The organism is Flavobacterium pygoscelis (assembly GCF_023162025.1).
Lineage (GTDB): Bacteria > Bacteroidota > Bacteroidia > Flavobacteriales > Flavobacteriaceae > Flavobacterium > Flavobacterium pygoscelis.
This window is the reverse complement of record NZ_JALNUB010000001.1, coordinates 1-115343: the sequence shown is the minus strand read 5'-3', so window position 1 is coordinate 115343 and position 115343 is coordinate 1. Positions and strand designations below refer to the sequence as shown.

Below are 115343 nucleotides of genomic sequence, written 5' to 3'. Positions count from 1 at the left end.
GCCTGTTACTATCGAAAGAATGGGAATTGCAGATATAAAAAAATCAGCTTCTGCTACTTTTTATGAAGGACTGGAAAACTTGAAAGAAGTTCAAATGAATACGAGTAGTTTGACTTTTAAATCCATTAACACTAGAGGTTTTGCAACGGTAGCTAATACCCGTTTTATGCAATTAGTAGACGGAATGGATAACTCTTCTCCTTTATTAAATTTTGTTTTAGGTAATATGATAGGTGTTTCTGAAATTGATGTTCAGAGCGTTGAGTTGTTGCCTGGTGCTTCTTCTGCTTTGTATGGTGCAAATGCCTTTAATGGTATTTTGTTTATGAATAGTAAAAGTCCTTTTACAAGTCAAGGAATTACCGCTTATGCTAAATATGGACAGACTGTTCAAAATGCGGCAGGAAGTAATGACTATGTTGATTACGGAATTAGAATTGCACATGCTTTTAGTCCAAAATTCGCTGCTAAAGCGAACTTTACTTATATGAGAGGTACGGATTGGTATGCTACTAATTATAAAGATAAAACAGTTGTAGGAAGAGATAGGAGTAATCCTAATTATGACGGGATAAATGTGTATGGTGATGAAGTGAGTACCAATTTAAAAGGAGTTGGGCAATCATTGGCAGCGTTAGGTTTAATTCCCGTTGGAGCTATAAATCTTTTGCCAGATTATAACGTGAGCAGAACAGGATACGATGAAACCAGCTTGACAGATAATAAAGCGAGTAATACCAAAATTGACTTTTCTCTTCATTATAAACCTTTTGAAAATGATTTCGAAATTATTTGGCAAAGTAAATTTGGTTACGGTAACGCGGTTTATCAAGGGGCTAATAGATATTACCTAAATGATTTTTTTATGCAACAACATAAATTAGAATTAAAAGGGAAAAACTTTTTTGTAAGAGGGTATACTACCAATGAAGATGGAGGAAAATCATACGATATGCTTTTTACAGGTATTAATGTAAACAGAGTTTGGAAAGATGATAAGACATGGTTTGGTCAGTATGCGGGTCAGTATGTAACATCTACATTAGGGGGTGCAACTCCAGAACAAGCGCATATCGCAGCAAGAAGTGTAGCAGATACCGGAAGGTTGATTCCTGGAACAGCTGCATTTAAAAGTGCATTTAATAGTGTAATTAGTGAAGCGAGTGTGCTTTCAGGTTCTAAGTTGGTTGACAATTCTAAAATTTACCACACTGATGTAAATTATAATTTTAAAGATTTAATTGATTTTGCAGAAATTCAAGTTGGTGGTTCATACAGAGAGTATGAGTTGAACTCTCATGGAAGAATTTATACCGATGCTAATGGCCCGATACATTATAATGATTATGGTGCATACACACAATTGACAAAAAAGTTATTAGATGATAGATTGAAATTTACGGGTTCTGTGCGTTACGATAAATCTAAAAATTTCGATGGTAATATTTCGCCTAGATTATCACTGGTTTATTCGGGTGGTGAAAACAAGAAGCATAACTTTAGAGCCTCTTATCAAACAGGTTTTAGAAATCCATCAACTCAAGATCAGTACATTGGTTTTAATGTAGGAAATGCAGTTTTATTAGGATCTGCCCCTGATAACTTAACCAGGTACAGTGAAACATTACCCGTTTCAACAGCTGTAGGACAGGCGTTTGCTGGATCTGCTAATGTGATTGTTACTGGTCTAAATGCTTATAACAATTCGTATACTGCTTCTTCTGTTGCGGCTTTGAGCGCTTCTGGTAATCCTGCGGTATTGAAAAAAACAAACGTTAATTATGTGAAACCAGAACAAGTAAAGGCTTTTGAATTGGGTTATCGTTCTTTCTTGAATGGTGTTTCTGTTGATTTGAACGGATATTACAATATATACAATGATTTTATTGGTAATTTAAATGTAGTAGCGCCACTTTATGGAACAGCACAAGACGCTCCAAATCCTTTAGCAGGACCTACAAATGCCGGAACTCAATCTATACATGCGCTTCAAAATGGCAATTTCAGAGCTTATCAACTCTATACTAATACCGACGTTGAAATTAAATCAATGGGATTTGGTGTGGGTCTTTCTAAAAAAGTATATAAAGATTTTGAAGTAGGTGTGAACTATAATTATGCAGAATTCAAATTTGATCAAGCTAAAGATCCGAGTTTTGAAGCGGGTTTTAATACACCAAAACACAGAGTAAAAGCATCATTTGGAAACGAAAAATTATTCGATAATTTTGGTTTTAATGTAAGTGGAAGATGGAATAGTGAATATTTATGGCAATCTACGATGGTTGACGGCATGATCGATGCTGCTACTGTAATTGATGCTCAAATTAATTATAACATCCTCAAGTTAAAATCAACAATTAAGTTGGGTGCTTCGAATATTGGAGGTAAAGAATACACTCAGGTATTAGGAGCTGGATTAATAGGACAGCAATTTTTTGCGTCTTGGACAATCAATCCTTAAAAATCAGTCGTTAATAAAAAACACAGAAAAAATGATAAAAAATTTAAAATGGCTACTATTAGTTTCTTTAAGCTTAGTAGCATGTAATAATAATGATGATGATGTGGTTTCGGCTGAAGCAACTGTAGTTCCAGGGTCAGCTAATTTTGCAAAATACGTTGCCTTAGGAGATTCCTTTGCTGCAGGTTATAGTGATGGTGCCCTTTTCATTAAGGGACAGCAGGGTTCTTACGTAAACGTTTTAGCTCAACAGTTTAAATTAGCGGGTGGAGGAGATTTTAAGACACCGCTTACTTCAGACAATAAAGGAGGATTGCTTCTTGGTGGAAATATTATAGCAGGAACCCGTTTGTATTTTAATGGTGTAGGACCGGTTGCTGTAAGTGGTAATCCTACTACAGAAGTGTCAACTCGTATTGTTGGTCCGTTTAATAATTTAGGAGTTCCAGGAGCTAAAAGTTATCATTTAATTGCGCCAGGTTACGGTAATGTAGCTGGAGTAGCCTCTGGAGCTGCAAATCCTTATTTTGCAAGATTTGCAACTACTTCTGGTGCAACGGTAGTTGGTGATGCTATGGTGCAAGCTCCTACTTTCTTTTCTTTATGGATAGGAGGAAATGATGTTTTGGGGTATGCTACCTCTGGTGGTGTTGGTGTAAATCAAACAGGTAATTTAAATCCAGGGACTTATGGAGGGAATGACATTACAGATCCTTCTGTGTTTGCAAGTGTCTATTCGGGTATGGTTAATAGTTTGACAGCTAATGGCGCTAAAGGCGTAGTTGCTAATCTTCCTTATGTTAGTACGCTTCCTTATTTTACTACTGTTCCTTTTAATCCTTTAACTGCAAGTGTTTTAGGTGGAGGCAGTGTTCCGGTTGGTAACGCAACGATTGATGCGCTTAATGCACAACTATACGGCCCTTTGAAAAATGCATTGACATATTTGAATGCAGGTAGTAGGATTAATTTGCTTTCAAAAACAGTTTCTAATCCGTTATTAATTAAGGATGAGTCATTGCCTAATTTATCAGCTCAATTAACTGCTGTTTTAACTGGTGATCTAGGACCTCAAACAGCAGCATTTTACGGAGCTATTTTTGGTCAGGCAAGACAAGCTACAGCTGCAGACTTAGTAGTTTTGCCTGTACAATCTGTTATTGGAACTGCTCCAACAGCTTTAGATTCAGGATTAGGTATGGCTCCTCCGTCTCCATTGAATAAGTTTGGAATTACATTTCCTCTTCAAGACAAACATGTTTTAATACCAGCTGAAGTTGCTGAAATCGTAGTAGCGACAGATGCTTATAATGTAACGATAAAAACAATTGCCGATGCAAAAGGGTTGGCTTTTGTGGACACGAAGACAATTATGAATCAATTGTCATCTGTAGGAATAGTTGGTAATGGATTTACAATGACTTCAACCTACGTAACGGGAGGTTCATTTTCTCTTGATGGTGTTCATCCAAGTCCAAGAGGTTATGCTTTGATCGCAAATTATTTTAGCGCAGCAATCAACACCAAATACGGTTCGACATTGCCAAAGGTTAATTTAGGATTGTATCCAATTTTATATCCAGCTTCATTATAGTAGGTTATCTGTAGTATTTTTGCCTATACCACCCGTTTTTGTAACGTGGTGGTTTTTTTTATTTTACAAATAGAAATGAACGGTTTTGTTATTTAAAATCTGTTTTTATGAAATGATTTAAATTTTCTTTTTTTTATAACAAAAAGATGTTGATTTTTTATTTTAAAAAATTATCTTTGCAAACTGAAAAAAGCATGTAATCGATACGTTTCGGTTGATACTAATTCATAAACCTAAATAGCTATTTAATAAATACATAAGTAATGTCAAAAGTAATAGGAAAAGTTGCCCAAATCATTGGACCAGTAGTTGACGTAGTTTTCAACGGTAAGGATGTTGAACTTCCAAAAATTTATGATTCGTTAGAAATCACAAAAAAAGATGGTACTTTATTAGTACTTGAAGTACAATCTCACATCGGTGAAAATACCGTACGTACCATTTCGATGGACTCAACAGATGGTTTGAGTAGAGGTTATGAAGTAGTTGGAACAGGAAACCCTATCCAAATGCCAGTTGGTGCTGATGTTTACGGACGTCTATTCAATGTGATTGGTGATGCAATTGATGGTTTAGGAAACTTGCCAAAAACAGGTGAAAACGGAATGTCTATTCACCGTCAAGCGCCACGTTTCGAAGATTTATCAACTTCATCTGAAGTTTTATTCACAGGTATTAAAGTAATCGATTTAATTGAGCCTTACTCAAAAGGAGGGAAAATTGGATTGTTTGGTGGTGCAGGTGTTGGTAAAACAGTATTGATTCAGGAATTGATTAACAATATTGCAAAAGGTCACGGTGGACTTTCTGTATTCGCAGGAGTAGGAGAAAGAACACGTGAAGGAAATGACTTGCTTCGTGAGATGTTAGAGTCAGGAATTATAAAATACGGTGATGAATTCATGCACTCTATGGAAAATGGAGGATGGGATTTATCTAAAGTGGATATGCCAGGAATGAGAGAGTCAAAAGCTACTTTCGTTTTCGGTCAAATGAATGAGCCTCCTGGAGCTCGTGCTCGTGTAGCACTTTCTGGATTATCTATCGCTGAGTATTTCCGTGATGGAGCAGGAACTGATCAAGGAAAAGACGTTTTGTTCTTCGTTGATAATATCTTCCGTTTTACACAAGCAGGATCAGAGGTTTCGGCACTTTTAGGTCGTATGCCATCTGCAGTAGGATACCAACCAACATTAGCAACAGAAATGGGTGCGATGCAAGAGCGTATTACTTCTACAAACAAAGGATCTATTACATCAGTACAAGCGGTTTACGTTCCTGCGGATGATTTAACTGACCCGGCGCCAGCAACTACATTTGCTCACCTTGATGCTACAACTGTATTGTCTCGTAAAATTGCTGAATTAGGAATCTATCCTGCAGTTGATCCATTAGATTCAACTTCAAGAATTTTGACTCCACAAATTTTAGGTGATGAGCATTATGACTGTGCACAAAGAGTAAAAGAAATTCTTCAGAAATACAAACAATTGCAAGATATTATCGCAATTCTTGGTATGGAAGAATTATCTGAAGAAGATAAATTATCTGTTTCTAGAGCACGTCGTGTTCAACGTTTCTTATCTCAACCGTTCCACGTTGCTGAGCAATTTACAGGTTTAAAAGGTGTTTTAGTAGATATTAAAGATACTATCAAAGGATTTAACATGATCATTGATGGTGAATTAGATCACTTGCCAGAATCTGCTTTCAACCTTAAAGGAACTATTGAAGAAGCGATCGAAGCTGGAGAAAAAATGTTAGCAGAAGCATAATATTAAAAATGCTTAAAGCCTAAAGCTTAAAGCCTAAAGCAATAAAAATGATTTTAGAAATAGTATCACCAGAAGCAAAATTATTTTCAGCAGAAGTAACTTCGGTTACCTTACCTGGAATTGACGGAAGCTTTCAAATTTTGAATAATCACGCCCCTATAGTTTCAATTTTAGAACAAGGAGTGGTGAAAATTACAGCTTCTAATTTTACTTTTGCAAAAGAAGTAGCAAGTAAATTCACGAAGCTGGATGATCAAAACTATACATTAGCTATCAATTCAGGTACAATTGAAATGAAAGATAATAAAGTTATCGTTTTAGTTGACTAAGACGGTTTATAATTAGTATAAAAGCCAAACAGCAATGTTTGGCTTTTTTTTTTATATAATTTTTACATTTATAATTTATTAGTTTTAAGAAATGATAGCAGCTTAAAATTGGGTTTTTAAATAATTATAATTGAATATTTAGTTGACTTTGCATTCCATTTCAAACTGAAATTATTTATTTGAAAGTAACTTTAATAAATTAAAATGTGTTAAAACTACTTTGTGATAAATGCAATTCACTTGTTAGAAATTTATTATTTTTACAAACTATGAAAAGATTTCCAAAATCAATATCTGATCGATTAACGCAGCGAATTGAATCAAATTCTCTTCGTAAACTAGGTATTCCTAATAATCTAATCGATTTTTCATCCAATGATTACCTTGGTTTAGCAAATTCAGAAATTGTTTTTAATCAAACCCATGAGTATTTGATTCAAAGTAATCTTAAAAAAAATGGTGCTACTGGTTCTAGATTACTTTCTGGAAATCATAAATTATATCTAGAGACAGAGGATTTTATAGCTCAATTTAATCAGTCAGAAGCAGCGTTAATTTTTAATTCGGGTTACGATGCCAATGTTGGTTTTTTTAGCGCTGTGCCGCAACGCAACGATATTATTTTATATGATGAGCTTTGTCATGCTTCGATTCGGGATGGTATTTTAATGTCAAACGCAAAAGCCTATAAATTCAATCATAATGATTTTGAAGATTTGGAGAAAATCATAGTGCGAAATCCCAATGCTACTCTTTATATTGTTACTGAATCCGTATTCTCTATGGATGGCGATTGTCCTAACATGGAAGAATTAGTAGCGCTGTCGGATAAATACAATTGTTTTTTAGTAATTGATGAAGCGCATGCATTAGGAGTTTTTGGAGAAAATGGCGAAGGATTGGTTCAGATGCTTGGATTGGAAAACCACATTTTTGCCAGGATTATGACTTTTGGAAAAGGTTTGGGTTGTCATGGAGCAGCAATTTTAGCATCAGAAGAATTAAAAAGTTATCTCGTTAATTTTGCTCGAAGTTTCATCTACACGACCGGACTTTCTCCGCACGCTGTTGCTGGAATTTTAGTTGCATATAGGTCTTTAGAAAGCGATAAAAAAAGCATTCTAGATTTAAAGCAAAACATCATCTATTTTAATCAACAGCTAGTTTTGATGGGTTTAAAACAGCTCTTTGTTCGCAGTAAATCAGCGATTCAAAGTGCCATTATTCCCGGGAATGAAAACGTAAAAAGGATTGCTGGTGAATTGCAAAAAAATGGTTTTGATGTCAAAGCCATATTGTCACCAACTGTTCCTGCTGGACAAGAGCGTTTGCGTTTTTGTTTGCATAGTTTTAATTCTAAAGAAGAGATCAATCAACTTTTAGAATTACTAGCAAAGATTGTTTTTTAAAACGATTCTTAGCTATGTTGGAACTTATCTATTAGCGATTTTTTCTATAAAATATATTCGCTAAGACCTTTGTTTACGCCTTTATTAAAATAATTTATTCTTTTTTTGTAACGTTTCAATTGTTTGATTACTTACGAGTAGTAATCAAAAATAAATAGTTTTATGAAACCACAATCAATTACTTCAAAAGAAAATTTAGTTAGTTCCTTTTTTATTTTCTTAACCTCTATGGGACTTAGTTTTTCGTTAGTCAACCATTTTATATTACAAAAAGCGAACTTCTCGTTGCTCATTATAATGAGTTGTTTATTTGTAATTTCAGTTGCTTCTTGGCAACGTAAAAAATGGAGCAAATAATTTTTAGGAGTTTTAATCATCAAAAAAATCAATCAACAACTTAATCAATCACAATCATGAAAAATTTATTTAAAGCAACTATTGTAGTTCTTACAATTTTAATTAGTGCAATAAGTAATGCACAACAAACAACTTCTTCTTCTTCTTCTACTTCTGAAAATTCTTTACTTTGGGAAATTACTGGTAATGGCTTAACGAAACCTTCCTATCTCTATGGAACGATTCATATGATATGTGCAGAAGATTATTTTCTATCTGAAAAAGTAAAAAAAGCTTTTGCAAATTCAGAGGAATTAATTTTAGAAATTAACTTATCAGATGCTAAAGAGATTCAAGACATGCAAAAAATGGCAATGGGCAAAGAGTCGTTAAACAAAATATTAAATCCTAATCAATTATTTAAATTAGATCAAATACTGAAAAATACGGCAGGTATGAACATTGACCAAGTGAATGGTTTTAGTTTAACCGCAGTAATGAGTTTGGTTAGCATGAAAGCCTTTGGTTGTAGTGATTTCAAGTTGTATGAAATGGAATTTATGAAATTGGCTAAAAAGAATAATATAGAAATCAAAGGTTTTGAAACGGTAAAGTCTCAGTTAGCCATCATTGATGGTGCTTATACAAACGACGAGATGATTGCGATGCTTGGAGAAATAACACAAAATAACATGTCAAAACTAGTGGATGACTATAAAAACGAAAACATAAGTTTGATGTATGATAAAATGGTAGATAAACAACAAATGAATCAACATACCAAAGAACAAATGCTAGACATTAGAAATCAAAATTGGGTGAAGATTTTGCCTAAACTAATCGATAAAAAGGCAGTTTTTGTGGCGGTTGGTGCCGCGCATTTAGCAGGTGGTTTTGGTATAATTAATTTGCTTAGAAAAGCGGGATATGTTGTGAATCCAATAATGAAATAGTTTTGTTTTGAAAGAAAAAGAGAAGGAGTTTTTGACCCGCATTGAAAAGCATAAAGGAATTTTGTATAAAGTTTCTAAGATGTACATGGATAAACCTGATGATCAGCAAGATTTATTTCAGGAGATTGTTTGTCAGCTCTGGAAGTCATACGATTCGTTCCGTAATGAAAGCCAATTTTCAACATGGATGTATCGTGTGGCAATTAATACCGCTATTGTTTTTTTAAAGAAAGAAAAAAGAAAAGTAGATAAATATGAAATTCCATCTGATAATATAAAAGAGGAAGAGACAGATTCTGATATTAAGGAAAGTCAATTAGATCATTTTTATAAAGCAGTTCAAAAGTTAGAAAAAATTGATAAAGCTATTATTTTCTATCAGTTAGAAGGATTCTCACACAAAGAAATTGGTGAGAACTTGGGAATTTCAGAAGGGAATGCCAGAGTAAAATTAAACAGAGCAAAAGAAAAATTAAAAGAAATTATAAAAAATCAAGGATATGGATTTTAATGACATACAAAAACAATGGAATAACGAAAAGACAGATAATGTCGTTCTTCCAACTAATTTAAAAAAAATAGAAGCCGCTAATACCCCTTTGGATAAAATTAGAAAAAATTTAAAAAAGGAGTTTTTTTATCAAATACTATCAATTGTTTTTACAGGATTTGTGCCCCTAATATATGATTTTCCTAAAGAATTAATTCCTTTGTTTTATCTCTTTTTTAGTCTGTTTCTAGCAATATGCATTTATTATCTGGTAAAATTATACTTGTTTTATGTAAGAATTAGTGCTATTACAATGAAAACTAAAGATAATTTGTATGAAACGTATTTCGATATTAGGTTGAATATGGAATTGTATAAAACCTTTGGATTTGCTTTAATACCTTTTATAATTTTGTCGCTAATAGGTTTTTTATATTATAAGTTTTCAAAAGCGCCAGGCTTTTTAACTTCCGAAATCACTAATTTTCAGATGATAGGTGTTTTTTCGATTGTGGTTTTTAGTTTTCTTTCTATGGGTATTGCACTGGAGGTTTGGGTCAATAGATTTTATGGTAAATACGCCAAACAAATACGTCAAGTTTTAGACGAACTAAAAGAAGAATAATAAATCGCCCATCTTAACGATGGGTTTTTTATTTTTGTACTCAAATAAATAAAAAATGAAACTATTTATAACTGGAATAGGAACTGATGTAGGCAAAACGATTGCCTCGGCGATTATAACGGAAGCATTAGAAGCTGATTATTGGAAACCGATTCAAGCGGGAGATTTAGAAAACTCAGACACTCATAAAATAAAGCGCTATGTATCCAACAAAAAAACTCATTTTTTTGAAAATAGTTACGCTTTAAATACACCCGCAAGTCCTCATTTAGCCGCAGAATTAGATGGAATTACAATTGATTTAAATAACATAATTGTACCGGAGACTCAAAATCATTTAGTGATAGAAGGTGCAGGAGGAATTTTTGTTCCTATAAATAATCGTGATACTATAGTTGATTTAATTCAGCCAGATTATAAAGTCATAGTTGTTTCGCGTCATTATCTGGGAAGTATTAATCACACTTTACTAACTATTGAAGCTCTACAAAATAGAAATATTAAAGTAGCGGGTATTATTTTTAATGGTCAAGAAAATAAAGCATCAGAATCGGTTATTTTGTTTAAAACAGGGTTAACATTTATTGGTAGAATTGAAGAAGAGCCTTATTTTGATCAAAATGTAATTCAATATTATGCTGCTATTTTTAAAGAGAATTTACTAAGACTCGAATAGTAGTTATAGAATTCTCAACTAATTTTATTTGAACGCAAATGAAATTAAAAATCTTATAATTTTAATAGAATGAGTTTAATAGAAAGAGATAGTCAACATCTTTGGCATCCATATACCCAACACAAAACAGCTGCTTTACCAATCGCCATCAAAAAGGGAGAAGGAGCTTTGCTGTGGGATGAAAATGACAAAGAATATATAGATGCTATAGCATCTTGGTGGGTGAATCCCTTTGGGCACTCCAATAAGTTCATTGCTGATGCGATTTACAAACAACTTACAACTTTAGAACATGTTCTCTTTGGAGGATTTACGCATGAACCCGCTATAGTTTTGGCTGAAAAGCTTATTGAAATTTTACCTAAAAATCAACAGAAAATATTTTTTTCAGACAACGGTTCTACAGCAGTTGAAGTAGCGATAAAAGTTGCATTACAATATTTTTTTAATAAAGGAGAAAAGAAAACTACCATTATTGCTTTTGAAAATGCTTTTCATGGAGATACATTTGCAGCAATGGCTGCTAGTGGAATTTCATTTTACACGCAGGCTTTTCAAGGTATGTTTATAGATGTGATACGAATTCCAGTTCCTGTAAAAGGTCAAGAACAAGAAAGTTTTGAGACCTTGAAAAATGTGATTCAGAGCCATAATTGTGCTGGTTTTATCTTTGAACCGCTTGTGCAAGGAGCTGCTGGAATGGTTATGTATGAGCCAGAAGCTCTAGATGAGCTTATTCGAATATGTCGTGTCAACAATGTACTTACAATTGCTGATGAAGTAATGACTGGTTTTGGTAAAACAGGTAAAACATTTGCAATGGATTATCAAGTTGAAATGCCAGATATGATGTGCTTGTCTAAAGCGCTTACCGGAGGTACAATTCCTATGGCAATTACCACTTTTACTCAGGATATTTTTGATGCTTTTTATGATGAAGATATCAATAAAGCTTTGTTTCATGGCCATACTTTCACTGCAAATCCTACCGGCTGCGCTGCTGCTTTGGCTAGTTTGGAGCTGTTGCAAACTTCAGAAATGCAAGCTAATCTGCTGCGAGTAAACAAGAGTCATTTGGCATTTCAAAAAAAGATAGCAAATCATCCTAGAGTTTTGACAACAAGGGTTTTGGGAGTTATTTTTGCATTAGAAATAAAAACAGAGAGCAGCGAAAGTTATTACGGAACATTGCGTAATAAACTATATAATTTTTTTATCGAAAATGGCGTAATTCTAAGACCGGTTGGTAATATTGTTTACATTTTACCACCTTACATTATTTCTGAAAAACAATTGGATAGAATATATCAAGTAATTCAAAATGCTTTAGAATCCGTTTAATTCAATTTATTCCGTTTAAAATTTAGTGGAAACAACATTAGAAATTTGAACGAATTATTCTGTTTTATGATTAAGCTATTTTTAAAATAATATCGCAATTTCTGCAAATAAATTTAATATTTTGTTACAAACTATTTCTATAACTGCTATCAATTCTATTTCAGCATTAGGTACTGAACCTATAAAGATTTGGGAAAATTACCTTCGAGAACAGCATTTTTTTACGGCTCAGAATTTAGACCATAAAAAAACGGTAGTTGCCGGTTTAGATAATGATTCTAATTTGTTGATAGATTCATTAAGACAATCGGATAATAAATACAAATCTTTAGATAAATCTGTTTTGTATGCGATGTTAGTTTCTAGAAAAGCGATGGCTACTGCAGGTTGGGCGCAGGAAGATACTTTTGGTATTAATATAGGTTCTTCTCGTGGTGCCACTGACTTATTTGAAAAACATTATCGCGAATATGTAGCAACTGGAAAAGCTCAAACGCTAGCTTCTCCTACGACCACTTTGGGGAACATTTCTTCATGGGTAGCACACGACTTGCAAAGTGCAGGACCTGAAATATCTCATTCTATAACTTGTTCTACTGCTTTGCACTCCGTTCTAAATGGTGTAGCCTGGCTTCGAGCTGGTATGGCAGATAAGTTTATGGTAGGTGGAAGTGAAGCGCCATTAACTGATTTTACTATCGCTCAAATGCGCGCTTTGAAGATTTACTCAAATCACGAAAATGCAGCTAATGAAACTATTCAATGGCCAAATCGAGCCTTAGATTTAGAAAAGAAACAGAGTACTATGATTCTTGGTGAAGGTGCTGGAGTGTGTTGTATTGAATTTGGAAAAAAGGAAAATGCTTTGGCTTACATAGAAGGAATAGGGTATGCGACTGAAATCTTAGAGCATAACATTTCAATTTCTGCAGAGGCAACTTGTTTTCAGAAATCGATGAAAATGGCTTTGCAAAACACCTCTTTATCAGACGTAGATGTAATAGTGATGCATGCGCCAGGAACAGTAAAAGGCGATTTGACAGAATACCGAGCTATAGAAATAGTTTTTGGTGACCAATTGCCACTTTTAACCAGTAATAAATGGAAAATTGGTCACACTTTTGGGGCCTCTGGAATACTGAGCATGGAACTTGCTATCATGATGATGCAGAAGGACATTTTTATTGGAATTCCTTTCTTAAGCGAACAAATAAAAACTAAACCCATAAAAAAAGTATTAATCAATGCTGTAGGTTTTGGAGGAAATGCGGTGAGTATTTTGTTGTCCTTGTAGTATTTAGGATTTTATTGTTTTGAATCTGTTTCTAATTCTTTTACTTTATCGTAAATTAAATGGCTTTCAAAACCTTTTCTAAGTAAGTAGTCACAGAACTTTTTCTTCTTTTTAAGAGTGTTTGTTTCTCGAATAGATTGCCAATTTTTTTCGGCTAATGTGTGAAAAGTAACTAGGTATTCTTCTGCACTTATTTCTTTAAGTGCTGTGTTTATTAATGTTTGATTTATCTTTTTAAACTTTAATTCGTTTGTAATTCTAATTTTCCCCCATTGCTTGATGCGGTGTTTTCCTCTAGCAAAACTGCAAGCAAAGCGTTCTTCATTAAGGAAATTGTCTGATATAAGTTGAACTAAAATCGTGTCGATTTCCTTAGAATCCATTTTCATGCTGTAAAGTTTTTGAATCACTTCCTCATGACACCTTTCTTGATAGGCACAAAAATGTTCTATTTTGGATAAAGCTTCTTTTATGGTAAAAACATCTTTCATGTCTAAATTTTTATAGGTAGACCCCATTTTTTTAAATCTGTATTGAGAGCAAAAATACTATTTCAAAAATAAATCTATCGATGCACTATAGGGATTAATAAAATTATTTTTTAGTATAAAAAAGCTGGAAAAAGAATGTAATAATAAGAATTCTTTTCAATTCACTTCAATCCTTATCACTGCAAAGAGTAAACGGGTACTAATTTTTTTCTCAACACTTATTTTTACTGGAATAGTTTGGTGATTTTAACCAAAAGTAATAAATCCAAAAAATGTATTTCAACGGGTAAATCAGCTCTTAGTCGATTAGATTTCTTTTTATTTAAAACGGCAGACTATATTGCGTGATTGACCGTCTTTATAGTTTTTAAACAAAAAATACGGCTCAAATATTGATTATTTAGCCCAATATATAAAATTTTGCTCATGATTAAAAAATTACTTTTTTTAGTTTTATTTTTTTTAAATATTATTTCGATTCATTCTCAATGTTCTTATCCTTCAGTAGATAAATCAGTGGGTACTTATACTTTTTGTGTAGATAAAAATAATTCATACACAACTGGAAATGTTAAAGCTGGTGAGTATGCTTTAGTAGATGTAGTAAAAGGGTTCCGTTACACTTTTTCTGTAGGAGATATTTTTCCCGGAAACGAAAATTTAACATTATTTAATGCTTCTAATAATTCTAATTTAGGATTAAGTGGTTATGCAAGTAACGTTTCTGGTACAACAATTTCAAATTGGGTTTCCCCTTTTTCAGGTCAGATTAAAATATTACTTTCAAGAGGTGACTGCAATAATGATGCTAATACTGTAAGTGGCGCTTTAACACTTACTTTAAATAGTATAGGAAATACACAAGATGATCAAACTAAATCAGGAGTAGATAAATGGATTGGTCACGTTTATAATTGGACAGGAAGTGCACCTCCAGGAGGAGTTTCACCCACTACTCCTTCAGTTTCAGGTCCGTTTATAACTACTAATTATGTTGGTTATTACAATATTCCGACCGAGAGTATTAATGAAAATTTTGGCGGAGATAATAATTGTTTCAATGTGCTTTCTGATGAGGTATTAAGATCTAGTATTCAGACTGAGACTTTTGCAGTGCGTTATCGCATGAAATCTACAAAATCAGGATGCTATTTCTTAAATGTGAGTGGAGATGACGGAGTCAGAGTTTATATTGATAATGTTTTAGTTTTAGATAAATGGAAAGATCAACAGAGTACTTCTTTTTGTAATAATTTAATACGATTAAATGGAAACAGTACTATTGTTTTGGATTATTATGAAAATGGTGGTCAGAATACAGTATCGTTAAGTTTAACTGCTTTAGATGGTTCTTCGAATGTTATTACTAGTTCAAAGGATATAAAAATATGTAGCGAAATTTCACCTGGTAAAATTGATGGAACGGCACTTACTACATGTGGGGGAGGTTCTAACACCACATACCAGTGGCAAGTGTCTGATGACGATGTTAGTTTTAAGGATATTAATGGGGCTAATACGGAAGATTATACACCAAAACCAATTACAACAACCGGCACTGTAATAAAATATTATCGAAGATTTTTGAAAGCTTTTGCAAGTAATGCTGCATCTTGTGATTTTCCCACTGCTTCAGTCAAAATTACCACAAGTGGTGGCTCTAAATTGGTTACGCCTCTAATTAACGGCTCAAATACAGCAACTCAAAATACTTCAGGTTTGATTTATAGTGTTGCAATAATTCCTAATGCTATAACTTATAATTGGACAGTTCCTGCTGGTTGGATAATTACATCTGGAGCAAACACTAATAGCATAACTGTTACCTCAGGTTCTTTAGGCGAAAATGGTAATATCTCAGTATATGCTTCCAATGGTTGTGCTGCAAATAATAGTATTACTAAAAGTCTTGCAGTTACAGTTATATCACAAAATCCATTAATTAATTTAGTTAAAACTGATGAGAATTGTTCTATAGATAATGACGGTAAAATCAATGTTTCTCTTAGCGGTGGACTTACGAATGTACGTTATATCAAATTAACACAAAAATATGCAAGTTCTGATGCTTACCAACAAGTGGCAGAGATTCAGGCTTATGAGATATTCACAAATGTTAATGTTGCTTTAGCTTCAAATGGAGCTGATGCAACAGCAAGTAGTGTTTATCAAGATAACATTAGTGGTTTTGGTCCAATGAAAACTATTGATAATAATAATAGTTCAATTTGGCACAGTAAAACAGCAAGTATTGATGAATGGATAAAGGTAGATTTGAAAGCGGTAAAAAATCTAAATAGAATTAGGATTTATAATCGAGAAGATTGTTGTCAAGCAAGAGGTCAAAACATGTTATTAGAGCTATTCAACGGAAATAATAATTTAGTTTATTCTAAATACGTAGATCTTCGCGGAGTAAGTAATGCTAATTTTATAGATGTAGATATTTTGAATGTAACTTGGTCTGATGGAGCAACAACTATGAACAGGGCTGGTTTAGATTCAGATATTTATAAGTTGAATTACTCTGATGCTTTAGGCTTTTCTACTAGTAATTCAGTGGAAATTGTTGCTGCAAAACCAACTCCCAATGCACCAGTTATTAAATTAACCACTCATCCTGATTGTCTAATTAAAACAGGAAGTGTTGAGCTGACTGGTTTACCAACAGGTTCTTGGACCATAACTACAATTCCTGCCACAGCAAATTTACTAGGAACTTCGGGGTCTACTGCAACTACTACAGTAAGTGGTTTAAATCCTAATACAAATTACACTTTTACCGTTTCAAATGGAAGTTGTAGTTCATCACCATCAGTTAGTGTTTTCATAAAAGCATTGCCTCTAGTGGCAACATACAACAATGGATGGACTAATGGTCCGCCAACCATTGAGCAGAGTATTGTTTTTGCGTCCAATTATTCTTCTTCAGGAAATATAGTAGGGTGTGACTGTAAAGTTAATCCGGGAAAAAATGTCACCATCAATTCAGGTCATACCTTAACACTTACAAACGGTTTAAATACGGTAGGAGCTTTATTGACCATAGAAGATACAGGAAGTCTAGTACAGATTAACGATGCAGCCATCAATTATGGTAAAATAAAATATGTAAGAGTAACCAATACTGGGGTTAGAAATACTGATTTTACCTATTGGTCTTCGCCAGTAGCGCAATCAAAATTAGGAGGTACTGGAGGAATGGAATACCAACCAGCTAATCTTGAAGGAACTTATTTTGATTCATTTTATGTAGATGCTGTAAACCAATATTGGCAAAGTGAATCAATGTCTAATGAAATGATTCCTACACGTGGTTATAGCATTAGAGGTCCTGGACCAATCAATGCAAATCCTCTTAGTTTTTTACAAGTTACTTTTGAAGGTACTCCAAATAATGGTGCGTACTCTATTCCTAATGTTTTTGAAGGGAAGTCCTATCTTGTTGGAAATCCATATCCTTCGGCATTAGATGCAGATCAATTTTTAATTGATAATAGAGATGTGTTAGATGGAACTCTTTATTTCTGGACACACAAAACGCAAGTTGGTATAGGAGTTAGTAAGCCAGGTTCTGGTTTATATGCCTACTCTGGGGACGATTATGCTACATACAACTTAACTGGTGGTACAGCAACTGCGAAAGCTGCTCCTAGCGATCCAGATAAATCGCTTAATAATCCTTTTATACCTAACGGAAAAATTGCTGCAGGGCAAGGGTTTTTTGCGAATACTAAACTTTCGCCTGAGTCTAATATTATTAAATTTACCAATAGTATGCGAGTGGGAGTAAAAGGAAATACAGGTACTAATACTCAGTTTTTTAAGACAGCCACTACAAAATCAAAAAAAACTACTTCTATCGAAAAGAATCGACTTTGGTTGAATCTTTATAGTGATGAAGGTGCTTTTAAGCAGTTATTAGTGGGTTATATTACTGGAGCTACAAATGAATATGATAATGGTTATGATGGAGAGACTTTTGATGGAAATGAACTTGCAGACTTCTATAGTATAAACCAAGAAACAAACTTTGCAATTCAGGGTAGGGCTTTGCCATTTGAGGCAAGTGATGTTGTTCCTCTAGGATACAGAAGTAAAGAAAAAGTAACTATGAGTATTGATATCGATCAAGTTGATGGTGCTATCGAATCTCAAAATATCTTTATTGAAGATAAAATGTTAAACGTAGTTCATGATTTGAAAAAAGGTGCTTACACATTTACTTCAGAAGCTGGAGTTTTTAATGACCGGTTTGTGTTACGTTACACCAATAAAATTTTAGGAAATGTTGATTTTGATTTGTTGAATGATCAAGTGATTATTTCTAAAGATAAAAAGGAATTAAAAATAAAATCGGAAATCGAAACAATTAAAAGAGTAACTGTTTTTGATTTATTAGGTAAAAAAGTCTTGGATAAAGAACTGCTTAATGAGACTGAATTCCGTTCTTCAACTATTGGTTTAAGCAAACAAGTTGGAATTGTAAAAGTAACTTTAAGTAGTGATAAAGTAATCACTAAAAAAATAGCCTTTTAAAACTAATACAAGTCTTTAAATTATTAAATATATCCCATTCTGATCTAAACAGAATGGGATTTTTTTTTAACCTTTAATCAAATTTGGTTAATATTAAATGATTGACTTAATTCCTGATTTTTTTTTATAGGAATTGAGTTGCTATTTGTTTTTTTAATAGTCTAAGTAGTATTTAATTTTTTGTAAATATCACTAAATGTGGGTATTGTGTATTTTTTGTTTTCTTGTTATTTTTATTTAAAATAGGAAATATTTTCTGTTTGGCTATTTTTAATAGAAACCTTAAAATCATCTAGATTTGAAAACAAAACTACTTTTATTCGGCATTGCATTTGGTTTTTTGATGTCAACAGTTGGTTATTCGCAACAAGGAAAATCTGATGCAGCTTTTAATACTTATGATAGTGGCTTGTTAGGTGATGGATTTGATGGAGTGGTTCGAACGGTTTCGCTGCAATCGGATGGAAAACTAATTGTAGGAGGGGAATTTCTAAACTTTAATGGTGCTCCAACGCCTTATTTATGCCGCTTATTTCCGGACGGGAGTAAAGATACTTTGTTCTTATTAGGAAGTAGTTTTAATGCAAATGTATATTCTTCGTTGATACAGTCTGATGGGAAAATAATAATTGGAGGTTCTTTTACTTTGTATAATGGTTCGGTTATCGGAAAGTTAGTTCGGCTGAATTCTGATGGTTCTCAAGATCTTACTTTTGATACAGCAGTAGCAGCAAACTCTGGAATAATTCATGCTATTGCTATGCAAATCGATGGGAGTATAGTTGTTGTAGGTAGTTTTGCAAAATATAATGGTGTTGCTGTAAATAAAATTGCTAGGATTTTGCCAAATGGTACTCTTGACACTTCATTTGCAACGGGAACTGGCGCCAATGGTTTAGTGGATGCTATTCAAATTCAGTCCGATGGTAAAATACTAATTGCGGGTTCTTTTACTGTTTTTAATGGAACTGCTTGTGGCAGAATTATTAGATTAAATAGCAATGGTTCTTTTGATTCTAGTTTTAGTAATGGTTCGGGTTTTGATGATACTGTGAGAACTCTTGCCCTTCAAACAGATGGTAAAATTCTAGTTGGAGGTGATTTTCTAAACTATAATGCTGTTTCTGCCCATAAGATAATTCGATTAAATAATGATGGTAGTATAGATGCTTCTTTCAATATAGGAACAGGGTTTAGTGACGGAGGTGTTTACTTTATAAAATTAGGTAATAATGGCTCTATTATGGTTGGCGGTTCATTTCATTCTTTTTATAATGGAACTGATGTTAATAGGTTAGTGTACTTAGATTCTAATGGTAGCATTGTTCCAACATTTGATATTAGTACTGGTCCTGCTACGGCTACTATATTAACTTTAGCATCAGATGCAAGCGGTAATTGGTATATAGGTGGTTCTTTTTTAGTGTTTGATTCTCAAAATCAAGGAAGATTGGCTAAGATTGATAATAACGGCACATTAGATATTGGCTATTTAACAGCTGGAGTTGGTTTTGATAATTCTGTTTTAAAAATTATTTCGTTATCGGATAATAAAACCATGATTTTTGGAAATTTTACTAAGTTTAATGGCGCTGTCGCCAATAGAATTGCTCGATTATTAGAGGATGGCACAATAGATTTAACCTTTAATTCAAACGGCATTGGTGCTGGTAATAGTATTAGAGCTGCAGTAATACAACCTGATAATAAAATTCTTTTTGCAGGAAGCTTTCTTAGCTATAACGGTTTTTTAAATAATCGAATTGCTCGTGTTTTAGCTGATGGTTCTGCTGATCAGAGTTTTACAATTGGTACTGGATTTAATAATCAAGTGTATGCATTGGCCTTGCAAAGTGATGGAAAAATTATTGTTGGAGGTAATTTTACAAGTTATAACGGTAGTGTTGCCAACAGAATTGTTCGATTATTGGCTAATGGGGCTATTGATGCAACTTTTAATACTGGTTTAGGTGCTGATGCTATAGTAGAAACCGTTTTAATACAGCCTGATGGGAAAATACTTTTAGGAGGTCGATTCTCAAATTACAATGGGTTTTCTAAAAACAAGTTGGTTTGTTTAAATACTGATGGAAGTGTTGATTTGGGTTTTTCTGTTGGTTCAGGTTTTGACAAAAATGTTTACTCATTGGCGATGCTTCCTGATAATAAAATTATTATTGGAGGCTCTTTTTTAAATTATAATGGGAATGCAGTTAAAAGGATTGTAAGATTAAATAGCAATGGTGGGTTAGATAGTAGTTTTCAAATCGGTTCCGGTTTTAGTAACGGTGAAATTAGATCTATTTTAGTTCAGCCAGACAATCGCTTATTAATAGGTGGTACATTTTCCGGCACCTTCAATGGGAAACCAGTCAAACGCCTATTAAGATTACTATCAGACGGTGGTCATGATCCTAGTTTTATAGCGGACTTAAATAGTACATTATTCAGTATTTGTTTTACTCCTGATGCAAAAGTAATTATTGGAGGAAATTTTAATTCGGTTTCTGGATTAACCAAACATCGCATCGCTAGACTTAAATTGTGTAATAATAGTTCTATTTGGGATGGAGTTTCATGGAGTAACGGACCACCTTCGGTAGGAAAGGAATTGCATTTTAATTCTGATTACAACATTACAGCAACTGTTAATTCCTGTTTATGCGCAATAGCTTCAGGACATAAAGTTACCGTTAAAAAGGGTAATACTTTAGCTCTTACTTTTGATTTTTCGGGTCTTGGAATTTTGCATTTAGAAAATAATGCGTCCCTTTATCAATCGGATGATGAGATTGTAAATACGGGAGTTATGAATCTAGAAAGAGAAACTACTGCTGTTGTAAGTACGGATTATAGTTATTGGTCATCGCCCGTGTTTAGTCAAAAATTAATTGATCTATCTCCAAATACGCTTTCGGAAAAATTCTACTCTTTTGATGCTGCGACAAATGATTGGTTCACTGAGTTGCCATCTCAAGTAATGAAACAGGGTAAAGGATATATAATTCGAGGTCCTGAAGATTTTTCTACAATAGATCCGGCTATTTACAAGGCTCAGTTTTTAGGTATTCCAAATAATGGAGAATTTTTAATATCAGTTGGATCGAATAATACTTCAAATCTCTTGGGAAATCCTTACCCTTCTGCAATTGATGCAGATGTATTCCTAGCAGTCAACTCTGAAGTTCTGGATGGAACTATTTATTTATGGACTCATAACACACCAATTACTAATAATGAATATACTTCTAGTGATTATGCGGTTTATAATAGATTGGGTGGTGTAGCAACCAGAGCCGCTATCAATTTAGGATTAAACAACACTAAGCCTGACGGCAAAATTGCTTCTGGACAAGCGTTTTTTACAACAAGTATTAGTAGCGGTAAAAACGTCATTTTTAATAATAGTATGCGTGTGATTGATCAGAATGCCTCTTTTTTCAAATCCAAAGGGGATAAGAAATCTAAAATAAATCAACTTGAAAAACATCGTATTTGGTTGAATTTATCAAATAAAGAAGGCCTCTTTAAGCAAGCTTTAATAGGATATAGTTCTGGAGCTACAAATGAATATGACTCTTCCTTTGATGGAGAAAGTTTCAATGGGAATCAATATCTAGATTTTTATAGTATTAGTCAAGATAAGAATTTAGTAATTCAAGGAAGAGCTTTGCCCTTTGATGAAGATGATTTGGTTTTTATAGGATATCGAATTACTATTGCGGGTTTGTTTACAATTAGTATTGATCAGATAGATGGTATTTTGTTACACAAATCAGTCTTCTTAGAAGATAAGTTAACTAATGTTATTTTTGATTTAAAGAAAGCTAATTATAATTTCGAAACGGCAATAGGAACTTTTAATGATCGATTTATCCTTCGATATACAGATAAAACACTAGATCTTAATGAGGTTGTAAAACCTGATAACAGATTGATTATTAGTTTTCAAAATGATTTTTTGAAAATAAATTCTTTAGATAATTTAATCGATGAGATCACTATTTATGATATTTCAGGAAAAAGAATCTGGCATAAAGATTCTATAAATGATGCCTACTTTCAAATAACCAATTCTTTTATAAAACAACAGATTCTAATAGTTAAAGTTCTTTTAGACAATGGAACAAGTAGTACAAGGAAAGTTATCGTTCCTTAAAAATTAAAAAAAAATAGTTGTTTCTATAAATTGTGAATAGTTTTTGGTTCCTATTGCAAAAAAAATGCTCCTAGAAATACTAGGAGCATGATTTATAAAATATAGATTGATTTTAAAGCCGTTGTTAAACTGTTTTACCTTTTGCAGATGCTTCTAGGTTTCTTTCAATTTCATGTCCTGGTCTAGACCATTTAGGTTTTTCGCCTAACGGAGCAAATTGCGAGTCTAATGCTTCAACGGTTTGTGGCTGTGAAACTTTTGTAAAAGGTTTTTGTGGGTTCAAACCTAGCATTTCAAACATTTTCATGTCTTCGTTTACATCTGGATTAGGAGTCGTAAGCAATTTGTCTCCTGCAAATATAGAATTGGCTCCAGCAAAAAAGCACATCGCTTGACCTTCGCGACTCATGTTCATTCTTCCTGCTGATAATCTAACTTGTGTTTCTGGCATAATGATTCTAGTTGTAGCAACCATTCGTATCATTTCCCAAATTTCTACAGGTTTTTCTTCTTCCATAGGAGTTCCTTCAACGGCAACTAACGCATTAATTGGCACGGATTCCGGTTGAGGATTTAATGTAGAAAGCGCCACTAACATTCCTGCTCTATCTTCGATACTTTCTCCCATTCCAATAATTCCACCACTACATACGGTAACATTCGTTTTGCGTACGTTTTCGATAGTTTGCAAACGGTCTTCAAAACCACGAGTCGAAATAACTTCTTTATAATATTCCTCAGAAGTATCTAAATTGTGATTGTAAGCATATAATCCCGCTTCTGCTAAACGGTGTGCTTGATTTTCAGTAATCATACCCAAGGTACAACATACTTCCATGTCTAGCTTATTAATGGTACGAACCATTTCTAAAACTTGATCAAACTCTGGTCCATCTTTTACATTTCTCCAGGCTGCTCCCATGCATACACGAGAAGATCCTGTAGATTTTGCACGCAAAGCTTGTGCTTTTACTTGACTAACAGACATAAGATCGTTTCCTTCAATTTCAGTGTGGTAACGAGCTGCTTGTGGACAATATCCACAATCTTCCGGACATCCCCCAGTTTTTATAGATAGTAAAGTGGATACCTGAACCACATTAGGATCATGATGCTCTCTATGAATAGTAGCTGCTTCAAAAAGCAAATCCATCATAGGTTTATTATATATTGCGATTATCTCGTCTTTAGTCCAATTGTGTTTTGTAATACTCATCGATACGATTTTTTGATGTTCCAAAAGTAGTTAAATTGTTCTAAAGAATCAATGCATTCGTTTCTAAAATATTAGTCATGATCTTTTTTTAACAGTAGAAATAATCGCTACTAACAAAGCTTTATTTGCGTTTTTAAAATCTATTTTTTAAATAAAATACGCTTATAAATTAAATTTTATAAAACTTATAAAACCTTAATTACTATTTTAATTTCAGATAAAGAATAAATTACAACTACAATCCGTTTATACTTTAACACTATGTTTGTCAGATCTATAACGAGTGTCCCAAAGTAACATTAAAATAAAGGTGACAATTACTGCAGAACTAAATCCTTCAAATAAAAGTGAAATAGAATAGGTCATTATGGAAGGTTCTCCTCCAAAAAGAAAAGTTTTAGATAAAGTGGCGATATATTCGTCTCCACCTTTAAAATAACTGTAAGAAATAAGCGCAACTACACTAAGAAAAACTCCAATTATTGCTGTCAATAATGCAGACATTCCGTTGGAGCCTAATGATTTTTTTCCTTCAATAAAATTAGCTTTTAGTGTTCTATTCGTTCCGTAAAAAATGAACAAAACATTAAAAACGCGAAGAAGATAAATATCGGCTAAGCCCAAAAGTTCCATTACTAAGAAATAAAGTCCAATTCCCAGTACTATAATCCATCCATTTACTAATTCTTTAGGTATTTTCATGTTGCTGATTTAAGGTTATAATTACTTGATAAATAATGTTTTAAACTCAAATTTACAACAAAAAGAAAATTATTCTTAAAAAAATAAAGAATACATAGCTTATTTATAAATCATTCAAATAGCTGATTGCTATTTGTTTGTCTTTTTCTAGTTGCTCTTTTAACAAGGTAACAGAAGCGAATTTTTGTTCGGAGCGAATTCTTTGTAAGACAGAAACCTGGAGTTCCTTATCATATAAATTAGCATCGAAGTCAAAATAATGAATTTCTATAGAGTGATTTTGACCATCCACTGTTGGGTTAAAACCAATGTTCATCATTCCGTAAACTATTTTGTTTTCTATATAACTTTTTACAATATATACGCCATTCTGAGGAATCAGTTTATAGTTTTCTAGAATTTTTAAGTTCGCTGTTGGAAAATTTATGGTTCTTCCTAATTGTTTTCCTAAGATTACAGTGCCAGTTAAAAAATAATCATAACCTAAATAATCATTAGCTAAAGTCATGTTGCCGTCTAGAAGTGCCGTTCTAATTTTTGTAGAACTAACTGAAATTTCATTGATTTCTTGAACCGAAATTTGCTCTACTTCAAAACCATATTGTTCCCCAAATGAAATAAGGTCGTCAATATCGGCAGTACGATTTCTGCCAAAACGATGGTCGTAACCAATAATTATTTTGTGAATATGAAATCGATCTATTAAAATAGTTTTTACAAAATCTTCGGCTGTAAGTCTTGAAAAAGTTTCATCAAAAGGGTGAATGACTAAGTTTTCAAGTCCAATTTTTTCTAATAATTCTATTTTTTCATCAATGGTATTGAGCAACTTAATGTCACAGTCTTCTTGTAAAACCATTCTCGGATGTGGAAAAAAAGTAAGTACTAAACTTTCGTATTTTTCATTATCGGTGTTTTGTATAACTCTTTCAAGGATTTTTTTGTGACCAATATGAACGCCGTCAAAGGTGCCTAAAGTTATAACTGTTTTTTTTGTAGAACTGAAATCGTTTATAGAATGAAAAATCTTCAAAGCAAGTGTTTTATAATGGCAAATTTAAGACATACAATTGATAAATCTAAAAAAGGATTGAAAACTTCAATCCTTTTTTTAACTATTCTAATTTGTTTATTTCTTTATGAATCGAATGGTCTTTATTTCGGATTCATTTTTTGTTAATTTCAAAAAATAAATGCCTTGAGCAATATCAGATACATTTACTTGTAAATCTTGCTTTGTTACAATTTTTTTCGATTTTATAATTTGACCCAAACTATTTACAATGGTGTAATTATCTGGATTTATTGTGCTATTCTCAATGAATATATTTAATAAACTTGAGGCGGGATTTGGATATACAAAAACACTTTTTGATTCCTTCGTTTCCTCTGTTGGTATTGCGCCTATTATAAAGTGATTTGTTTTTTGATTTCTAAAGGCTGCGCCAGACCCAATAATTTCCCCTGTTGAGGTTGTTAATGTGTAAAAACCATTTCCGTATTTGCAACAAAAACCGTCTGACTCACTGTCGAATATTGTAAAAGTGTAGCAGCCGTTATTTGTTAAGTTAAAAGTAGTATTTATGACTGGCGGAATGTTTTCAGTGTCCACATAAGGTCCGCCTTGGTATACTGTTTTACCGTCACTGTTAGTTAGTTTCCAAGTTGTTTCTGAACCATATTCATCCAATTGAAGCGCTAATTTTACAGTTGTAGATGAATAGCTTTTGGTGCTTTCAAAATTTACAGCTGCACTATTATTATTGGTGTTTTGATCTACGGTTGTATTTGCTTTTGTGATCAAAACAGAAAAGATGTGATTGCCTCCAGTGGTCTTTAAACTGTTTAACGTAATTTCTTTTGCTTCGTCAGTTGATAAATTGCCAATCCAATCCAAGGTTTGTAAATTAGTATTGTCAATTCCGAAAGTAATAGATGCAGCGGTAAGTGGAGCGCTTCCTTTATTAACTATTTTGATTGTAGGTGTAAAGGAATTACCGCAAGGATCAAGGTTTAAATCTACAATAGTTACAGCAGCGTCATTAGTGAATATTGTTCCTGGTAAAAGCGCATCAGAATTTTTTAGCGAGGCTCTTCTGATCGAATTGTTCATAACAGTGGTTATTCTAGTCTTTTGATCATTGGTAAAAATATTCATGCAGGCATCATAAGTATAATCCATATAGTTTTCTACCATATCTAATCCCGGTGAATTAGGGCAGGAATCAATATTTGTTGGGCAACCTTCGTTAGATTGGCCCGAATTAGGAGTGTCTTCACAATAATCATCCACACTACAATCTCCGTCTCCCCAAATGTGTCTTAATCCTAGCCAATGTCCTATTTCGTGTGATGTTGTTCTTCCCTTGTCATAGTTAGCTGTGTAAGTTCCTCCAGGAAAGTAGGACGAAGATCCAAAGTAGGAGTAGCCAATAACGACACCATCGGTTACCGCGTCTCCAGCATCATTATCTAAACCCACAAGACCTGAAGTGCTTGGAAATTGTGCGTAACCCAAAACATCTGTGCTTTTGAGTTTAACGACCCAAATATTAAGATATTTTTCTGGATTCCATTGAGTCAGCGGTTTTACTACTTCATCAATATCTTCTAAAGACCAGCTTTCGCGTTCTAAATTAACGTGATTTATACCATTTGACAAGACTCCCGAAGGATCTCTTTTTGCAAGTACAAATTCAATTTCGACATCAGCTCCAGCGGGATGGGTATTGTAGCCTGGAGTATTGATTTTTTTTCGATAATCTTCGTTTAAGACCTTGATTTGAGAAATAACTTGCTCGTCATAAATATTTTCGTCTGCACCTAATAGGTCGCCATTGTGAATGACATGAACCACCACAGGAATTTGAATTGTTGCATTTAATTTAAGACCATTTGAAAAAGTTTGTTTTTTCTTTTTGTCTGATATTATTCTAGGTGCAATCCATTTTTCAAACTCATTTGTTGAAGGTCTCTTGTTATTTTTTGATTTTAAATATGCTTCGTATTCGGTACTCGCACATCGAATTACTGCACCTTCAGTAAGAAGTTGCTTTTTGCCAAAAAGCTCGATTTCGTGCTTCATGTTTCCTTGTGCTAAACCACAATGAATGGTAAAAAAAAGAGATAATAAAAAAATAAGAGTAATTTTTTTCATCGTTTTGATTTTCTAATGTATTCTGAAATCAGTTTTCTTATACTCTTTTTAATGAGTTTATTGTTTTATTATGCTTTAAAAAAAGAGTTTATTATTACAAAACACTTCTTTTTTTATTTTCCATTAAAGAAAGTCATAGTGTTTTCTAAACCAGCACTTCCAAAAGACTTTATGATTTCAGAAGCGATTTCTAAGCGTTCGGGTAAGGCTGTCTTTTCTGTATCATCCCAATCTCCAAGGACGTAATCGACTTGCTTTCCTTTTTTGAATTCGTCGCTTATGCCAAAACGGAATCGCGCATAATTTTGAGTGTTTAGAACTAGATTAATATTTTTTAATCCATTATGACCACCGTCACTTCCTTTTGGACGAATGCGGATGCTTCCGAAAGAAAGATTTAAATCATCGGTAATGACTAATATGTTTTCTATTGCAATCTTTTCTTTCTCCATCCAATACTGCACCGCTTTACCACTCAAGTTCATATACGTGTTTGGTTTAAGAAGAAAGAAGGTTCGTCCTTTGAACTTATATTCTGCTAAGCTTCCTAATTTTACGGTTTCAAAAGAAATACTCTCTTTTTTGGCTAAAAAGTCTAAAACTTTAAAACCGATATTGTGGCGGGTGTTTACATACTCAGCACCGATATTACCGAGTCCAACTATTAAATATTTCTTCATATCTGGGGTATTGTCTTCTGTTTTTTTTGATGAAAACAGTTCTTGTATCCATTTTATCATAGTGCAAAAGTAAACTTAATTACATAATTTATGGTAAACTGTGGGATTGTAATTTTGTGTTTGTTGTTCTTTTTGAAGGTTTTCAAATTTTATAAGTTTTTGGACTTATTTAGTAGGCGAGTAAAAAGTAGAAAATGTTCAATTATAGCCCCGATTGTAGAGGAAATCCTTTTTATGAGCTTTTTAGCGAACAAAAAGATTGTACTGAAAAGCGGGAAGGGTTTTGTAAAGTAACTAAGCGCGATTGCTCCTTGTTTTTAAAACAAAAAAAAAGCACCAGTTTTGCAACTGATGCTTTTAAATATGATTGAAAAAGTATTATTTTTTCTTTCCTTTTGCAGGAGCTTTTGCTGCTTTTGCTGCTTCTTGAGCCGCTTTCATAGCAGCACGAGAAATCTTCACTTGACAGATAACAGTGTTGTCTGGGTGCATGATTTTGTAGTCTGGAGAAGCTACTTTAGTAACATATAATTTGTTACCCATGTCTAATGGAGTAATATCAGCTTCGATAAAATCAGGAAGATTTTTCGGTAATGCTTTTACTTTAAGTTTACGTGTGTTTAAACGTAAATCTCCACCTGCCATAACTCCTTTTGATTTTCCAACAATTTTCACAGGAACTTCCATAGTGATTTCTTTGTCGTCAAATAATTGGAAAAAGTCAATGTGTAAAATTTTGTCAGATACTGGGTGAACCTGAATGTCTTGTAATACTGCATTGAATGATTTTCCGTTTCCAAGATCGATCTCAACTGTGTGAGCGTTTGGGGTGTAAACCAAGCTTCTGAAAGCCATAACTTCTGCTGAGAAGTGAACTGCCTGATTTCCTCCGTATAAAACGCAAGGAACCAATCCAGCATTACGTAAGGCTTTAGTTGCTACTTTACCTACGCTTTCTCTTTCTGATCCTTTAATTGTAATCGATTTCATTGTAAATTTATTATAGTTATTAATTAAACTCTTGATTAAATCCCTAGTAGGGATTAGGTAGCTTTACATTATAAACTTTCCGCTGATAGAGTTGTTATGGTGTACCATATGCATTACTTCAGCAAAAAGAGTTGCGCAGCTCAATACTCTTATTTTTTTTGATTCTTTCTTTAACGGGATAGAATCGGTAACAATTAATTCTAATAATTTAGAATTTTCTATTTTCTCGTAAGCATCTCCTGATAAAATTGCATGAGTACAAATTGCTCTTACGCTCAAGGCTCCTTTTTCGATCATTAAATCTGCGGCTTTTGCCAAAGTTCCTCCGGTATCAATCATGTCATCTACTAAAATCACATTTTTACCTTTTACTTCACCAATTAATTCCATGGTGTCGATGATGTTGGCTTCTTTTCTTTGTTTGTAACAAATAACTACGTCTGAATCTAAAAATTTAGAGTAGGCATAAGCTCTCTTAGAACCACCCATATCTGGAGAAGCAATCGTAAGATTGTCTAATCCTAAACTTTTTACATATGGTAAAAAGATAGTAGAGGCAAAAAGATGGTCAACTGGTTTTTCAAAGAAACCTTGAATTTGGTCTGCATGCAGATCCATAGTCATTACTCTTGTTGCGCCTGCAGCATCTAATAAATTAGCTACTAATTTTGCTCCTATCGGAACTCTAGGCTTGTCTTTTCTGTCTTGTCTAGCCCAACCAAAATAAGGGATAACGGCTGTTATATGTCTAGCTGATGCGCGTTTGGCAGCATCAATCATTAATAACAATTCCATTAAATTATCTGCAGATGGGAAGGTCGAACAAACGATAAAAACCCTTAATCCTCTGATAGATTCCTCATAAGAAGGTTGAAATTCACCGTCGCTGTATTTTGACATTGTGATTTTTCCTAAAGGAATTCCGTACTCTTTCGCTATTTTTTCAGCTAGATAAACACTTTGTGAACAAGCAAAAATTTTAGCTTCTGGTTCTAGGTGTGACATTTAATTTGTTGTTTTGTAGTTAGTTGTGAGTTGCGTTTTTAACGAGGTGCAAATTTAGAAAATTTATTTGACTGTGAAAGGAAAATTTTAAGTATTTTTAGTTGAAGATTTGATATTATTTTTTACATTTGCACCGTGTTAAAGGAATTATTGTTGATTTCGATCAGGATAATAATTTTATTGCGTTGAGATAACTGTTGTTATTTCATGTCTGCTAAGCCCGGATGGCGGAATTGGTAGACGCGCTGGTCTCAAACACCTGTGGGAAACCGTGCCGGTTCGACTCCGGCTCCGGGTACTTAAAAACCTCTTAATCGTATGATTAAGAGGTTTTTTGCTTTTTAGGGGTGGCCAAAAGGGTGGCCAAATTTTTAATTTAGTTGTTATGACTTAAATTTAAAAAGGATAAAAGATTTAGATTTTAATTTTTATGATTGATTTTTTTAATTGAAACTAAAATATTTTAGTAGCGTTTTAAAAAACGTCTTTTCCTTTCAATATCTCCTCTTTCTCGACAATAATCAATATTATCAGAAATAAATTTTTTAATTGGAATGAGTTTTATGCCAATATCGGATTTCTCTACAATTGAAAGGATGTTTTTCCATTCTGCCATTTCAATGTCATTAATTATGGCGTCCCCGGAATAGACACCTCCATTTCCTCTCCAATGTATTTGTGAAAAAACATTCTTATTTTGATTTAATGACAAAAAAAGTAATAAAATATCATCAAACAAATCTCTCATCGAATGTCTCGTTATGTCTACAATAGCATTCATTTTATGAGAATCCAAATAGTTTTCTTTGCAATAATTTAGAATAAAAATTTTTGCTCTTTTTCTACTTTCTTCTTTAATATTATTAAAAAACGAATTGCAAAAATGTTCTGAAATATCAATGTACAGTTCGTTTTCAATGACTAAATCGAAAACACTTTTTAGTACTGTTTCAATATTTTCTATTTGCCATATGATTTCTAATTCTTTATGTTTTTCCAAGGAATTATAATCGTCTTTTGTGGAATACAAATTGTTTACATATTCTAAAAGAAAGCTTGAATCTTGGCGCAAAATATTAAGAAATGCTTTTTTCCCAAAGTCAAAATAATTGTCAATTTTATCTTGTTGTAAATAGGCTTTTTTAATTAATTCGAAATCATTTCCTAATAATTCTAATGATGAACTAAAAACTTCACTCCAAATTTGTATACGTGTTTCTTCTTTCTCATTTTTAATTGTGATAATTTTTAATAGTATTTCAAATAAATTTGATTCTATCTTTAAAAACTTCTTCAAATCATCAAAGTAAATTGTTTGGGTATCTTTTAGATTACTTACAGTTTTTATTAATGCTTCAACATAGTTACTATCTATTAAAGAAACTTCTAAAAAATAATAGAATAGAAGTTCCCAATTCGCTTTTTGATTGAATTCGTGTTTTTGCAAAATCTGCCATAAACTTTCTACTTTTTCCGTTGTTTTTAAATTGTTTATGAAAACAAGTCTAGGTGAATAATTTATATTATTGTTGTTTTCGATTATGATATTTAAAAATTGGCAGCCTAAGTCAAAATCTTTAGTACAATTTTCATCAATTATATAATCTAAAGTTTCATTGTAATTATATTCGCGTATAGCAACTCTTTTTAGATATGTAAAAGTTTTATAAAATATATTTATCTCTGTTACGTTCTGAAATAGAAAGGAACTGCGTATTTGCGTCTCTCTTAATTTCTCCTGCTCTCTAAAGTTCAATTGCTTATTAATCGTTTTGTCTCTAAATATATTCATATCAAATTTTAGAAACGTTTCGTATGTTGGATTTGTAAACTTTGTAATTAATGAAGGAAATGAAGAATGAGAAATTGAATTACGTTTGTACTCTCTTATTTGGTCTTGAATATATTTACAATGTTCGAATGAAGTTGGACTTAGATGAATTTCTATGATATTAATTACATAATTAACATCAAATTCCATTAGCTCTTTTGAAGAATCTATGCGTACACCAGAATAATGTTGTAATACCTCTAATGATTTAAATGGGTATTTTTCGAAATTGTTTTTTAAAGCGTTCCAAACATCTTTTCTAAAATCTTGTATTACTTGAACATTTGGAATTGGATAATCATAAAATGAAATGGCATTTTTTCTTGCTCCTTTGGTATTCTGAAATTTATATCCCAAAAATGTTTTTGATAATTCATAAAAAGAGATAGAATAGATAGGGATGCCTTTATTTAATCCATGTATTAAAGTTCTAAACAAGATGTTTTGTCTGGTAAATCCGTGTCTTTCATCTTCAACATCAAAGACTAATCTTTCTTTCAATTTATGAATTAATTCTGGTAGATGTTCTGGTTTCTTCAATGTGTACTCAAAAGCTATTTCTAAAAAGTCTTTTAATTTATCTGAACTTCTAAAAAACTCACCGAGTAATTCGATAACTTCATTTTTATTATATGCAAACGCATTTTTTTTATATGTTACCTCATATTTTTTTACGATGCCAATATAAGGTAATGATTCAATAATCGTATAAATAAATTCCAAGCTTTCGTTTCGCAGGTAAAACCAAAACATTGATAAAAATTTAAACCCACAATTTTGATCAGACTTTATTAGTGCCCAATGATTTTTCAAATGAGGTTGTAATTTTTGCATAACGTTTTGATAGCCGTATGTATTATTGGCAGGAATTACGGAATCTTTGAAACAGTAAGTATTACTATCAAAATAGTATTTCAATAGTGTTTCAAAAGAAAGTAAATCTTGTTTTACAAATGTTTTATAGAAAAAATAAGTTGAAAGGTTTTGCTCTGGAATTTTAACGTGCTCAAATTGAATTTCTACTAATTCCAATTTGTCAAGTTTATCTATTACATCAATAAATATGGAGTAATCAATTCCGAAATTATTAAGGATAGAAGTTGTAATTTCTTTATTTTTATATGGGATAGTGTGAAAGAAGGCAATTAATCCAAGACATTTTATATTCAAGTCGTTTGTGAACTCTCCGTTATCTTTGACGAAAGTAGAAAAATAATTTTCAAACAAATCTGAAACGTCGTGCAAAGCATAAATGTCTTGTTTTTCTTTTGCTAGTAAAGAAGTCATAATAGCAATTCGAGGATTTCCATCTGCAATTCGAACAATTTCTTTGTGATAATTTGAATTAAGTATCTCAAATGGTTTTTCTTTTATGATATCGGTAATTTTTTCGTCCGAAAATTTTAATAAGTCTATATGTTTTGGTTGAAATTCTTGGCAAAGAATTCTTAGATTCTCGAAAGCGTAATCTCTAACTGTCATTATAATTTTAAGATTTCCTTTTCTTGATGATTTGTAAAATCCTATAATTTGATTAAAAGCATCTATTCTATTTGCATCATCAACAAAAAGTATATAATCCTTTTCTAGATTAAAATATTGGTATAAATCATCTAGTAATTCGTGATTTTTATAAGAAACACAATAGGCTTCAAATGATAAATTTATAGAAAGAAAATTTCTTATTCCTTCAAGTGCTAATTTGGTTTTTCCTACTCCTGGTGATCCAGTTAAAATAATTAAATCACTATAAAGAATTTCTTCAGTAAGTTGTTTTAATTCATTTTCTCTATGTAAAAATGTATTGTTTAAAGGTGTTGCAATTCCATTTGACGTTTTATTATATTCCTCAATAAACCTTCCGATAGAAACAATTTGGCCAGTGTCTAATGGAAGTCCTAAATATTGGGATGTTAAATTTCGATGATTTAGATGGAGTTCGAGAGCCAAAGAATCAAGGGTATAAATCGTAAGGCTTATTGTTGTATTGGAAAGAAGATTTTCTAATGCGTGAATTTTCTCTGTTGTTAGATTAAAATTGATGCATAGAATTATTTCATCTATTTGATTAATAGTAATTCCAGTTTTATTGGAATCAATACATTTATTTATATCGTCCTTTAATTTTGATAATCCTGCGGATATATTCGTAGAATATTCAACAAAAATATAATTTCCGTTTGGAAGAAGTAAAAACGTATCAGGAGTTCCTTTTGTTGTTTTTTGCTTTCCGCTTTGACTTCCTGTTCTAGAAAATGCTCTGTAATTATTAATTTTCAAAATAAGAAAACTATCACATAATTCTTGAAACACTGTTTCATTTATTGCTGCCAATCTATTTTCTATTGTTTGAAGTCTACTCATATTACCTAAATAACGGTTAATTCTTTTTATCCAAACCTTTGATTACTTTATCAAAATCGGAATTTATTTTTTGTGTCTTATTAAAACTATCGTATTCGTTAGATGCTTTAATAACGGCTTGTTGATGTGAAATTGTTCCTAAACCTTCTAGAACTTTATACTCATTAAAACTAAGAAATTTGTTTACGCTTTCTACCAAAGCTTCCATTGTAAAAGTGTTTCTGCGTTCAATAAGGTTTTCGATGTAATCAAAATAACCAGAAACGGTGCGTTCCAATTGTTTGATTTCTTTTTCTTCGAGATAGTTTTTGGCTATTCCTGTGTCTAATTTTAAAATTCTTCCGTCTGGTGCATTCTTGAAAGTTGTCAATCCCATTTGTGGTTTTGTTCTATCGGCTTTCAAATAAATAATTTCGGCCGCTGTTTTTCCTGTAATTGCAAAGTGAAATTTGTTTTGAACGGTAGCATAAAAGTTTTTGGTTACTTCAGCTTTTGGATTGTAATCAATACTGCATTCTGCAAAAATATCTGTGATTTGTTGGTATATTCTACGTTCGCTTGAACGGATGGAACGAATTCTATCTAATAACTCTCTGAAATAATCTTTACCAAATGTGGTTGTACCTTGTTTTAGGCGCTCATCATCCATAGCAAAACCTTTGATGATGTACTCTTTAAGGGTAGTGGTTGCCCAAATACGGAACTGGGTTGCTTTATTGGAATTTACACGGTAGCCAACAGAAATAATTACGTCTAAATTGTAGTATTCTAAATTTCGGGTTACTTCTCTTTCGCCTTCTTTTTGAACTGTTCGGAATTTCCGAACAGTTGCTTCTTTTTCCAATTCCCCACTTTCAAAAATATTGGTAAGATGTTCACTAATCGTGGATTTAGTTACTCCAAAAACATCTGCTATTTTTTGTTGAGTAAGCCAAATAGTTTCATCTTGAATGTAAGCTTCTACTTTAATAGAGCCGTTTGGAACAGTATATAAAATAAAATGATTGTTATTTGGTATTAATTCACTCACGTTAATATGTTTTAAATTTCCTTGCTTTGAGCTATTATTAAAGCTTCTAATTTTAGAAGCTTAATAAGATATGTAAAAATAAGGAATTATTGTTAAATTGGAGCTATAGTCAATAACTTATAAGTGGGATAAAATTGCTTTAAATCTTCGATAAAAAGATTCGACAACTCAATGGTAAAGGTCACTTAAAAACCTATTAATCGATTGATTAAGAGGTTTTTTAACTTTTAGTGATAATTAAAAGAGAGGGCGCGTTTTATAATTGTTTATCATGTTTTTTTAATCTATTTTACTGTTTTTCCTTGACCTTTTACTTTGTTCTAAGTGCTCCCCATTTGTGAGAACAAGGAAATTATTGACAAGTTTTTTTAATTAGAAACTCTATATAGCTGTTTTCAAATTTTGACTAACCATACGCTTGGAAAAAGCAATTTTTATTTTCAACTTTTTATAAAACATTTTTTATGTATTATAAAGGAGTTAGAATCCTTTGAGATGATTTAGTTTATACTAAATAGCTATAAAACGGGAAAAGCTCCTACTAGTATAAAACACTTTTTTCAATCATATTCCTATTGTAATTATTAGGTGTTTTCAGGGAATTTTGTTTCTATTTAACAACTTATAAGTAGGTGACGATTTCTTGAAATCTTCGTCGTAAAGTTTTGGATGCTAATTGTAAAGCATACAAAACGCCTTTAATTAAAAAATAAATTTTTGGTTTCTACTTTTGTAAATTATGATTAAAAGGTTTTTTAATTGTATTGTCTAGCTATATTATTTAATTAGTTTTACCAAAAAAAATCAGATGAAAGCCAAGTTTTTAATGTTGTTACTGTTGTGTTCTGCATTTATACAAGCTCAAAAAATAAGATGGGACAATGTAAACGTAAGAAGAGAAGTGGCTCCCTCTTTATTTCTAAAAGAAAGTCCTCTTAATGTGGCACTTATTTGCACTACTTTCGATTCGGGATTATCATCCGATCCTACGATGCGTTATCAGGTTTTTGAAAATGCAATATTATATAACGACTTTATTTATAATAATTTTGGCTTACCAGAGATAGTAGCTCTTCTAGAATATAAATTTGCACCTGCAACTGTGCACCTGGTAAAACAAGACTTAAAGTATAAGGTAGCAGTTGTCTCCCACTTGTATGCCAATTTAATATTGATTGACCGTTCAAAAGGTTTTTTTGATGAACAGGAAGTTCGTTTAGGAGAAATTGATCTTGTTCATCCAATAGCTAATATAAAAGGGTTTAATTCTAATTTAGGATTTTTAGACTATCCAAATAACTTGAATACCACTCTGGTAATTGATGATTTAACTGAATTTGAAGCGAATCAATATAAAAACAAGACCAATCCTTCGTTACCTAGAAGTGGAGAAGAAAAGAGTGTAAATGAAATTCAGTTATTGAAATTGAAAATGAAAGTTGGTAGTATTCTTAGAGGTAAATTTTTGCCTACTGCCAGGTATCAACAGCGATCTTTTAATTATTTAAAGGAAGATAAAGACTTTAAAAGTGACAATTTTGATAAAGCATTACAATTAGTTAAATCAGGGGTTGATCCCGTAAATGAATCTAAAGTTCGGGAAGCAATTAGCATTTGGCAAACTGAAGCGGATGCTATTACTAATCTTGACGATAAAAAAACTAAAAAGTATTACATCGCACTACAAGAAAATATTTTACAAGGTTATAATGTCATTAGAGATTTTCAAAATACAGATGAATTGGCAAGCAAACTCAAATCCATTGATTCTAATAATGAGATTGCCAATGCGTTGATTTCAAATAAAAAAAATGCCGCTTTACCGCAGCCGCCTCAAAAAGAAATTGTATTTGCTCCTGTTCCTGCGCGATTTGACAGGTCTGATGTAAAACGTTTTTTAGACAAAAAATCGGGGAAGATAAATGCAATTGTCAGATTACAGCCGGATAAGTATGAAGGAAAATTGGGAGATATGAATACATATAAAGCCGCTTCGGAAGTATTTAGAAAATCACAAGTTAATTCTACAAGTTTTAATGCAATTTTGTCTTTGTTCTTGCAAATAGCAGAATATGAGCGAACTGGTGTTAATTATGATCAGGTAAAAGAGGTAAAAGAAGTCTTAAAGAGTTATAATGCGTTTTGTTTGCAGCTAGCAAAAGAAAGAAAAGCATTTGATGCTACTTATGATTTTAAAAATCAGGCTGCTTCTTATATGGAGAAATTACGTTTGCACCTATTAAGTCTTCATAAAAAAGAAGAGTTTACGGTGTTTGATGATGCCTTATCTACTGCAATAACGGCTACTATTGCACATACAAAACCCGAAAACCAACAAATAGCAAGAGATATAATAGATCTAAACACGGCAGTAACGCTCAAAGCAAATGCAACTGCAGATCCAGTAAAGAACCAAGTCATTATCGATCGATTAATTGATAATGTGACAGCTTTTTTTGCTAAAAAAGTCCCTAATCAGCAATACGAAGTGTTTTTTGAGTTTGATAATTCAGCTAAATTACTGAAACAAAATAAGAGTATTAGCGCTGTAGAATTAGGCAATTTCTCCAGTATACTTTGTGTTTTATATTTCTATTTATAAGCGAGATTTCTAATTAGTAGTTGTGTCTTTTTTTGATATTTTGCTATCAATTAGTAACAGTCAAAAGGGATTTGTAAATAGTGTGCGTTTGATCAAAATAGGAACGAGTTTTTACTATCGATAGTTTATGTGTTGTGAGTGCATCTAGTAGTTAAATGGTTTTTTTTAAATAGATTTAGCAAAAAAAAAGTCTCCGAATTAACGAAGACTTTTGGTTGGTTTTATAAAATGGTGTTAGTTGTTTGCGAGTGCGTCTTTTTTCCACGTTTTTACAGCGGCAATTCTACTGTTTGAATAATCTACTTCGTGTAATATGTCATTATTCCAGAAAAACCATTTTCCTGTTTTCTCTCCGTTTTTGTATGTGGCAACAGCCGTTTTAGTGCCATTTTTAGAATAAGAAGTCCACGTTCCGTCTAATTTTCCATCCTTAAAAAAGCCTTCTTGTTTTACTTGGCCATTTTCAAAGTAATAAGTTGTTTTTACTAAATCACCTACTGCTTCTAATTTAGGATTGTTATCTTGAGCAAAAGAAATTCCTGAAATGAGTAATGCGGTCAATAATATATATTTTTTCATATTAAATAGTTTTTAAATTGATGATTGCTTAACAAATCTATAAAAGATTTTACAATAAAAAAACTTTAACTTAACAATTTGTTAACATTGAGTGAAAACTTAACATTGGAATTAATTTTAGCATGTGTGAGAATATTTTAAATCGCTTATTTTAAATTCATAATTGCAGGTCTAGCTGAGCTCTTTTTTACTTGTAAAAAGGATTTAATACTTACTAGAGTTTCACTATAAATTGATGTTGTAATACCTGTAATCACTGTAATGTAAAGCTATAAACTTAAATAATAGATTAATTTTTGAGTCTTATTATGGGATTTCTTTTAACAATAAATTCTGGCGTTTTATTATCGGAAATAGATGATAATATTAATTCTGGCAATAACTTTAACAAATTAATAATCTTATAATTTAAGCGTCAGATTTTTTTTATTTAGTTTTGAAACTCACTAATAATTAATGAATTATGAATATCAAATATATTTTTTTTGGAATTTTACTGTTTGCTGTACTTTCTTGTAAAAATCAGGATACTACTGAAAAGCAAATTAGTACTATGACCGAAATTGAGGAAGTGAGTGCAAAAGGAATTCGTAAAGGTGCTATTGAGGTTTTTGTGGAAAATGAAAAAATAGTTTGTAATAATGTGAATAGTGAAATGGGCGTGATTTATTACGATCATACTGCAGTACCGGATAATAATGGAGTTAATTATCAAATTGGAGGTTTTTCTGATGATGGTGCAGTTGTAGGTATGACATTAACCACTAATAAAGTTGGAGTTTACAAATTCTCTCGAATTGATGGTTACATGTATAGCGTCGATATAAATACAAGATCTTCAGAGGGGAATAAAAAAGCGATGGTAGTTTCGAGTGATGTGGGAACAATGACGATTACTAAAAGTGATAAAGATTTTATATCAGGTCATTTTTCTGGCAGAGGACTTAAAATGGATGATCCAGAAAGTTTGAAACTTGTTCCGGTAAATATTAAAGGAAAATTTACAGATATCCCTCTTTTTAAATTGGCTGAATAATCGTTCTGACTTAGACTATAAACCTTTAATTATTAAAATGATATTGCAATAAATAGTAAAGTATTTATAAGTAGTAATCTTAATTATATTTGTGATTATTCAGTGGTTTATCAAGAAGGTTTTAATTGATAGTTTAAAAGGCACTAATTTAAAAGAAAACACTATTTTTGCAAAAATTTTTAGCCATGTATAGAAGTCATTCCTGCGGAGAACTTACCGCCAAAAACATATCTCAAGAGGTTACACTTGCCGGTTGGGTTCAAAAATCGCGTGATAAAGGATTTATGAATTGGGTCGATTTGCGTGACCGTTATGGAATTACCCAATTAATTTTTGACGAAGGTCGTTCTAATAAAGAGGTTTTTGAATTGGCAAAAACATTGGGTCGTGAGTTCGTTATCCAAGTAAAAGGAACTGTTATTGAGCGGGAAGCCAAAAACAAAAATATGACTACGGGTGATATTGAAATTTTAGTAACTGAATTAAATATTCTTAATGCCTCTCTTACACCGCCTTTTACTATTGAAGATGAAACGGATGGCGGAGAAGACATCAGAATGAAATACCGTTACTTGGATATTAGAAGAAATCCTGTAAAAAATAGCCTTCTTTTTCGTCATAAAGTAGCAATGGAAGTGCGTAAGTATCTTTCAGATTTAGATTTTTGCGAAGTTGAAACTCCTTATTTAATCAAATCTACTCCAGAAGGAGCAAGGGATTTTGTGGTTCCATCAAGGATGAATGAAGGGCAATTTTACGCTTTACCACAATCACCACAAACCTTCAAGCAATTATTGATGGTAGGTGGAATGGATAAATATTTTCAAATCGTAAAGTGTTTTCGTGATGAAGATTTAAGAGCAGACAGACAGCCTGAGTTTACACAAATTGATTGTGAAATGGCATTCGTTGAGCAAGAAGATATTTTAAATATTTTTGAAGGCTTAACCCGTCATTTATTGAAAGAAATAAAAGGAATAGAAGTAGATAAGTTTCCTAGAATGACATACGATCATGCCATGAAAACCTATGGAAATGATAAGCCAGACATTCGTTTCGGAATGGAATTTGGTGAATTGAATGAATTTGCACAACACAAAGAATTTCCGGTATTCAACGCAGCAGAATTGGTTGTTGGTATAGCAGTTCCTGGAGCAGGAAGTTATACCCGTAAAGAAATTGACGCTTTAATCGACTGGGTAAAACGTCCGCAAGTTGGTGCATCGGGAATGGTTTATGTAAAATGTAATGAAGATGGAACGTATAAATCTTCTGTAGATAAATTTTACGATCAAAATGATTTAACAAATTGGGCAAAAACAACAGGAGCTAAACCTGGCGATATGATTATTGTGCTTTCTGGTCCAGCTGATAAAACAAGAACACAACTTAGTGCTTTGCGTATGGAAGTTGCCACTCGTTTGGGTTTAAGAAATCCAGCTGAATTTGCACCATTATGGGTTGTTGATTTCCCTTTATTAGAGTTTGATGAAGAAAGTGGTCGTTATCATGCCATGCATCATCCATTTACTTCTCCTAAACCAGAGGATATGCATTTATTAGAAACGGATCCAGGAAAAGTTCGTGCTAATGCCTATGATATGGTTTTAAATGGAAACGAAATTGGTGGAGGTTCTATTCGTATCCATGATAAAGCTACCCAACAATTAATGTTTAAATATTTAGGTTTTACCGAAGAGGAAGCCAAAGCACAATTCGGATTTTTAATGGATGCTTTTCAGTTTGGAGCACCGCCACACGGGGGATTAGCATTCGGATTGGATCGTTTGGTTGCTATTTTAGGTGGTCAAGAAACCATTCGTGATTTTATAGCTTTTCCAAAAAATAATTCAGGAAGAGATGTAATGATCGACGCTCCTTCAAAAATTGATGAGTCACAGTTAAAAGAATTGCATATCAAATTAGTTTAGTTGTTGTTTGTCGATAAAATTTGTTAGAATGCATTGAAAATCAATATTTTTACAAAATAAAAAGGCTATATGGTATTTCGTATTATATTAAATATTACATTTGCCTCATTATAAATTATTATTACAATTACAATGCGTACAGGTACAGTTAAATTTTTCAATGAATCTAAAGGTTACGGATTCATTACAGACGAAGAAACAGGAAAAGACATTTTTGTTCATGCATCAGGAATCAACGCGGAAGAATTGCGCGAAGGTGATAGAGTAAGCTACGAAGAAGAAGAAGGAAGAAAAGGGAAAGTTGCAGCGAAAGTTGCAGTTATCTAATCAAAAAATTTATTTTTTGATAAAACATAAAAACGTTTCGATTTATTTCGAAGCGTTTTTTTTTGCGTTTAATTTAAATTTTCATTTTTTTTAAATTAGAAAACATTGCCTCTTATTTATAATCAATAAAAATTAGTCGGTTATTGTATTTTGGCCTTAACTAATACTTGTTTTTGGCTTGTGTTTTAAATAGTTGAAACCTATCTTTGTTGCTTATTTTTATTCAAAAAAACATACAATATGCAATCGGATCAAATAAATTATATCCCAATTTTAATGCAGTTTATTTTGGCTGTAGGGTTTGTTGTTGGTACTATATTGGTTTCAGGGAAGTTAGGGCCTAAGCGCTCTTCTGAAATTAAAGACAAAAATTTCGAATGCGGTATTGAATCCGTTGGAAATGCTAGAATTCCATTCTCTGTAAAATATTTTCTTGTTGCTATTTTGTTCGTTTTGTTTGATATCGAAGTGATTTTTCTTTATCCTTGGGCAATCAACTTCAAGGAGTTAGGCATGGAAGGTATGGTAAAAATGATAATTTTTATGATGTTGCTTTTGGTTGGTTTTTTCTACATAATCAAAAAGAAAGCACTCGAGTGGGAATAATTTAGCACTTCTTGAGTAAGTGTTTAAAATGAGAAATATTTGATTATTAATTCCGAATATGAAATTCGGATGTCTAATATCTGAAATCCAATATATAATGAGCAATTCTAAAGTAAATATGGTTGAGCCACCAGAAGGTGTTGTTGGTGAAGGTTTCTTCGCTACAAAACTAAATGATGTGGTTGGTATGGCTCGCGCTAATTCATTATGGCCGTTGCCTTTTGCAACTTCATGTTGTGGAATCGAATTTATGGCAACTATGGCTTCGCATTACGATTTAGCACGTTTTGGTTCTGAGCGTGTGAGTTTTTCTCCACGTCAAGCCGATATGCTTATGGTAATGGGGACAATTTCAAAAAAAATGGCTCCAATTTTACGTCAAGTATATGAACAAATGGCAGAGCCAAGATGGGTTATTGCTGTGGGAGCTTGTGCTAGTTCAGGCGGAATCTTTGATACCTATTCTGTTTTGCAAGGAATCGACAAAGTAATTCCTGTAGATGTGTATGTTTCAGGATGTCCTCCAAGACCAGAACAAATTGTAGATGGTGTTATGAAATTACAAGAATTAGTAAAAAGCGAATCTGTAAGAAGAAGAAGCTCTCCTGAGTATCAACAATTGTTGGCTTCTTATAATATTAAATAAATAATGGCTTTAGAAACGATACAAATTCAAGAGAAACTAAACCAAATATTTGGAGGAAATGTTTCTAATTACAATCAAGAAAAAGATATTTTTTCATTTGAAGTAACAGCAGATACGATTACTTCCGTAATTCTTTTTTTGAAAAATGATCCAGAACTTCGTTTTCATTTCTTAACCGATTTGTGTGGTGTTCATTATCCAGATAACGAGGTAAACAGACAATTTGTTGTTGTATATCATTTGCACAACTGGTATGAAAACAAACGTATAAAAATCAAAGCTTTTATTAGTGGAGAAAATCCTCAAATTAACACGATATCAAATATTTTTTTAAGCTCCAATTGGATGGAAAGAGAAACATTTGATTTTTACGGTATTCATTTTATTGGACATCCACAATTGAAACGTATTTTGAATATGGATGAAATGATTTCTTTTCCGATGCGAAAAGAGTTTCCAATGGAAGATAGCGGAAGAACTGATAAAGATGACCGTTTCTTTGGAAGAACAACAGACAATTACTAAACAAACTATTATAATTTTTCACATTAAATAAATGTCAGAACTATTATTACCCCCAGAGCATCGTTATGCTAAAAGAATAAAAGAGCAACAAAATGAGGATGGAAGCGAGCTTTCGATTCTGAATTTGGGGCCAACTCACCCAGCAACACACGGAATTTTCCAAAATATTTTGTTGATGGATGGTGAGCGTATTCTTGAGGCTGAACCAACTATTGGTTACATTCACAGAGCGTTTGAGAAAATTGCTGAAAATCGTCCTTTTTATCAAGTAACACCTCTTACCGATAGGATGAACTATTGTTCTTCTCCTATTAATAATATGGGATGGTGGATGACATTAGAAAAATTATTAGATATTGAAGTTCCTAAAAGAGCACAATATTTAAGGGTAATTGTAATGGAATTAGCAAGAATTGCAGATCATATTATTTGTAATTCAATCCTGGGTGTCGATACTGGTGCGTACACTGGATTTTTATATGTTTTCCAATTTAGAGAAAAGATTTACGAAATCTACGAAGAAATTTGTGGAGCGCGTTTGACCACAAATATGGGAAGAATTGGTGGTTTCGAAAGAGATTGGTCGCCAGAAGCATTTAAGAAACTTGATATTTTTTTAGCAGAATTTCCTGCTGCTTGGCAAGAATTTGAAAACTTATTTGTTAGAAATAGAATTTTTATTGACAGAACTGTAAACGTGGGTGCCATTAGTGCTGAAAAAGCAATGGCTTATGGATTTACGGGTCCAAATTTACGTGGTTCTGGTGTTGATTATGATGTTCGTGTAGCTCAACCTTATTCTTCTTATGAAGATTTTGATTTCATAGTTCCTGTTGGGAAATCTGGTGATACTTATGACCGTTTTTGTGTTCGTAACGCAGAAGTTTGGGAGAGTTTAAGTATTATCCGTCAAGCATTAGATAAAATGCCAGAAGGAAATGATTTTCATGCTGACGTTCCAGATTATTATCTTCCTCCAAAAGAAGATGTGTACACAAGTATGGAATCTTTAATTTATCACTTCAAAATTGTAATGGGCGAAGTTCCTGTTCCAGTTGCTGAAATATACCATCCTGTTGAAGGGGGTAATGGTGAATTAGGTTTTTATTTAGTAACTGATGGAAGTCGTACCGCTTACAGGTTACATTTCCGTAGACCTTGCTTTATATACTATCAAGCTTATCCTGAAATGATCAAAGGTGCTTTGCTTTCTGATGCAATAGTTATTTTGTCAAGTTTGAATGTAATAGCAGGAGAATTAGACGCTTAAAAGATTTTTGATTGCTTCGCCAGTTCGCCTTTCAGGCTCGGGTGTTGAATAACGATTTTTGATTCAGATTTAAAAAGAAAATGGAAAGAACACATTACAAACAGGAAATAAATATGACCGAAACATTGATGAATCGAATCAATGAATTAATCAGTCATTATCCTGAAGATAAAAGAAAATCAGCTTTATTACCGGTTTTGCATGAAGTTCAAGATGCACACGATAATTGGTTGAGTATTGAATTAATGAACAAAGTAGCCGAAATTATTCAAATTAAACCAATTGAGGTTTATGAGGTAGTTTCGTTTTATACGATGTACAATCAAAAACCAGTTGGGAAATATATGTTCGAATTCTGTACAACATCACCTTGTTGTTTGAATGGAGTAGAGGATTTAATGGATTACACCTGTGAAAAACTAGGAGTAAATCCTGGTGAGACAACAGCTGATGGAAATTTTACAGTAGTAGGTGTTCAATGTTTAGGAGCATGTGGTTATGCTCCAATGATGCAGTTAGGCGATTTTTATAAAGAGAATTTGAACGAGGAAAAAATTGACCAATTAATTGCTGATTGCAAAAACGATAAAATAATAGTACACGATAAATAATATGTCACAAAAAATATTATTAGATAAAATAAACGTTCCGGGTATAAAAACCTATGATGTTTACCGTGCAAACGGAGGGTATGCTTCGGTAGAAAAGGCGTTAAAAACCTTAACACCTGACGAAGTGGTTGAAGAAGTGAAAACTTCTGGATTACGTGGTCGTGGTGGTGCTGGATTTCCTGCTGGAATGAAGTGGAGTTTTATTGATAAAAAATCAGGAAAACCAAGACATTTAGTTTGTAATGCTGATGAATCTGAGCCGGGAACTTTCAAGGATCGCTATTTGATGGAATTTATTCCTCATTTATTGATTGAAGGTATGATTACTTCGAGCTATGCATTAGGAGCAAACCTATCGTATATCTACATTCGTGGAGAGTACATGTGGGTTTATAAAATACTAGAAAAAGCCATTAACGAAGCTAAAGCTGCTGGATTCTTGGGTAAAAACATATTAGGCTCAGGATACGATTTAGAACTTTATGTTCATTGTGGAGCTGGAGCCTATATTTGTGGTGAAGAAACTGCCTTAATAGAATCATTAGAAGGAAAAAGAGGAAATCCTCGTATCAAGCCACCATTTCCTGCTATTTCGGGTCTTTGGGCTAATCCTACTGTTGTAAATAACGTAGAAACTATTGCTACGGTACCTTGGATTATCAATAATTCAGGTGCAGATTATGCAAAAATTGGTATTGGTCGTTCTACGGGAACCAAATTAATTTCAGCTTCAGGACATGTTAAAAATCCTGGCGTTTACGAAATTGAATTGGGTTTAAGTGTTTATGAGTTCATGAATTCTGATGAATATTTAGGCGGAATGAGTTCTGATAGACCTCTAAAAGCTTTCGTGCCAGGAGGAAGTTCTGTTCCTGTGTTACCTGCTAATTTAATTTATAAAACGGCAAACGGTGAAGATCGTTTGATGACTTATGAGTCGTTGAGTGACGGAGGTTTTGCGACAGGTTCTATGTTAGGTTCAGGAGGTTTTATCGTTTACAACGATACTGCTTGCATTGTGCGTAATACATGGAATTTTTCTCGTTTTTACCACCATGAAAGTTGTGGTCAATGTTCTCCTTGCCGTGAAGGTACAGGATGGATGGAAAAAGTATTGCATAGAATTGAGAACGGTCACGGACGTGAAGAAGATATCGAATTGCTTTTGAGTATTCAAAGTAAAATTGAAGGAAATACAATTTGTCCTTTAGGTGATGCAGCGGCTTGGCCAGTAGCGGCAGCGATTCGTCATTTTAGAGAGGAGTTCGAATATCACATTCGTTTCCCAGAAAAGATAAAAAATAGAGATCACTTTGTTGCGGAACCTTTTTCTACGGTTAAGCATTTAATGGGTATTCAAACAGTTTAAATTAGTTTCAAGTTTTAAGATTTTTGGTTTTATCCTAGAAGATAAATATTTAAATCTTAAACTAAAAAAACAAAAAGATAAATGAAAGTAACAATAGACGGACAGTCGATAGAAGTAGAACCAGGAACAACAATCCTGCAAGCGGCACGTATGATAGGTGGAGAAGTAGTTCCGCCCGCAATGTGCTATTATTCTAAACTAAAAGGGAGCGGTGGTAAATGCCGTTGTTGTTTGGTAGAAGTTGCTAAAGGAAGCGAAGCTGATCCAAGACCAATGCCAAAATTAATGGCCTCTTGTGTTACCGGTTGTATGGACGGTATGGAAGTAAATAGCAAATCTTCTGAAAGAGTTCAAGAAGCTAGAAAATCAGTAACAGAGTTTTTATTAATAAATCACCCATTAGATTGTCCTGTATGCGACCAAGCTGGTGAATGTGATTTGCAAAATTTAAGCTTCGAACACGGGAAATCAGAAAGCCGTTTCATAGAAGAAAAAAGAACATTTGAACCAGAAAATATTGGTGAAAATATTCAACTGCACATGAATCGTTGTATTCTTTGTTATCGTTGTGTAATGGTTGCAGATCAACTGACTGATGATCGTGTACACGGAGTTATGGATAGAGGAGATCATTCTAATATTTCAACTTGTATTTCAAAAGCAATTGACAATGAGTTTTCTGGAAACATGATTGATGTGTGTCCGGTAGGAGCGTTGACCGATAAAACCTTTAGATTCAAATCTAGAGTTTGGTTCAACAAACCTTATAACGCACACAGAGATTGTGATAAATGTTGTGGAAAAACTACTGTTTGGATGTTTGGTGACGAAATACAACGTGTAACGGGTAGAAAAGATGAGTTTCATGAAGTAGAAGAATTTATTTGTAACGGTTGCCGTTTTGATCATAAAGATGTTGCAGATTGGACTATAGAAGGACCAAGAGAATTTGAAAAAGATTCGGTTATCAATCAAAATAACTATACTAGAAAGTTAGAGAAAGTTGAGATTGCTACTGAAGAAAATATATTACTAGGTAGAGAAGAAGACCGTAAAAAAATAAGTATGGCCGAAATTCCATTGACTGAAGAGGATATTATTAATCAGAAAAGTTTAGGCAATAATGGATAGTACTATTATTATAGAAAAAAGTGTCATAATTGTTGCGGTTTTTGCTTTAACAATGTTAATGGCGATGTATTCTACATGGGCAGAACGTAAGGTTGCTGCTTGGCTTCAGGATCGTGTTGGTCCTAATAGAGCCGGCCCTTTTGGATTGTTTCAGCCACTTGCTGATGGTTTAAAATTATTCTCAAAAGAAGAATTTGAACCTAATACACCTAACAGATTTTTGTTTTTTGTAGGTCCAGCAATTGCTATGAGTACCGCTTTGATGACCAGTGCTGTTATTCCATGGGGAGATAAATTGCATTTGTTTGGAAGAGATATTTTATTACAAGCTACGGATTTGAATATTGGTTTGTTGTATTTTTTCGGAGTAGTATCTGTAGGAGTATATGGTATAATGATTGGAGGTTGGGCTTCTAATAATAAGTTCTCATTGATGGGTGCAGTTCGTGCTGCATCTCAAATGGTTTCTTATGAAGTTGCTATGGGACTTTCGATGATTGCTTTATTGATGATGACAGGAACCTTAAGTTTAAGAGAAATTTCGGCACAACAAGCTGGGATGAATTGGAATGTTTTTTATCAACCATTGTCTTTTGTGATCTTTTTAATATGTGCTTTTGCTGAGGCAAATAGAACTCCTTTTGACTTAGCGGAATGCGAAAGTGAATTAATTGGTGGGTATCATACAGAATATTCTTCTATGAAAATGGGATTTTATTTATTTGCTGAATATGCTAATATGTTTATCTCATCCACTATTTTAGCTGTTTTATTTTTTGGAGGATATAATTATCCCGGAATGAGTTGGGCAGTTGAAAATTGGGGTGTAAATATTGCCAATGTTTTAGGATTTGGTGCTTTGTTTATCAAATTATGCGGATTTATATTTTTCTTTATGTGGGTTCGTTGGACTATTCCAAGATTCAGATACGATCAGCTAATGCATTTGGGTTGGAGAATATTAATTCCGTTGTCTATCATTAATATTATGATAGTTGGAGTTGTAATTTTGAGAGCAGAAATTTTTGCATATTTAGGATTTTAAGTAGTACCGAAAAGCCCTAGCCCTGATAGTAGTGAAAATCCTTTTTTTTCGCGGAGCGAATAAAAAGATTGCAACGAATAGCAGGAATAAGCTTCAAATAAAAATAAAAAATGTCAATAGAAAGTATATCCTTATCGGGAAGAAAAAAACTAGTCTCTAACAAGGAGATGAATTTTTGGGAGAGAATGTATCTTATTGCAATTGTCAAAGGCTTGATAATTACAATTCAGCATTTATTCAGAAGAAAAGTAACGATTCAGTACCCAGAGCAAGTGCGAACTATGAGCCCTGTTTATCGCGGACAACATCAATTAAAGAGAGATGAGCAAGGTCGTGAGAATTGTACAGCTTGTGGATTATGTGCTTTATCATGTCCTGCAGAAGCGATCACCATGAAGGCAGCTGAACGTCGCGCTGATGAAAAACATTTGTACAGAGAAGAAAAATATGCAGAGATTTATGAAATAAACATGTTGCGTTGTATCTTTTGTGGTTTGTGTGAAGAAGCTTGTCCAAAAGATGCTATTTATTTGACTACTTCTAAAGTACTAGTTCCTTCTAGTTATGAAAGAGAAGATTTTATTTATGGAAAAGATAAATTGGTCATGCCATTAGATATTGCAATGAAAAATGCTCAATTAAAAAACGTTAAGTAATGATTCATATACCCGATTTTGCGAATGCAACTGCCGTTCAAATTATATTCTGCATTTTAGCATTTATAACATTATTAACAGCTTTCCTGACCATTTATAGTAGAAATCCAATACATAGTGCTATCTATTTAGTAATTTGTTTTTTCTCTATTGCAGGTCATTATTTATTGCTGAATGCTCAATTTTTAGCAATTGTTCACATTATTGTTTACTCCGGTGCGATAATGATTTTGTTTTTATTCACGATAATGTTAATGAATTTAAATGAGCAAAAAGAAGTGCACAAACCTAGAATTACAAGATTAGGTGCGATTGTTTCATTTTGTTTGATATGCTTGGTTTTGATAGCTATTTTTATTAATTCTAAACCTATTGTTGGTGAATATACTGCTACTGGTGAAGATTATCAATCTATTAAAGTATTAGGAAAAATACTGTTGAATGAATATATGGTTCCTTTTGAATTTGCTTCTATTTTACTTTTAGTTGCGATGATTGGTGCTGTGTTATTGTCTAAAAAAGAAAAAATAGAAAAGTAATATGAACAATATTTTAAATCAAATAGGTATTGAAAACTATATTTTCCTAAGTGTCATACTTTTTAGTATTGGTGTGTTTGGAGTTTTATATAGACGAAATGCCATTATCGTATTTATGTCAATTGAAATTATGTTGAACGCAGTGAATCTTTTGTTCGTCGCTTTTTCTACCTACCATCAAGATGCTGAGGGACAAGTTTTTGTTTTCTTCTCTATGGCGGTTGCAGCAGCAGAAGTTGCGGTGGGATTGGCTATTCTAGTTTCTATTTTTAGAAACTTAGGTTCTATTACAATTGATAATTTAAAAAACTTAAAAGGATAAACTATAATGAATACGAATTTAGCTTTACTCTTATTATTAGCTCCTTTTTTAGGGTTTTTAATTAATGTTTTCTTCGGTAAAAGTTTAGGAAAAACGGTATCTGGAATAATTGGTACACTTGCTGTTTCGGTTTCTTTTGCGGTAACACTTTATTTTTTCAGTCAAATATCAGCTTCTAAGCAAGCGATCCAAATTCAATTATTTGATTGGATTCAAATCAGTAATTTTAAAGTTGATTTTGGTTTTTTATTAGACCAGTTATCTGTTTTATGGTTGCTATTTGTTACAGGAATAGGATCTTTGATACATTTATATTCGATCAGTTACATGCACGATGATGAAAAGGTGCATAGTTTTTTTGCCTATTTAAATCTGTTTGTTTTCTTCATGATTACCCTTGTAATTGGAAGCAACTTATTAGTAATGTTCATTGGTTGGGAAGGTGTAGGTCTTTGTTCTTACTTATTGATTGGGTTTTGGTATAAAAACCAAGACTTTAATGATGCGGCTAAGAAAGCTTTTATCATGAACAGAATTGGAGATTTAGGATTGTTGGTTGGTATTTTTATTGTGGGTATGTTGTTTAATACGTTAGATTTTACCGCATTAAAAACAATCTTTCTTACGGGAGGTTTAGAAGATAAAGTGACCATGATTTCTGTTGCGGCTTTTGCTTTATTTATTGGAGCTTGTGGTAAATCAGCTCAAATACCATTGTACACTTGGTTGCCTGATGCAATGGCTGGTCCAACACCAGTTTCAGCATTAATACATGCTGCGACAATGGTAACCGCTGGTATCTTTATGATTACTAGAATGAATTTCTTATTTGATATTACTCCAGATGTTCAAGCCATAATTGCTGTAGTTGGTGCAGTTACTGCATTATTTGCTGCAACTATAGGACTTGTTCAAAATGATATCAAAAAAGTTTTAGCTTATTCTACGGTTTCTCAATTAGGATTGATGTTCTTGGCTTTAGGTTTAGGTGCTTATGAAGTGGCTGTTTTTCACGTAATCACACACGCTTTCTTTAAAGCTTGTTTGTTCTTGGGTTCTGGTTCTGTAATTCACGCTTTAGGAGGAGAACAAGATATGCGTAATATGGGTGGTTTGAAAAAAGCGATGCCTATTACTTTCGTGACGATGTTAATTGCTTCTTTAGCTATTTCTGGAGTTCCATTATTTTCAGGTTTTTTCTCTAAAGATGAAATTTTATTAGTGGCTTTCCATCATAATATTCCTCTTTGGGTTATTGGTTCGGTAGCCTCTATCATGACTGCTTTCTATATGTTCAGATTAATGTTTTTAACTTTCTTCAAAGAATTTAGAGGTACAGTAGAGCAAAAACATCATTTGCATGAAAGTCCGTCTTTAATCACTATTCCTTTAATTGTTTTAGCAATTTTTGCAACTGTAGGTGGTTTGATTAGTTTACCTGGAAATAGTTGGTTGAATGAATATTTAATTCCTATTTTGCCAAAATTAGCTAATGCTGAACACCATTTAGGAAATACGGAATATATGTTAATGGCTATCGCAGTTATTGGTGGTATAGTAGGTATAGGTTTAGCTTATGCAAAATATATTAAACAAAATAGTGTGCCATCAACTGATGCTGCAATAACTGGTTTTTCTAAAGTGCTTTACAATAAGTATTATATTGACGAAATTTACGATGCCATTATTGTTAAGCCAATAAATGTTTTATCGGTTTTCTTTAGAGACACGGTAGAAACAAGTTTATCTGCTTTAGTTTTTGGATTTGGAAAAGTTACTAACGAAATAAGTTATCAAGGGAAGAAACTACAAACCGGAAGTATTGGTCTGTATCTTTTTGCCTTTGTAATTGGGCTTTGTGCCATTGTTTCCTATTTATTTTTAGCTCAATAATATATACTATGAATGTATCTCTAATATTAATTATACTTTTTGTCGGTGCCTTAGTGACATTTCTCTCAGGCGATAAACTAGCTTCTAAAGTAGCGTTGTTCTTTGGATTGGCTGCTGCAGGTTGCTCAATTGTATTATTAAACCATTTTAATTTAGGTGAAAATATTAGTTTCATCTCTCAATGGATCTCTAAACCGAATGTTTCTTTTGCTTTAAAAGCTGATGGACTTTCCTTAGCAATGGTTTTGTTAACCACTATTTTAACCGCAATTATTACTTTTTCTTCTTTTGGTAATGAATATAAAAATGCAAAATCATTTTATGCGTTAATCCTATTCATGTCTTTTGCCATGGTGGGAACTTTTTTAGCAAGTGATGGTTTGTTGTATTATATATTCTGGGAGTTATCTCTTATTCCTATTTATTTCATTGCTTTAGTTTGGGGTAATGGAGATGTAGAAGAACGTAGGAAAGCAGTTGTAAAATTCTTTATTTACACTCTTGCAGGTTCTTTATTTATGTTGGTTGCTTTTGTTTATTTATATCAAAAAGCAGGAAGCTTCTTAATTGAAGATTTATATAAAGTAAACTTATCTGCTACTGAACAATTATGGATCTTTTTAGCTTTCTTTTTAGCGTATGCAATTAAAATTCCTTTGATTCCCTTTCATACTTGGCAAGCTAATGTGTATCAAAAAGCACCAACAGTTGGAACTATGCTTTTGTCTGGGATTATGCTTAAAATGGGATTGTACAGTATCATTCGTTGGCAATTGCCTTTAGCTCCAGTAGCAGCGCATGAATACAAGTATATTTTTATTGCCATCGGATTAGCAGGAGTTATTTACGGTTCTATAGTAGCATTAAGACAAAGAGATTTAAAAAAATTACTAGCCTATTCCTCTCTAGCTCACGTTGGGTTGATTGCTGCCGGGACTTATACACTTACTCTTGATGGATTGCGTGGGGCTGTTCTGCAAATGATTGCGCACGGTTTTGTAGTTGTTGGTTTGTTTTATGTTGCTGAAATTATTTTCCGTAGATATGAAACTAGAGTAATTGCTGAAATGGGTGGTATTCGTTCACAGACACCAAGATTTACCTCAATGTTTTTAATTTTAGTAATGGCCTCTATTTCATTGCCAGCTACTTTTAACTTTGTTGGTGAGTTCACTGTTTTATATAGTTTATCTCAAATCAATATTTGGTATGCTGTTTTAGGAGGAACTACCATTATTTTGGGAGCTTATTATATGCTGCGAATGTTTCAACATGCTATGTTGGGGGAAACGAATTCCAAAGTTTTTGCAGATGTAACGATTAATGAAGGGATAACATTGGTAGTAATAATTGCCGTTTTGTTGTTTTTCGGTATGTTTCCAAAACCAATATTAGATTTGATCACACCAAGTCTTGAAGAAATTTTAAATCAAATTAATAGAATCAACTAGTCAGATAAAAAATGAATACATTAATAGCTATAATAGGATTAGGTGTTTTATGCCTTTTATTTGAAATTTTTAATTTTACAAAAGCCATAGTGCCCATAACAATCGTTGGATTGTTAGCCGTTCTAGGCTTAACAATTTCCGAATATAATTCAACAGAAAGTTATTATAACAATATGATTGTTGTAAGTAAGTTTTCTACAACATTTTCGTCTTTGTTTATCGTACTTACTATTTTCTTAGTGGGTTTAAGTCATAACTTTTATGAAAAACACCAATCAAAGATTTCGGATTATATTGCAATAAAAATATTTTTACTTGCTGGTTCAGTAGCTATGGTTTCATTTGGAAACTTAGCAATGTTCTTTTTAGGAATAGAAGTTTTATCAATTGCACTTTATGTTCTTGCAGCAAGTGACCGTTTAAATTTAAAAAGTAACGAAGCTGGAATGAAATATTTCTTAATGGGATCTTTTGCCTCTGGTATTATTCTTTTTGGGATCTGTATGATTTATGGTGCTATGGGAAGTTTTGACGTAAGTGATATCAGTGCGATGTCGCAATCTGCAGAATTACCAATTTGGTTTCCTATCGGAATTGTTTTAGTTACAATTGGAATGCTATTTAAGATTGCAGCTGTACCTTTTCATTTCTGGGCTCCGGATGTTTATGAAGGTTCTCCAACGATGACTACTGCTTTAATGAGTACTTTGGCAAAAGTAGTCGCTATGGCAACATTGTACAAATTGCTTTCTGTTATGAATGCTGATATTTCTGAGTCTTTCAAAATTGTTGTAGTTGTTATTTCTATGGCTTCGATGACAATAGGAAATATTATGGCATTGCGTCAAAATAATGTAAAAAGAATGCTTGCCTTTTCTGGTATTTCGCATGCTGGTTTTATGTTGATGACCTTACTAAGTTTGTCTACTTCTGCGGGAAGTTTATTATACTATGCTTCGGCTTATGCACTTGCTGGTATAGCTGCTTTTAGTGTGATTATATATGTTTGTAAAAACAGAGACAATGAAGACATTGTTAATTTTCATGGATTAGGAAAAAACAATCCTTTGTTAGCAGCTGTTTTAACGGCATCTTTACTTTCTATGGCTGGTATTCCAATATTCGCAGGATTCTTTGCTAAACTGGTGTTATTTAGTCAAACAATCGAGTCTGGGTATTTAGTTTTAGTTATCGTTGCCGTTGTTAATTCAATTATAAGTGTGGGGTATTATTTCAAACTAATTTTAGCGATGTACACTAAAGAACCAAACGAAGAAAAGAAAGCAACACCATTCGTTATTTATGCAGTTGCAGTTGTTGCCATTGTTTTAAATATAGCTTTAGGATTGTTTCCTTCTTTGGTATTGGATTTATTGCCTTAAATTTATTTTCTTCCTAATATTAAAAACCATCAAGTATATTCTTGATGGTTTTTTTATTTACACTTTTCAGTAAATTGAACGGCACTTTTCTTTTTGCAATCCAGATAAATATGATATTGGTTATTGTAATAGCTACTATACTCTAAATGAAAATTGTGGTTTATTAAATAAGATGCTACGTTTGTTAATCATAAGTTAATTTTTTATGGATTTGTAAATGTTCTAACGCTAAAATTTATTTTTGGAAAACTATAACCATTAAAAAATAATAAATGAAAAAGTTTTTTATTTTGACCGCTGTTACTTCAGTTTTGTTAATACCCACTACTCAATTTGCTCAATCAAGAAAGGAAAAGGAGAAGTTAGCACAAACTAATGTACCAGTACCTGAAAAAAAACCAGAAACAACCATTAAGGAATATGGAAAAGTGATCACTAAAGACGCAAAGTCAGATGATGGGCTTTTCACTGTCCACAAAGTAGATAAGAAATATTATTTTGAAATTCCCAATAAACTCCTAGAAAAAGACATGCTTTTAGTAAGTCGTATTTCAAAACTGCCTTCTGATTTGGGCGGCGGTTATGTTAATGCTGGTTCTGAAACGAATGAGCAATTAGTGGTTTGGCAACGTTTTCAAGATAAGGTTATCTTAAAAGTTAAATCGTACACCGCCGTGGCTGATCCTAGTTTGCCAATCAGTCTCTCGGTTAAGAATAACAATTATGAAACTGTTTTATTTGCCTTTGATATTGTAGCTTTTAGTACCGATACTGAAAATACGGTTATTGATGTTACTAAGTTTTATAGCACAGATGTAAAAGCAATAAGCGGTTTGTCTGCTGCAATGAGAGAAACTTATAAAGTGAAAGGATTGGATGATTCCCGAAGTTTTATTACGGCAATGAAAAGTTTTCCCATGAATATTGAAGTGGTTCAAGATTTTACTTATAATGCTTCAAATCCGCCAGTAATGAAGGATGCCGAAACGATTAGTATACAAATGAACCAATCGATGATTTTGTTGCCTGAAGTTCCTATGACTCCTAGATTAGCAGATCCTAGAGTAGGTTGGTTTACAATGGATCAAATAGACTACGGAAGTAATGAGTTAAAATCGGATAGTAAAACCTTTATTCGTCGTTGGCGATTAGAACCCAAAGATCCAGAAGCGTATGCTAGAGGAGAATTGGTAGAGCCCATAAAACCAATCGTTTATTATTTAGATCCAGCAACACCAGAAAAGCTTCGCAAATACATTAAGCAAGGAATTGAAGAATGGCAAAAACCATTTGAAACGGCAGGTTTTAAAAACGCAATCATTGCCAAAGATCCGCCAACTAAAGAAGAAGATCCTGATTTTAGTCCAGAAGATATTCGTTATTCTGTAATTCGTTATGTAGCTAGTACTACTCGAAACGCCGTTGGACCAAGTGTTTCTGATCCTAGAACAGGTGAAATTATTGAGAGCGACGTTATTTGGTATCACAATCATTTGCGTTCGTACAGGAACAGGTATTTGTTAGAGACTGGAGCGGCGAATCCTTCTGCCAGAACTTTAAATACTTCTGATGAAGAAATGGGCGAAATGATGCGTTTTGTCATTGCGCACGAAGTAGGTCATGCTCTCGGTTTTCCGCATAATATGGGAGCGAGTAGCGCTTATGATGTAGAAAGTTATAGAAATGCCGATTTCACACAGAAATACGGAATTGCAGCAAGTTTAATGGATTATGCTCGTTTTAATTATATTGCTCAGCCTGGCGATAAAGGAGTTCGTTTCATTCGCCAAATGGGGCCTTATGATCACTATGCTTTAAATTGGGGATATCGAGTGATTCCAAATGCGACTAGTCCAGAATCAGAAGTACCTACATTAGACAAATGGATTTTAGAAAAAGCGGGAGATTTAAACTATAAGTTTGGTAAACAAAGTAGTTCTTTTGACCCAACCTCACAAACGGAAGATATTGGGAATAATTCGATGAAAGCGAGTACTTATGGACTCAAAAATTTGGAATATGTGGCTTCGAATTTGTCAAAATGGACAAGTGATGTTACCAATAATTATGAGGATTTAGAAGAACTTTACAAAGAAATGCTGGATGTTTGGGGTAGATATGTAGGTCATGTTGTGACGAATGTGGGTGGTGTGTATGAAAACACTAAAAAACCCAACCAACAAGGAAGTATTTATGATGTTGTACCAAAAGTAAAACAGCAAGAAGCCATGCAATGGTTGCAAACGAATGCTTTTGCTTCTCCAACTTGGTTAGTGAATATTTCAACATTAAAAAACATTAATTATTCGGGATATACAGAACGTTTCAGAAGTTTACAAGTAAGACATTTGAATACTATTTTGAGTTTTGATCGCATAGGAAGACTTATGGATGCTGAAATATTAGGAGCTAATAATTATACAGCTTCTGATATGCTTCAGGATATGCGAAAAGGAATCTGGAAAGAAGCTACTGCTGCCTCCAATGTTACTATCTATCGTAGAAACTTGCAACGTGCTTACATTGAAAGAATGGCTTTTTTAATGAATGAGGAAATAAAAGTAGGAACATCAAGAGAATACTACAATGTTTCTCAATCGGATATAAGAGGTTTAGTGAGAGGGCAATTAAATGCTTTGAAAGCAACATTAGTAGTGGCGAAAAGTGGAGCTGCTAATGCAGAAACAAAACTCCATTACCTAGACTGTATCAAGAGAATTGAGAAGATATTAGATCCTAAATAACATTAATTTAATCTAAAATAAAAGGAGCTCGATGTTACATCGGGCTCCTTTTTTATTTAATTTTTTTCCGTATTCAAATTGCTGAAAAATTTATTAAAACTCATAAATCTTATCTGGCGTCACACAATAATCCAAAGGTACATCATCCTCAAAAACATCTTTAATTAAATCTTCAGCCTCAAAGTAGGATAGTCCAATTTTAATTGTTTCGGGTTTACATTCTGATAGAAATTTGTCATAAAATCCTTTTCCGTAGCCTACTCGATGTCCTTTCTTGTCAAAGGCTAAAAGTGGTACAAAAACCACTTCTATTTTATGTGATGGAACTTCAATACCGTCAACAGGTTCTGGAATGTTGTATTCATTTTTTTTAATTTTTGTATTATCAGTCAACAGAAAGTGGGACATATTTCTAGTCTCAAAATTACTTTTAGATATTATAATTTCCTTGTCTTTTCCAGAAAGTAAATGCAGAATAAATTCGGTATTCAGTTCATGATGTTCTGTTATTGGTAAAAAAATATGAAAATAGGTTTTCTCCCAAATGGGAAGTGTCAGTAATTTATTGGCAACAGCCAAACTCATTTCCTCTGTTTCATTTTCGGAAAGCTGTTTTCGTAAGGCTTTGTATTTTATTCTTAATTCTGTTTTTTTCATTTTAATAATTTTTATTCTCCTTCTTCAGCATCAAAAACATTCGATAAATGATAAATCGCATCTCCTTCATAAACAATTGGCGAATGATTAGCATTGATAACATATCCGTCGTTGGGTGCTTTTACTTTTCGTTCAAATTTACCATAAGGATCAGTTATAATAGCGAGAATAGTTCCTTTTTTCACAAATGATCCTACCGTATTATTATCGTGTAATAAACCAGAACATTTGGCTCGTAACCAACCCGACTTTTCGATGTAAATAGTATCGGATAATTGTTTTGGAACAGTATGTTTAGGATCTAACATGTCTAAATGTGATAATAATCTTTTGGCTCCATTTACACCTTCCTCTGCAATAGAGGTATTAATATCTAGAGATTTCCCACCTTCAAACAGTAGCATTTTTACATCCATTCTTTCGCTTGCGTTTCTAAAAGAACCAATAATGTTTCTAGAATATAAGGTAAAAGGAGCATTAAAAACGTCAGCTAGAATTTTTAAATCTTCATTATTATGAGCGATTCTAATTTGTGGTGCATTAAATCGGCTGGCTCCTCCGGCATGAAAATCGACGGCGTAGTTTACCAATGGCATGATTTGAGCCAGAATATGAAAGGCAAATCGACTCGCTAATGATCCCGCTTTGCTTCCAGGGAACACTCGGTTTAAATCTCGCCCATCAGGAAATTCTCTTGATTTATTAATAAAACCATAAACATTAATTATAGGGATGCAAATGACGGTTCCTCTTTTAGGTTTGTTAATTTTTTTGCTAATGAGTTGTCTTACAATCTCAACACCGTTTATTTCATCGCCATGAATGCCCGCCGAGAAAAGGACAATAGGTCCGTCAAACTTGGAGCGACGAACAATAATAGGCATGTTCAGTTTGGTAGTATTGTGCAAACGGGCAATTTCTACATTGATCGTCTTGCTTTCTCCGGGATTAATCGTTTCACCAAAAAGAGTGATAGGAGTCGTGTTAATTTTCATCATAAGTTCTTGAAAAGCTAAAAATAACTATAATAACCAATTAGGAACTAAAATTCGTGTAAAATTTTTGTCCTCATTATTTATCAAGATTTTAGTTTGTATTTTGTAATTTTAGAGATTAACTTTGTTAGATGAATCCAGCAAATTTAGCCCTTCAAATCCAGACTTTGCCAGACAATCCCGGCGTATATCAATATTATGATAAGGATGGTAAAATTTTGTATGTTGGCAAAGCCAAAAATTTAAAAAAAAGAGTTTCTTCCTATTTCAATAAAATTCATGATACGGCCAAAACGAATGTACTGGTAAAGAAAATTGTTACCATAAAACACATTGTCGTTCCTACAGAAACCGATGCGCTTTTATTAGAAAATAATTTAATTAAAACCTTACAACCGCGTTATAATGTTTTGTTGCGCGATGACAAAAGTTATCCTTGGTTGTGTATCAAAAAAGAACCTTTCTCCCGTATTTTTGCTACAAGAAGAATGGTCAAAGACGGCTCTGAATATTTTGGACCTTATACGAGTTTCAAAACCGTAAGCACTATTTTAGAATTGATTAAAGAGTTGTATCCGTTGCGAACTTGCAATTATGATTTAAGTAAAAGCAATATCGAAAGCGGCAAATTTAAAGTTTGTCTCGAATATCATATTGGTAATTGCATGGGACCATGTGAAGGCCACGAGACCTTAGAAAATTACCAAAAACAAGTAGATGCTATTCGGGAGATTTTGAAAGGGAATTTCAAGGAAAGCATGAAAGATTTTAAGCGCGTTATGACAAATCTTGCCGCTGATATGCACTTTGAGGAAGCGCAGAAAATCAAAGAGAAAATCGAAATTCTCGAAAATTACCAATCCAGATCAACTATTGTAAATCCAAAAATCACCAATATCGATGTTTTTTCAATTGTTTCTGATGAAAGTGCCGCATATGTTAACTTCCTTCAAATCTCTCATGGTTCAATTATTCGTTCGCACACCATGGAAATCAAAAAGAAATTGGATGAAACCGATGAAGAACTATTAGAACTTGCCATTATAGAACTGCGCGAGCGTTTTCATTTATTGTCTCGCGAAATTGTAGTTCCCTTTGCAGTTGAAGTAGGCGAAAATGTAAAAGTTACCGTTCCGCAATTAGGAGATAAAAAGCAAGTGCTCGATTTATCCATTCGGAATGCTAAATTCTATCGAATCGAACAACTCAAACAATTGCAAATTGTAGATCCAGATCGTCATACCAAACGCATTATGGCGCAAATGCAAAAAGACTTGCGTTTGCCTGTAGAACCACGTCATATAGAATGTTTTGACAACTCCAATATTCAAGGAACAAATCCTGTAGCCGCTTGTGTCGTTTTCAAAGATGGAAAACCAAGCAAGAAAGATTACCGTCATTTTAATATAAAAACAGTCGAAGGTCCAGATGATTTTGCCTCCATGACCGAGGTAGTCTACAGACGTTACAAAAGATTGCTCGACGAAAACGAACCTCTACCTAATTTAATCATTATTGATGGAGGAAAAGGCCAATTGTCATCGGCGCTCAAGAGTATTGATGAATTGGGTTTGCGAGGAAAAATAACCGTAATTGGTATTGCAAAACGTCTCGAAGAGCTATTTTATCCAGGGGATTCTATTCCGTTATATCTAGACAAAAGATCTGAAACCTTAAAGATTATTCAACAATTGCGAAACGAAGCGCACCGTTTTGGAATCACACATCATCGAGATAAAAGAAGTAAAGCGGCCCTGAACTCTTCTATAGAGAGCATTCCCGGAATTGGTGAGAAAACAATGTTGACTTTGATCCAGCACTTTAAAAGTGTTAAAAGATTGAAATTAGCCACTGAAAAAGAAATTTCTGACGTTATAGGTGTGTCAAAAGCCAAAAAAATTGTCGAATTTTACCAGAATAATTAATTCTTTTCTTTATGAGCCTTTTCCAGCTATTCGTTTCAAGCTCTCTGCAAAAAATCTTTTTTTCTAATACAAAAAAAGGAGCTTCTAGGGGCGCTCTTTTTTTTCAAGAAAAAATAGATTTTTCAGCATCAAGGCTTTTTACTTCTATCTGGGGCTTAAATAGAATTTCTAAACAACTCGTATATTCTCTAATTACTATTTTTATTTTCTCCCAAATTACATTCGCACAAGAACAAAAAAAACCTAAAATAGGTTTGGTTTTGAGCGGAGGAGGGGCAAAAGGATTTGCACACATTGGAGTGCTTAAAGTACTAGAAGAGGCCGGAGTAAAAGTAGATTATATTGGAGGAACTAGCATGGGTGCGGTTATTGGCGGACTTTATGCCACCGGATACAATGCAGCTCAAATCGATTCGATATTTCAAGAAACCGATTTCAATAAGTTGATCAATGATTTTATTCCAAGATCTTCAAAAAATTTCTATGAAAGAAGAAATGAGGAGTTGTATGCGCTCGTTTTGCCTTTTAACAAATTTAAGATAGGAATTCCCGAAGCTTTGTCAAAAGGGATGTACAATTATAATTTATTGAGTAGGATTACCAGAAATGTTAGAGACATTAAGGATTTCAATCAGCTTCCCACACCCTTTTTATGTATTGGTACCAACATAGAAACGGGTAAAGAAGTGCTTTTGAATAAAGGAAACTTGGCGCAAGCAATGATTGCAAGTTCTGCATTTCCTTCGTTATTTTCTCCCGTAGAAATTGATGGGCAAATTTTAGTAGATGGTGGAGTTGTTAACAATTATCCTATTGAGGAGATTCGTAAATTGGGCGCAGATATTATCATAGGTGTAGATGTGCAAAACGATTTATTAGACAGACATCAGCTAAAAGATGCTACCAAAATTTTGGTTCAGATTACTAATCTTCAATCCATAGAACGAATGAAGAAAAATGTAGCAGATACAGATGTTTATATAAAACCAGACATTACACAATATGGCGTTATTTCTTTTGATAAAGGAAAAGAAATTATTACCAAAGGAGAAGAGGCTGCTTTTGGAGTTTTTGAACAGTTGAGGCAATTGACAGATGAATCCAATCCGTACAAAAAACCAAGATTAATTCTCCGTTCGGATAGTTTGCAAATTAGAGCGATTAACACCAATCGTTTAGAAGATTATACAAAAGAGTACATCAGCGGAAAATTGCGTTTTAAGCCCAGAACAAATATCAGTTATAATGATTTGCTAAAAGGAATCAATAACATCAATGCAACACAAAACTTTAGTTCGATCTCGTATTCATTTGAACCGAATAAGGAAGGAGTTGATTTAAACCTTAGTTTGAAAGAAAACCCCACAAAAACGTATCTGAAATTTGGACTTCATTATGATAATTTATTCAAAAGTGGTGTTTTAGTAAATTTGACTCGTAAAAAAGCACTTCTAAAAAATGATATAGCGTCATTAGATATTATTCTGGGAGATAATTTTCGCTATAATCTAGATTATTATATCGAAAATGGTTTTAATTTAAGCATTGGTTTTAAGTCTCATTACAATCAATTTAATAGAAACATAGGCAAAGAAATTAGTACTATTGCAGCAGCATCTCCTCTTTTAAATTCTATTAACGTTGATTTTTCAGATTTAACCAATCAATTGTATTTTCAATCTTTGTTTGTGCAAAAGTTTTTAGTGGGAGGTGGAGCAGAACTTAAGTTTTTAAAAATAAAATCAGAAACCTTAGCCGATGTAAATCCTACAATTGATAAAAGTAGTTATCTAAGTCTTTTTGCTTACATGAAGTTTGATTCATTTGACAATAAATATTTTCCAAAAAAAGGATGGTATTTTTCGGGAGACCTACAATCGTATTTAATTTCGTCCGATTATGCGGGTAACTTTCAACCTTTTTCAATAGCCAAAGGTGATTTTGGTGTGGTTGCAACGGTATTTGATCATGCAACTGTAAAATTTCAAACTGATGCAGGTTTTTCCTTTGGACAAGAAAGTGTTCCTTACTTTAATTTTATATTAGGAGGCTATGGTTACAATCCTCTAAATGGGTTTAAATACCTTTATGGTTATGATTATTTAAGTATAGTGGCTAATAGTTATATCAAATCTACGGTTACATTAGATTATGAATTTTATAAAAAAAATCATGTCAATTTTTCTGCCAATTATGCAAACGCTGGAAATCGAATTTTTGAATCGGTAGAATGGGTTTCTTTTCCTAAATATTCAGGATATGCTGTGGGTTATGGTTTAGAAACCGTAATTGGTCCTATAGAGATCAAGTACTCTTGGTCTCCTGAACTTCCCAAAGGTTTTACGTGGTTTAGTATTGGGTTTATATTTTAAATTTAATTTATAATAAAAAAAATTCCGATATTTGTTATTATGAAAACAACTTGGAACGGTTTATTGGGATATCTGCAATTTCTTATCAAAAGAAATCCTGAATAATATTTTATTTAAATAAGAAGGCACATTAGAGAATTCTAAAATTTTGTACGTACACTATTCTTGCTCATGTCTCCTTATTAATTGATCGAATTTAAGAATTGATAAATTTTCTAATCTCAAATAATCATGCCTATATACCACAAATTGGGGAGCTTTCCCCAAAAAAGACACACGCAATTTGAAAAACCAAATGGTGGTCTATATTACGAGCAGCTTTTTGGAACAGAGGGTTTTAACGGACATGCTTCTTTGTTGTATCATGTGCACAGACCCACTCAAATTAAAGAGATTGTAAAATCGTATTCTGTAGAACCCAAAATTGCTATCGGAAAAAACATAAAATCTTTATTATTAAAAGGTTTTGAACTAAAACCTGAAGACGATTTTTTAGACAGTCGAAAGGCTATGTTGCTTAATAAAGATTGTACCATAGGATTAGCAGCTCCAAGAAAATCATTGCGTGATTATTTCTATAAAAATGCCGATGCTGATGAAATGATTTTCATTCATAAGGGAAAAGGAAAATTACGTACCATGATGGGAAATATTCCTTTTGAATATGGTGATTATCTAATTATTCCTCGAGGTATGATTTATCAAATTGATTTTGAAACCGAAGAAAATCGACTTTTTTATGTCGAATCTTTCGCTCCTTTTTATACACCAAAACGCTATAAAAATGAATCAGGTCAGCATTTAGAACATTCCCCTTTTTGTGAACGTGATTTTATTTTGCCAACAGAACTAGAAACACATGATGAAAAAGGAGATTTTCTGATCAAAATAAAGAAAGAGGGCATGATGCATGAGGTGGTTTATGCAACACACCCTTTTGACGTGATAGGATGGGATGGTTATAATTTTCCTTACGGTTTTAGTATTCATAATTTTGAACCTATAACAGGAAGAGTTCACCAACCACCACCAGTTCATCAAACTTTCGAAACTTCGACTTTCGTCGTTTGTTCCTTCGTGCCAAGGTTGTACGATTATCATCCTAAATCAATTCCGGCACCTTACAATCATAGTAATATTGATAGTGACGAGGTTCTTTATTATGTAGATGGCGATTTTATGTCTCGTAATAATATCGAACAAGGTCATATAACATTGCATCCAAAAGGAATACCTCACGGACCAGCGCCTGGAGCAATGGAACGTAGTATTGGGCATAAAGAAACACAAGAATTAGCGGTAATGGTAGATACTTTTAGACCCTTGATGGTTACTGAAGAAGCCATGGGAATAGATGATGGACAGTATTACAAATCTTGGGTAGAATAAGAAAAATTAGATAATTAGGTAACGTGAAAATTAGATAATTAATAATCGAGTGTACTAAATATTCTGTTTATAATAATTGACTAACTATCGGTATTGACTAATTATCTATCTTAAAAACATGACTTTCAACGAAAAATATAAAGGTAATGCCCTTCTGGTTAAAACATTTGATTTCGCTTTGAGAATAATTGATTACACAGAAGCATTACAAGAAACAAAGAAGTTTGTAATTGCTAATCAATTACTTAAAAGTGGAACTTCAATAGGGGCGAATTCAAAAGAATCGCAAAATGCCGAAAGCAAAGCTGATTTTATACATAAGTTAAAAATAGCGATTAAAGAGGCGGACGAAACAGAATATTGGTTGTTTTTATGCCATGCTCATAAAGCTTATCCTGATTGTGAAATGCTTTTGAAGGATTTATCAGAAATTATACGAATATTAAATAAAATAATAGCAACAACAAAATTGAATAATTAGAAAATTGGTATATGTGAGTATCATCTAATTTTCTAATTGACCAATTATCTAATTAAAAGAAAATATGTCAAAAGAATTAAAATCAGTAGAATACGGACTAGAGAAAATATTTGAAGGAGCTCAAGATTTTCTTCCACTATTAGGAACAGATTACGTAGAGTTTTATGTAGGAAATGCGAAACAATCAGTACATTATTACAAAACTGCTTTTGGTTACCAATCATTAGCTTATGCTGGATTAGAAACAGGAGTAAAAGACAGAACTTCTTATGTGTTAAAACAAGATAAAATTCGTATCGTTTTGACAACGCCTTTAAATGAAAACTCTCCAATAAATGACCATTTAAGAAAACATGGTGACGGAGTAAAAGTTGCTGCTTTGTGGGTTGAAGATGCTACAAGTGCTTATGAAGAGACAATGAAGCGTGGAGCTCGTTCTTTTATGGAGCCAACTGTAGAGAAAGATGAATTTGGAGAAGTTGTTCGTTCAGGGATTTATACTTACGGAGAAACGGTTCATATTTTCGTAGAACGTAAGAATTATAAAGGTATCTTCTTGCCTGGTTACAAAGAATGGAAGTCAGATTACAACCCAGAGCCAACAGGATTAAAATATATTGACCACATGGTGGGTAATGTTGGGTGGAATGAAATGAATACTTGGGTAAAGTTTTATGAAGATGTCATGGGATTTGTTAATTTCCTTTCTTTTGATGACAAACAAATTAATACGGAATATTCTGCGTTGATGAGTAAAGTAATGTCTAATGGTAACGGAAGAATAAAGTTTCCAATTAACGAACCTGCAGAAGGAAAGAAGAAATCACAAATCGAAGAATATCTTGATTTTTACGGTGGACCTGGAATTCAGCACATCGCCATAGCAACAGATGATATTATTAAAACGGTGTCTCAACTAAAAGCTAGAGGTATAGAATTCCTATCTGCTCCTCCTCATACTTATTATCAAGCTATTCCAGAGCGCTTGGGGGATCACATGAAAATGATGAAAGAGGATTTAAATGAAATCGAAAAATTAGCGATCATGGTTGATGCTGATGAAGAAGGCTATTTATTACAAATTTTCACCAAACCAGTCCAAGATCGACCAACTTTGTTTTTTGAGATCATTCAAAGAATGGGAGCTAAAGGTTTTGGTGCGGGTAACTTTAAAGCACTTTTTGAGTCAATTGAGAGAGAACAGGAATTGCGTGGAACGCTATAGAAACACGTTATTTTTATATTATGTGAAATTTTAATCGATGAACGGTATGTTTTTTTGCATATATAGTGTTAAAGTATATTTTTAACTGATAATATTTAGGTTTGTTAACTACCTTTGCACTCGCAAAACTGGAAGGGGTGGTTTCCTTCCTAATTTGATATAAATTTCATAATTTATAGTTTTTTGGTTAGTTAATAGCATAAAAACTCAGTCATTATTTGACTGAGTTTTTTTGTTTTGATATATTTGGAACAAAATTTGCAGTTATAGGGTTATTAATCCGACATACAAAAAAAATGAAAAAATTAATTTTACTCTTAATTCTTATAACTACAGTAAGTTTTGATTCTCCTCAAGAGGATGCTTACGGCGTAGGTGAATATTTTAAATTTAGAATCCATTACGGTATAGTAAATGCTGGTTATGCAACTTTAGAGGTTAAAGATGCTACAGTAAATAACAAAAAATCGTTTCATGTTGTAGGGAAAGGCTACACAACTGGAATGTCTCGTTTTTTCTTTAAAGTAGATGATGTTTACGAAAGTTACATTGATAAAGAAACAGGGAATCCATATCAATATGTAAGGAATATTAATGAAGGTGGATATACCAAAAATCAAGAAGGCTTTTTTAATCAATCAACGAATAAAATTCTTGTAAAGGATTACAAGCACAAGTCTGAAAAAACCTTAATGATTCCAAAAAACACTCAAGATATCTTATCTACTTTTTATTATTTAAGGAATCATCCTAATATTGATAAGTTAAAAATAAACGAAGCAATTGCCATTGATATGTTTTTCGATGATGAAACTACAAAATTTAAGCTAAAATTTATTGGACGAGAAAATATAACCACTAAATTTGGCGTTATGTCATGCATGGTTTTTAGACCTTTAGTGCAATCGGGACGAGTTTTTAAGGAACAAGAGAGTCTTACGGTTTGGATTTCAGATGATAACAATAAAATTCCACTTAGGATAAAAGCTAGTTTAGCAGTAGGATCAATCAAGGCAGATATTGAAGAGTATAAAGGTTTGAAGTATCCTTTTAAAACAAAATAAGAATGAGCGTTAACGAGAATTCACAAGATTTATTAAAACAAATAGACCTAAAGTACCAAGCTATAAATCAAAAAACAGAGACCCAACTTGAGGGACTGCTTTGGTCTAAACCTATTACTTATTGGGATTACATACAAACGGATGCTTTATTAAATCTTCAAACTCAAAGAACAACGCTTCCTGATGAGATGGTTTTTATTATGTACCATCAGGTTAATGAATTGATTTTTAAAATGATACTTTGGGAGATGCAACAAATCTCTTATTGTGAAAATATTAAAACGGACTTCTTTACAGAGCGGTTGTTGCGTATCACACGTTATTTTGATATGCTAACAACCTCTTTTAGTATAATGGCTGACGGTATGGAAGTAGAGCAATACATGAAGTTTAGAAATACCTTGACGCCTGCAAGTGGTTTTCAAAGTGCACAATATAGATTGATCGAATTTTCTTCTACGGATCTTATAAATCTTATTGATCATCGCTTTAGGGATTCTATTGATAGAACTACTAGTTATGAATTTGCTTTCGAACATTTGTATTGGCAAGCAGCAGGAAAAGATTATCACACTGGTAAAAAGTCATACTTGTTAGATGAGTTTGAAAAAAAATATAAAAAAAGCTTCCTAAATCATATGGAAGAATACAATACCATTAATATTTGGCAAAAGTTTAAACAATTGCCAGAAGTAGATCAAAATGATCCGGCTCTAATTGCAGCAATGCGTCATTATGATCATACTGTAAATATTACTTGGGTGATGCAACATTTGAATACGGCAAAAAAATATATTGATAATAGCGGAAAAGGTGATGGTGAGGCAACAGGAGGAAGTGATTGGAAAAAATACATGCATCCAAAGTATCAGAGAAGAATTTTTTTTCCTGAATTATGGAGTAGTCATGAATTAGAAAATTGGGGAGTGGAAATGTAGACTGAAAAAAAAACAGGTTTGAAAAAAATATTGATAATTATAATAGTGTTGTTTTCTTTGGTTTCATGTGATAAAACAAAGGAATTGGCAAAAGAAAAAATAGTGAGACCAGTTCCTAAAAAAGTGGATTTTGGTTTTGTTTATGCCGATTTTAATGTTGTTCATGACACAATAAAAAAAGGAGATACTTTTGGAAATATTATTGAAAATCAAAATATCGGAGATCGAAGAGTTTATGATATTATTGCTGCAATAAAAGATACTCTTAATGTACAGTCAATTCGGTTTAATAAGCCTTATACTTTGCTTCGTTCTAAAAATAAAAAACACAATCTTCAGGTTTTTATTTACCAACCTGATGCATTGACTTATTATGTAATCGATTTTCGCGATACTGCTGTAGTTGCTTACAAGAAAATAAAACCAGTTACAATTAAGAGAAGAACAATTGGTGGTGTTTTAAAGGAATCTTTATCTGAAACTCTTGGGAATGCTAAAATTGAGGGTGCTTTAGCAGGGAAAATTGCTAAAATATATGCCTATTCTATCGATTTTATGAAGCTGAAAAAAGGAGATCGTTTTGCAATCACGTTTACAGAACGATTTATAAATGACACCATTTATGATGGAGTAGAAGAAATGGAAGCTTCCTTTTTTGAATATAGAGGAAAAATAATTTATGCATTTCCTTTTGCTCAAAATCCTAATTCTGATAAGATTGATTATTATGATGAACAAGGTAAAACACTCAAGAATTTTTTCCTTAAATCACCTATAAAATTTAGTAGAATATCTTCTAGATTTTCATCAAATCGTTTTCATCCCGTTCAACATACATGGAAAGCGCATAAAGGAACGGATTACGCTGCTCCAAGAGGTACACCTATAACTACCACTGCAGCTGGAGTTGTGGAGCAAAGTGGTTTTACTGCTGGGAATGGTAACTTTGTAAAAGTGAAACACAATGGTACTTATTCTACACAATACCTACACATGTCAAAAATTTTAGTAAAACGCGGACAGCGTGTTTCTCAAGGACAAGTTATCGGTTTAGTGGGTAGTACAGGTCTTGCCACAGGACCACATGTATGCTATCGTTTTTGGAAAAATGGGGTTCAAGTTGATGCATTACGGTTAAAACTTCCTACCGGTGAACCGATGACCGGTAATAATAAAGCACGTTTTCTCGAAAAAATAAAACCTCTTAAATTTGAATTAGATAGTATAGCTAATTTATAATGCTATACAGAATGCTTTTTTAAATTAATTTTCAGAGTCTTTTTGATTAGCTTTCGTTCAAATAATTTTTATTCTACCTTGATATAACTCTATTGGTGTTTGTCATCAAATATAATTTCTGTATTTATTTTTTTTCAAAATAACACTGAAATGTATTTAGAGATGAAAAGCTCGTTAATCGAATTACTTCTATTAAAGTGAAAGCTCTTTTTTTTATTATTGAACAATCTTCATAATAACAATAATTTCGTTTGACTGCAAGTAGAGAGTGTAAATTCCATTTAAATTGGAATAACATTTTATTTAATTTTCAATAAAAAGAATCCATAACTATACTATTCAATTATTAGCTGTGTTAGTAAATGAGGCTGAATTTAAAGAAGTAGTAATTTTTTTTAAAGTTGGGTATATAATTCAGCTATCAAAGAATAATGCTTTCATTTCGATTTCTCTTTTTTTTATGACTTTTACACTTAAATTAGTATAATAAGTTCTTTAAATTCCTTTTTTTCAAAAACTAATTGGTTTGTAACGTTTTTTGATTAATTTTTTTTAAAAAATAAATTATTTTTTTCTCTCGTTATTTCACAGATGATTAACTAAAAAACAATGACTAATTTAAAATTGTAATCTTTTTAATATATAATTAATATTAAATGATTTTTTTTGAGTTTTCACCCATAAAAAAAACCTGATTCTTAACCTTATGTTAACTTTTTAAACAAAAAATGTTATATTTTTGCCAAATATTATTAAACTAAAAAAAATGAAGACAATTAAAAATTGGTTAATGTCAGGATTGTTACTTTTAGTAGTTACTACAGCCTTTTCTCAGGGGAAAGTTACAGGAGTAATTACTGATGGTGAAGGTACTTTGCCTGGGGCTAATGTTGCTGTAAAAGGTTTGGCAACAGGAACTTCAACAGGTTTTGACGGGAAATTTTCTATTAATACTACAGCAAGTTCTGGAGAATTAGTAATTTCCTTTTTAGGTTTTGAAACTAAAACAGTGCGATTTTCAGTAGGATCTGGAGCTACTGTTAATTTAGGGACAATAGTTTTAAAATCTAATTCTAATGAATTAAGTGAAATAGTAGTAAAAAGCGGTGTAATTGATGTTGCTAAGGCAAGAAAAACGCCAGTTGCTGTTTCAACAATTAAAGCTGCTGAAATACAAGAAAAATTAGGAACACAAGAATTTCCTGAAATATTAAAAAATACTCCTTCAGTATATGTAACTAAATCTGGTGGTGGTTTTGGAGATTCTAGAATCAACATTCGTGGTTTTGATCAAAAAAACATTGCTGTAATGGTTAACGGTATGCCTGTTAATGATATGGAGGGTGGAACTGTATATTGGAGTAACTGGGCAGGTTTGTCTGATGTTACTTCTGCTATGCAAGTTCAAAGAGGTTTAGGATCTTCTAAATTAGCTATTGCTTCTGTAGGAGGTACTATAAATGTAGTTACTAAAACATCTGATTTAAAAGAAGGTGGTTCTTTTGCTTCTTCATTTGGTAATGCTAATTATTTAAAAATACAAGGTTCTTATAATACTGGGATCATGAAAAATGGTTTATCAGCTTCTGTTTTATTGAGTGCAACTCAAGGAGATGGATATGTTGATGGAACTCAATTTGAAGGACAAAATTATTTTATAGCTTTTGGTTATAAGCCAAATGATAAACACGATATTCAATTTACTTTTACAGGTGCTCCACAATGGCATAACCAAAGAAGTACTTTTGTTTCTCTTGCAAATTACTTGAAATATGGAACTAATGGGGAACCTAATACAAGATACAACTCGGATTGGGGTAATTTAGGTGGTGAAGAGTATAATATTAGAAGAAATTACTACCATAAACCTGTGGGTTCTATCAATTGGGATTGGAAAATTAATGAAACTACTAAATTATCTACGGTAGTTTATGGATCATGGGGTCGTGGTGCAGGAGCAAATGGTGTTGGTGGAATTAGAGGGTTGAATTATGTAAATGATGCTTTTAGAACTGCTAATGGTATAATTGATTATGATAAGATTCAAGCTTGGAATGCTGGTCAAACTATAATGATTAATGGTGTTCCACAAACAAGAGGTAAAGTTGGAACTGAATATCAAAATAGTTCAGATACAGGAAGTAAAAAAGTGGGTTCTGCTACTGTACTTAATAATACCTCTGGTATTTCGCAAGTTTCTTCTTTTAATTCACATGACTGGTATGGTGGTATTGTGAGTTTGAATAAAAAATTAACTGATGCTTTAACCTTAGATTTTGGTATTGATGCTAGAACTTACAAAGGAATTCATTATCAAACTTTAAATAATGCTTTAGGTGCTGATGTTTTTGTTGATAATACTGATTTCAACATAGCAAGTCCAGGTAGAAAAATAACAGAAACTTATTCATTAAGTCCTTCTTTAAACCCATTTGCAAGTTCAAATGTTAGTCAAAAAGTAGGTTATGATTATGATGGAAAAGTAAATTGGTTGGGAGCTTTTACTCAATTAGAATATTCATCAGATAAATTAACAGCTTTTGTTCAAGCTGCAGTTTCTCAGCAAGGTTTTAAGAGAATTGATCGTTATAATTATCCTCAATTCAAACAAAATACAACTACTCCAAATCCTGAATATGACTTAAGAGAAACGGATTTTGAGAATATCCTAGGAGGTAACGTAAAAGGGGGTGCAAACTATAACATCAACGAAAGTCATAATGTTTTTGTTAACGCTGGATATTATTCTAAGCAACCATTCTTTACAACAGTTTATCCTAACTTTAGATCAAAACTAAATGGAAATTTAGTGAACGAAAAAATTACTGGATTTGAAGCTGGTTATGGTTTCCGTTCTAGTATTGTAAATATTAATGTAAACGTGTACAATACGAAGTGGGCTGATAGATATCAAAGAAGTACTGATGGTTCACCGGATAATACTGGTGGATATTTTGATTTCTCTGGTATTACTGAAATTCACTCTGGTATTGAATTTGAAGCTAATTCAAAAGTGACTGATAAATTCAAAGTTAACGGGATGTTTTCTATTGGTGACTGGAGATACAAAGGGAATAGTGTAAGTAATAGATATGACGCTTTAAACAATCCATTTGCTGGAGGAACACCAAAAACTTTATATTTAGACAAAGTAAAAGTGGGTGATGCAGCACAATTAACAGCTTCAGTTGGTGCTTCATACGAAGTGGTTACTAGAGTTACTGTTGATGCTAATTACAACTTCAATGAGAATGTTTATGCTTCAATTTCTCCTAAGGATTTTGAATCTGCTACGAATAAAGGAGCATTAAAAATACCTGCTTATGGTTTAATGGATGCTGGTTTTTCATACAAAATGTTAGTAGGTAAAGATAAAGATGATTCAGTAAGCTTTAGATTGAACGTGAATAACGTTTTAGATAAAGTTTATATTGCTGAATCAAAAACTAACATATTTGCTGATGACTTTATTTCTGGTTCTTCTGGACCAACTTATGCGTCTTCAGGAAGAACTTATAATGGTGTAGCTACTGGTAATAATGTTTACTTCGGTTTCGGAAGAACATGGAACTTTAGTTTGCGTTATAATTTTTAATTAAAAGTTAATTATTTAAAAAACGGCATTCACTTTATCAGTGAAATGCCGTTTTTTTTATGTCTTTTTTTCCTATATTTGTTTTAAACAAAAACTTAATTTATGTACAATTTTATTCAAAAATTTCATTCCGGTTGGGCTTATTTAGCGCTCTTATTATTAGTAATTGCAGTGGCAAATTCCTTAATTGGTTTATTTTCAAAAAAAGAATTTACTGCCAAAGATAGAAAGATTGCTATTTTTGCATTGATAGGAACGCATACACAATTATTAGTGGGTTTAATCTTGTATTTTGTATCTCAAAGAGGATTTAAACTTTTTGAAATGGGCGTTGGTGAAGTAATGAAAAACGCAGATTATAGATTGACCGCAGTAGAACATCCGTTAATTAATATAATTGCGATTACTCTAATTACAATAGGTTGGTCTAAACATAAAAAACTGGCAACTTCTGAATCAAAATTTAAAACTTTTTCTATTTTTTATACTTTAGGTTTGTTGCTTATTTTAAGTAGAATTCCTTGGTCTATGTGGTTCTAATAAAACTATTAAAAAAGCTCTAGAAATAGAGCTTTTTTATCTAGGTATAGTTTTTGTTTGATAGGTTTAACTAATAAAATATACATGAAAAAATCAATTACTTTATTTTTTTTGTTGGCAACAATTACCTTAGTTAGCGGGCAAAGCTCTGTTATTAATAAACAAAAAGTACCAGTTACAAAAGATTCTATTAAGAAGGCTAAAGTTGTTATAGAAATTCAAGAAAAAAAAATTGATTCTTTAGTTGCTGTTTTAGAAGTTTTTAAACCTTACAAGAAGCAAGCTCACGCTTCTTATTATGCGGATAAGTTTACTGGAAAAAAAACATCTAGCGGGAGTAGATTTGATAACAATAAATACACCGCAGCACATAAAAAACTTCCTTTTGGTACAAAAGTAAGAGTAACCAACGAAGTTAATGGTAAATCAGTTGTTGTAGAAGTTACCGATAGAGGTCCGTTTGTAAAATCAAGAGAGATCGATTTGTCAAAACGCGCTTTTATGGAAATTGCTTCTAATAAAGGCAGCGGAGGAATGCTTGTTACGATTGAAGTGATGGTAGACTAATGATTCCATTCTGAAAAGGGATTTTTACTTAGATAAGCATTATAATACTTAATATCACCCGTAACTTCAGCGCCAAGCCAATTTGGTTTTTCAAAAACATCATTCTCTGATTGAAGTTCAATTTCAGCTATAATTAAGCCTTCATTGTTCCCGTGAAATACATCAATTTCATATAGATGTTCTCCCATTTTTACTTCATAACGAGTTTTGTCAATTACACCTTTCTCGCATAGATCTAAAAGTTTTGTGGCTTCCTGAACTGGTATTTCTTTCTCCCATTCAAATCGTGACAGCCCAGATTCATTAGAAGCACCTTTAATTGTTAAGAAACCTTTGTTGCCTTTTATTCTAACTCGAACTGTACGATCAGGAACTGAACTTAGATAGCCTTGGGCAATATGATTTTGTTTAAAAGAAACCTCTTTAAAAGAATTATTTTTGACTAAAAATTTTCTTTCTATTTCAATCATTTTTATCGGTGTTATTTCTTCTCCTATGTTTTAATTTTTTGCAAAACTGTTTAAAGAAGAGGGATTTTTTGTTATTTATTTTAATCAAATATTCTTCTCAATTTATTAGAATATTTGTTTTTTGGTATTTATAATCACTTAGCAAAGGTATTAAATATTTTAAAGTTTCATTATGGTAGGTTTTAATTGAAATTATTTGAAAATAGAATTTATAAAAACTTTTAGGTATAGTTTTTTTTTAATCTGTTTAGAAGTTGAAGTAAAAAGTGCTTTATTACATTAATATTCTTGATTCCAGAATTATTTCACCTTTACTTATCAATTTTTTATGAATAACTTATCGTAAATTCTTTCGCTGATTTGTATTTTTACAAAAATTGAATTCCAATAATGAAGTTATTTTTCAAAGAAAAACCAAAATCAACTGCCGCAGGTCTCCTAACTGAATTTTTCGGTGAAGCACAATCTTGGCGCGATACAAATGATGTATTAGAGCCATTAGTCGAACTTATTCGATTAATTAGACCATTGAAAATAAAAAAAGTACAGTCGGTCGATTTGCAAGAGATAATTTCTTTTTTAAAACAAAATTATTCTTGTCGAAAACAACTTTCTATATATTTAAAGGAAATTTTAAAAGACAGAAAATTTAATAAAATCCTTTCAGATGCAGCTATACTGCAAGATGTAGATTTTATTTTTGAAGTAAAGAAAAGAATTTTTGCTAAGTTTTTGCCCTATCAACCTCAAAAAGATACGTTAGAATATGTTCTAAATCAGGTTTTTTATTTAGCTAATGATGGTATCTGGATCAATAGAATTCCGCTAAACCAATTGGCAGAACTTTATGACCTTTTAAAGTTCAATTCTATCTATGATAGTATGGAATCTAACTCTGCGTTGTCAGAACTATTAATTGCGGAACACTTACTCATACAACGAATAAGTGGTCGTGCCATGGAGACTGATGTTATTAAGATGGTTCCTGAATTTGATGATTTAGAAAGTCCTTTTTCTGCATTTGAAAAGGAGTTGTATTTAATTGAGGAACGAATTAGAACTTCGGATAAACATTATATAACCTCAGATGACTTGTCTTTTTCTCAATTATTAGTGCTTCAAAAACAGTGTGAAGGCTTTGTTGAAAAAGCTTTTCATAACAGTTCTAAGTACGGAATTTCCCTTCGAGTAAATCAAAATTTATTAAAAATTAGACAGCAATTGGTTCGTCTTAATTTTTTAATTTCTTTATTGACAGTCGATACTGAGAAGGATAAAAAGAATAATGGTATAGCATTAGCCTTACAGTTAGTCAAATACAATTGTTACAAAAATAATGTCCGTAAGTTTATAGCAGAAAGTACTCAATTGATTTCTTACGAGATTACGCAACATACCGCAAAAACAGGTGAACATTACATAACAGAAAACCGCGCTGAATATTTCAAGATGTTCAAAACGGCTTTAGGAGGTGGTTTTATAGTAGGTATTTTATGTGTGATAAAAGTACTTCTATCTAAGGTAGATACTAGTTTTTTTGGTCATGCCTTTTTATATAGCATGAACTACGCGTTTGGTTTTATTACCATCTATTTATTAGGTTATACACTGGCTACAAAACAGCCCGCTATGACTGCTTCTGCTTTGATTAGAGCGTTAGAAGAAGGTGTTGGTCAAGAAGGGAAAGGAGCACAGAAACACAAAGCGTTTGCTGTTCTTTTTGCTCGAGTGTTTCGATCACAATTCATTGCTTTTGTTGGGAATGTTATTATGGCTTTTCCAGTTTCGCTATTGGGAATTTGGTTGATCGATTATTTTTTGCACTATAATATAGCGGCAACAAAATGGGAATCCTTACTTATTGATTTGAGCCCAATTCATTCTTTGGCAATTTTTCATGCTGCAATAGCAGGTATGTTTTTATTTTTATCGGGTATTATATCCGGAAGTGTTGCTAATAGAGACAAACACAATCAAGTGTATTTTAGGATTACAGAACATCCTTTTTTGAAAAGAAATTTTGGAAAAATAAGAACCGTTAAACTTGCTAAACTCTATGAAAAAAGATGGGCTGGTATAATCTCTAATTTTTGGTTTGGCGTATTCATGGGAAGTACAGCATCTATTGGTTTATTTTTAGGATTGAATTTAGATGTTCGCCACATTACTTTTGGTAGTGGTAATTTGGCGTTGGCCTTGTATGGTGCTAATTATAAAGTAAGCACTTCGATGTTGTTTTGGGGTATTTTTGGAATAGGAATTATTGGTTTAGTCAATTTTATAGTAAGCTTTAGTCTTTCTTTAGGACTAGCTTTTCGTTCTCGAGCTATATCCTTGTTTGAACTTCGATTTGTAACGATTTCTATTTGGAATCATTTCAAATCAAAACCATTAAGTTTCTTTTTTCCAACAGAAAAGAAAGCTCATAAATTAAAAGTGGATAAGCACATAAATTTATAATTTATTGAGAGACTTCTAATAAATAAATGATGATTACTGAATTGGTTTATAATGCAGGATTTAATCCCAAATAGAAAAATTATACATGTTGATATGGATGCGTTTTATGCTTCGGTAGAGCAAATGGACAATCCTTTATTACGTGGTAAACCCATTGCTGTAGGTGGATCAGAAAATCGAGGTGTTGTTGCTGCGGCAAGTTATGAAGCAAGGAAGTTTGGCGTACGTAGTGCTATAAGCGGTGCGTTGGCAAAGAAGAATTGTCCCGATCTAATTTTTGTTACTCCACGTTTTGAACGTTATAAAGAGATTTCAAGTCAGATTCAAAAAATTTTTCATGAATTTACAGATTTAGTAGAGCCTTTGTCACTAGATGAAGCGTATCTTGATGTAACTGTAAATAAAAAAGGAAATCCTAGCGCAACTTTATTAGCTCAAGAAATTAGAAAACGCATTTTTGATACCGTTGGCTTAACAGCATCTGCGGGAGTTTCTGTTAATAAGTTTGTTGCTAAAATTGCTAGTGATTACAATAAACCGAATGGTCAAAAAACGGTAAATCCTGACGAAGTAGTTTCGTTTTTAGAAGTACTTCCTATTCGAAAATTTCATGGTGTTGGTAAAGTTACTACTGAGAAAATGTATCAACTTGGAATTTTTACTGGTTTAGATTTAAAGGATAAGTCTTTGGAATTTCTTGAAAAAAACTTTGGTAAATCTGGAAGTTTCTACTACAATGTGGTACGAGGTATTCATAACAGTGAAGTAAAATCTAATCGGATTACTAAATCAGTTGCTGCCGAAAATACTTTTGATATCAATCTTTCTTCCGAAATTTTTATGATAGAGAAGCTGGAAAGTATTGCACAGACATTAGAAAAAAGATTAAAAAAACACCAGGTTGCAGGCAAAACAATTACCCTTAAAATAAAATATAGTGATTTTACACAACAAACCAGAAGTAAAACTTTGCCCTATTTTGTTTCAGATAAAGCTTTAATTCTTGAAATTGTGAGTGAACTTTTATATCAAGAACGAATGAAAAATTCTGTTCGTTTATTAGGTATATCTATAAGTAATTTGAATACAGAGCAAAAACAGTTTGTCGTTGTTCAGTTGAAATTTGATTTTTAGATCCTTCAACAAGGGTTAAAATTATTAAATTACTATTTTATGTTTATAAATAAAATTACATTTGATTTATAAATACACATATTATGAATGATTTTAGACATTATGAAGAGGCAGTTGCATTGTATCACGGTACTTTAAAAAACAAATCCACTCCAATTTATTGTTGGGATTTTCATAATAATTTTTTGGATGAAGTTAAAAATTTCTTTGTAGATTTTAATAAATTGACTTTGATGGCTTCTCAAAATAAATGGGCTGAAAATAAATGGGATTTAAAAAATAGTCTTAAAGAAGAAGTCGTTATTGTTACGGATGCTACATTAAAAATTGTTTTTGCATCTCATGGAATTAAGGCCATGAATGGATACAATCCAGAAGAAGTTATTGGTAATAGCCCTAGAATGTTTCAAGGTGAGGCCACTAATGCAATTACCTCAAATGAAATTAGAAAGGCAGTATTGCAATTGGAGCCTTTTGAGAAAACATTAATTAACTATAAGAAAAATGGTGAAACTTATGTTTGTTTGATAAAAGGTTTTCCAGTGTTTAATACTAAGGGAGAACTTAGTCATTATATTGCTTTTGAGAAAGCAGCTTAAAAAAGAAAACCTTTCCGATTTGGAAAGGTTTTCTTTTTTAAGGCGTACTGATGTAATTAGTTTCTGCTATTAAGTTTAGATAACAATCTTAAAAATTCTATATATAACCAAACTAAAGTTATCATTAGTCCCATTGCACCATACCACTCCATGTACTTAGGCATTTTTTGTTCGGCTCCTTTTTCTATTCTATCAAAATCTAAAAACAGATTTAAAGCAGCAATTATGATTACAAAAACGCTAATTCCAATGCTCATCATTGAACTTCCATAATGTGCCGGTACAAAACTAGTAAACATAGAAAATAGCCATGATATTAAGTAATAGGTTGCTATTGCCAAAGTAGCTGCAATAACAACAGATTTAAATTGCTCTGTAACTTTTACAATTTTGTATTTGTATAATACCAAGCAAACCATAAAAGTTACAAATGTTGCTCCAACTGCTTGCGCTACAATTCCTGAATATTTTGCTTCAAATATTGCAGAAATCCCACCTATAAATAATCCTTCAAATACGGCATAACCCGGTGCTAGGTAAGCAGAGTATTGTGGTTTAAAGGCAGCAATTACCACTAAGATTAATCCAATTATTGCTCCTCCTATTGTTGGCGCCATAGGATTCATTCCGTTAAAAGCCATCCACCAAGTAATCATGGCAGTTGCTGTGAGTAGTAAAAATAAAATTATACTTTTATTAATTGTACCCGAGAGAGTCATCTCTTGATTGTAATCAATAATTGTTGCTTGATGCACTTCCTCTTTTCTTGAAACGGCAGTTGAAAAAGTTTTGTTATTTAAAAATGGATTTTTAGAATTGAAACTCATAATTGCTTTTATTTATTGTTGGTCAAATATAAATTTTATTTTGTTTAAGACTCTATAATTATTCTTAATATTTTTAGAAAGAAATACCATTTTGTATAAAATAAAAAGCCGTTTTGTAATTGCTACAAAACGGTCTTAATATTCTTTTACAGGAAAGCGTATTATTCTATTTCAGAAACTCTTAAGGTATTAACCATTCCTTTATCTTTAATAGGCATCGCTGCTAGATTAATAAGAAAATCTCCTTTTTCTACAAATCCTTTTGCTTTTACGATTTCATTAATGTCAGTTACGGTATCATCAGTACTTACTGTTTTTTCATATAAGAACGAACGTACTCCCCACAATAAATTAAGTTGAGTTAGAATGCGTTTATTAGAGGTAAAAACTAAGATGTGAGCATTAGGTCGCCAAGCCGAAATTTGAAATGCAGTGTAGCCGCTATTAGTAAGCGTACAAATTGCTTTTGCCTGAATTGCATTAGCCATAGTTGCAGCGTGATGACAAATTGTTTTTGTAATGAAACGTTTTGTTTTAATTTGTGGTGTGTTTTGCGGTACGTGAATTAAGGGAGAATCTTCTACTGCTTGAATGATTTGTGTCATTTTTTGAATTACCTGAACGGGATAGTTTCCTGTTGCAGTTTCTCCTGATAACATTACAGCATCAGCACCATCCATAACCGAGTTGGCTACGTCATTTACCTCAGCACGTGTAGGTGTTAGGCTTGTAATCATTGTTTCCATCATCTGAGTTGCAACAATTACAGGTATTCTAGCGGTTTTTGCTCTGCGTATTAATTCTTTTTGTACCAAAGGAACTTCGTGTGCTGGTAGTTCAACACCTAGATCACCACGTGCTACCATTAAACCATCACAGTAGGCAACAATTTTATCAATGTTTTCTAATGCTTCTGGCATTTCAATTTTTGCAATAATTGGAATTTTGTAATCTGAATGTTTAGCGATTAATTCCTGCAAATCTTGTAAATCTTCCGGAGTTTTTACGAATGATAATGCAATCCAGTCTACGTGTTGTTCAATTGCAAAAATAGCATCAGCAATATCTTTTTCGGTCATTGCCGGAAGTGATATTTTTGTATTTGGTAAGTTTACTCCTTTTTTGGATTTTAACTCTCCGCCTTGAATTACTCGGGCTACGACTTCGGATATTTTATCTGTTTCTACAATTTCAAAGATAAGTTTACCATCGTCAAGTAATATTCTTTCGCCAGGATTTACATCGTTTGGAAAGTTTTTATATTTCATGAAAACTTTTTTGGCAGTTCCAAGTATGTCTTCAGCAGTTGTAAATGTAATTAAATCGCCATCATGCACTACAACACCTTCTTCCATAACTCCAACGCGAAGTTTAGGGCCTTGCAAGTCACCAAGGATAGCTGTTGTGTATCCAAACTCTTCATTTAGACCTCGTATAAGGCTTATTTTTTCCTTTACATCATTGTAGTCAGCATGCGAAAAATTCACTCGGAATACATTTACACCAGAGTCGATCATATCTTTTATGATTTCTCTTGTGCTACATGCAGGTCCTAATGTGGCTACAATCTTAGTTTTTTTGTTTGTGAGCATTTTATTAAAAAATTAAATTGTTTTTAGATTTTATTTGTTTCTTGTCGACAATGAAAATAGTAGATACATTGTCTATGGTATTTAACAAAAGTTGTATGTTAGAGAGGTCAAGAGGTCCTTCATTATTTTCTATTTTTAAAAAATAATCTACCTTTTTTAATTCCGGAAGTAAATAGGCTTTTGTAGCCACTTCCATGGTTACATTTGAAAATAAATTTTGAGTATTTTCTTCTTTATGTTGGATAACCTGATTTTTATTTTGAATTAAATTCCAAGTAAAGTTACTGTCATCATCATTATAATAAAATCTAGAAAAATTTATTTCTCCTTCCTTTATATTAATTTGAATGTCTTCTTCACTTTTACTTAAATTGATAGGTAGTTTTTGATTAATAAAATATGCTAAACGATAGTCTTCTAATAAAGTGTGTATAGCAATTAAATAATAATCAATTTCATCAAATTCTCCAAGATCTAGTTTTTGAATCCCCATTGCATTAAAATATAATGATGTAAATATACCATTTCTAATGATGAGTTTAGGTCTTGCAATAAGATGTTTTCGTTAATTTATGAACGATAACGTTGTAGTTTTAGTAATTTTAAGATTATTTTCGATCCATTTTTTCTTGAAATGCAAAATAGGCGCGTTGCGATGCTTTCTCTTCTGCTTTCTTTTTAGAAGTTGCTCTTGCTTTTGCAATTACTTTATCGTCAATGCTAAGTTTTACTCCAAATAGTCGTTGTCCGTCAATGCCATTATCTTCAAAAATATCATAATGAAATATTTTTTTTTCTTTTTGACACCATTCTATAACTAAGCTTTTGTAGCTAATCACTTTTCCTTCTAATCGAGTGATGTCTACATAAGGTGCAACCACTCTTTTTTGTATAAATTTTTCACAGTATTCATATCCTCTATCTAAATAAATTGCACCTACGAGAGATTCAAAAATATTTCCATGCACGTTTTCTCCAAAATGCTGTATAGGAACTTTGCTCTCTATATAATGTACTAAATTTAAATCCTTACCTAGTTCATTGAGGTGTTCTCTACTTACAATTTTTGAACGCATTTTGGTGAGATATCCTTCATCGCCCAAAGGTGATTTATCGAATAAATAGGCAGCAATAACAGAACTAAGCATTGCGTCTCCTAGAAATTCTAATCTTTCATAATTTATAGGATTTCCTGCGCTGTCAAGTCTATTAGCTGAACGATGTGTAAATGCTTTTTTGTAATTGTCAAGATTTAATGGTGCAAAACCGAGAATTTTCTGAATAGAATCAAAAAAAATCCCGTCTTCAAGAGAACGGGATTTTGAAAATATTTTTCTGATTATACGCATATGTAATTAGATTTCTAATTTTTTTACTAATACACAAGCATTATGACCTCCAAAACCAAAAGTATTACTCATTACAACCTTCATGTCTCTTTTTTGAGCTTTGTTGAATGTAAAGTTAAGTTTAGAATCTATGTTTTCATCATCAGTGAAATGATTGATAGTAGGAGGGACAATTCCGTGCTTTAATGATAGAATTGATGATATAGTTTCGACAGCTCCTGCTGCTCCAAGTAAATGGCCAGTCATAGATTTTGTCGAATTCAAGTTCATTGTATAGGCGTGTTCTCCAAAAACGTGTAATATCGCTTTTGATTCGGCTAAATCACCAAGTGGAGTTGATGTTCCGTGCATATTTACACCATCAACATCGCTTGCTTGTAATCCAGCATCTCTCAAACAGTTTAGCATTACATTTTTAGCGCCAAGTCCTTCTGGATGTGGTGCAGTAATGTGATAGGCATCTGCAGACATTCCGCCACCACCTATTTCGCAATAAATTTTTGCGCCACGAGCGATAGCATGTTCGTATTCTTCTAGTACTAATGCTCCAGCACCTTCTCCTAAAATAAAGCCGTCACGGTCTTTATCCATTGGTCTTGAAGCTGTTTTTGGATCATCATTTCGTGTTGATAAGGCATGCATGGCATTAAAACCACCCATTCCTGCAATGGTAACTGCAGCTTCAGATCCACCCGTAACCATAACGTCAGCGTGTCCTAATCTAATATAATTAAAAGCATCAATAATGGCATTAGTTGAAGAAGCACAAGCTGAAACAGTTGTGAAGTTTGGACCTCTAAACCCGTATTTTATAGAAATGTGACCACCTGCAATATCCGAAATCATTTTTGGTATAAAGAAAGGATTAAATTTTGGTGTTCCATCGCCAGCAGCATAGTTAAGCATTTCGATTTGAAAGGTCTCTAATCCGCCAATTCCTGAACCCCAAATAACTCCAACTCTGTCTTTGTCTAGTTTTTCAAAATTGAAATTAGCATCAGCTACAGCTTCTTCGGATGTTACCATTGCATATTGTGCATATCGGTCCATCTTCCTTGCTTCTTTTCTATCTAAAAAATCTTCAGCATTGAAATTTTTCAATTCACAAGCAAACTGAGTTTTAAACTTTGAAGCGTCAAAATAAGTTATAGGTGCAGCTCCGCTTACGCCTGTAATAAGCCCATTCCAATATTCTTCAATGTTATTTCCTATAGGTGTAAGAGCGCCTAAACCTGTTACTACAACTCGTCTTAATACCATAAATTCTTTATTTTTGTTATCTTTAAAAAAATAAAACCCATGCATTCTTTACTGTACTAAATTACAAAAGAGCCATGGGTATTACAATAAATATATTTTTGATTGAACTTCAATCTCCAATTTAATTTTTTAAAAAAAATAATAACACCCGGATTTAGAAACAGAATTTCTAAGGACCGGGTGTGAACTTATTATTTTTTAGCTTCCTCGATGTAAGAGATTGCTTGACCTACAGTAGCAATGTTTTCTGCTTGATCGTCTGGAATTTGAATATCAAATTCTTTTTCGAATTCCATAATAAGCTCTACAGTGTCTAATGAGTCAGCTCCTAAATCATTAGTGAAGCTTGCTTCTGTTACAACTTCGTTTTCGTCAACACCTAATTTGTCTACGATAATCGCTTTTACTCTTGATGCAATGTCTGACATAATCTTTAATTTTAGAATTTAATTTGTTGGCAAAAATAAAAAACTTTATTTGAAAACAACCATTAAGTTAATAAATGTGACTACTAATGTATAAAATTTATTTTAACAAAGCAGAGGCATTGCTATTTTTTTTGAAATTTTATGCGTTTTTTTGTGCTTTTAAAAGAGACTATTTATATGAAAAAAATTGTTGTTTTTGCCTCTGGATCGGGGACTAATGCTGAGAATATCATTCAATATTTTGCAAAAAAAGAAATTGCAAATGTTGTTGCTGTTTTTACAAATAATCCAAATGCGGGTGTAATTCAAAGAGCAAAAAACTACGAAGTGGCTATTCAGATTTTCTCAAAAGAAGACCTAAATGACGGTGAAGTACTACAAAAAATAAATATAATTAAACCGGATTGGATCGTTTTGGCTGGTTTTTTATTGAAATTCCCTGAAAATATAATTAAAGCCTATCCTAATAAGGTTGTAAATATTCATCCAGCTTTATTACCTAAGTATGGTGGGAAAGGAATGTATGGAATGCACATACATAAAGCAATAGTAGAAAATAAGGAAAAAGAAACGGGTATCACGATTCATTACGTCAATGAAAATTATGATGAAGGTGCTATTGTTTTTCAACAAAAAGTGCTTGTAACAGAAGAAGATACAGCTGAGGACGTGGCTTCTAAAATTCATGTACTGGAGCAAAAATATTTTCCTGAGGTTATTTTGGGTTTGTTAAATGAATAATTTAAAGAATTTTGATTGAATTTTAAAGTATATTAATTTTAATAGATCGTCAAAAAAAGCAATAGTAACTCAAAGGCTTTAAAGTCTAATAAACGATATGGAATACGACGTACATATATATACTGATGGCGCTGCAAAAGGCAATCCTGGCAATGGCGGTTACGGTGTGGTAATGGAATGGGTTGGTAAGCCTTATAAAAAAGAATTCTATGAAGGATTCCGTTTGACTACTAATAATAGAATGGAATTGTTGGCCGTTATTGTAGGTCTTGAAAAACTTAAAAATCCTAATACAAGAGTATTGGTGATTTCAGATTCTAAATATGTGGTAGATTCTGTAGTTAAAAAATGGGTTTTAGGTTGGGAGAAAAAAAAGTTTGCAGATCGGAAAAATTCAGATTTATGGAAACGTTTTCTAATAATTTACCGAAAGCATATAGTTGATTTTAAATGGATAAAAGGTCATAACAACCATCCGCAAAATGAAAGATGTGATGAGTTGGCGGTAATGGCTTCTATGCAGGCGAAACTTTCTGTTGATTCTTTTTATGAAAACACCGCTTCTAAGGAATAAAAAAACGTATCAAAAAGGTGTTTTGATACGTTTTTTTTGTCAATTCTTGCTAAATTTATTCTTTGTCTAAATTTTTGGCGTTATGAAATCCTGCAAGTAAACCCGCTCCAGCCATTATAAAAATAATTGAAGGATAAACTGCATTGTCATTTAACGAGGTATAAGTTGTAATTAGTAAAGCAATAAAAATTCCGATGCCACTTCCTATTAATAAGAAGGCTAGGTTTATTGTAAAAATCTTCCAAGTCGAGAGGCTATTTTGTTGTCCTTTAAAAAAAATACTGGCGTCTATTCCTTTTTCTATAAGAGCTAAACGTTCTCTGTTTCTAGTAGAATATAAGAGATATATAATCCCGAATATCATTAGAAAAAAACTTATGGGTACTAAAATTTCTGCTATCATAATAATATGTTTTAAATGATTGATATTCCATATGACGACACTATCTTAACTTGGGTTACAACTTTTAAAAAAAAATGTAATTTTGAAATTCAAGTTACTACAATTATAAAAAAAACAACACATAAATCACACAAGCAATATTTTGCATTATTGTTGAATTGCAATCTTCCTTAATAATAGGATTTTTATTCTTTATATAAATAAAAGTTTAGTTTAATGTTTTACTAGAAAAATACAAGGATTTTACTTTTTGGGTTGAAATTTTGAATTAATTGTAACCTTGATGATCTAATTGTCGTCTTATTGGTATATGGGTACTTTTAATGATCAGCATTATATCGATTTAATTCTAAAAGGGCAAGCAAATGAATTTGCTGTTTTGGTCGATCGTTATAAAGACATGGTTTTTTCATTGGCATTAAAAATGGTTAAAAACAACGAAGAAGCTGAAGAAGTAGCTCAAGATACCTTTATCAAAATTTATACTTCTTTGAAAAAGTTTAAGGGAGATTCTAAGTTTTCTACATGGATTTATAAAATTGCATACAATACTTGTTTAGACCGTTTGAAGAAAAGTAAAAAAGAGGAAAATAATATTTCAATAGATGAATTTTCGATAGATTTAATTAAAACAATGAGTAATGCTTTGAGTGTTTTAGAGGATAAAGAGCGAAAACAAACCATTCAAGATTGTTTGAATTTATTGCCAAAAGAAGATAACTTTCTGTTAACTCTCTTTTATTTTGATGATCAAAATTTAGAAGAAATAGCGAAAATAATGAATATTACGGCTAATAATGCTAAAGTAAAATTATTTAGAAGTCGGCAAAAGTTAACAATTATTCTTAAAGATAAATTGCAATTAGAAAGATTAGAATACTATGAAAGAGATTGATAAATATACAGAAGATCTTGTTGATAAAATGATGAGCGAAAGTTTTTTAGTTTCCCCATCTGTTGACTTTACTTCACGAATAATGAATCAGGTTTTAGTAGCTGAAAAAAGTAAAATTAAAGTTTATAAACCTTTAATTTCCAAATCTACTTGGGTTTTCATAGGTTCAGGTTTGATAGCTTTATCGATTTATTCTATTTTTGATTCAAGCGATATTGTTTCTTTAGGAACACCTAAAATCTATTCGGATAAGTGTTCTGCTCTATTTTCTGGATTACATTTCTCTAAGAATATTTTATATGCGCTTTTAATAGTTCCTTTTATGGTTTTAATTCAAATCGGAATATTAAAAAATTATTTTGATAAGAAGTACGATTTGTAGTGTGTTTTCATGAATATTTTTATAAAATTTTTTAAGTGTAATTTTATAAAAAAAACTTGTTTTTTAAATCAATTAAATATATTTTGAGCATATGAATTAAATCATATCAATATGTTCATTTTCAGTAGTGTTGATTCTTATATTAGGTTTATTTTTTTATGATAATTTTGAGAATATAAACCTTTGCAATTTTATTACTTATAAACTATCTTTGCACCTTAATTCGAAACGTATATAATGAATAAATTATTGATTGTTGGAACTGTAGCTTTCGACGCAATTGAAACTCCTTTTGGAAAAACGGATAAAATTTTAGGTGGTGCAGCAACTTATATAGGACTATCTGCCTCTTTTTTTAATTTACAATCAGCTATAGTTTCTGTAGTTGGAGACGATTTTCCACAAGAATATCTAGATTTATTAACATCAAAAAATATTGATATTTCTGGTCTTGAAGTAGTAAAAGGAGGAAAAACTTTCTTCTGGAGTGGTCGTTATCATAACGATTTAAACTCAAGAGATACATTAGATACACAATTAAACGTTTTAGCAGATTTTCAGCCAAAAGTACCTCAGGATTATAAAAATTCAGATATTGTGATGTTAGGAAACTTACATCCGTTAGTTCAAAGCAGTGTTCTAGATCAGATGGAAACTCAGCCAAAACTAGTAGTATTAGACACTATGAATTTCTGGATGGATTGTGCTTTGCCAGAATTATTAGAGGTAATAAAACGTGTTGATGTAATTACAATCAATGATGAAGAGGCGCGTCAGCTTTCTGGAGAATATTCTTTAGTTAAGGCTGCGGCTAAAATACACACTATGGGACCTAAGTACGTGGTGATCAAAAAAGGAGAACACGGAGCATTATTGTTTCACAATAAAGAAGTTTTCTTCGCGCCTGCTTTACCATTAGAAGAGGTCTTTGATCCAACTGGAGCAGGAGATACTTTTGCAGGAGGATTTGCGGGTTATATTACACAGAGTGAAAATATTTCATTCGACAATATGAAAAATGCAATTATTCAAGGTTCTAATTTGGCTTCCTTTTGCGTAGAGAAATTTGGAACTGAAAAAATGGTTACTCTTCAAAAGAGTGATGTTTTGTCAAGATTGCAACAGTTCAAATCATTGACACAATTTGATATAGAATTATAATATAGAAAAGCCTCGGAAACGAGGTTTTTTCGTTTAATAAAAAAGCAACTAACTGCGCCCTTTTTAGCAAGAGTGATCAATGCTAATTATTACAAATTTATTTTTAGAATAACACAACAATTACAAAACACAAACAATGAGCGACGCTTTAAAACACGAATGTGGTATAGCCCTAGTAAGACTACTCAAACCGCTTGAATTTTACAAAGAGAAATACGGAACTGCATTTTACGGAATCCAAAAAATGTATCTTCTTATGGAAAAGCAACACAATCGAGGACAAGATGGTGCTGGTTTTGCAAGTATAAAATTAGACGTAGAACCTGGGGAACGTTATATTAGTCGTGTTAGATCTAATGATTCGCAACCTATTCAAGATGTATTTACGCAAATTAATGATAGAATAAACGAAGAATTAACCGCTCATCCAGAATATGCTGACGATGTAGCGCTTCAAAAACAAAAGATCCCGTATTTAGGAGAATTGTTTTTAGGACATGTTCGTTACGGAACTTTTGGTAAAAACAGTATCGAAAGTGTTCATCCCTTTTTACGTCAGAATAACTGGATGCATCGCAATCTTATTTTGGCAGGAAATTTTAATATGACCAATGTCCAAGAACTTTTTCAAAGTTTAATCGAATTGGGTCAGCATCCAAAAGAAATGGCAGATACCGTAACGGTAATGGAAAAAATTGGTCATTTTCTAGACGATGAAGTTACAGATTTATACCAAGAATGTAAAAATGAAGGGTTAAATAAAAGAGAAGCTTCGCCTGTTATTGCGGAACGATTGGATGTAGGTAAAATTTTAAGACGTGCTTCTAAAAATTTAGACGGTGGTTATGCTATGGCTGGACTTTTAGGACATGGTGATGCTTTTGTTTTTAGAGATCCTGCTGGGATTCGTCCTGCTTATTTTTATCAAGATGATGAAATCGTAGTTGTTGCTTCAGAAAGGCCTGTAATCCAGACCGCATTTAATGTTCCTTTTGACAAAGTGCAAGAAATTGAGCCGGGAAGTGCATTGATAATTAAGAAGAACGGAACCATTACTATGGAAGAAATTCTAACACCAACCGTTAGAAAATCGTGTTCTTTTGAGCGTATTTATTTCTCTAGAGGAAGTGATGCAGAAATTTATCAAGAAAGAAAGACATTAGGAAGGCTTATTCTTCCAGCAGTTTTAAAAGCAATAGATCAAGATACTGACAATACGGTTTTCTCTTATATTCCCAATACTGCCGAAACTTCATTTTACGGATTAGTAGAGGCAGCGCAGGATTTTTTAAATCAAAGAAAGAACAATTATATTCTTAAAAATAGAAATACATTAACTAAAGAATCTTTGCAGGAATTATTAGCGGTAAAAATTCGTACTGAAAAAGTCGCTATTAAAGATGCTAAATTAAGAACTTTTATTACTGAAGATAGCAGTCGCGATGACTTAGTAGCTCACGTATATGATGTTACTTATGGTGTGATAAAACCGACTGATAATTTAGTGATCATCGATGATAGTATTGTTCGTGGAACTACGTTAAAAATGAGTATCATTAAGATGATGGATCGTCTCAATCCAAAGCGTATAATAGTTGTTTCATCGGCTCCACAAATTCGTTATCCAGACTGTTACGGAATTGATATGGCAAAGATGGAAGGATTGGTCGCTTTTAGAGCTGCATTAGCGCTTTTAAAAGAGAGAAACTTATACCATATAGTTGATGAGGTTTATGCTAAATGTAAAGCGCAAGAGAATTTTGCAGATACTGAAGTCATCAATTATGTTACAGCTATATATGCTCCATTTGAGCCGCAAGAAGTATCAGATAAAATTGCTGAAATGCTTAGTTCTCCTGAGATTAAAGCGGAGGTTAAAATTATTTTTCAAACAGTTGAAGATTTACACATAGCATGTCCTAAGAATTTAGGAGACTGGTATTTTACAGGCGATTATCCAACTCCTGGAGGAAACAGAGTTGTAAACCGAGCTTTTATGAATTTTTATGAAGGAAAAGACTCACGAGCTTACTAAAAATTAGCGCTAATTGTTTTTAATCGGATATACAAGTTGTTTGTCTGATATATTTGGTAACAAACAAGAACTGCTATAAATTTAGGTCACCATAATATTAGTAGGTTAAGTTTATGGTAGATTTGGGGCAAAAAAGGTGGAAGTAATTCCACCTTTTTTATGCAATAAACTCAAGTAAAATTTAAGGTATAAAAAAAGTCGAATGAACTAATCTGTTCATTCGACTTTTTTATGTTAAAGTAGCTATAGTTTTATATCTAAAACGAAGCTTTTGTCTTAATTATTTTTCTAAAGCAAATCTTTTTGCTACTTCAGTCCAGTTAATTACATTGAAAAATGCTTCGATATAATCGGGTCTTCTGTTTTGATAATTCAAGTAGTAAGCATGTTCCCAAACATCCATTGCTAAAATTGGAGTTCCGCCACAACCAATTCCAGGCATTAATGGATTGTCTTGATTTGGAGTTCCGCAAACTTCAACTTTTCCACCTTTGTGAACACAAAGCCAAGCCCATCCAGAACCAAATTGAGTAGCTCCAGCTTTACTAAAACTAGCTTTGAATTCTTCGAAAGTTCCAAAAGCAGCTTCGATTGCAGCTAATAAATCACCAGTTGGTAATCCGCCACCGTTTGGAGCCATAACTGTCCAGAATAAATTATGATTATAAAAACCACCACCGTTGTTACGAACAGCCATGTTTTTCATGTCAAGATTAATCAAGATGTTTTCTATAGTTTTGCCTTCCATATCTGTTCCTGCAATAGCAGCATTCAAATTAGTGGTATAAGCATTATGATGTTTCGTATGGTGGATTTCCATTGTGCGAGCATCAATATTTGGTTCTAATGCATCGTAAGCATAAGGTAATTGTGGTAATTCAAAAGCCATAATATGATTGTTTAAATTAATGTAAAGTATTATTTTATTCAAATTTAGACATTTAAGTTTGGAATCGGAAATTCTATTTTGTTATAATTTCATTAAATTAATTGATAGTTGCTTCGTTTTATTAGGATAATAATTGATAATCAGTCCGTTTTTAATTTTTAACAGCATTTTTATTCGTTTATATTTAGGATAAAAATCATTGTATTTCTGGATTCATTAAAGCAATTTAAATCACTATTTTTGTAGCTAAAATAACCCTATAATTTTTTTGAAGAAATATTTAATCATATTAACTTTTTTGTCTTTATTCATTTCTTGTACCATAAGAGAGGTGCCATCGGCTGCTTTTTATTATTGGAAAACGATTTTCAAATTGTCTAAAATAGAAAAGCAATGCTTAAGGGATAATCATGTAAAAAAAATATATGTTCGTTTTTTTGACATCGATTTAGATGATAAACGACAGCCTTTTCCTGTTACGGCTATTCGCTTTGAAACAGTAACAAATGGTTTTGAGATCGTTCCAGTTGTTTACATTAAAAATAAAGTGATGCTTAATGATAAACTTGACATTAAAGTTTTAGCTCAAAAAACATATGACTTTGTTAATCAGATAAATATTAAAAATAAAATTAAGATTCAAGAAATTCAAATTGATTGTGATTGGACGTTGAAAAGCCGAGATACTTATTTAAGTTTTATAGAGCATTTTAAAGCTATTTCTGGTAAAACGCTTTCAGCAACAATACGTTTGCATCAAATAAAATATTTTGCAAAAACTAAAATTCCTAATGTAGATAAAGGAGTTTTAATGTACTATAACATGGGAGTGATAGCACCAGATTCTTTAAATTCTATTTATGATAGAAGTATCGCGAATAAGTATCTTGAAAGTTTAAAAAAGTATCCTTTAGAAATAGATGTTGCTCTACCAATTTATTCTTGGGCAGTGCACATTCGCGATCATCGTGTCATTGGATTGCGAAATAAAATTGATGTTTCGAACTTTAAAAAGGATCCAAATTTTGATTTTAAAAATAAAAACTATTTTACTGTAAAACAGTCTAATTATAAAAAAGGTACATTTTACAAAGAGAATGATGTGCTAAAATTAGAGTCAATTTCTCAGGAAAATTTGTTAGAAATGGCAAAGGATTTAAATTCTAATTTAAAACAAATACCTAAAGAAATTATATTTTACGATTTAGATGAAATTAATATAAAAAATTATGAAAAAGATATCTTCCAGCAAGTTATTACTCGTTTTTAGTGCGATTGGCTTATTTGTATATTCTATTATTTATGCCTGCAGTGATAATGGAGATTGGGGCTGGGCTTTTGATTCTAATTTTACTCCAGAGACATTTGTAGATAAATCCTATTCACCACTTTTTTTATCCTCTGATGTGTTTTACGGTATTGGTTTCGATCAAGAACACAACACCAGATTTAACGATGATATCGTTAGTGATTGGAGCGCTTATCTAAAAGGAAGTCTATCCGAAAAAGTAGTTAAATTCTTTTTGGTAGATTCGAGCGCAACAACTGTAGCCAATATTTATTCGTTTTTAAGCACAAAAAAATCGAATGCAAGCGTCACAAAATGGTCTAAAATGATCAATTTAAAAGATAAAAAGATTTATAATTTTATGGAGTTTCTCTACAATGCTCAAGCTATAGAAACCGTATCTATAAATAAGGATTATTGGAGTTATGAATCTCAAAAAGTAGTGTTTTATAATGACGCAAGACGTGTTAAGAATATTGAGCGTTTGTACAATGAAACTAAAGATCCCTTTTTAAAAAATAGGTATTGGTTGCTAACAATTAAAGCAAATTTTTATAGTAACAATAAGAAAATTACAGATTCTTTTTTTCAGAAAACAGAAAGCACCGTTCCTAAAAACACGCTGTATTATAGAGCACTTTCTTATTTGGCAGGATTAGAATATAGAAATCATAATTACGCGAAATCGAATTATCAATATGCGCAAGTTTTTGATAAATGTCCACGATTACGAGTAGTTGCTGCGTATAGTTTTCATCCTTATGATCAAAAGGATTGGAATCAATCTTTAGCAATGGCTAAGAATAATGACGAAAAAGTGGCGCTATGGGCGGTACAAGGATATTATGGAGATGAAATAAAAGCCATTCAAAATATAGTTGATTTAAATCCCAAAAGTGAACATCTTGAGTATTTATTGACACGATTGATAAACAATCAAGAAAACAAAATTGACAAGTCATTCAAAGACAGAACAGTTTCTCAAAACAAGCAAATTGTTAAAGACAGCATTAATAAAACAGCACTGAATTTAGTGACAACTATTGCTGCTACCGATGCAACTTTAAAACCTTATTTATGGAATATTGCTGCAGGATATTTAGAAACTTTGAATGGCAATTTTGCTCAAGCAGATAAAAAATTTAGTGCTGCAGAAGCCAAAATGCCTAAAACTCCTTTGGCTGTGAGCCAATTGAGATTGCTTCGATTCGTGAATAATTTGAGTAAAATGGATAAGATTAATGCAGCCTCAGAAAAAATAATTATTTCCGATTTGAATTGGTTGTATTTTGAATTGCCTAAACTGAATTTAGAGAATTTTCGTTACGAAAATGCAACTGCTTGGAGTAAGAGTTATATTGCTGCTTTGTATAAAGCGCAGAAAAACAAAGTTATGTCAGAGTTATTTTCTAAAGAAGCCGATTTTTATGATAATGAAAAAAATATTGAGGAAATGAAGTCCTTTTTGTCTAAAGGAAATAAGATTGCCATTGAAACTATAGCAGAGAAAATTTACGATTTAAATTTATCTAAAATTAATAAATACCAGGCAGTTACGGCCACTTTTAAAAATAAAATTCCCGAAGCAATTGGTTTTATGAAGGAAGCGGGAGACTTGCAATATTTAGTTTTTTATGGCAATCCTTTCAACGGAAAAATTAAGGATTGTCACGATTGTGAACATGTAGAGCGTCAAAAAAAGAAATACAATCAAATAGAGTTTCTTACCGCAATGCAACTTATGCAGGACAAAATAGAGAAGAAAGAAGAGGTGTATGAAAACGCCTTATTGTTAGGAAACGCCTTTTATAATATTACTCATTTTGGTAACGCTAGAATATTTTACGAAGGTAGTATCCTTGGTTACGGTTCGAGTCCTTATGAATTTAAAGATAAAATAAAACAAATAATTACAGATTGCTCGCTGGCAAAAATGTATTATCAAAAAGCATTACAAGCTGCTAAAAATGACGAGCAAAAAGCTAAATGTTTTTACTTATTAGCCAAATGTGAGCGCAACGAATTTTATAATAAAAAATATTACACAGCCAATAATTGGTGGGATATCAAAGACGATGGAATTAATTTTTTAGCATGGAATGGATTTCAAAATTTAAAAAACAACTATTCTAACACCAAATATTATCAAGATGTCATAGCCGAATGTGGCTATTTTAACACTTATATAAATCAGTAAATAATTAAAACTAGGAATGAGCCATTGCCATACAAACAATACTAATTTTAGCACCCGGAATTTTTAGTAAGGCTCGCGAGCACACTTCGAGAGTAGAGCCTGTGGTTAATACGTCATCAATCAATAGGAAGTGTTTATTGTGATCTTTTTCTGAAAATGAGACATCAAAAACAGTTTCTATTCCCTCTGTTCTGCCTAAAAGTGTTTTCTTAGATTGTGTTTTAGAATACGTATTTCTAAATAATAGATGCTCTTCGTAATCTCGGTTTAAACTAAAAGAAAGTGCTTTTCCAAAAGTAGTTACTTGATTGTAACCTCTTTCTTTTAGTTTTTTTCGATGCAAAGGAACCGGAATAATAACATCTACTGTTGCTAAGGATTTTATGTCTTTTAAGTCCTCAGCGTACCATTCGCCAAGGATAGTTCCTATTTCCTCATGTCCTTTGTATTTTAAATTATGAATGAGTTGTTGTACTATCCCTTTTTTATGAAAATAAAACAGTGTAGAAGTATAAATAACTGGAATCCTGCCATAAAACTTCTTGAAAGCATCGTTTTCGGGATTCAAATGGTGGTTTGTCAAAGGAAGATTGTGTCTGCAACTAGTGCAAATTACAATTTCATTGCTGATCAAAATAGCGTTACAACCCGAACACACTTTTGGAAAAAAGAGATTAATGATGCTTTTAAACATATAATCAGAGATTTAATTGTAAAAATAAACAAATCAGTGGTTCAAACTTCAACTAATTCCTTTTTTTAGTAGTGTACTTTTTATATTTTTGCAGTACTATGGCAAAACAAGAAGATTTATTTAAGAATGTAGTTTCGCACGCAAAAGAGTACGGATTTATTTTTCCGTCAAGCGAAATCTACGATGGTTTAAGTGCAGTCTATGATTATGCACAAAACGGAGTGGAGTTAAAAAAGAACATACGCGAATACTGGTGGAAAGCGATGGTTCAAATGAACGACAACATTGTGGGGCTTGACTCTTCAATTTTGATGCATCCTACAACTTGGAAAGCTTCTGGTCACGTAGATGCGTTCAACGATCCATTAATAGATAACAAAGATTCAAAAAGACGTTATAGAGCGGATGTTTTGATTGAAGATTATGCCGAAAAGCTAAATCAAAAAGCAATCAAAGAAATCGAAAAAGCGCGTACACGTTTTGGAGAAGCTTTTAATGAAGCTGAATTTATTTCTACCAATGCAAGAGTAATCGAATATAAATCGAGAGAAAGAGAAATTCTGGAAAGAATGGGACGTTCGCTTGGTAATGAAGATCTAGAAGATGTAAAAGCATTAATAGAAGAACTTGAAATAGCTTGCCCAGAGTCAGGATCAAGAAACTGGACTGAGGTAAGACAATTTAATTTGATGTTCGGTACAAAACTTGGTGCATCATCTGATACTGCAATGGATTTATACTTGCGTCCAGAAACGGCACAAGGTATTTTTGTAAATTTCTTAAATGTACAAAAATCAGGACGAATGAAAGTTCCTTTTGGTATTGCACAAACCGGAAAAGCCTTTAGAAATGAAATTGTTGCAAGGCAGTTTATTTTCCGTATGCGGGAGTTTGAACAAATGGAAATGCAATTTTTTGTACGTCCAGGTGAAGAAATGAAGCATTACGAATTCTGGAAAGAAGCCCGTTTAAAATGGCATTTGTCTCTTGGTTTAGGAAGAGAGAATTACCGTTTTCACGATCATGAAAAATTAGCGCATTATGCAAATGCAGCAGCAGATATCGAATTTAATTTCCCATTTGGATTTAAAGAATTAGAAGGTATTCACTCTCGTACTGATTTTGATTTAAAAGCACATGAGCAATTTTCAGGCAGAAAATTACAGTATTTTGATGCTGAATTGAACCAGAATTATGTTCCTTATGTAGTAGAAACCTCAGTAGGATTAGATAGAATGTTCTTGGCTGTTTTTGCGACTTCTTTAAAAGAAGAAACATTAGATGACGGTTCAACTCGTACAGTATTGAAATTACCATCAGTTTTGGCTCCTACAAAAGCAGCCGTTTTACCTTTAGTAAAAAAAGACGGTTTACCAGAAATCGCTCATAAAATTATTGAAGATTTAAAATGGGATTTCAATGTGGCTTATGATGAAAAAGATGCTGTAGGAAGACGTTATAGAAGACAAGATGCTTTAGGAACACCTTTTTGTATTACTGTAGACCATCAAACGATTGAGGATCAAACGGTAACGATTCGTCATAGAGATACGATGAAACAAGATCGCGTTAGTATTTCTGACTTGAAATCAATCATTGAAGACGAAGTTGCAATGAAAAATTGGTTGATGAAAATGTAATTAAACCTTATTTTATAATAGAAAGGCTTTCCGTAAAGGGAAGCCTTTCTTGTTTATAAGACAATATAAGTGCTTCGAAATTCAGCTTAAATCATTGTCTTAATTGGCATGCATTTTAGGTGTTCTTATCAAAACAAATATTCTAAAGTTGATTTAGGTTTTAAAAAAAATGTTTCTGCTTAATAATTAATACTTTTACGTATACTATTTCTAGAAAAGTAGTGTGTTTCAACTGTCTGAATTGTATTGATGATCGTAAATTCAACCCAAAAGAAGTGATGAATTACTCCTATATTATTATTGATGACGATAACGCTGTCAGCGCTTTAATAACAAAAGAAATTGCTGATGGCTTCTCAGAGCTTATATTTCTTGCTGCTGCCAATAATTATTCTGAGGGTCTTAATCTCATTTTAGAACACACGCCAGAATTGGTTTTCTTAGAAATTGACCCAACTAATACAACTAGCAATCTGTCTTTATTAATGATTAATGAAGTAAATAGATATTTGAAAACTCCTCCTAGATTTATCATTACTACTAGAAAAAAAAGATTGGCTTTTGAAGCAATACAATATGGTGTTTTTGATTATTTTTTAAAACCAGTTCAACAAATTGATTTTGTAAAATTAATTTTAAAACTAAATAAGAGTGCTATTGCTGAGGAGATTAATCTTAATTTAGCAGTATCACGCAGTGAAAAATCAATGTTTATGACACCAGACCAAGGTTTTTCTTCTATGAAATCTCTGACTTTATGTATTAAATCCTATGGTGATTATCGTTATATCGAAGCAGATGATATTTGCTATCTAAGAGCAGATAATAATTCTACAGATATTTATTTATACAATGGTGAAATGATTACCGCCTTTAAAACATTAAAGCATTTTGAAGGAGTTTTATCGCACCCATTTATTAGAATTCATAATAGTTACATTGTAAATCGCAATTATATTTCCAGAATACACAGCGGGAATTCATTGTGTTACATAAAAAATAGTGCTGTAAAACTTCCATTTTCTAAAACTTATAAGTCTAATATTGATCTCATTATTTCCGATTTTTCTACCGGAAATTACTTAAAAGTTTAAAAAGCAGTCAATTGTCATAATTTGAAGGTCGTTCACTATCAGATGGACGTGTTTTACCATATCCGCTTTTGTAGCAAGCAAATCTAGGAATATCCTATGTAGTTTTACAAAAGAAATCAACGATAACGTGATTTTATACGGTACGATAAATAACAAATTCAAACTCTCAAATTATGAAAAAATCAATCTTAACAATCGGATTATTCTCTTTAGTAATGGTATTAACTTCTTTTACTTCAACTCAAGCCAATACAATATCACTTACAGATAATAACGGAAATGTAGAAATTGTGGGAGCTGGTTCAGCAGGAGGGAATAAAAAAGTGGATATTGTAGGAGCTGGTTCAGCAGGAGGGAATAAAAAACTTGATATTGTAGGTGCTGGTTCAGCAGGAGGAAACAAAAAGGTAGATTAATTACTATTTATCTTCAATATAGTTAAGGCTGTCAATTATTTGACAGCCTTTTTTTATAGCAATTGTTTTGCTATTTTTGGAGAAATATAAAAATTCTATTGAAAAGTATTTATCCATTATTGCTTCTTGTTTTATTTATTTTTCTAAGTTGTAATCAAAAAAATAAATTTAGCGCAACCATAGATTCTTCTGAAGATAGTCTTTCCTCTTATCTTTCATTGGCAAATGATTTTAATTTACCGCCAGAAAAAAGAAAGCAGTTCAATCAAAAAGCTTTTTCTATTATTATTGATCAGCCTAGTGATTCGTTAAATACGGTTAACCTATTTAAAGTAGCAAACCGCTATTATAATATGGACAGATTGCGGGATTTTAAAGCAACAGTAGACATCATTTTAGAAAAGACTATTTCCAATCAAGATACTATAAGTAGAATAAAAGCATATACTTATTTAGGAGATTTCTATCTAGAGAAATCAGTCTCTGATAGTGCTTTTATGTATTATTCAAAAGCAGAGAAGATGTACTTGCATCGAAATAACATGCTTGATTTAGCCAAAACAAGGTTGAATAAGGCGCTGTTGCAGTTTAATGTTGGTGATTTTTTGGGGAGTGAGATAACTGTTTTTAATGCCTTACGTGCTGTGAAAGATGAAAAAAACAGTGTAATTACATATGATTCATATAATTTATTAGGATTAATTCATAATGAATTAGGAAACTATGAAAGAGCTATCGAATATAATTTGAAAGCTTTGAATGCTATTGATGATACTACGCCTTCAATTTTTCAATCCAAAGCTACTTCCTTAAACAATATCGGGTATATTTATCAACATACGAATAAACATAGAAAGGCTATTGGATTTTTTATTGAAGGGCTTGAACAAAAAAACTTAAAAACAGATAAGGCCTCCCTGTATGCTATGCTTATAGATAATTTAGCTTATTCGAAATTTAAAACAGGTGATTTTACAGGTTTGCCAGAAGAGTTTTATCAGTCTTTGCAACTTCGTGATAGTTTAAAATTGACTTCTGGAATTCTTGTAAGCAAAATGAGATTATCAGAGTATTTTGCTTTCAAAAATGATTCTATCAAAGCTTTAAAATATGCCGAGGAATCACTTATTTTAGCAAAAGAAGTCAAAAATTATAAAAGTGTTTTATTAGCCCTTAAGCGACTTTCAACATTGCAACCGAAAAAAGCGGCTTTCTATGCTAAACAATACATTCGTATTAATGATAGCTTGCAGAGTTCAGAGAGAAAAATAGGAGAGAAATTTACTCGTATCGAATATGAAACAGATCAGATAAAAAGTGAGAACTCTGATTTGATGATTAGGAATAGAAATATGGTTTATTTTTTTAGTGCTTTTGCCGTTTTGGGAATTCTTATTTTAATCATTAAAACGCAGAAGACTAAAAACAGAGAATTGTTGTTCAAACAAGAGCAACAAAAAGCCAATGCAGAAATTTATAATTTAATGTTATCACAGCAAAGTACAATTGAGGAGAATAGGATCAAAGAGAAGAATAGAGTTGCTCGCGAATTACATGATGGTGTGTTAGGGCGAATGTTTGGTGTTCGAATGAATTTAGACAGTTTAAATGGCTTTCAGGATCAAATAGCAATAAAACAACGAACAGCCTATTTGTCAGAATTAAAAAATATCGAACAAGATATTCGTGAAATTTCTCATGATTTAAGTAAAGAAAAATCAGAATTAATCAATAATTTCGTTGTTATACTAGATAGGTTATTTGAAGAACAGCGTAAGACCTATAAGTCAAAATTTATTTCAGTTATAGATGCTACTATTAGATGGGAATCTATTGATAATGCTGTTAAAATCAGTTTGTATAGAATTATTCAAGAGTCACTTCAAAACAGTAATAAATACGCAGATTCTAATACCATAAAAGTATCATTTTCTCAAGCAGAAAATAATCTTAAACTTGAAATTAGCGATGATGGAATAGGTTTTAATCTTAAAACAGCTAAAAAAGGAATTGGTATTCAAAACATCCTTTTTAGAGTTCAGGAATGTAATGGTCAAGTAGAAATAAAATCGAATAAAGGACAGGGAACAACTATAATTATTACGATTCCTATTGAATAAAAAATAATTAACTAAGAACATTTGATAATGGATTCAACAATAAAAAAGAAACAAAGTAATATATTGATTGTTGATGATCATCCTTTTATTATACAAGGGTATAAAAATGCAATTACTCGATACAAGCCTGAAGAATTTGAATTTGTAATCACTCAAGCCAATGATTGTGAGAAAGCATACAATATAATCACCGATGGGAGTATTGATCACTTTGACATTGCTTTTTTGGATATTAGTATGCCTTCTTATGAAGAAAAAAATATTTTTTCTGGAGAAGATTTAGCTAAATTGCTTTTAGAATACATGCCAAATTGCAAAATCATATTATTAACCATGTTTAGTGAATTGCTAAAAATAAAGACAATTATAAAGACAATTAATCCTGATGGTTTGGTTATAAAAAATGACTTAACTTTTGATGAATTACTTTTTGCTTTTGATACAGTTATAAAAAATAAAAAATATTACAGTGAATCGGTTCTTAAAATGATAAGTCAAGCTGAAGCAGATACAATTGAAATTGATCCATTAGACAAGCAAATTTTATTTCATTTGTCCAAAGGAACTAAACTGAATGATATGAATCAGTACATACCGCTAACTTTAGCCGCAATAAAGCAACGAAAAATAAACTTAAAGGAATTACTATCAGTAGAGCAAGGTAGTGATGGTGATTTAGTACGTGAAGCTAAAAATAAAGGACTTTTATTTTAGATTCTTAAAGCAAAAACGACACTTGAAAAAGTGTCGTTTTTTTTAGGGTAGTTGTCATGAATTATTCTGCTAAAGCGTTCCAACCTCTCGCTTTTAAAGCAATTTTAGTATTGGCTCTCGTTACTAAATGAATTCCTTCACTTTCTTGGGTCATGTGTCCTATAATTGTAAAGTTTGGATTCCCTTTTATTTTTTCAAAATCCTCCATCGCAATTGTGAAAAGTAATTCATAGTCTTCTCCGCCATTTATGGCTACAGTTGTGCTATCAATATTAAATTCCTCACAAACGTTTATAAGCTGAGGATCGATAGGAAGTTTATCTTCGTATAGATTACAGCCAACATTTGACTGCTTACATAAATGCATGATTTCTGATGATAAACCATCTGAAATATCTATCATTGAGGTGGGTTTTATCTCTAAAGCATGTAACAAAGTGCGAACATCTTTTCGAGCTTCAGGTCTTAATTGACGTTCTATTAAGTACGTGTATGCATCTAAATCAGGTTGTGAATTTGGGTTAACTTGAAATACTTGTTTCTCTCGTTCTAAAACCTGTAATCCCATATAAGCGGCTCCAATATCACCAGTGACCACCAATAAATCGGTTTGTTTCGCACCATTTCTATATACTATTTCCTCTTCATCTGCTTCGCCAATAGCTGTAATGCTAATGATTAATCCTTTTTGTGATGAGGTGGTGTCGCCACCAATTACATCAATATTATATTCAGTAGCTGCATGTGTAATTCCAGCAAATAATTCGTCTAATGCTTCCAAAGGAAAACGATTTGAAACGGCTACAGAAACCGTAATTTGTGTCGCTTTGGCATTCATAGCGCAAATGTCAGAGACATTTACAACAACTGCTTTATATCCCAAATGTTTTAATGGCATATACGCCAAATCAAAATGTACCCCTTCAATTAATAAATCAGTAGAAACAACTACTTTTTTGTCTTTAAAATCCAATACGGCAGCATCATCACCAATCCCTTTTAGTGTGGAAGCTTGATTTATTTTAAAGTTTTTTGTTAAATGATCTATTAGTCCGAATTCTCCTAATTGAGCGATACTAGTACGTTGTTGGTTTTTATCTTCTATCATAGTTATTGCGATGAACAAAGCGAACTTGATTCTATATTTAAATTGTTTTGAGGTGCAAAGGTACAAAGTTTTGTAGCCAATGATGGTAAGGATTTTTACATCTTCAAAAATGTTATTTATTTAGATTAGCTTTCCATATTTCAGGGTTTCTCGAAGTATGAAAAACTGCAAAAATAGCTATCGTTTTTGTATTTTCGTCTATCAAATAATGAATTAAGAAAGGAAATTTTTCAATTTTTCTACAACGTATTTCGCCATATTTGATAGAAAATAAATAAGGGTCTTTTTTTAAAGAATTAATTTGTTTTTTGGTCTGAGTTTTATAGCGTTGTCCTAAACCTTTGGATTGCAGCTCATACCATTCAGTAGTTTCTTGAATGTTTTTGAAAGCATCACTATCTATTTTTAAAATATAAGTCAATTAAAGCGTTTTAGAAACTTCGTCCCAATCCAACAAGCGTTCAGGATTAGTTTTAGCTTTTGCCATTCGTTCTAAAACTATTTTTTGATGTTCAATAGGAATAACCATATCATGATTCCAAATGGCATCATTGAGTTTTAAGCGGTCTTTGGGAGATAGTTGTTTTGCGGCTTCAATTAATTGATTGACATTGAGGGCGGTATTTAATTTAATAGTTTCCATAAAAACAAAGTTAGTAAAAAAAGGAATAAGATTTTAAGCTTTGAATTTTCGGAAAGATTGAATCATTTCGTATAAGCCGAAGGCAACAGCAATCTTTCCAATTATGAACGGTAATAAACTAAAAAAACAATTGAACTTTAGAACACTTTCTCCCGCTTCATAATATTCATTTTTAAAATCAGTGATTAAAAAGAATCTAAAATAACCATATAAGAAATCGTTCCAGTTATTTAAATTGAATGATTTGTCAAAGTTTTCGAAGATAAAAAAAAGTGTAAAAGCTACCAGTCCGGATGATAGAGTAAATCGAAGTCCTTTTATTCAACTGTTACCATAACCTGTTGAAATTTTAGTAGAATATAGTATTGATTTGTCGATAAAGCCAGATTTCCATTTCCAATCTAATTCTTGATAATGTGCTTCTAATTCGTAAGCTTTAAATCGATTAAAATCAATTTTGTTTTCGGCTTTTTGGAGTTCTTGTTTGATAGCTCCTAGAGTTCTTTTCCATTCTAAAATTTTAGATTTGTCTTTTAAGTATGATTTATCTAAAACTTTATTTATTTTCATTTCATCAAAATAAGCTCCGTGCGCAAATGTTACTTGATTAAGTTTTATCGAATTGACGTTAATTGAATCAAAAGAAACTTTCTTTTCAAAACTAGTATGAGAAATTTCTAGATGATTGAATTCTGATTCATTAAAATGTGCTGATTCTGCAAATGTACATTTTGATATTTTTAAATGTGTTTTTTCTAGGTTTTTACATTTTAGGAATTTTGCTTCTGAATTAAAGTTGCAATTTTCAAAGCTAGTTGTTTTTCCGAAGTCCGTGTTTGGAAAAGTTATCTTTTCGAAATTACAATTCATGAAAAAAGAATCATTAATTTTTAAATTTTCAAAATTAGAAATAGAACCAAACTTGTAAGATTGAAAATTTATTCTATCAATTTTTGAATCGAAAAAAAATGTTTTTAAATCTAACTCGTGATCTTTATTTCTATTGTAGAACAAATTAAGGTTGCCAGTTTCTAAAAAAAGATTGGAACAATATAAATCATTTTTAATTAGACTATCAATGGTTATGTTTCCATTAATTGGTATATCATGACTGCTAATAGTAATGGTGTCAAAACTACCATTTCTTATCTCGATTTCTTTTAACTTTTTTATAAAGCTAAATTGTAATTTTTTAATATGGCAATTTCTAATTAATACTTTATCATGAAAAGTGCATGCATGGAAATTTAGTTCCGAACGATGACTTTTAATATTAGCTATAGTTACAGATCTAAAAGTACAATTTTCAAATTCTAAAGAATTTAGTTCAATCATGTAATGGAGTCGAATAATGCATAAGACATTAAATTCTATATTCTTGAATTTAGTTTCCCCTTTTTCAATAGCGCTAATTAATTCCTCTGATTTCATATTTAATTTCAAAAATAAACAAAAAAACCTGACAATTTTCATCATCAGGTTTGTCTTAATACTCAATACTATACTCTTAATACTTTTTAATCATTCAATTTCAAAACCGCCATAAACGCTTCTTGCGGAATCTCAACATTCCCAACTAATCTCATACGTTTTTTACCTTTTTTCTGTTTCTCCAAAAGTTTACGTTTACGTGAAATATCTCCACCGTAACATTTTGCAGTTACATCTTTACGCAGCGCTTTGATCGTTTCACGAGAAATTACTTTTACTCCAATGGCAGCCTGAATAGGAATATCAAACTGTTGTCTCGGAATTAATTCTCGCAACTTTTCACACATTTTTTTACCAATCGAGTAAGCATTGTCAACATGCATTAAGGAAGATAAAGCATCTACGATTGTTGCATTCAATAAGATATCTACTTTTACTAAATTAGAGGTTCTCATTCCTATTGGTGTATAGTCAAATGAGGCATATCCTTTAGAAACGGTTTTCAAACGATCATAAAAGTCAAATACAATCTCTGCCAATGGCATATCAAAAGTCAACTCTACACGTTCTGTAGTCAAATACGTTTGGTTGGTAATTAAACCACGTTTTTCAATACACAAACTCATCACGTTTCCTACGTAATCAGCTTTTGTAATGATAGTGGCTTTTATAAAAGGTTCTTCAACATGATCTAAACGAGAAGGCTCAGGTAAGTCAGAAGGGTTATTTACAATCAGAATTGTTTCTGGATCTTTTTTAGTAAACGCATGATACGAAACGTTGGGCACGGTAGTAATAACGGTCATGTTAAACTCTCTCTCCAAACGCTCTTGAATAATCTCCATGTGAAGCATTCCTAAGAATCCACAACGGAAACCAAATCCTAATGCCGCAGAACTTTCTGGTAAAAACACCAATGAAGCATCGTTCAATTGTAGCTTTTCCATAGAGTTTCTCAACTCTTCGTAATCTTCAGTGTCTACAGGATAAATTCCAGCAAAAACCATTGGTTTCACATCTTCAAAACCAGTAATTATATTAGTAGTTGGCGTTTTTGCATCCGTCAAAGTGTCTCCCACTTTTACTTCTTTTGCCTCTTTTATTCCAGAAATTAAATAACCAACATCACCTGCTGAAATTACTTGTTTAGGAACTTGATTCAATTTTAAAGTACCAATCTCATCCGCAAAATATTCATTGCCTGTAGCCATGAATTTAATTTTTTGCCCTTTTTTTATTTCTCCATTTTTCACGCGGAAAATAACTTCAATTCCACGAAACGGATTGTAGTGAGAGTCAAAAATCAAAGCTTGTAAAGGTTCGTCTTTGTTTCCTTTTGGTGGTGGAATTTTTTCGATAATTGCTGCCAAAATATTTTCGACACCAAAACCTGTTTTCCCAGAAGCATGAATAATATCTTCCAGATCACACCCTAGTAAATCAATAATATCATCAGAAACCTCTTCAGGATTCGCAGATGGTAAATCTACTTTATTTAAAACGGGAATAATTTCTAAGTCGTTTTCTAAAGCTAAGTATAAATTCGAAATCGTTTGTGCCTGTATGCTTTGTGCTGCATCCACAATCAAAAGCGCGCCTTCACAAGCGGCAATAGAACGGGAAACTTCATATGAAAAATCCACGTGTCCAGGAGTGTCAATCAAGTTTAAGATGTATTCTTCTCCTTTATACGTGTATTCCATCTGAATCGCATGACTCTTAATCGTAATCCCACGTTCACGCTCTAAATCCATATTGTCTAAAAGCTGTGCTTTTTCCTCACGAGCCGTTACGGTTTGGGTTGCTCCTAATAAACGGTCGGCAAGTGTGCTTTTACCGTGGTCAATATGTGCAATAATGCAAAAATTTCTAATATGCTTCATCTTCTGTGTCTGTCAATTTAAAATCCAAATGCTACTGCATTTAATGTGCAAATATAAGGTAAAGTTTTTAACAATTTTGCCTATTTAATTCGCATTCAATTTTAACAACTTCTACGCTCTAAATTAACTAATTGTTACCTAGTTACACGAAACTTTATACTTAATTTTGCAGTATTAAATCTTTAAATACTTGCTATTGAATTACGAAAAAGTAAAAGAAAAACTGGAGATTCTTGCAGATGCAGCTAAGTATGATGTGTCCTGTTCTTCTAGCGGTGGAAATCGTAAAAATAAAAACAAAGGACTGGGAGATTCTTCAGCATCGGGAATTTGTCATACCTATACTGAGGATGGTCGTTGTGTTTCGTTACTTAAAATACTACTCACTAATTTCTGTATTTATGACTGTGCTTATTGTGTTACTCGAAAAAGTAATGACATTCAGCGGGCTGCATTTACGGTGGAAGAAGTCGTAGATTTAACCATAAATTTTTACCGAAGAAATTATATCGAAGGTTTGTTTTTGAGTTCAGGAATTTTTAAAAACGCCGATTATACGATGGAACGCCTTGTTCGAGTGGCTAAAAAATTACGTCTCGAACATAATTTTAATGGATACATTCATCTCAAAAGTATTCCAGGCGCATCGGATGAGTTGATGCGGGAAGCAGGATTGTATGCTGACAGATTGAGTATGAATTTAGAAATCCCTACAGAATCTGGACTTAAACTTTTAGCGCCAGATAAAAACCATCAAGACATGATTAAACCGATGGGTTTTGTCAAAAATGAATTGATTCAATATAAAGAAGAAAAGAAAAAATTTAAAAGCACGCCAAAATTTGCTCCTGCAGGTCAGAGCACTCAAATGATTGTTGGTGCAACTCAGGAAAATGATTTTCAAATTATCCAAGTTGCCGATCATTTTTATAAAAATTACAACATGAAACGGGTGTATTATTCCGGTTATGTGCCTATTTCTAATGATGTGAGATTGCCTGCGATAGGATCTCAAGTACCATTGGTTCGAGAAAATCGATTGTATCAAGCGGATTGGTTGATGCGTTTTTATGGTTTTAAAGCCAATGAGATTTTAGACAAAAATAATCCATTCCTAGATTTAGAAGTAGATCCAAAAATGAGTTGGGCTTTGCGGAATATTACTCAATTTCCAGTAATTATTCAAAATGCATCTTTAGAAATGATTTTGCGTGTTCCTGGCATCGGAGTAAAATCAGCGCATAAGATTGTTCAAGCAAGGCGTTTTCAAAATCTTACTTTAGAACATCTCAAAAGAATTGGCGTGGCTGTTAATCGTGCCCGATATTTTATTTCAGTTAGCAATGAAAATTCACATCTTAAGTTTTTAAATGCCTTGAATTTAAAAGAAATAATTTTGTCTGACACCAAATCAAAATTCGAAAATCCTTTTAGCAACCAATTATCATTACTCAATGACGATTCTTTCTTACGATAGTACTTTTGAAGGTTTTTTGACTGCTGTTTTTGAGATTTTCGAATTCAAATATCAACAACCGAAAATCATAAAAAAAGACGATTCACAGCAAAATATTTTCGCTACTCCTATAGAAATTGTAACAGATGTTACAAAGTCTGATCGTGTGATTAAAAAGCTTACAGATCAGTTGCAAAATGATGGAGTTCGGACTTTGATTTATGCTTTTTTGTCTGAGAAAGTGGGTGTGGAAGATCTTTTGTTTAAAGTGATTAATTACGCTGTGGCCAATAAAAATCAGAATGTGATGAAAGATTTTTCTAACGATGCTGTTTTGCAGGTTTCACAATTAACAAAAAGCGTCGGTAGAGAAAAGCATCGAATGGAAGCTTTTATTAGATTCGAATTATTAAAAGATGGAATTTACTTTGCTAAAATTGATCCGGATTTTGATGTATTAACTTTGATAATGAATCATTTTAAAAATAGATATCAAGATCAAAAATGGCTTATTTATGACCTTCGCAGAAAATATGGCGTTTTTTACGATTTAAAAAATGTTGAAATAGTATCTTTAGATTTAGATCTCAAACTGATTGATGATAAAAGCAGTTCTGTTTTCTCTGATTCTGAAATTGAATACCAAAAATTATGGTGGGAATATTTTGATCACACCAATATTAAAGAAAGAAAAAACACAAAATTACATTTACAACACGTCCCAAAACGATACTGGAAATACTTAATCGAAAAGAAAATTTTCTAGACTTGAGTTGAAAGTTGTAATTTTGCAAAAAAATTAAGCAGATGGTCAAGATTGGCAACATAGAATTACCTGATTTCCCTTTACTACTCGCACCAATGGAAGATGTGAGCGATCCGCCGTACCGCAGATTATGCAAACTTCATGGCGCCGATTTAATGTATTCGGAATTTATTTCCTCAGAAGGATTAATTCGTGATGCGATCAAAAGCCGAATGAAGTTAGACATTTTTGATTATGAACGTCCCGTTGGTATTCAAATATTTGGTGGAGATGAGGAAGCGATGGCCATGTCCTCTAAAATTGTTTCTGCAGTAAATCCTGATTTAATAGATATTAATTACGGTTGTCCTGTAAAAAAAGTGGTTTGCAAAGGCGCAGGTGCCGGGGTTTTAAAAGATGTCGATTTGATGATTCGACTCACAAAAGCCGTTATCGATAGTACGCATCTGCCAGTTACGGTAAAAACTCGATTGGGTTGGGACGATAGTTCGATAAATATTGATGAAGTTGCCGAAAGGTTGCAAGATATCGGTGTTGCTGCTTTAAGTATTCACGCCAGAACACGAGCGCAAATGTATAAAGGCCATTCGGATTGGTCGCATATTGCCAGAGTAAAAAATAATCCTAGAATTACGATGCCAATTTTTGGTAACGGAGATATCGATTCCCCAGAAAAAGCATTGGAATATAAAAATAAATACGGTGTTGACGGAATCATGATTGGTCGCGCTGCAATAGGTTATCCTTGGATATTTAATGAAATCAAACATTTCATGAAAACGGGCGAACATTTAGCAAAACCTACCGTTATTGATAGAGTAGAGGCCGTTCGCAACCATCTTACCTGGGCTATGGAATGGAAAGGAGAGCGTCTAGGAATTGTAGAAACACGTCCGCATTACACTAATTATTTTAAAGGAATTCATTCTTTTAAACCTCACAAACAAAAATTAGTAACCTTAGATCGACCAGAAGAATTGTTTGCTGCTTTAAATGAAATTGAAGAAGCTTATCACGGTTATGAATTGGTATAGTAAATCGATTTAAGATAAAGTACTAAAATGATTTAAAACACGAGTTTCGCTAATTTTATCGAATTAATTGATTAGAATTAGTGAAATTGGTGTAGTTTTTTTTAAATCTGAAATGCTCTATGTATTGGTTTTTTATGTGTCAAAAATCTGAAATCAAAAATCGTTAATCTTCAATCTGAAATCCTATTCCAATAACTTTTTACTCACTCGACTACTCGCAATCAACGAAGCGATGAAGCCAAGTGTTACAATAGTTCCCATCACAATCAAAACATTTTCAATAGAAAAAATTACTGGATATGCCAATGTAGGCGTAATCATAATCAACTGAAATTGTTGTTGCAACAATACAATTATAATTCCTAAAGTAAGTCCAATAATTCCACCAAAAAGACTTAGTAGCGTTCCTTGAAGTAAAAAGATCTTGCGCAAATCTTTTATTTCTGTTCCAAGATTAAACAAGGTTTTTAGGTTTCCCTTTTTATCTAGAATCATCATAATCAACGCACCTATTAAGTTAAATAGTGCTACCACAATCACCAAAGTAAAGATCAAATAAACCGCAATATTTTCGGTATTCAACATTTTATAAAGTGATTCATTCAGTTGTGCTCTGTTTTTTACAGTGATTGTATTATTAAAAATGGCTTTTACTTTTTGGATAATAGCATTTTCATCAGCTCCAGGCTTTACTTTGATTTCAATTCCAGAAACTTGATTGGTTTTATATTCCAATAACTCTTGTGCTAAACCTAAATCGGCAAACACATATTTAGAATCTAAATCTTCGCTAATCGCATAAATACCAACTGGAATAAGATCTGTTTTATTAAAAGCTTGTTCTGGATTTTCTATAGCTCCTTTTCCAGGTTTAGGAACTAGAACTTCAAGTTGGTTATTAAAATCGAGTAAGCCCATCGAGAATTTTTGAGAAATTCCGTAACCAACCACAACTTGATAGGTATTTGGCTTAAGCCATTGCCCGTTAAAAAGCTTTTTCTCGATTGCATTTACTTTGGTAAACGTAGAATCAACCCCTTTTAAATAAGTAACATCTTGTTTTCCGTTAAAGGTAAACAAAACCCGTTCTTCAATAATTTTAGAATAGCAAGCAACTCCTGCTATTTTCTTGATCTCGCTTTCTTGATCTTTAGAAACAAGAAATGATTTCCCTAGCGTACTGCTAATTTTCAAATCAGGATCAATTTCGTTTGTAAACGAAAGACTAAAAACTTTTAATCCGCTAAAAACAGACAAAACCACAAACAAAGCCATTGCACCAACAATAATTCCCATGCTGGCAATACGATTGATAATATTTATAGCAGAATTTTTGCTATTACTTCGAATGTAGCGTTTGGCTATGTAAAGTGGAAAATTCAAATTTTATTGAAATCTACGTTTGTCTAACAAATCCCTATTTTCTATTGGATTATCTCTGTTTGCTAATGCATTGTCTATTTTTTCAATATAGTCTAAAGAGTCATCTATAAAGAAAACCAAATTAGGAACTTTACGCAATTGCATACGCACACGTTGCGACAAATCGTGTTTTATGGTTTTAGAATTCGACTTAACCGCCTCTAAAATCTCTTTAGCTTTATCTTGAGGAAAAACGCTTAAATGCACTGTTGCCACAGATAAATCTGAAGTTACAACAACCTTGGATACCGAAATCACTAAATTACTAACTCCGTTTTTTCTCACTTCACCTTGTAGGATATCAACCAAATCTTTTTGGATTACCCCACCTATTTTTTTCTGTCTATTTGTTTCCATGCTGCAAAAATACTACTTTTAAGGTTTATCCCGAAGTTTAGAGCCAAATTTTAAAATTACGCTAGTAATAGTTGTTTTTTTTTGGAGCTGTTTCCTGCTGTACACTATATCTTTCTCGCCGAACTCCGGCAACAAAGGATGTCGTTTCCATCAGGGCTAAGATATTCGAGAAATTAACACCTTGCGATTCCATCAGAAATTGTTAATCATAAATCAAAGTAATTTGAAAAATAATTTAAATCCAGTTTCGGCTTCCTCTCCTTCGGGGAGGGTTGGGGTGGGGAGACCCTCTTTCTCCATATATGACGCCTCAGCTGGTTCCGGAAAAACATACGCTTTAGTCAAAGAATACCTTAAAATTATTCTTGTAGCAAAGAAAAATGATGCTTATCGCAATATTCTTGCCATTACGTTTACCAATAAAGCGGTTCACGAAATGAAAAGCCGTATTGTAGGTAGTTTGTCAGAATTTGCAAAAGACGAACCAAGCCAAAAAGCTTTAGATTTAATGCAAGACTTAGCTAAGGATACCGAGCTTTCTCTCCTTCAAATCAAAACTAAATCCCAGCAGATTATCAAGCATATTATTCATAATTATGCTGCTTTTGATATTTCGACTATCGATAAATTTACCCATAAAGTTATTCGTGCTTTTGCACATGATTTGGGTTTACCAATGACTTTTGAAGTTACTTTAGATACCGAAAATTTATTAGTCGAAGCTGTAGATGCTATTATTGCGCAAGCGGGAGAAGATGAAACGCTCACCAAGTTACTCATCGATTTTACCATGGAAAAAACCGATGATGATAAATCTTGGGATATTTCACGCGAAATTCTGGATACAGGTCGTTTAGTTCTTAATGAGAATAATCGAAATGAAATTACTCATTTTCAAGATAAATCCATCACCGAATTTGTAGAAATTAAACAGAAACTAACTGAGGCTTGTAAACTTTTAGAAAAAGAAAGCGTAGTTCTTGCTGAAGAAGCACTTTCTTTGATAGACAAAAACGGAATTGATGTTAAATCGTTTTCTGGAGCTTATTTTCCAAAACATTTGGTGAGTATTCAAGAAGGCAAGTTTAATCCGAAAAATAAAACCTATCACGAATTTGACGATGTAAAAATTAATAAAACCGCCAAAGATCGAGTGATTATTGAAAACATAATTCCTGAATTGCTTGAAACGTTAAAGACGATTTATAAAGCCTTTGAGAAAAGAGATTTTTATAAAGCTTTTTTAAAAAATATTACACCGCTTTCCTTATTGAATACCGTTAGTAATGAATTGAAGAAAATTCAAAGCGAGCAAAACGTACTTTCAATCACTGAATTTAATGCGTTAATTCATAGAGAAATTCAAAACCAACCCGCGCCTTTTATATATGAAAGATTGGGAGAGCGTTACCGACATTTTTTTATTGATGAATTTCAGGATACTTCTGAGATGCAATGGCAAAATTTAATTCCGCTAATCGATAATGCTACTTCAAGTGAAACAGACGGCGAAAAAGGAAGTTTGATGATTGTGGGTGATCCAAAACAATCTATTTACAGATGGCGTGGCGGAAAAGCAGAACAATTTATAGATTTGAGTAAGGATCAAAATCCTTTTAATAATCCTGAAAAAGTTCTGGAGCATTTAGATAAAAATTACCGTTCGTATTCTGAGGTAATTGAATTCAATAATGATTTTTTTCAGATGTTGTCTAATGAATTTGAACATCCAGATTACAAAGATTTATATGCCAATCATAGTCGCCAAAAGACAAATGATAAAACGGGAGGTTATGTTAATATTTCTTTCATTCCAAAAGTGGAGAAGACAGAGGATGCTTCTGAAGTTTCAGGAGAAGAGGAAGGTTTAGATAAAGTTGAATTGTTTGTTTTGGCGACTTTAAACACCATTCAAAAAGTAATTTCCCAAGGTTTTGAGTATAAAGATATAGTAATTTTGACAAGGAAGAGAAGTCAAGGTATTGCGATCGCTAATTATTTAACCGAACAAAAAATTTCGCTTTTGTCCTCAGAAACGTTGATGATTCAAAACGCCACCGAAGTCCGATTGATTATACATATCTTGAAATATTTAAAAAATAATTCTGATTTAGAGGCAAAAGCTAATTTTCTGCAATATTTAGCTCGAAATATTCAAGACCAATTGCCAATTCATGATTTCATTGCGCAAGGAATGGAACAAAAACAAGAAGCTGATTTCGAAAAATGGCTGATGAGTTTTAATGTAGAATTGTCATTTCAGAACATTCGAAAAAAATCATTGTATGAAGCTGTTGAGGTTATTATTAGCAAATTCCTCTCCATGTCCCTTTCTGAAGCAAAGGGCGAAGAAATAGTTGGTAATTCAGATGGTTTTGGATACTTGACAGGAGGGAATCATTCTCATCTTCTGATAGAAAAAGCACAAGAGAATAGAAAAAATCCAACGAATGCTGAAAAAGTTCTGTGGATAGAACTTAAGTCCAAATCACTTGAAGATTATAAATTTAGGCAGCAGCATTTGATAGCTGATTATATTGTTGATTTTGTATGTATAAAGTCGAAGTTAATTATTGAAGTTGACGGTGAATATCATTTTACGAACGAGCAAGTTTTATTAGATCAAGAAAGAACATTGTTTTTAAATGGGTTAGGTTATAAAGTAATTCGATTTACAAACGATGAGGTTTTAAAAAACATTCCGTTTGTTTTAGATAAAATAGCTAAAGAGTTATTTGCCCAACAAAGTTTTGTAGATTCTATTATACCGGTTTCAGCT

Annotated in this window: 94 protein-coding genes and 1 tRNA gene (1 of these 95 running past the window's edge); 65 read left to right on the top strand and 30 right to left on the bottom strand. The window is 32.4% G+C overall.

The annotated features are described in order from the left end of the window. From MW871_RS00475 to MW871_RS00420, 12 genes are all read left to right on the top strand, one after another. Positions 1–2464 carry the 3' portion of a TonB-dependent receptor gene (locus MW871_RS00475; RefSeq protein WP_248427208.1) on the top strand. The gene continues 350 nt to the left of window position 1, outside the view, so 2464 of the gene's 2814 nt are visible here — the last part of the coding sequence; its start codon lies beyond the left edge, outside the window; it ends in the stop codon at positions 2462–2464. 31 nt (positions 2465–2495) lie between these two features. Beyond that, positions 2496–4058 (top strand): SGNH/GDSL hydrolase family protein, encoded by a 1563-nt coding sequence (locus MW871_RS00470; RefSeq protein ID WP_248427207.1) that lies wholly within the window; start codon positions 2496–2498, stop codon positions 4056–4058. 263 nt (positions 4059–4321) lie between these two features. After that, positions 4322–5833, top strand: a complete 1512-nt coding sequence (gene atpD, locus MW871_RS00465) for a F0F1 ATP synthase subunit beta (RefSeq protein WP_188049144.1) — start codon at positions 4322–4324, stop codon at positions 5831–5833. A gap of 47 nt (positions 5834–5880) precedes the next feature. Beyond that, positions 5881–6162: a F0F1 ATP synthase subunit delta/epsilon gene (locus tag MW871_RS00460; RefSeq protein ID WP_188049143.1), complete on the top strand. Its 282-nt coding sequence runs from the start codon at positions 5881–5883 to the stop codon at positions 6160–6162. 269 nt (positions 6163–6431) lie between these two features. Beyond that, positions 6432–7571: an aminotransferase class I/II-fold pyridoxal phosphate-dependent enzyme gene (locus tag MW871_RS00455; RefSeq protein ID WP_248427206.1), complete on the top strand. Its 1140-nt coding sequence runs from the start codon at positions 6432–6434 to the stop codon at positions 7569–7571. A 162-nt stretch (positions 7572–7733) separates the two neighbouring features. Next, complete coding sequence (locus MW871_RS00450; protein WP_188049141.1) at positions 7734–7928, top strand: hypothetical protein; 195 nt, start codon at positions 7734–7736, stop codon at positions 7926–7928. Positions 7929–7984: 56 nt separating this feature from the next. After that, a complete protein-coding gene (locus MW871_RS00445; protein ID WP_248427205.1) occupies positions 7985–8860 on the top strand; it encodes a TraB/GumN family protein in 876 nt (291 codons plus the stop codon). A 7-nt stretch (positions 8861–8867) separates the two neighbouring features. Beyond that, entirely contained in the window at positions 8868–9371 is a 504-nt protein-coding gene (locus MW871_RS00440; protein ID WP_188049139.1) for an RNA polymerase sigma factor, read from the top strand. After that, on the top strand, positions 9361–9975 hold the full coding sequence (locus MW871_RS00435) for a hypothetical protein (RefSeq protein ID WP_248427204.1): 615 nt from the start codon (positions 9361–9363) through the stop codon (positions 9973–9975). The genes MW871_RS00440 and MW871_RS00435 overlap by 11 nt, the downstream gene beginning before the upstream one ends. 55 nt (positions 9976–10030) lie before the next feature. Further along, positions 10031–10651 (top strand): dethiobiotin synthase, encoded by a 621-nt coding sequence (bioD, locus tag MW871_RS00430; protein WP_188049137.1) that lies wholly within the window; start codon positions 10031–10033, stop codon positions 10649–10651. Positions 10652–10720: 69 nt separating this feature from the next. Then, a complete protein-coding gene (gene bioA / locus MW871_RS00425; protein ID WP_248427203.1) occupies positions 10721–11992 on the top strand; it encodes an adenosylmethionine--8-amino-7-oxononanoate transaminase in 1272 nt (423 codons plus the stop codon). Between the two features lie 121 nt (positions 11993–12113). Continuing rightward, the gene (locus MW871_RS00420; protein ID WP_248427202.1) at positions 12114–13286 is read left to right on the top strand and encodes a beta-ketoacyl synthase N-terminal-like domain-containing protein; all 1173 of its coding nucleotides are present in this window, start codon (positions 12114–12116) and stop codon (positions 13284–13286) included. A gap of 11 nt (positions 13287–13297) precedes the next feature. On the opposite strand, the gene MW871_RS00415 is transcribed toward MW871_RS00420, so the two are convergent. Then, positions 13298–13804: a regulatory protein RecX gene (locus MW871_RS00415; protein WP_427854608.1), complete on the bottom strand. Its 507-nt coding sequence runs from the start codon at positions 13802–13804 to the stop codon at positions 13298–13300. A gap of 399 nt (positions 13805–14203) precedes the next feature. Here MW871_RS00415 and MW871_RS00410 point away from each other — a divergent pair, with 399 nt between their 5' ends. Further along, positions 14204–18316 (top strand): T9SS sorting signal type C domain-containing protein, encoded by a 4113-nt coding sequence (locus tag MW871_RS00410; protein ID WP_248427201.1) that lies wholly within the window; start codon positions 14204–14206, stop codon positions 18314–18316. A gap of 298 nt (positions 18317–18614) precedes the next feature. Further along, entirely contained in the window at positions 18615–22475 is a 3861-nt protein-coding gene (locus tag MW871_RS00405; protein ID WP_248427200.1) for a T9SS sorting signal type C domain-containing protein, read from the top strand. A gap of 124 nt (positions 22476–22599) precedes the next feature. Here the strand turns inward: MW871_RS00405 and bioB are convergent, their stop codons facing one another. The 7 genes from bioB to MW871_RS00370 all read right to left on the bottom strand — a co-directional run bounded on the left by bioB (position 22600) and on the right by MW871_RS00370 (position 30225). Then, the gene (gene bioB, locus MW871_RS00400; RefSeq protein WP_210644958.1) at positions 22600–23691 is read right to left on the bottom strand and encodes a biotin synthase BioB; all 1092 of its coding nucleotides are present in this window, start codon (positions 23689–23691) and stop codon (positions 22600–22602) included. Positions 23692–23937: 246 nt separating this feature from the next. After that, positions 23938–24393: a hypothetical protein gene (locus tag MW871_RS00395; RefSeq protein ID WP_188049132.1), complete on the bottom strand. Its 456-nt coding sequence runs from the start codon at positions 24391–24393 to the stop codon at positions 23938–23940. A 103-nt stretch (positions 24394–24496) separates the two neighbouring features. Further along, positions 24497–25426, bottom strand: coding sequence for a bifunctional riboflavin kinase/FAD synthetase (locus MW871_RS00390; RefSeq protein ID WP_248427199.1), 930 nt, complete (start codon positions 25424–25426; stop codon positions 24497–24499). 96 nt (positions 25427–25522) lie between these two features. Continuing rightward, positions 25523–27550, bottom strand: coding sequence for a M43 family zinc metalloprotease (locus MW871_RS00385; protein ID WP_248427198.1), 2028 nt, complete (start codon positions 27548–27550; stop codon positions 25523–25525). 113 nt (positions 27551–27663) lie between these two features. After that, a complete protein-coding gene (gene pth / locus MW871_RS00380; RefSeq protein ID WP_248427197.1) occupies positions 27664–28290 on the bottom strand; it encodes an aminoacyl-tRNA hydrolase in 627 nt (208 codons plus the stop codon). A 318-nt stretch (positions 28291–28608) separates the two neighbouring features. Continuing rightward, positions 28609–29220: a 50S ribosomal protein L25/general stress protein Ctc gene (locus MW871_RS00375; protein WP_188049128.1), complete on the bottom strand. Its 612-nt coding sequence runs from the start codon at positions 29218–29220 to the stop codon at positions 28609–28611. Positions 29221–29283: 63 nt separating this feature from the next. Then, entirely contained in the window at positions 29284–30225 is a 942-nt protein-coding gene (locus tag MW871_RS00370) for a ribose-phosphate pyrophosphokinase (RefSeq protein ID WP_248427196.1), read from the bottom strand. Positions 30226–30443: 218 nt separating this feature from the next. On the opposite strand from MW871_RS00370, the gene MW871_RS00365 reads away from it, so the two are divergent. Further along, positions 30444–30523 (top strand) — tRNA-Leu (locus MW871_RS00365). Between the two features lie 165 nt (positions 30524–30688). Here MW871_RS00365 and MW871_RS00360 read toward each other — a convergent pair. Together MW871_RS00360 and MW871_RS00355 are read right to left on the bottom strand one after the other, a co-directional pair. Next, complete coding sequence (locus tag MW871_RS00360) at positions 30689–34420, bottom strand: nSTAND3 domain-containing NTPase (protein WP_248427195.1); 3732 nt, start codon at positions 34418–34420, stop codon at positions 30689–30691. Between the two features lie 16 nt (positions 34421–34436). Then, a complete protein-coding gene (locus MW871_RS00355) occupies positions 34437–35450 on the bottom strand; it encodes a virulence RhuM family protein (RefSeq protein WP_248427194.1) in 1014 nt (337 codons plus the stop codon). A gap of 808 nt (positions 35451–36258) precedes the next feature. On the opposite strand from MW871_RS00355, the gene MW871_RS00350 reads away from it, so the two are divergent. After that, entirely contained in the window at positions 36259–38052 is a 1794-nt protein-coding gene (locus tag MW871_RS00350; protein WP_248427193.1) for a hypothetical protein, read from the top strand. Positions 38053–38286: 234 nt separating this feature from the next. Here the strand turns inward: MW871_RS00350 and MW871_RS00345 are convergent, their stop codons facing one another. Continuing rightward, complete coding sequence (locus MW871_RS00345) at positions 38287–38631, bottom strand: toxin-antitoxin system YwqK family antitoxin (protein ID WP_188049124.1); 345 nt, start codon at positions 38629–38631, stop codon at positions 38287–38289. Between the two features lie 463 nt (positions 38632–39094). On the opposite strand from MW871_RS00345, the gene MW871_RS00340 reads away from it, so the two are divergent. The 18 genes from MW871_RS00340 to MW871_RS00255 all read left to right on the top strand — a co-directional run bounded on the left by MW871_RS00340 (position 39095) and on the right by MW871_RS00255 (position 58115). Next, the gene (locus MW871_RS00340) at positions 39095–39667 is read left to right on the top strand and encodes a hypothetical protein (RefSeq protein WP_248427192.1); all 573 of its coding nucleotides are present in this window, start codon (positions 39095–39097) and stop codon (positions 39665–39667) included. 185 nt (positions 39668–39852) lie between these two features. Continuing rightward, a complete protein-coding gene (gene aspS / locus MW871_RS00335) occupies positions 39853–41598 on the top strand; it encodes an aspartate--tRNA ligase (RefSeq protein ID WP_188049122.1) in 1746 nt (581 codons plus the stop codon). Between the two features lie 132 nt (positions 41599–41730). Continuing rightward, a complete protein-coding gene (locus MW871_RS00330; protein WP_007137066.1) occupies positions 41731–41925 on the top strand; it encodes a cold-shock protein in 195 nt (64 codons plus the stop codon). A gap of 240 nt (positions 41926–42165) precedes the next feature. Beyond that, on the top strand, positions 42166–42531 hold the full coding sequence (locus tag MW871_RS00325; protein ID WP_188049121.1) for an NADH-quinone oxidoreductase subunit A: 366 nt from the start codon (positions 42166–42168) through the stop codon (positions 42529–42531). A gap of 97 nt (positions 42532–42628) precedes the next feature. Beyond that, on the top strand, positions 42629–43177 hold the full coding sequence (locus MW871_RS00320) for an NADH-quinone oxidoreductase subunit B (protein WP_188049120.1): 549 nt from the start codon (positions 42629–42631) through the stop codon (positions 43175–43177). Positions 43178–43180: 3 nt separating this feature from the next. Further along, positions 43181–43702, top strand: coding sequence for an NADH-quinone oxidoreductase subunit C (locus MW871_RS00315; RefSeq protein ID WP_248427191.1), 522 nt, complete (start codon positions 43181–43183; stop codon positions 43700–43702). Between the two features lie 31 nt (positions 43703–43733). Further along, positions 43734–44972, top strand: coding sequence for an NADH-quinone oxidoreductase subunit D (locus MW871_RS00310; RefSeq protein WP_188049118.1), 1239 nt, complete (start codon positions 43734–43736; stop codon positions 44970–44972). An 80-nt stretch (positions 44973–45052) separates the two neighbouring features. Then, positions 45053–45583, top strand: a complete 531-nt coding sequence (locus tag MW871_RS00305; protein ID WP_248427190.1) for a complex I 24 kDa subunit family protein — start codon at positions 45053–45055, stop codon at positions 45581–45583. A 1-nt stretch (position 45584) separates the two neighbouring features. After that, positions 45585–46952 (top strand): NADH-quinone oxidoreductase subunit NuoF, encoded by a 1368-nt coding sequence (nuoF, locus tag MW871_RS00300; protein WP_188049116.1) that lies wholly within the window; start codon positions 45585–45587, stop codon positions 46950–46952. An 81-nt stretch (positions 46953–47033) separates the two neighbouring features. Next, positions 47034–48083: an NADH-quinone oxidoreductase subunit G gene (locus MW871_RS00295; RefSeq protein WP_188049115.1), complete on the top strand. Its 1050-nt coding sequence runs from the start codon at positions 47034–47036 to the stop codon at positions 48081–48083. Continuing rightward, positions 48076–49128 carry an NADH-quinone oxidoreductase subunit NuoH gene (gene nuoH / locus MW871_RS00290; protein WP_188049114.1) on the top strand — a complete coding sequence of 351 codons (1053 nt, stop codon included), beginning with the start codon at positions 48076–48078 and terminating at the stop codon, positions 49126–49128. The genes MW871_RS00295 and nuoH overlap by 8 nt, the downstream gene beginning before the upstream one ends. 110 nt (positions 49129–49238) lie before the next feature. Then, positions 49239–49784 carry a NuoI/complex I 23 kDa subunit family protein gene (locus MW871_RS00285; protein ID WP_210644940.1) on the top strand — a complete coding sequence of 182 codons (546 nt, stop codon included), beginning with the start codon at positions 49239–49241 and terminating at the stop codon, positions 49782–49784. Continuing rightward, on the top strand, positions 49784–50323 hold the full coding sequence (locus tag MW871_RS00280) for an NADH-quinone oxidoreductase subunit J family protein (RefSeq protein WP_188049112.1): 540 nt from the start codon (positions 49784–49786) through the stop codon (positions 50321–50323). The genes MW871_RS00285 and MW871_RS00280 overlap by 1 nt, the downstream gene beginning before the upstream one ends. Position 50324: 1 nt before the next feature. Then, on the top strand, positions 50325–50645 hold the full coding sequence (gene nuoK, locus MW871_RS00275; protein ID WP_188049111.1) for an NADH-quinone oxidoreductase subunit NuoK: 321 nt from the start codon (positions 50325–50327) through the stop codon (positions 50643–50645). Between the two features lie 6 nt (positions 50646–50651). Further along, positions 50652–52538: an NADH-quinone oxidoreductase subunit L gene (gene nuoL, locus MW871_RS00270; RefSeq protein ID WP_248427189.1), complete on the top strand. Its 1887-nt coding sequence runs from the start codon at positions 50652–50654 to the stop codon at positions 52536–52538. Between the two features lie 8 nt (positions 52539–52546). Then, positions 52547–53989, top strand: coding sequence for a complex I subunit 4 family protein (locus MW871_RS00265; protein ID WP_248427188.1), 1443 nt, complete (start codon positions 52547–52549; stop codon positions 53987–53989). An 11-nt stretch (positions 53990–54000) separates the two neighbouring features. Beyond that, the gene (locus MW871_RS00260; protein ID WP_210644935.1) at positions 54001–55371 is read left to right on the top strand and encodes an NADH-quinone oxidoreductase subunit N; all 1371 of its coding nucleotides are present in this window, start codon (positions 54001–54003) and stop codon (positions 55369–55371) included. A gap of 272 nt (positions 55372–55643) precedes the next feature. Beyond that, positions 55644–58115 (top strand): zinc-dependent metalloprotease, encoded by a 2472-nt coding sequence (locus MW871_RS00255; protein ID WP_248427187.1) that lies wholly within the window; start codon positions 55644–55646, stop codon positions 58113–58115. A gap of 93 nt (positions 58116–58208) precedes the next feature. Here MW871_RS00255 and MW871_RS00250 read toward each other — a convergent pair whose 3' ends face one another. Continuing rightward, on the bottom strand, positions 58209–58772 hold the full coding sequence (locus MW871_RS00250; RefSeq protein ID WP_248427186.1) for a 5-formyltetrahydrofolate cyclo-ligase: 564 nt from the start codon (positions 58770–58772) through the stop codon (positions 58209–58211). A gap of 11 nt (positions 58773–58783) precedes the next feature. Then, complete coding sequence (locus MW871_RS00245) at positions 58784–59767, bottom strand: succinylglutamate desuccinylase/aspartoacylase family protein (protein ID WP_188049105.1); 984 nt, start codon at positions 59765–59767, stop codon at positions 58784–58786. Between the two features lie 131 nt (positions 59768–59898). On the opposite strand from MW871_RS00245, the gene uvrC reads away from it, so the two are divergent. From uvrC to MW871_RS00190, 11 genes are all read left to right on the top strand, one after another. Beyond that, the gene (gene uvrC, locus MW871_RS00240; protein WP_248427185.1) at positions 59899–61692 is read left to right on the top strand and encodes an excinuclease ABC subunit UvrC; all 1794 of its coding nucleotides are present in this window, start codon (positions 59899–59901) and stop codon (positions 61690–61692) included. An 11-nt stretch (positions 61693–61703) separates the two neighbouring features. Beyond that, positions 61704–64064 (top strand): patatin-like phospholipase family protein, encoded by a 2361-nt coding sequence (locus MW871_RS00235; RefSeq protein WP_248427184.1) that lies wholly within the window; start codon positions 61704–61706, stop codon positions 64062–64064. Positions 64065–64295: 231 nt separating this feature from the next. Continuing rightward, positions 64296–65453: a homogentisate 1,2-dioxygenase gene (locus MW871_RS00230; protein WP_188049102.1), complete on the top strand. Its 1158-nt coding sequence runs from the start codon at positions 64296–64298 to the stop codon at positions 65451–65453. Positions 65454–65571: 118 nt separating this feature from the next. Then, positions 65572–65934 (top strand): four helix bundle protein, encoded by a 363-nt coding sequence (locus MW871_RS00225; RefSeq protein ID WP_188049101.1) that lies wholly within the window; start codon positions 65572–65574, stop codon positions 65932–65934. Positions 65935–65998: 64 nt separating this feature from the next. Continuing rightward, positions 65999–67159: a 4-hydroxyphenylpyruvate dioxygenase gene (gene hppD / locus MW871_RS00220; RefSeq protein ID WP_248427183.1), complete on the top strand. Its 1161-nt coding sequence runs from the start codon at positions 65999–66001 to the stop codon at positions 67157–67159. Positions 67160–67455: 296 nt separating this feature from the next. Further along, positions 67456–68223 carry a DUF3108 domain-containing protein gene (locus tag MW871_RS00215; protein ID WP_248427182.1) on the top strand — a complete coding sequence of 256 codons (768 nt, stop codon included), beginning with the start codon at positions 67456–67458 and terminating at the stop codon, positions 68221–68223. Between the two features lie 2 nt (positions 68224–68225). After that, positions 68226–69161 (top strand): tryptophan 2,3-dioxygenase family protein, encoded by a 936-nt coding sequence (locus MW871_RS00210; protein ID WP_248427181.1) that lies wholly within the window; start codon positions 68226–68228, stop codon positions 69159–69161. An 18-nt stretch (positions 69162–69179) separates the two neighbouring features. After that, on the top strand, positions 69180–70400 hold the full coding sequence (locus MW871_RS00205; RefSeq protein WP_248427180.1) for a M23 family metallopeptidase: 1221 nt from the start codon (positions 69180–69182) through the stop codon (positions 70398–70400). Between the two features lie 766 nt (positions 70401–71166). Next, a complete protein-coding gene (locus MW871_RS00200; RefSeq protein WP_248427179.1) occupies positions 71167–73995 on the top strand; it encodes a TonB-dependent receptor in 2829 nt (942 codons plus the stop codon). 102 nt (positions 73996–74097) lie between these two features. Continuing rightward, the gene (locus MW871_RS00195; RefSeq protein WP_210644915.1) at positions 74098–74535 is read left to right on the top strand and encodes a hypothetical protein; all 438 of its coding nucleotides are present in this window, start codon (positions 74098–74100) and stop codon (positions 74533–74535) included. Between the two features lie 84 nt (positions 74536–74619). Continuing rightward, positions 74620–75102, top strand: a complete 483-nt coding sequence (locus MW871_RS00190; RefSeq protein WP_188049094.1) for a septal ring lytic transglycosylase RlpA family protein — start codon at positions 74620–74622, stop codon at positions 75100–75102. Here the strand turns inward: MW871_RS00190 and MW871_RS00185 are convergent. Beyond that, positions 75099–75572 carry a CYTH domain-containing protein gene (locus MW871_RS00185; protein WP_248427178.1) on the bottom strand — a complete coding sequence of 158 codons (474 nt, stop codon included), beginning with the start codon at positions 75570–75572 and terminating at the stop codon, positions 75099–75101. The genes MW871_RS00190 and MW871_RS00185 overlap by 4 nt on opposite strands. Positions 75573–75962: 390 nt before the next feature. Here MW871_RS00185 and MW871_RS00180 point away from each other — a divergent pair, with 390 nt between their 5' ends. The 3 genes from MW871_RS00180 (at position 75963) to MW871_RS00170 (ending at position 79765) form a co-directional block, all read left to right on the top strand. Next, on the top strand, positions 75963–78032 hold the full coding sequence (locus MW871_RS00180; protein ID WP_188049092.1) for a recombinase: 2070 nt from the start codon (positions 75963–75965) through the stop codon (positions 78030–78032). A gap of 51 nt (positions 78033–78083) precedes the next feature. Further along, entirely contained in the window at positions 78084–79166 is a 1083-nt protein-coding gene (gene dinB, locus MW871_RS00175; RefSeq protein WP_188049091.1) for a DNA polymerase IV, read from the top strand. Positions 79167–79249: 83 nt separating this feature from the next. Continuing rightward, entirely contained in the window at positions 79250–79765 is a 516-nt protein-coding gene (locus MW871_RS00170) for a PAS domain-containing protein (RefSeq protein WP_248427177.1), read from the top strand. A 56-nt stretch (positions 79766–79821) separates the two neighbouring features. Here MW871_RS00170 and MW871_RS00165 read toward each other — a convergent pair whose 3' ends face one another. From MW871_RS00165 to MW871_RS00140, 6 genes are all read right to left on the bottom strand, one after another. Then, on the bottom strand, positions 79822–80592 hold the full coding sequence (locus MW871_RS00165; protein WP_248427176.1) for a Bax inhibitor-1/YccA family protein: 771 nt from the start codon (positions 80590–80592) through the stop codon (positions 79822–79824). A gap of 161 nt (positions 80593–80753) precedes the next feature. Further along, the gene (gene pyk, locus MW871_RS00160; RefSeq protein ID WP_188049088.1) at positions 80754–82184 is read right to left on the bottom strand and encodes a pyruvate kinase; all 1431 of its coding nucleotides are present in this window, start codon (positions 82182–82184) and stop codon (positions 80754–80756) included. Positions 82185–82188: 4 nt separating this feature from the next. Further along, positions 82189–82677: an IPExxxVDY family protein gene (locus MW871_RS00155; RefSeq protein ID WP_248427175.1), complete on the bottom strand. Its 489-nt coding sequence runs from the start codon at positions 82675–82677 to the stop codon at positions 82189–82191. A gap of 115 nt (positions 82678–82792) precedes the next feature. Beyond that, the gene (gene rnc, locus MW871_RS00150; RefSeq protein ID WP_210644908.1) at positions 82793–83533 is read right to left on the bottom strand and encodes a ribonuclease III; all 741 of its coding nucleotides are present in this window, start codon (positions 83531–83533) and stop codon (positions 82793–82795) included. 6 nt (positions 83534–83539) lie between these two features. After that, on the bottom strand, positions 83540–84793 hold the full coding sequence (gene fabF, locus MW871_RS00145) for a beta-ketoacyl-ACP synthase II (RefSeq protein ID WP_248427174.1): 1254 nt from the start codon (positions 84791–84793) through the stop codon (positions 83540–83542). A gap of 191 nt (positions 84794–84984) precedes the next feature. Beyond that, positions 84985–85221 (bottom strand): acyl carrier protein, encoded by a 237-nt coding sequence (locus tag MW871_RS00140; protein WP_007137004.1) that lies wholly within the window; start codon positions 85219–85221, stop codon positions 84985–84987. A 177-nt stretch (positions 85222–85398) separates the two neighbouring features. Here MW871_RS00140 and purN point away from each other — a divergent pair, with 177 nt between their 5' ends. Together purN and rnhA are read left to right on the top strand one after the other, a co-directional pair. Then, on the top strand, positions 85399–85962 hold the full coding sequence (purN, locus tag MW871_RS00135; protein ID WP_248427173.1) for a phosphoribosylglycinamide formyltransferase: 564 nt from the start codon (positions 85399–85401) through the stop codon (positions 85960–85962). A gap of 97 nt (positions 85963–86059) precedes the next feature. Next, positions 86060–86536, top strand: coding sequence for a ribonuclease HI (gene rnhA, locus MW871_RS00130; RefSeq protein WP_210644902.1), 477 nt, complete (start codon positions 86060–86062; stop codon positions 86534–86536). Between the two features lie 55 nt (positions 86537–86591). Here rnhA and MW871_RS00125 read toward each other — a convergent pair whose 3' ends face one another. Further along, the gene (locus MW871_RS00125) at positions 86592–86939 is read right to left on the bottom strand and encodes a DUF6249 domain-containing protein (protein WP_188049082.1); all 348 of its coding nucleotides are present in this window, start codon (positions 86937–86939) and stop codon (positions 86592–86594) included. Between the two features lie 310 nt (positions 86940–87249). Between MW871_RS00125 and MW871_RS00120 the strand changes: the two genes are divergently transcribed. From MW871_RS00120 to MW871_RS00105, 4 genes are all read left to right on the top strand, one after another. Next, the gene (locus tag MW871_RS00120; RefSeq protein WP_210644899.1) at positions 87250–87834 is read left to right on the top strand and encodes an RNA polymerase sigma factor; all 585 of its coding nucleotides are present in this window, start codon (positions 87250–87252) and stop codon (positions 87832–87834) included. Continuing rightward, complete coding sequence (locus MW871_RS00115; RefSeq protein ID WP_248427172.1) at positions 87821–88216, top strand: hypothetical protein; 396 nt, start codon at positions 87821–87823, stop codon at positions 88214–88216. Before MW871_RS00120 ends, MW871_RS00115 begins: the two co-directional genes overlap by 14 nt. A gap of 237 nt (positions 88217–88453) precedes the next feature. Beyond that, positions 88454–89377: a PfkB family carbohydrate kinase gene (locus MW871_RS00110; RefSeq protein WP_188049080.1), complete on the top strand. Its 924-nt coding sequence runs from the start codon at positions 88454–88456 to the stop codon at positions 89375–89377. A 136-nt stretch (positions 89378–89513) separates the two neighbouring features. Further along, entirely contained in the window at positions 89514–91412 is a 1899-nt protein-coding gene (locus MW871_RS00105; protein WP_248427171.1) for an amidophosphoribosyltransferase, read from the top strand. Positions 91413–91692: 280 nt separating this feature from the next. Here the strand turns inward: MW871_RS00105 and MW871_RS00100 are convergent, their stop codons facing one another. Then, complete coding sequence (locus tag MW871_RS00100) at positions 91693–92301, bottom strand: superoxide dismutase (protein ID WP_210645509.1); 609 nt, start codon at positions 92299–92301, stop codon at positions 91693–91695. Positions 92302–92569: 268 nt separating this feature from the next. Between MW871_RS00100 and MW871_RS00095 the strand changes: the two genes are divergently transcribed. Beyond that, the gene (locus tag MW871_RS00095) at positions 92570–93571 is read left to right on the top strand and encodes a hypothetical protein (protein WP_248427170.1); all 1002 of its coding nucleotides are present in this window, start codon (positions 92570–92572) and stop codon (positions 93569–93571) included. Next, positions 93531–95786 (top strand): hypothetical protein, encoded by a 2256-nt coding sequence (locus MW871_RS00090; protein ID WP_248427169.1) that lies wholly within the window; start codon positions 93531–93533, stop codon positions 95784–95786. The genes MW871_RS00095 and MW871_RS00090 overlap by 41 nt, the downstream gene beginning before the upstream one ends. A gap of 10 nt (positions 95787–95796) precedes the next feature. On the opposite strand, the gene MW871_RS00085 is transcribed toward MW871_RS00090, so the two are convergent. Further along, positions 95797–96480 (bottom strand): ComF family protein, encoded by a 684-nt coding sequence (locus MW871_RS00085; protein ID WP_248427168.1) that lies wholly within the window; start codon positions 96478–96480, stop codon positions 95797–95799. A gap of 98 nt (positions 96481–96578) precedes the next feature. On the opposite strand from MW871_RS00085, the gene MW871_RS00080 reads away from it, so the two are divergent. The 5 genes from MW871_RS00080 to MW871_RS00060 all read left to right on the top strand — a co-directional run bounded on the left by MW871_RS00080 (position 96579) and on the right by MW871_RS00060 (position 102464). After that, positions 96579–98120: a glycine--tRNA ligase gene (locus MW871_RS00080; protein WP_248427167.1), complete on the top strand. Its 1542-nt coding sequence runs from the start codon at positions 96579–96581 to the stop codon at positions 98118–98120. Positions 98121–98398: 278 nt separating this feature from the next. After that, the gene (locus MW871_RS00075) at positions 98399–99214 is read left to right on the top strand and encodes a LytR/AlgR family response regulator transcription factor (RefSeq protein ID WP_248427166.1); all 816 of its coding nucleotides are present in this window, start codon (positions 98399–98401) and stop codon (positions 99212–99214) included. A gap of 173 nt (positions 99215–99387) precedes the next feature. After that, a complete protein-coding gene (locus MW871_RS00070; protein WP_210644882.1) occupies positions 99388–99630 on the top strand; it encodes a 3-oxoacyl-ACP reductase in 243 nt (80 codons plus the stop codon). Between the two features lie 98 nt (positions 99631–99728). Continuing rightward, on the top strand, positions 99729–101750 hold the full coding sequence (locus MW871_RS00065; RefSeq protein ID WP_248427165.1) for an ATP-binding protein: 2022 nt from the start codon (positions 99729–99731) through the stop codon (positions 101748–101750). A gap of 27 nt (positions 101751–101777) precedes the next feature. Next, complete coding sequence (locus MW871_RS00060; RefSeq protein WP_248427164.1) at positions 101778–102464, top strand: response regulator; 687 nt, start codon at positions 101778–101780, stop codon at positions 102462–102464. Positions 102465–102525: 61 nt separating this feature from the next. Here MW871_RS00060 and thiL read toward each other — a convergent pair whose 3' ends face one another. The 5 genes from thiL to lepA all read right to left on the bottom strand — a co-directional run bounded on the left by thiL (position 102526) and on the right by lepA (position 107529). Continuing rightward, on the bottom strand, positions 102526–103572 hold the full coding sequence (thiL, locus tag MW871_RS00055; RefSeq protein WP_248427163.1) for a thiamine-phosphate kinase: 1047 nt from the start codon (positions 103570–103572) through the stop codon (positions 102526–102528). Between the two features lie 112 nt (positions 103573–103684). Continuing rightward, positions 103685–103993: a type II toxin-antitoxin system RelE/ParE family toxin gene (locus MW871_RS00050; RefSeq protein ID WP_248427162.1), complete on the bottom strand. Its 309-nt coding sequence runs from the start codon at positions 103991–103993 to the stop codon at positions 103685–103687. Further along, positions 103994–104215 (bottom strand): addiction module protein, encoded by a 222-nt coding sequence (locus tag MW871_RS00045; protein ID WP_248427161.1) that lies wholly within the window; start codon positions 104213–104215, stop codon positions 103994–103996. Positions 104216–104536: 321 nt separating this feature from the next. Next, entirely contained in the window at positions 104537–105646 is a 1110-nt protein-coding gene (locus tag MW871_RS00040) for a hypothetical protein (RefSeq protein ID WP_248427160.1), read from the bottom strand. 86 nt (positions 105647–105732) lie between these two features. Further along, entirely contained in the window at positions 105733–107529 is a 1797-nt protein-coding gene (gene lepA, locus MW871_RS00035; protein ID WP_188049068.1) for a translation elongation factor 4, read from the bottom strand. A 196-nt stretch (positions 107530–107725) separates the two neighbouring features. On the opposite strand from lepA, the gene MW871_RS00030 reads away from it, so the two are divergent. The 3 genes from MW871_RS00030 to dusB are packed head-to-tail and all read left to right on the top strand — an operon-like array spanning position 107726 to position 110785. After that, complete coding sequence (locus MW871_RS00030; RefSeq protein ID WP_248427159.1) at positions 107726–109006, top strand: putative DNA modification/repair radical SAM protein; 1281 nt, start codon at positions 107726–107728, stop codon at positions 109004–109006. Then, on the top strand, positions 108984–109751 hold the full coding sequence (locus MW871_RS00025) for a TIGR03915 family putative DNA repair protein (protein ID WP_248427158.1): 768 nt from the start codon (positions 108984–108986) through the stop codon (positions 109749–109751). The genes MW871_RS00030 and MW871_RS00025 overlap by 23 nt, the downstream gene beginning before the upstream one ends. A gap of 41 nt (positions 109752–109792) precedes the next feature. Continuing rightward, positions 109793–110785, top strand: a complete 993-nt coding sequence (gene dusB, locus MW871_RS00020) for a tRNA dihydrouridine synthase DusB (RefSeq protein ID WP_188049065.1) — start codon at positions 109793–109795, stop codon at positions 110783–110785. 183 nt (positions 110786–110968) lie between these two features. Here dusB and MW871_RS00015 read toward each other — a convergent pair whose 3' ends face one another. Further along, entirely contained in the window at positions 110969–112168 is a 1200-nt protein-coding gene (locus MW871_RS00015; protein WP_248427157.1) for an ABC transporter permease, read from the bottom strand. Between the two features lie 3 nt (positions 112169–112171). Further along, entirely contained in the window at positions 112172–112564 is a 393-nt protein-coding gene (gene rbfA / locus MW871_RS00010; RefSeq protein WP_188049063.1) for a 30S ribosome-binding factor RbfA, read from the bottom strand. Between the two features lie 277 nt (positions 112565–112841). On the opposite strand from rbfA, the gene MW871_RS00005 reads away from it, so the two are divergent. Further along, positions 112842–115343 (top strand): UvrD-helicase domain-containing protein (locus tag MW871_RS00005; RefSeq protein ID WP_248427403.1); only part of this gene is annotated, 2502 nt, incomplete at its 3' end.

Excerpts from the sequence above, each read along its gene's own strand:
- MW871_RS00190 (WP_188049094.1), top strand. The coding sequence starts at position 74,620 with ATGAAAAAATCAATTACTTTATTTTTTTTGTTGGCAACAATTACCTTA.
- MW871_RS00255 (WP_248427187.1), top strand. The coding sequence starts at position 55,644 with ATGAAAAAGTTTTTTATTTTGACCGCTGTTACTTCAGTTTTGTTAATA.
- MW871_RS00370 (WP_248427196.1), bottom strand. The coding sequence starts at position 30,225 with ATGTCACACCTAGAACCAGAAGCTAAAATTTTTGCTTGTTCACAAAGT.
- MW871_RS00060 (WP_248427164.1), top strand. The coding sequence starts at position 101,778 with ATGGATTCAACAATAAAAAAGAAACAAAGTAATATATTGATTGTTGAT.
- MW871_RS00320 (WP_188049120.1), top strand. The coding sequence starts at position 42,629 with ATGAGCAATTCTAAAGTAAATATGGTTGAGCCACCAGAAGGTGTTGTT.
- lepA (WP_188049068.1), bottom strand. The coding sequence starts at position 107,529 with ATGAAGCATATTAGAAATTTTTGCATTATTGCACATATTGACCACGGT.
- MW871_RS00280 (WP_188049112.1), top strand. The coding sequence starts at position 49,784 with ATGATTCATATACCCGATTTTGCGAATGCAACTGCCGTTCAAATTATA.
- hppD (WP_248427183.1), top strand. The coding sequence starts at position 65,999 with ATGTCAAAAGAATTAAAATCAGTAGAATACGGACTAGAGAAAATATTT.
- bioB (WP_210644958.1), bottom strand. The coding sequence starts at position 23,691 with ATGAGTATTACAAAACACAATTGGACTAAAGACGAGATAATCGCAATA.
- atpD (WP_188049144.1), top strand. The coding sequence starts at position 4,322 with ATGTCAAAAGTAATAGGAAAAGTTGCCCAAATCATTGGACCAGTAGTT.
- MW871_RS00170 (WP_248427177.1), top strand. The coding sequence starts at position 79,250 with ATGAATGATTTTAGACATTATGAAGAGGCAGTTGCATTGTATCACGGT.
- MW871_RS00125 (WP_188049082.1), bottom strand. The coding sequence starts at position 86,939 with ATGATAGCAGAAATTTTAGTACCCATAAGTTTTTTTCTAATGATATTC.
- MW871_RS00350 (WP_248427193.1), top strand. The coding sequence starts at position 36,259 with ATGAAAGCCAAGTTTTTAATGTTGTTACTGTTGTGTTCTGCATTTATA.
- uvrC (WP_248427185.1), top strand. The coding sequence starts at position 59,899 with ATGAATCCAGCAAATTTAGCCCTTCAAATCCAGACTTTGCCAGACAAT.
- MW871_RS00385 (WP_248427198.1), bottom strand. The coding sequence starts at position 27,550 with ATGAAAAAAATTACTCTTATTTTTTTATTATCTCTTTTTTTTACCATT.
- MW871_RS00305 (WP_248427190.1), top strand. The coding sequence starts at position 45,053 with ATGGAAAGAACACATTACAAACAGGAAATAAATATGACCGAAACATTG.
- rbfA (WP_188049063.1), bottom strand. The coding sequence starts at position 112,564 with ATGGAAACAAATAGACAGAAAAAAATAGGTGGGGTAATCCAAAAAGAT.
- bioA (WP_248427203.1), top strand. The coding sequence starts at position 10,721 with ATGAGTTTAATAGAAAGAGATAGTCAACATCTTTGGCATCCATATACC.
- MW871_RS00185 (WP_248427178.1), bottom strand. The coding sequence starts at position 75,572 with ATGATTGAAATAGAAAGAAAATTTTTAGTCAAAAATAATTCTTTTAAA.
- MW871_RS00100 (WP_210645509.1), bottom strand. The coding sequence starts at position 92,301 with ATGGCTTTTGAATTACCACAATTACCTTATGCTTACGATGCATTAGAA.
- MW871_RS00140 (WP_007137004.1), bottom strand. The coding sequence starts at position 85,221 with ATGTCAGACATTGCATCAAGAGTAAAAGCGATTATCGTAGACAAATTA.
- MW871_RS00310 (WP_188049118.1), top strand. The coding sequence starts at position 43,734 with ATGTCAGAACTATTATTACCCCCAGAGCATCGTTATGCTAAAAGAATA.
- MW871_RS00410 (WP_248427201.1), top strand. The coding sequence starts at position 14,204 with ATGATTAAAAAATTACTTTTTTTAGTTTTATTTTTTTTAAATATTATT.
- rnc (WP_210644908.1), bottom strand. The coding sequence starts at position 83,533 with ATGCGTATAATCAGAAAAATATTTTCAAAATCCCGTTCTCTTGAAGAC.
- MW871_RS00200 (WP_248427179.1), top strand. The coding sequence starts at position 71,167 with ATGAAGACAATTAAAAATTGGTTAATGTCAGGATTGTTACTTTTAGTA.
- MW871_RS00155 (WP_248427175.1), bottom strand. The coding sequence starts at position 82,677 with ATGGGGATTCAAAAACTAGATCTTGGAGAATTTGATGAAATTGATTAT.
- rnhA (WP_210644902.1), top strand. The coding sequence starts at position 86,060 with ATGGAATACGACGTACATATATATACTGATGGCGCTGCAAAAGGCAAT.
- nuoF (WP_188049116.1), top strand. The coding sequence starts at position 45,585 with ATGTCACAAAAAATATTATTAGATAAAATAAACGTTCCGGGTATAAAA.
- MW871_RS00245 (WP_188049105.1), bottom strand. The coding sequence starts at position 59,767 with ATGAAAATTAACACGACTCCTATCACTCTTTTTGGTGAAACGATTAAT.
- MW871_RS00080 (WP_248427167.1), top strand. The coding sequence starts at position 96,579 with ATGGCAAAACAAGAAGATTTATTTAAGAATGTAGTTTCGCACGCAAAA.
- MW871_RS00110 (WP_188049080.1), top strand. The coding sequence starts at position 88,454 with ATGAATAAATTATTGATTGTTGGAACTGTAGCTTTCGACGCAATTGAA.
- MW871_RS00090 (WP_248427169.1), top strand. The coding sequence starts at position 93,531 with ATGAAAAAGATATCTTCCAGCAAGTTATTACTCGTTTTTAGTGCGATT.
- MW871_RS00435 (WP_248427204.1), top strand. The coding sequence starts at position 9,361 with ATGGATTTTAATGACATACAAAAACAATGGAATAACGAAAAGACAGAT.
- MW871_RS00285 (WP_210644940.1), top strand. The coding sequence starts at position 49,239 with ATGTCAATAGAAAGTATATCCTTATCGGGAAGAAAAAAACTAGTCTCT.
- MW871_RS00260 (WP_210644935.1), top strand. The coding sequence starts at position 54,001 with ATGAATACATTAATAGCTATAATAGGATTAGGTGTTTTATGCCTTTTA.
- MW871_RS00395 (WP_188049132.1), bottom strand. The coding sequence starts at position 24,393 with ATGAAAATACCTAAAGAATTAGTAAATGGATGGATTATAGTACTGGGA.
- MW871_RS00460 (WP_188049143.1), top strand. The coding sequence starts at position 5,881 with ATGATTTTAGAAATAGTATCACCAGAAGCAAAATTATTTTCAGCAGAA.
- MW871_RS00040 (WP_248427160.1), bottom strand. The coding sequence starts at position 105,646 with ATGAAATCAGAGGAATTAATTAGCGCTATTGAAAAAGGGGAAACTAAA.
- aspS (WP_188049122.1), top strand. The coding sequence starts at position 39,853 with ATGTATAGAAGTCATTCCTGCGGAGAACTTACCGCCAAAAACATATCT.
- nuoH (WP_188049114.1), top strand. The coding sequence starts at position 48,076 with ATGGATAGTACTATTATTATAGAAAAAAGTGTCATAATTGTTGCGGTT.
- MW871_RS00115 (WP_248427172.1), top strand. The coding sequence starts at position 87,821 with ATGAAAGAGATTGATAAATATACAGAAGATCTTGTTGATAAAATGATG.
- MW871_RS00165 (WP_248427176.1), bottom strand. The coding sequence starts at position 80,592 with ATGAGTTTCAATTCTAAAAATCCATTTTTAAATAACAAAACTTTTTCA.
- MW871_RS00180 (WP_188049092.1), top strand. The coding sequence starts at position 75,963 with ATGAAGTTATTTTTCAAAGAAAAACCAAAATCAACTGCCGCAGGTCTC.
- MW871_RS00225 (WP_188049101.1), top strand. The coding sequence starts at position 65,572 with ATGACTTTCAACGAAAAATATAAAGGTAATGCCCTTCTGGTTAAAACA.
- MW871_RS00345 (WP_188049124.1), bottom strand. The coding sequence starts at position 38,631 with ATGAAAAAATATATATTATTGACCGCATTACTCATTTCAGGAATTTCT.
- nuoL (WP_248427189.1), top strand. The coding sequence starts at position 50,652 with ATGAATACGAATTTAGCTTTACTCTTATTATTAGCTCCTTTTTTAGGG.
- MW871_RS00325 (WP_188049121.1), top strand. The coding sequence starts at position 42,166 with ATGCAATCGGATCAAATAAATTATATCCCAATTTTAATGCAGTTTATT.
- MW871_RS00330 (WP_007137066.1), top strand. The coding sequence starts at position 41,731 with ATGCGTACAGGTACAGTTAAATTTTTCAATGAATCTAAAGGTTACGGA.
- MW871_RS00025 (WP_248427158.1), top strand. The coding sequence starts at position 108,984 with ATGACGATTCTTTCTTACGATAGTACTTTTGAAGGTTTTTTGACTGCT.
- MW871_RS00075 (WP_248427166.1), top strand. The coding sequence starts at position 98,399 with ATGAATTACTCCTATATTATTATTGATGACGATAACGCTGTCAGCGCT.
- MW871_RS00450 (WP_188049141.1), top strand. The coding sequence starts at position 7,734 with ATGAAACCACAATCAATTACTTCAAAAGAAAATTTAGTTAGTTCCTTT.
- MW871_RS00120 (WP_210644899.1), top strand. The coding sequence starts at position 87,250 with ATGGGTACTTTTAATGATCAGCATTATATCGATTTAATTCTAAAAGGG.
- MW871_RS00195 (WP_210644915.1), top strand. The coding sequence starts at position 74,098 with ATGTACAATTTTATTCAAAAATTTCATTCCGGTTGGGCTTATTTAGCG.
- MW871_RS00415 (WP_427854608.1), bottom strand. The coding sequence starts at position 13,804 with ATGGGGTCTACCTATAAAAATTTAGACATGAAAGATGTTTTTACCATA.
- MW871_RS00375 (WP_188049128.1), bottom strand. The coding sequence starts at position 29,220 with ATGAAATCGATTACAATTAAAGGATCAGAAAGAGAAAGCGTAGGTAAA.
- MW871_RS00085 (WP_248427168.1), bottom strand. The coding sequence starts at position 96,480 with ATGTTTAAAAGCATCATTAATCTCTTTTTTCCAAAAGTGTGTTCGGGT.
- bioD (WP_188049137.1), top strand. The coding sequence starts at position 10,031 with ATGAAACTATTTATAACTGGAATAGGAACTGATGTAGGCAAAACGATT.
- MW871_RS00470 (WP_248427207.1), top strand. The coding sequence starts at position 2,496 with ATGATAAAAAATTTAAAATGGCTACTATTAGTTTCTTTAAGCTTAGTA.
- MW871_RS00445 (WP_248427205.1), top strand. The coding sequence starts at position 7,985 with ATGAAAAATTTATTTAAAGCAACTATTGTAGTTCTTACAATTTTAATT.
- dinB (WP_188049091.1), top strand. The coding sequence starts at position 78,084 with ATGCAGGATTTAATCCCAAATAGAAAAATTATACATGTTGATATGGAT.
- MW871_RS00045 (WP_248427161.1), bottom strand. The coding sequence starts at position 104,215 with ATGGAAACTATTAAATTAAATACCGCCCTCAATGTCAATCAATTAATT.
- MW871_RS00215 (WP_248427182.1), top strand. The coding sequence starts at position 67,456 with ATGAAAAAATTAATTTTACTCTTAATTCTTATAACTACAGTAAGTTTT.
- MW871_RS00105 (WP_248427171.1), top strand. The coding sequence starts at position 89,514 with ATGAGCGACGCTTTAAAACACGAATGTGGTATAGCCCTAGTAAGACTA.
- MW871_RS00265 (WP_248427188.1), top strand. The coding sequence starts at position 52,547 with ATGAATGTATCTCTAATATTAATTATACTTTTTGTCGGTGCCTTAGTG.
- fabF (WP_248427174.1), bottom strand. The coding sequence starts at position 84,793 with ATGGTATTAAGACGAGTTGTAGTAACAGGTTTAGGCGCTCTTACACCT.
- MW871_RS00455 (WP_248427206.1), top strand. The coding sequence starts at position 6,432 with ATGAAAAGATTTCCAAAATCAATATCTGATCGATTAACGCAGCGAATT.
- pth (WP_248427197.1), bottom strand. The coding sequence starts at position 28,290 with ATGATAAAATGGATACAAGAACTGTTTTCATCAAAAAAAACAGAAGAC.
- MW871_RS00295 (WP_188049115.1), top strand. The coding sequence starts at position 47,034 with ATGAAAGTAACAATAGACGGACAGTCGATAGAAGTAGAACCAGGAACA.
- MW871_RS00235 (WP_248427184.1), top strand. The coding sequence starts at position 61,704 with ATGAGCCTTTTCCAGCTATTCGTTTCAAGCTCTCTGCAAAAAATCTTT.
- pyk (WP_188049088.1), bottom strand. The coding sequence starts at position 82,184 with ATGCTCACAAACAAAAAAACTAAGATTGTAGCCACATTAGGACCTGCA.
- MW871_RS00230 (WP_188049102.1), top strand. The coding sequence starts at position 64,296 with ATGCCTATATACCACAAATTGGGGAGCTTTCCCCAAAAAAGACACACG.
- thiL (WP_248427163.1), bottom strand. The coding sequence starts at position 103,572 with ATGATAGAAGATAAAAACCAACAACGTACTAGTATCGCTCAATTAGGA.
- nuoK (WP_188049111.1), top strand. The coding sequence starts at position 50,325 with ATGAACAATATTTTAAATCAAATAGGTATTGAAAACTATATTTTCCTA.
- purN (WP_248427173.1), top strand. The coding sequence starts at position 85,399 with ATGAAAAAAATTGTTGTTTTTGCCTCTGGATCGGGGACTAATGCTGAG.
- MW871_RS00315 (WP_248427191.1), top strand. The coding sequence starts at position 43,181 with ATGGCTTTAGAAACGATACAAATTCAAGAGAAACTAAACCAAATATTT.
- MW871_RS00340 (WP_248427192.1), top strand. The coding sequence starts at position 39,095 with ATGAATATCAAATATATTTTTTTTGGAATTTTACTGTTTGCTGTACTT.
- dusB (WP_188049065.1), top strand. The coding sequence starts at position 109,793 with ATGGTCAAGATTGGCAACATAGAATTACCTGATTTCCCTTTACTACTC.
- MW871_RS00070 (WP_210644882.1), top strand. The coding sequence starts at position 99,388 with ATGAAAAAATCAATCTTAACAATCGGATTATTCTCTTTAGTAATGGTA.
- MW871_RS00210 (WP_248427181.1), top strand. The coding sequence starts at position 68,226 with ATGAGCGTTAACGAGAATTCACAAGATTTATTAAAACAAATAGACCTA.
- MW871_RS00250 (WP_248427186.1), bottom strand. The coding sequence starts at position 58,772 with ATGAAAAAAACAGAATTAAGAATAAAATACAAAGCCTTACGAAAACAG.
- MW871_RS00360 (WP_248427195.1), bottom strand. The coding sequence starts at position 34,420 with ATGAGTAGACTTCAAACAATAGAAAATAGATTGGCAGCAATAAATGAA.